The following is a 115,343-nucleotide window of genomic DNA, read 5'->3' as shown; positions in this document are numbered from 1 at the left end:
GCTTTACTACAGCTGCCTCCTGCTGCTCTGGGACTGGCTGTCGGCCTGTTGGCGTATGCGCTCTCCATGCTGTGCTGGTTCCTGGCACTGCAACGGGTGGCGATGAGCAAAGCCTATCCGCTACTCAGTTTGAGCTATGTTCTGGTCTGGCTGGTTGCATTGTCCCTGCCTGCGCTGAACGAAACCTTTAGCTGGGGCAAACTGGTGGGCGTAATGCTGATCTTCAGCGGACTGCTGCTGGTGTGCTGGCCTGCTGTCAGCGAAAAACGCTGAGGTAAAACCTTGCCAGTTTTTCCGTCCGATTCATTCTGTGCCGCCCAGACGGAAAAACCACGGCGTTATAATACGGCAGCATTGCTCAGGATAGCCACTTACAATCCTGTATCCGGGTGTGGAATTGATGTTTTACTTCTCCACCCCGGAAATAATGGCATCCAGCGCTGACAGATCGATGGTAAGATTTTTATATTCCTGACTGTCAGGATGGGTAATTTCGATAGTCTGTTTTTCTTCACAGCTGATGCGGGCTTCTTCTGCCCGAAACGACAGGACATGACCGCTCACCTTCTGTTTTTCATCAATAAAATGAAAATGAAAACCGGCAGCTGAAATACGGCCGTAAAGTTCCGGTGTCCAGAATCCCACCAGCCTGCCTGTAATATTCAATAATCTGTCTTCCTGTTGGGTGTCGGCCATCTGAATGATGTCCCGCTCTGTGTCTGCCGTTGGCTGCGGACGCCTGATCACCATCTCATTAAATTGTGCCTCAATACACACGGCCAAAAATAAATTCTGTACTGAGATTTTTTCCCTGAGCAACAGAGCCGCATTGTCCTGGGTAATGTGCCGCACCCCGAAGGTTTTCTCAGGATGGAAGGTGGTAATCTGCACAAAAGGGACACAATGCTTATCCAGTGGATGGGGCTGTTTCCCGGCCGTTGCTTCCCAGACATCGCCCTGAAATATGGTCAGTTCACCGTTAATCGCTTCCGAGCAGCCCAGTCCAAAAGCGTGTGAATCAAGCAGTTCCCGAAGATGACATTCCCCCTGAACATGCCCGGCCATCAACGCGCCAAGAGTAGAAAACTGGAAAATTTTACTCATAAAAACCTCTGCCATTCACGTATAAACCCGTCCATAGCCGGACGTTGAGCGCGATGCTGTTATAAAGCGATTACTTTTATCAGTAAGGAATATAGCAGGTCTGCCCTGGTTAAAGTGGACTCTATGGGCAGCGGGAATATATTCATGCCAGCATCGATACCGGCTCTGTTGTTAGCCATATCATCACTCTCATTACGCAGAGTTTATGCGGGGTGATTTTATATTTTTCACCGCGACCCTTATTCAAAAAAACGATAAGTTGCAGTGTAATAAAGTCTGAATACTGCACGGGACTGCCGACGGGAAAAATTGAACGCTGTATCGGGCGGGAGTGGACGTAATGATTCACTGAATTTTACGTTGAAGGCTTTTCGTCCGGTCCGCCGTTGCCGCGGTAAACAGCATGAAATAGTGTAACGTTATCGGTATATTCACAAATGCGTCTTACTGTTATTTTTATTCTCATGGAGAAACTGCATGAAATTTCATGGCTGGCTGCCGTCGGTTATGCTTACTGTATCCGCAAGCGGTGCCGCAACGACTTATCCTTTAAAGGTTACCGATATGGATAATCAGCAGATTATTATCCGGCAGGAACCACAGCATATTATTCTGCAGGATGGCCGGGATATTATGTCACTGGCGCTACTTGATCGTGAAAATCCATTTAAACGGCTGGTGGCCTGGAATAATCTGCCGAAAAAACAAGACCCCCAAACCTGGGCGGTATTGGAGAAAACCTGGCAGCAGGCCAGCAAAATTATTGATATGGGTTTTAACGATCAGGGGCAGGTCAATCTGGAAAGTGTGATTGCAGAGAAGCCGGATCTGATGATAGCCCAGCTACGGGCAAAGCCCGCTCTGCAACAAACCGGCGTGTTAACAACATTGCAAAAGCTTTCTGTTCCGGTGGTGTTTATTGACTATGAGCTACACCCGGCACAAAACACCGCCAACAGCATCACGCTGATGGGCCAAATCCTGAATCAGGAAGCAAATGCCAAAGCCTATACGGATTTTTATCATCAGCACTGGAATGCGCTGCAACAAAAAATTGCCGGGATTAAGCAGAAACCAACGGTATTTATCGAGCCTATTGCGGGTAACAGTGAGAATTGCTGCTTCACTCACGGTCATAATGGCTGGGGTGGGCTGGTGGAAGCGGTGGGAGGCAAAAATATCGGTTCCGATCTGCTACCCGGCGCTTCAGGATTTATCGCACTGGAAAAGATCATCGCCATGAGGCCGGATGTTTATATTATGTCCGGTTCCGCCCGTCCCAATAAAAATGTACTGCCGTTTGGTTACAACTCCTCACCGCAACGGCTGGCCGCCACCTTTAATAAATTGATCGCCCGTAACGGTCTGCAACAAATTACGCCGGTGAAAGACGGTAAGGTTTATGGCGTTTATCATCACTTCTATAATCACCCCTATAATATTATCGGCATGGAAATACTGGCGAAGGATCTCTATCCGGCACAGTTCAGCACTCTTAATCCCACCGCCGATTTTCACCAGATCATTTCAGGCTTCACTAAAATTCCTGATGAGAAAGTGATATTGAGTTATTCAGCGACACAAAAATAACCATCAGCCATTTCCTGAGCGAAAGGTGATATTTTATCGCCTTATCGCGTTATTATCACACTGATAATATTTCTTCCGGGCTGCTTAATCATGTCGAACATTTTATCCCTGCTCAATGCACAGAGTATTTTTTTTATGCAGGATGACACAATGCTGCTGGAGCCTGTTTCTCTCGCGATCAACGCGGGGGAGGTTCTGCTGGTTGCGGGCCCCTCTGGCTGCGGTAAAAGTACGTTGTTGAAGATTCTCGCCTCATTGCTGACAGCCTCAGGCGGCGAAGTCCTGTTCAACGGTCAGTCCCTGAAGGGGATCGCACCGGAAAAATACCGCCAGAAGGTATCTTACTGTTTTCAGACGCCAATGCTGTTTGGTGAAACGGTACATGACAATCTGGCTTTTCCTTGGCTGATCCGCCATAAAAAGGTCGATGTGATGGTCATAAAGCGCTGGCTGCATCAGGTTAACCTGCCCGTAGCGATACTGGATAAGAAACCTGAGCAGCTTTCAGGAGGCGAAAAACAGCGAGTAGCACTGTTGCGAAATTTGCAGTTTTTGCCTGACGTATTGCTGCTTGATGAAGCCACCAGTGCATTGGATGAAGAGAACAAAAATCTTATTAACCAATTAATTAGCAGTTTGGTACAAGAGCGGGGTATGGCGGCGATCTCTGTCAGTCACGACACGGCAGAAATCTGCCAGGCACAACGTTTACTCACTTTGCAAAAGCCGGTTGGGAGCACAGCGTATGCATCAGCATAATATTACTGACACTTCGCTGATGCTGGCGTTTTTGCTGGTGGTAATTGCGTTGTTGGTCAGCACAAAAGAGAAACTGGGACTGGAGAAAGAGATTCTCCTGAGCGTCGTTCGTGCCATCGTGCAGTTGACCATCGTCGGCTACGTGTTGAAATATATTTTCGCGCTGAATAATGGCCTGCTGACGGTGCTGATGGTGTTATTTATCTGTATCAACGCCGCGCTGAATGCCCGTAAACGCAGCCAGAATATCGACCATGCTTTCATCCTGTCATTTTTGGCTATTACCCTCAGCACCTCACTGACGCTATTTATGCTGGTGCTGAGCGGTGCGATCGCGTTTGTACCGATGCAGGTGATCCCTGTCTCTGGCATGATCGCCGGAAATGCAATGGTGGCGGTAGGGCTGTGTTATCGCAATCTTAACCAGCGCTTTTATGATAACCGACAACAAATCCTTGAAATGCTGAGCCTCGGGGCATCCACCAGGCTGGCCTCCGTAACCCTTATCCGCGACAGCATTCGTGCGGCGATGATCCCAACCGTTGATGCTGCCAAAACCGTCGGACTGGTCAGCCTGCCCGGAATGATGTCCGGGCTGATTTTTGCCGGTATCGATCCGGTCAATGCGGTTAAATACCAGATAATGGTCACTTTTATGCTGCTTGGCACCGCCAGCTTTTCAACGATTATTGCCGCATACCTTGCCAGGCGATGTTTCTTTACGGAGCGGGCTCAGTTAAAACAGTTGCGCTAAAACTGGCCACCGTACTTTTTTTAGCCACACCATTAACAATATCGTTGGCGTTATCTTTTTCGCCTGCGTCAGCAGGTGCAGGCCGGTATGACAGTGGGGTATATCAGTGGCGAGCGCGTCGCGGTGAGGCAGGCGTTTATACATGCGCAGGTTAACTGCGACTCTGATTGCAGGAAAACAGAAACTTCCAGCGCGATAACAGTGGCTGTAATTCAATCGTAAACAGCGGCAGGGAGGGCCGGGAACCCGGCCTCAAATAAAAAAGCATTTAACGACGGCCTAAAATCTTTGCAGCAAGAAAACCCACGCCAGCGGCAATCGCCAGAGAAACGAAGGGAGATTCCTGTGTTTTACTCTTCACGCAGTCCAGAGCGTCATCCATCGCACAGGATGCACGCGCTGCTTTCTGGCGCACCCGGCCTTTAAATTCATGCTCAGGAGATTCCACCGCTTTACCAAATTCTTCCTGACCTTTGCCCAGAGCTTCTTCGGTTTTATCTTTCACTTTATCTGACAAACTCATACTGCCTCCATCTGATGGCATGTTTCCTGATTAAACAGATTTAAAGCGTAGTCTATGGCAGCCAAATTACCGCAGCGGTTATGTTTAAAAGTATGACTGGCTGCATATTCTGCAGCCACGGCCAACCCAGGCTTGCAGGCCTTCAACAGTAATATTCCCGACCATTGCCAACACTGAAGTGAGCAAAGGTGAAACAGTCCACTGCAGCATGGTGGTAAGTCTACGGGCATGATTTTTATCGCGTGCGTTATGAATGGTTTTCTGTATCAGGCGTCGTTCACTACCGGGGATGGAGGCTATGATCGGCATCGCTCAGTTCGGTGAGTGATTTGGGATATTCAGCGATTGAAAAGACTTGCACAATTCGGGCTGAGTTCCCCCTTAGTGATCTACATATCAGGCGCGGTTATTTAGCAATCTTCTGTATTGCTGCTGTTTATTCGACGACGGCTAATTAACAACAATAATTGCTTATAATTTCGGTATGAGGATATACTATGACATTGAAATATTATAGCTTTTTACTAAAGTCAAATTTTTAATGATAATTTAAAATAAAGCTTGTACTAAAGCAAATTTGCTACATTTTGGTGCGGATTTGGCGACCTTTTACCCTTACTGAGCGCTTTCTCCGTTAAGCGGTTTAATTCATTCTACTTTATTGAACTGTTTGGGGAGTTTGCAATATGGACAGTGAACAAATTGAAGCTATCCCGGTAGTACCTGAACTGTCCCTTAAAGGTACTTCAGAAGCCATTCTGCGATTGGGCGAGCGCCTTGCAGAAACAAAATATAAGATTGATATGTTAGGCAAAACCGGCTGGGGGGAATTAACTGCAAATCTCCATGGCCTGGAGGCGAGTGGCGAGTGGGATGGCCCTGACGATGCATTAACTTTTTTCAGTAAAATATTTCCTTTTGCTTTGCTGCCGACAGAAACTGAGCCGCTGGGTGTTTTCCGGGTACCTACAGAACGGGTTATTGGTCGCAGCTGGCGCTGGTGGCCAGATCATCTTAATGCCAACAGCGAAGCCCGTTTGGTCGAACACCTCAACGGCCCCTCCGCAGCGGAAAGTACCTGCTGGTATTTTGTGGGGGCACTGGGCGTCCTGTTGGCCGCTGAAGGACAAAGCCGCGTCAACTATTGTCGCCAGCGGGGCATCCCATTTATCACGGCGCGGGTCAGTTATCTGAACTATCCCCCTGCCGACCGATTCAGACTCTATCATGTTAATAAAGGTGAGATCCGTCAGAGTTGGGTGGTGTTCGGCGATCGCTACCTCCAGGTCGTTCAGTGGCCCCGCATCACCTTGCCTTTATTGAGTACCTACGGTGTTCACAGCGCTACCTGGCCAATGACGTTTCCATCCATCAGCCGGATATTTGAAGAGTTGTATTTTCCTGAGTCAGTAGGGGATTTTGTCACACCCTGCATTGATCTCGAATCGATAAAAGCGAAGATCAGAACTGAACAGGAAGCGGAGAGACGTGCTGTTAAACCGGTAAAAATGGCGCTCAGTGATATGGACATTAATAACATTTTGCCAGTGACCATGACGCTGTTCTTCTTTTTTATTCTGTCGTTGGTAGTGGCAGGATTAACGGTAGGAGAGGGCTGGGCTGGTCGGGTGAGTATGATGGTGTGCGGCGTATCGGGAAGTTTACTCCTTTTTCTGGCAATGCCGGTGTTTCTGGTCAGCCGTCGTCACAGGCGTGATGTTCATGCTGAGGCAGCGGACCGACCCGTGTTATCAGAAGAACCGTCGCCTGTTGAGCAGCAGGTCTGAAAGGGACTGTCAAAAAATACCTGTGGTTGCTGCAGGCACCATGTGGATTGGGCAGCAGAATGGCAGATTTCTTCTATACTTTTATTTCTCAGGTTGCACGGTAAACATCAAACTTTACTTACGATTCAGGAAAGTATAATGAAAATCATTCTGTGGATTATTGCCATTATTTTTATTGTCGGGCTGTTAACGATAACGGGTGTGTTTAAGATATTGTTCTGATAAATCTGCGGCGGCATTGTCAACTACTGTCCCCCCGATGGAACTGGAATGCCGCTACAAAAAATGTCTGATTTTCGGATTTTGCATCCGATGCGAGGCAATTAATATCTTCCTTTATTGCTGGCGGTTCGTTGTGGAACAGGCAATCCTTCAGTGTGATTGGGTTATTGCAGCTTGCGCATATGGCCCCATGGTGGTTACCTAATCCGTCACCATGTACTGTAAATATTATCCTTGTATGACCGCATTTCCAGCATCGGATTCTCACGTGGCCCCTCTTCCTTTGTCGCTCCTGAACTGTAGTGATTTTACCAAAAATCAATCGATGATCGATAAATATTATTAATCATTGGTTCTTTCTGAATATTGCTGTTAACAGTATGATTAAGATAGGTTAACCAAATGTCGTTATATTAAGTGGCGCTAATTAACGATAAAAAATTTTTTTTTGCTGTATTTATTTTAAAAAAACTCATTTTTACTAAAAAAGATGACCGTTGCTTTTTTTTTGCATTTTCTCAATAGATTAGGAATTGGTTTTTTGTTTTTTCCTAAAAGCAAACAGGATTTTACGTGCGATAAAAACTCTTTTTTTATATGTATTGTGATCATCTCTGCCGGTATTTACAAAAAAAGCATTGATTGATAAAAAATGCGGCGTTTATGCATTGTTTATAACAGATGATTATAATGCTGAACTTCTGACTATCAGATTTCTAATCATTTTTTGCGAGTTAACCGCATTTTATAAATCAACGCCGGATGTAACGATCGTGAAGCTATTCAGGTTTTCTTTATTCATCACAATCCTGTCCCTGGTACTGGTGATGAACAGTGGGGTTCAGGCCCAAACACTGGGGACGGCTATCACTGCAACCTGGCAGTCATTCAGTACTAACGTCAGCATGAGCTGGAATGAGCCGCAGAGTTACGAGCTGTATATACCGACTGTCACATGGCACAATCGCTGGACCTACGATAAAGAAAAAACCGATCGTTATAATGAGCGACCGTGGGGTGCAGGCGTTGGTCTGTCGCGCTTTGATGATAAAGGTAACTGGAACGGGTTGTATGCGATGGCCTTTAAGGACTCTTTCAACAAGTGGGAGCCGTTTATCGGTTTTGGTTGGGAGAACATCTGGCGTCCATTGAGCGATCGGGACTTCCGTCTGGGTCTGGGTTATACGGTTGGCGTGACGGCACGTGACAACTGGAAATATATCCCTGTTCCTGCAGTGCTGCCGCTTGCATCAGTAGGCTACGGTAAGGCCACTTTCCAGATGACTTATATTCCAGGTACTTACAATAACGGGAACGTTTACTTTGCGTGGTTTCGTTGGCAGTTTTAGCTGTGGTAAATGGGCGCACTTTTGATATCTGCGAAAGAAATATCGATATTTATCACTTTTTCGTTACTGGCTACTGGACAAAAGCCTCGGCAATTGCTGTACTGTCTGACGACACAGTTTAGTGTCCATTTTTCATGTAAAGGTAATATAGATGTCTAAGATTAAAGGTAGCGTTAAGTGGTTTAATGAGTCCAAAGGATTCGGTTTCATTACTCCTGAAGATGGTAGCAAAGACGTGTTTGTACACTTCTCTGCCATCCAGAGCAACGGTTTCAAAACTCTGGCTGAAGGTCAGCGTGTAGAGTTCGAAATCACCAACGGTGCCAAAGGCCCATCTGCTGCTAACGTTGCCGCTATTTAAGTTATCAGACAGAATTCTTAAAACCCGCCGTAAGGCGGGTTTTTTTTGCTCAGTACTCCACGCTGTCACGAGGTGAGGGCTGAGAGCAATTAAGAGAAAAATGGCTTAAGCCAGAAAATAATGACAGGTCAGCCGATGCTAACGCCTCTGCTCAGGAACCTGGCGATCGGATCTTTTTTTTTCATCTTTTGAGCAGTTAAGCCATGGTGGGTGAAACCCTGTTAAGGGAACTTCAGTCAGCCACCGAGCTATGAAAACATGTCGGTTTATTGCCTGCGGCAGAATTATCATCCGGTCACCGATCGGTTTCTGTACTGGATGTGGCCTATTTGGGTGGACGGGTTATCAATATCTGCGACCAGGAGCCGGTAAGCCAGGCTCATACCCGGAGGAACAGCGATGAAGATACGAATGGCACAGCCAGAAGACAGCTTTGCCCTGAGCGCCCTGCTAACGGAACTGGGTTATCAAAACAGCGAGGATTTTATCGATCGCCGTCTGGCCCAGCTGATTAATGACCAGAGCGAACAGCTACTGATCGCCGAGCAAGACGGCACCGTACTGGGTTTTCTGTCGCTGTATTTTATCCCCCAGCTGGCACTGGCCGGCGATTTTGCCCGCGTCAGCTATTTCTGCATTGCAGAAGGCAAGCGGAGTAAAGGAGCTGGCCAGCAACTGTTGAAGTATGCTGAAAAACTGGCCTGTGCGCGTGGTTGCGATCGGATGGAAGTGCACTGCCATGCGAGCCGGATCAAAGCCAATGCGTTTTATGCCCGTGAAGGTTACAACGAATCTCCACGCTATCTGATTAAAGATCTGACTGATAGCTGAATGGTCAGCAACGGCGCAGCGGCAATGTTGTTCAGCACTCTTATCCTGAATTGCGGACTGCTACGGCTGGTACCTGCCAGCACGTAATCTGCTTCTGTCGTTCGTATTGCTGCCCGTCGTGGATCGCTCACCAATCCGGCGATCGTTAATAATCACTGTGGCCCAGCAGCGCGTCAGCTATCTCTTCGCCGCGTGTCTCCCGACCCTGTTGGCGGTGGTTGACGCTCTATCAGACTGTGGCGGACAGCTAAGCAATCCTGTGTTTAAGCGTTCTTTGGGTGGCATACAGGAGTTTAACTTCAGCCAGAAGAAAGTCTGTACTGTCTTCGCTGTGTGCTGGCCATCCCGGGTGGGATTAATACTGTTTGCCTAATGAGAGGACCGGCTGTAAATCGCTAACATTAACGATTCCAGGTTTTTCTGAGCCGATTTATCTGAGGCTGTTTTTGTTGTTCCTGTGCAGATATTACTCTGTTACAGATTGCAGTTGTATTGACGGGTGATGTGCGCGTTAATACACTTTACTGTTACTGACCGTTTGTCGGGTCAAATTTTAAAAAAGAAGGTGTATATGGAAGGTATCAGTATTGCCAAGCTGCTGATCATTGGTGCTCTGATTGTATTGTTGTTCGGAACCAATAAGTTACGTTCTCTCGGTGGCGATCTGGGGTCAGCGATAAAAGGTTTCAAAAAAGCGATGAGTGATGACGACACTTCCGCGAAAAAAGCGCCGTTGACTGAAGACAAGCCTGCCGGGCAGGTTGCTCACAAAGAATAATGCTTTGTAGAAGTAATGAAAAAACGGATGGCCAGGTCATCCGTTTTTTGTCTTTGCAGACTATATGTAAAATAATGTAACAAGGCATGCTTGCATTTTAGGGCGTCTATTTCACTTCAAGCCCTTTTGCCTGCATATCCGCATGGTACGACGAACGTACAAATGGACCACAGGCCGCATGGGTAAAGCCCATTTCCATCGCCGCCGCTTTCATCTCATCGAATTCAGCGGGACTGACGTAACGCTGCACCGGCAGGTGATGGCGACTTGGCTGTAAATACTGTCCCAGCGTCAGCATGGTGACGCCATGACGGCGCAGATCGCGCATCACTTCAACAATCTCTGCATTGGTTTCACCCAGCCCTACCATCAGACCGGATTTGGTCGGGACTTCAGGATGTGCTTCTTTAAAACGCTCAAGAAGTTTCAGAGACCATTCGTAGTTTGCGCCGGGACGAACCTGACGGTAAACGCGCGGCACGTTTTCCAGATTGTGATTAAACACGTCCGGCGGCGTGGCATTGAGAATTTCCAGCGCGCGATCCATACGACCACGGAAGTCCGGCACCAGTGTTTCAATTTTGATGGTCGGGCTTTTCTCGCGAATAGCGGTAATGCAGTCAGCAAAGTGCTGTGCGCCACCATCACGCAGATCATCACGGTCAACCGAGGTGATCACCACGTAACGCAGTGCCATATCGGCAATGGTCTGGGCCAGTTTTCCCGGCTCGTTAACATCTGGCGTGAGCGGACGACCGTGGGCTACGTCGCAGAACGGGCAACGGCGGGTACAGATGGCTCCGAGGATCATAAAGGTCGCCGTGCCGTGGTTGAAACATTCAGCAAGGTTAGGGCAGGAAGCCTCTTCACAGACGGAATGCAGGCCATTTTTGCGCATGGCGGCTTTAATACCCTGAATGCGGCTGGAGTCAGCGGGTAGCTTGATTTTCATCCACTCCGGCTTACGTAAAATCTCCGTGCGATCGGTGACCACCGTTTTCACCGGGATCAGGGCCATTTTGTCTGCATCACGGTATTTAACACCGCGTTCCATCTGAATGGGTTTACTCATAATCTTGCAGGTTCCAGGTTGGCATGCGCTGTGACAGCCGCAAAAACTCAAAGAGTCGCTTAACCTTCACTCTTCTGTTCACATCGGTTCCCGACCGGTTTGCTACTCCGTTGCCACCATGCTGGGTGAAGAGCGTTGAAGGTGAAGTTTTTTAAACTTTTTTTGATAAAAGCGCAGAAATTATATCATTCCGGCTGGCGACTTGCAGCCGACCAGCGACAGAAATTGTGACGACATTGTAAATCCGCCGGCACGGCTGCCTGTTACGGCAACGAATTGCCAGCAAGCCAGGTGACTTCTGAAATTGCCAGCAGCCTGGCGAAGTTTTCAATCAGCAGGGGCTGTACATCAATAAGCGTGGTTCCGGGTTTTAGCGCGCTTAACTGGGTCATCTCAAGTCCGGGATAGCCACAGGGGTTGATACGCAGGAAGGGAGCCAGATCCATGTCGATATTCAGCGCCAGCCCATGAAACGAACAGCCATGACGAATTCTCAGGCCCAGCGAGCAGATTTTTTTATTGCTGACGTAAACCCCCGGCGCATCTGCTCTGGCCGCTGCGCTAACGCCAAAATACGCCAGCGCAGCAATCACCGTTTGTTCTATAGCCGTGACCAGCTGGCGCACACCCACTTTTCGACGTTTGAGGTTGATCATTACGTACATCACCTGTTGGCCTGGCCCGTGATAGGTTACCTGACCACCCCGATCGCTTTGCATCACCGGGATATCACCCGGCATTAACAGGTGCTCTGCTTTGCCTGCCTGGCCCTGGGTAAACACCGCAGGATGTTCCACCAGCCAGATTTCATCTGGGGTATGCTCATCACGGCTGTCGGTAAAGGTATGCATGGCCTGAGAGACACTGGCCCAGGGCTGTATGCCCAGCTGACGGATCAGTAAAATATCCTGGTTCAAAACGTGCAGTCCGCTGAAAAGAGAGGGTGGAACAGAGCGCCTGTCGCCAGAGGCAACTCCCGCTGGCGATCGGGCAGGGGATCAGAGAACCATTCTCACGATCTCTATTTTCCCCAGCTCTTCGTACAGGGTTTCCACCTGTTCAATATGGGTGGCGGTGATAGTGATTGAAACTGAATGGTAATTCCCTTTGCTGCTTGGTTTGACCTCTGGAGAGTAGTCACCCGGTGCGTGACGTTGCACAACTTCAACCACCTGTTCAACCAGCTCCGGCTGTGCCAGCCCCATTACTTTGTAAGTAAATGAGGTGGGAAATTCGAGCAGTTCTTTAAGATTGGTTTTCATGAGATCTCCGGTAACGCTAAAACGACAACTCCCGCCGCAGCGGGAGCCTGATATCAACTTAATATGGGGCGCATCTGCGGCTAAATCAAGACCGATACATCTCTGAGCCGTTTGATATACGCAAGGATTAACCAAACCAGTGATGGAACATCAGTTTGATATAATCAACGATACGACCAAAGAAACCGCCTTGCTGTACTTCATTGAGCACCACCAGCGGATGCTGTTCAATGGTTTTACCGTCCAGTTGGAAGTTGATCGAGCCCACGACCTGATTTTTAGCCAGTGGCGCATGCAGCTCGGTATTGGTCAGGGTGTAACTGGCTTTCAGATCCTTCATTCTCCCACGCGGAATGGTCAGATAAAGATCTTTTTCAACCCCCAGCTGTACACGATCGCTGTTACCAAACCAGACTGGCTCAGAGGCAAACTCTTTACCGGCTTTAAGCGGTGCAACGGTTTCAAAAAAGCGAAAGCCCCAGGTCAGTAGTTTTTTACTTTCGGTTTCACGACCTTTGTAGGTGTGGCCGCCCATCACGGCCGAAATCAACCGCATCTGACCTTCGGTTGCGGAGGCGACAAGATTATAACCTGCGGCATCAGTATGGCCGGTTTTGATACCATCAACCTGCAAACTGGTGTCCCACAACAGACCATTGCGGTTCAGCTGGCGGATGTTATTAAAGCTGAACTCTTTCTCTTTGTAGACAGCGTATTCATCTGGCACATCGCGGATCAGGGCCTGGCCAATCAGCGCCATATCGCGTGCTGAACTGTACTGCCCATCCGCATCCAGACCATGAACGGTCTGGAAATGCGTGTTTTGCAGGCCGATCGCTTTTACATAGTTGTTCATCAGGCCAACGAAAGCATCCTGACTGCCTGCGACATAATCGGCCATTGCCACGCAGGCATCGTTACCGGATTGCAGCACGATACCGCGGGTCAGTTGTGATACCGGTACGCGATCTCCCGGCTTCAGAAACATCAGCGACGAGCCTTTAAATACCGGATTACCGGTTGCCCAGGCGTCCTTGCCTACCGTCACCATATCTTCCTGATGAATTTTCCCCGCTTTTACCGCCTGGCCGATGACATAGCTGGTCATCATTTTGGTCAGGCTGGCCGGGTCGCGGCGCGCATCGGCGTTTTTCTCTGCCAGTACTTTGCCAGAGTTGTAGTCGATCAGCACATAGGCTTCAGCATCAATGTCAGGTACGCCGGGGATCATCGTTTTGATGTTAATGTCATCGGCGTGAGCAAAGGTGGTCAGGCTGAGGGCAATCAGTGAAGCTGCCGTCAGGCGTTTGAGCAGTGGGCGAAAGGTGAGAGTGTTCATGTTCAGGACGACAGCATCCGAGGTTAGGTTAAAAAAAGTGACTCACTATAGCAAAAGCAGTTCTGTCCGGCATCCGTCTTTATCAGCAACCGATTAACAATCCATCAATCGGCAACGGCTGCCGGAGTAACATTACATTTTTCCGGGGGCGGCCGTGATAAATGAGGGCTGGTTTGCTTCGCTGGCGAGGCGTTGTTGCAGTGCGCTGGCCTGCTGACGGGAGCTGAAATGTCCCAGCTGTACGCGGTAAACGTTATTGTGATTTTCCACGCTTCCCGTCACTCCGAATTTTTTGCTCAGCGAGTTTAATAACTCATGGGCGCGGGCGGGATCGCTGACTGCACCAACCTGCACGGCCCAGCCTGTACCGCCTGAGGCAGGGGCCGCTGAGGCAGCCGGAGCGGGGACGGAGGCGACAGGCGTAGCCGCTGTTTGAGCGGTTACTGGCGCAGGTTCACTGCTTTCCAGCACGCCATTACGCAGTGGCTGTGGGGCACCGAGAAAGCCATCGCTGCTAACCGGCGCACCCAGGGTGCTGTCGCTGGTCAGGCTACGGTTATCAACCGGGCGTGATGCCGGTTCCTGCTGTTGTATTACGGCAGGCTGTTTCTGCTCACCTGCCGCAGCGCCAGCGCCCATCACCACCATGCCGCCGCCTATGTCAGGACGTGCTGGCAGGGCGTAACTTTGTTTGGCAACCCGTGTACCGATGGTACCCGGCCCGGACAGCGAACCATCAGGTGCAACACTGATATAATCCACCTTCACCCGGGTGTTATTGGAAATATTCAGGCGATCGCCCGCTGCTTTCGATAAATCGATAACCCGTCCGACGGTATAAGGCCCACGATCGTTAATACGTACCACCAGTTGGCGACCATTGGCCAGGTTTGTCACACGGACATAGCCTGGTATCGGCAGTGTCGGATGGGCGGCGGTCAGGGCGTCGGGGTCAAATTGTTCGCCGGTGGCGGTGCGGTTGCCTTTGGCTTCATCGCCATACCAGGTCGCCAGTCCGGTTTCGCTAAAATTCGACGGATCTTTTACGATACGGTACTTTTTGCCATTGATGCTGTAATCCTGATTGGCTCCCGCCGCCAGCGGTTCATAACGCGGTTCTTCACCACCAATCTCCACCACCGGGCCATTATAGGCCGACTGTTTTGGCGCGGGTGCCTGTTGTTCGGTGGTGCTACAGGCTGCCAGCAGAGCTGTAGCCAGGCCAATCCAGAGCCAGTCCTTACGCATGTTTAAGCCTCTCAGACGCTTTTTGATAACAGTTTTCGGTGGGTGTGAATTGACATAATTATGCCAAATCCGGCCATCAGCACAATCAGGGCGGAACCGCCATAGCTGACCAGCGGCAGCGGAACGCCGACGACCGGCAGGATCCCGCTTACCATACCAATATTTACAAAAACATAGACAAAAAATATCAGCATTAATCCTCCTGCCATTACCCGGCCAAAGGTGGTTTGTGCGCGTGCCGCCATCATCAGGCCGCGCATAATCAACAATACATAGAGGCCAAGCAGCAGCAGCACGCCAACTAATCCCAGCTCTTCTGCCAGCACGGCAAAGATAAAATCGGTGTGACGCTCCGGCAGAAACTCAAGCTGCGACTGTGTTCCATGCAGCCAGCCTTTACCGCGCAGACCGCCAGAACCGATGGCGATTTTTGACTGAATAATATGATAACCGGCACCCAGCGGATCGGTTTCGGGGTCGAGCAGCATCATCACACGGTTGCGCTGATAATCGTGCATCAGGAAGAACCACAGAATCGGAATAAATGCTGCGACAATCAGCACCGCTACGATGATTAGCCGCCAGCTCATGCCGGACAGAAACAGCACAAACAGTCCGCTCGCGGCGATAAGGATCGCGGTTCCCAGGTCTGGCTGAGCGGCGACCAACAGCGTTGGCATAAAAATCAGCACCAGCGCAATGGCAGTATTTTTCAGGGTGGGAGGACAGACATCCCGATTGATAAAGCGCGCAACCATCAGCGGCACGGCAATTTTGGCTATCTCTGAAGGTTGAAAACGCACCACGCCCAGATCCAGCCAGCGCTGTGCGCCTTTACTGATATGTCCAAAAGCGTCCACTGCAATCAGCAATATGACGCAAAAAATATACAAAAAGGGAGCCCAGCCTTCATAAACCCTTGGTGGAATTTGCGCCATCACCAGCATCACCACGGTACCCATCGCAATCTGTCCCAGTTTACGTTCCATCATACCCGGATCCTGGCCACTGGCGCTCCAAATCACCAACGAGCTGTAGACCAGCAAGGCGGCAATCAGAATAAAAAACGTCGGATCGACATGAATTCGGGTCCAGATAGTGCGTTTCTGATGACGGTCATTCATGGTTATTCACCTTCATAGCCGGAGGGGACTGGCTCAGCGTCCGGCAGGTTAGTATTGTTGTCCCCAAGCATAATATGGTCGAGGATCTGACGAGTGATGGTGCCGACCGCCGGACCGGCACCGCCGTTTTCAAGGATAATGCTGACCGCCACGCGGGGATTGTCGTAAGGGGCAAAGGCCGTCATCAGCTTATGGTCCCGCAGTAATTCAGCGACTTTGTGGGCGTTGTAGGTTTCGTTGGCTTTCAGACCAAACACCTGAGCCGTACCTGATTTGGCGGCAATTTTGTATGGCGCGTCGGAAAAACTCTTACGCGCGGTGCCATTTGGCCGGTTAGCCACGCCATACATGCCATCTTTGGCTATCTCCCAGTAACCGGAGTGGATATCCGCTACCGGTGCCGACTCTGGCTGTTGAAAAGGCACTTTTACACTGTTGACACGTGTGGAAGCCATCAGGTGAGGTGTTTTGATGATACCGTCGTTGATCAGGATCATCATTGCTTTATTCATTTGCAACGGCGTGGCAGTCCAGTAGCCCTGACCAATGCCTACCGGGATAGTATCACCCTGATACCAGGGCTTTTTAAAGCGTTTCATTTTCCATTCGCGGGTTGGCATATTGCCCGGCGTCTCCTCGATCAGATCGACGCCCGAAAGGCGGCCATAGCCAAATTTACGCATCCATTCTGACAGGCGATCGATACCCATATCATAGGCAACCTGATAGAAAAAAGTATCGGCGGACTCTTCCAGCGATTTCGTCACGTTGAGCCGCCCGTGTCCCCAGTGTTTCCAGTCGCGAAAACGTTTTTCCGAACCGGGTAATTGCCACCATCCAGGGTCGAACAGGCTGGTGTTTTTGTTGATCACGTTGGCGGACAGGGCCGATACGGCGATATAAGGTTTAACCGTGGAGGCCGGAGGATAGGCCCCCTGGGTGGCGCGATTAATCAGTGGGCGATTAGGATCGTTAAGCAGGGTGTTGTAGTCTTTGCTGCTGATGCCGTCAATAAACAGGTTTGGATCGTAGCTTGGCATGGAAACCATTGCCAGGATATCGCCATTACGTGGATCGGTCACCACGACCGCCGCACGACTGCCGGCCAGCAATGTTTCAATGTACTGCTGTAATTTTAAATCGATGGTAAGCCAGATATCCTGACCAGCCTGTGGGGGCTGCTCATGCAGCAGGCGGATCACCCGACCACGGTTATTGACTTCAACTTCTTCATAGCCCGGTTTACCGTGCAGAATATCCTCGTAATAACGCTCAATTCCCAATTTGCCGATATCATGCGTGGCGGCGTAATCCGGTAATTTGCCGTCTTTGTCCAGACGGTCAATATCACGATCGTTAATTTTGGAGACATAGCCCAGTACGTGAGTCAGGGCCGAGTTGTACGGATAGTAACGACGTTGGTAGCCTTTCACTTCCACGCCGGGAAAGGCGTACTGGTTAACGGCAAACCGTGCCACCTCCTCGTCGTTCAGACCGGTTTTCACCGCAATGGAGGAGAAGCGCCGGGAGCGTTTGCGCTCCTTTTTAAAGGCGGCAAGATCCTCACCGCTCAGGTTGACTATCGGCTGTAATGCCAGCAGGGTTTTTTCGAGGTTTTCCACTTTTTCAGGCACCAGCTCAATCTGGTAGATGGTGCGATTAAGCGCCAGCGGAATACCACTACGGTCATAAATAATACCGCGGCTGGGCGCCACCGGCACCAGCTTGATACGGTTTACATTTGAACGGGTGGTGTAGTCGTTATAACGGATAATTTGCAGGTGATAAAGATTGAACACCAGGATCGCTGAAAGCAAAAAAATGCCCAAAAAGGCGACCAGTGCCCGCCGGACGAACAGTGTCTGCTCAGCTGTGTAGTCACGAAAAAAGTTGCGCTGTAATTTCATCCGCTGCTTCAGGGTATCCGGTTGTTCTGGCTTATTCACGGTGGTAGGGATGGTTTGCGGTGATGCTCCAGGCGCGATACAGGCTCTCTGCCACCAGCACCCGAACCAGCGGATGGGGCAGGGTCAGCGCAGAGAGTGACCAGCTTTGTTCAGCGGCAGCTTTGCAGGCAGGAGAGAGGCCTTCCGGTCCACCAATTAGTAAACTGACATCACGTCCATCCTGTTTCCAGCGTTCCAGCTGATGAGCCAGTTGCGGTGTTTCCCACGGCTGGCCTGGAATATCCAGCGTAACGATACGGTTGCCTTTACCAACTATCCCCAACATCAGCTCACCTTCTTTTTCAAGAATGCGTTTGATATCGGCATTTTTCCCACGTTTTCCGGCAGGAATTTCGCTCAGCTCCAGAGGCATGTCTTTGGGAAAACGTCGCAGGTACTCCATAAACCCGGTTTGCACCCAATCTGGCATTTTGGTACCGACAGCAACCAACTGCAACTTCACGCATTAACTCCAGAGTTTTTCGAGTTCGTACAGGCGACGGCTCTCTTCCTGCATGACGTGAACAATCACGTCTCCGAGATCGACCACCACCCAATCTGTTGAGACTCTGCTGTCAACTGACATGGGTTTCAGACCCGCAGCACGGGATTGCTGTACAACGTGATCGGCAATTGAGGCCACATGGCGAGTTGACGTACCGGTACAGATAATCATGCAGTCTGTGATACTGGATTTGCCCTGAACGTTAACAGAGACAATATCCTGGCCTTTCAGATCGTCGATTTTATCGATGACGAAATCTTGGAGTGCTTGACCTTGCAAAAGGTTCCCCTTTTATTTTTGAATGAATTTCAATGGACTATGACGTAACGTTCGACATTATTCGAGGGTTATTCACAGCGCTATCTTTGATCCCGCCTGCGCCACCAGCATCATTTTATGGCCAGACAGTTTTGGGCAAACTCGTCGCCACAAATTGCAGTAAAACGCCGTGTCCTAAGGTGTGCTATGGCACAAAATCAGTAAGCTGATTACCCCATTTCAGCCCGACTTTTCACGGGCTCTGGTGACATGGTTTGTCGGCATTTTTGATGGTGCAATCAGTACGGCAGCGAAGGATAACAGCCTCAAGATCGGTGTCAATAATGTCCAAGGTTATATTAAAGGACACGCAAATCACAGCACCTGTTTTTTCCGTTCTGTGCGGATGCCACTATCGTTTATACCAATCTGCTCTGCACCGCATAATGCCAGAAATCTTCGTCGTTTATGAGCATCTCTGTTCTTCCCCCGTGGTCATGTTACCTGTTGTATCACCTGTACCAGGAGGAGCGTTGATGAACGTTGTTCCTGACCGCCTGTCTTTTTTGCCTGCCGGAGAGGACTGCCCGATTCCCGTTGGCAACGTGCCATCATCTTCTAATGCTAAACCTTATTATTACTTATGGCGCGGGGGAATATCTGAAACGAAATAAATCAGGGTGCATTAACATCCTGTTGGAAGCGAAAACCTGTCATCGTGTTTATCAACCCCAACGTCTGATAAACAGAATAAAGGCGGAAGAGGCATAATCTCTTCCGCCGCTGTTTATCACTTGTCTGTGATCACCAGGTCAGGAAAATGTTCTTTTACGCACTGTGTGTAATCACCCTTCCTGAATGCGGTAAAGGCCGTTTGATAACCAACCAGCTGGCAGGCATAGCTTTTTCCTCCCGGATTTTTCTCGTTATAGCTCCAGTCTTGCTCCCAATAGATGGGCAGTGCACCGGAACCACTTTCAGAGAACTGTTTCATGTTTTTACAACCCAGCACCTCGTCAGAAGCAACCGGTACGTTCAGCTCTTTTGCAAAGGCTTCATAATATTTAATGCGGTTGAGCGACTGAGCAATTTCAACGCTGCCACCACACTCCACGCCTCCATTAATAATCTGTGTTGTCACACCAAAGCCTGGCACAAGACCATCTGCTTTATCATGGACATTAGGTTGCCATGTTCCGTCGATGACAAACTGCATACTGGGTTTTGGAGGCTGTGGATAGATGTAGAAGAAGATGGCGCTGGCAAGATTGAGCCAGGTGTCAGCCACCAGTTCAGGCTTGTTGAGTAGCACACTGACATCGCCAAACATCGCTTCTGAGAAAGGACCGTAATTGTAGTTGTAGCTAAGTTGTTTAGCCCCCCGACCAAAGTAGCTCAGATAGCGCCCATTGCTGTCTTTGCCGCAAGGCCAGGCTTTGCCCTGCCAGGTATCAGGATTACATTCGCCATTGTAGCCATTTGGTTGTCCCTCTACCCAGCCCATCTCACGCACCCAGTGCAGGCCCTGACGCCATTCAGGAATATCACTGTGAACATTATGCTCGCCGGTTTCCTGTGCGAAGTGGGCAAACATGGTCGCAAGGGTTTTGCGGCAAATCTGATCCGCATCACGACCATCGCTAAAATCACCGCAGAGGCGAGGGAATTTGCCAACGGCTTTCAGGAAATTATCGTAAGTGTAAGCAGGATCGCGATGGGGAAACAGATGATCCCAGCGTTCTGCGCCAAGAATATTTTCCACTCGTCTGACATTCCCCGGATTATCTTTTGCGCCCGCAGTGATTTTTTCAACCCGATCATTATCCAGCGTGGCGACAGAGGTCATGACATCCTTCATCATTCCGCTACTGGTCAGCTGAGATTCTGTTTTATCCAGTTCACTTTGCGATATCTCCATCGCCGCTTCTGCCGGTTCATTGCCACCGTCATCGCTGTCACCACGATAGACTGACCAGGCAGATTCCCAGCCGTGACCAATACCCGGTTCATAGGCCAGTGCAAGGCCGCTGCACCACGCCGCAACGCCCTCTTTACAGCGATAATTTTTGCCAGCATTACTGACAATATCGCCCGATTTATAAGCCGTGCCTTCCTGATAAGGAGGGTAATCAGAAGGTGTTACTTCCGGCTCTGGTTCAGGCTCCGGGTCTGGCTGTGGTGCAGGATCGGGTTTCACATCAGAGCCACCGTCGTTACTGACCAGTTCCCACGGTGAATCCCACGGATTCGCCACCACCTCATCCGGGCGCTGGCCCGCAGCTACCCACCATTTGGCCAGATAGGTTTTGCCATCAAGGGTGACATATGCCCCCGCAGAATAACTTTGTTGTGGATTGTATAACTCGTAAGCAAAGGCATTAAAAGACAGTGCAATACAGCCTGCTACAAGCAGCTTCTTTACCATCATTTTTTCTTTTTTCATTTTAAAATATTCCGCATATACAGTTTGCGCTCCCCACATTTTCAATGGAATGTTTGTTTACATCCCGTTGAAACCGTGTTTTTCTTTTTCAGTGGGGGCTGGGTTTATTTTTTAATTGCGCGGAAAGATTGGCAAATTAATAATGATAAAAAATGAAGATTCTGAATTTTTCTGAGTTTTTATTTTTTATGATATTTCTCATAAAAATAAATGTTTTACTCTTATTTTGTAATAAACAATAAACAATAAACAATAAACAATAAACAATAAACAACAAACAATAAACAATAAGCAATAAGCAATAAGCAATAAGCAATAAGCAATAAGCAATAAGCAATAAGCAATAAGCAAAGGACAGCCTTGTGTTAACCGCAGGCAGGCATCCAGACAGCTAAAAGAGGTGGCTAACGATTGAACGCAGTAAAAAAAGGCCATGAGTTAAACGGGGCAAACTCAACAATATTTCATGGCCCAAAAATAAATTATAATTAGAGATTAATCAGTAATTACCAGGTCAGGAAAATGCTCTTTTACACAGCCGATATAATCGCCTTTTTTGAAAGCACTCCAGGCTGTCTGATACCCAACCAGTTTACAGGCATAGCTCTTACCACCAGGATTAGCTGCATTGTAATCCCAGCTCTCTTCCCAATAAACCGGAATGGCACCGGCGCCTCTCTCGGAGAACTGTTGCATATTTTTACAACCCAGAACGGCATCCGCACCCACCGGAACATTTAATTCTTTGGCGAAGGCTTCATAATATTTAATACGGTTAAGGGATTGAGCAATTTCCTGGCTACCGCCACATTCCACCCCACCGTTAATAATCTGTGTGGTGACACCAAAGCCCGGAACCAGGCCGGCTGCCTTATCATAATCATTAGGCTGCCAGGTTCCATCAATCACAAACTGCATGCTGGGTTTGGGCGGCTGTGGATAAATGTAGAAGAAAATCGCACTGGCCAGGTTCAGCCAGGTATCCGCCACACGTTCAGGATGATCGAGCAGGACGCGAACATCACCAAACATGGCTTCAGAAAAAGGACCATAATTGTAGTTATAACTTAACTGTTTAGCACCACGGCCAAAATAGCTCAGGTAGTCACCGTTACTGTCTTTGCCACATGGCCATGCTTTACCCTGCCAGGTGTCAGGATTGCACTCGCCGTTATAGCCGTTAGGTTGTCCTTCCACCCACCCCATTTCTCTTACCCAGTGCAGGCCCTGGCGCCATTCCGGGATATCGCTGTGGATATTATGCTCACCGGTTTCCTGCGCGAAATGTGCAAACATGGTCGCAAGCGTGGTACGACAAATCAGATCGGCATCTCGTCCGTCGCTGAAATCGCCACAAAGACGGGGAAACTTACCTACGGCTTTTAGTAAATTATCATAGGTGTAGGCCGCATCACGGCTCGCAAAAAGATAATCCCAGCGTGCTGCGTCAATAATGCTTTCCACCCGCTTTACGTTATCCGGGTTGGTTACTGCGCCAGCGGTGATTTTCTCAACCGAGTCATTATCCAGGGTGGCGATCGATTCCTTCACAGCGAGCATCATTTCGCCACTGGTCAGTTCTGCTTCTGCTTTTTCCAAATCGGCACGGGATAACGTCATCTGCGTTTCAGCGTCGGCTTCATTATCTTCGCCGCTGTAGATTTTCCATGCGGATTCCCAGCCGAAGCCAACCCCTGGTTCATAAGCGGCAGCCTTGCCGCTACACCATGCCGCGACGCCGCTCAGGCAGATGTAGTTTTTACCGCCGTTACTGACAATATCACCTGACTGATAAGTAGAACCGGCCTGATAAGGTGAATAATCAGTGCTTGCAGGCGGCACAGTATCGGTATCATTGCTATCCTGATCTTCTGGCTCCGTCGGCGTTGATGATTCTGGATTATCGGTAATTTTTTGCCACGGTGAATCCCAGGGATTTTCCACAACCGCATCAGGCCGCTGACCGGCACCCACCCACCATTTTGCCAGATAGTCATTCCCGTTGAGTGTGACATACGTACCTGCATTATAGGTCTGTTGGGGATTATATAAATCGTAAGCCAGCGCGTTGAAAGACAAGGCAATACAGCCGGCAATCAGCAGCGTTTTACAGCGATTAATCTTTTTAATATCCATTTCTGTTAATTCCTCAGGCTAACCTGCCATAGATATAAAGAGGTTCCATCACCATTAATATGGTGTGGTAATACAATGCTGGGAGCCCGATCTGAAGTCGAATAATTAGCTATTAATTAATTGAAATATTGAAGCTATTTGGCATCAACAGAAATGATAAGGGGGTAAGAATAAGAAGCGGCCGATGAGAATTCTGCAACATGCGGGATTACTTTTATAACGCTGGATATATCCCCTGTTGATCAATCCATTCGATCACCGTAGCCGGGAGTAACCCCTCACAGGGGAGTCCAGCATGACGCCGTGCGCGGATCTCTGTCGCTGAGACAGGCAGCAGTGATGTTTCAGCAAGAAAAACGCAGCCGGAGGGGGAGTGATGCAAACGGGAAATATCCTCTGTCCGATGTGCTTGCAGCCACTCCTCCAGTGCCGGTGTCTGCATCGTCTCAGGGTAGCCTGGACGTTTAAGAACCAACAAATGGCAATAGTCAGGTAATTCCTGCCAGCAGTACCACTGGTGCAGGTTGAGCAGAGAATCCTGACCAATGATAAATCCCAGAGGCTGGTATTTACCGCGTTCTTTTCGCAGCGCAGCAAGGGTTTCAACGGTATAGGACGGCGTGGTGCGCTGCATTTCGCGTAAATCAATATCGAACAACGGGTCGCCAGCAATAGCCAGCTCCAGCATCGTCACCCGTTGGGCGGGAGAGGCCTCAGGCTGGGGCCGGTGTGGCGGGATATTGTTGGGCATCAGGGTTATTTTTTGCAGTCCGGTCTGCTCTGCCAGTGCCCTGACGGGATGCAGATGACCATAATGCACAGGATCAAAGGTGCCGCCAAATAACGCCTGTAGCCTTCTGTGGTCAGACATGGCAGAAATCCTCAGGAAATGAACTGCTGCACAACAGCAGTGACAGCGTCGCCAGTTCCGGCCAGACATTGTGGCCATAATCCTGCTTCAGGCTCAGTTCAGTGTTTGCCAGGAGATGGACTGACTGAGCCAGTTGCTTTGCTGACAGGCGCTGCAGGACTTCACTGAACAGCGAACGCCGGTTTTGCCAGACACGGTGCTGATCAAACAGCGTGCGCAACGGGGTGGCATGCATCTGTCGTTGCAGCGTCAGCAACAGCATCAGTTCACGCTGAAGGGTGCGCATTAAAATTACCGGCTCGCACCCCTCCGACTGCAACTGCCGCAGGATGTGTTGCGCGCGCTTACTTTTTCCCGCGAGCATGGCATCAACCCAGTGAAACGGTGTGAAATGTGCCGCGTCGTTGACTGCCTGTTCAACCCGTGGCAGGGTCAGCTTGCCGTCCGGCCACATCAGCGACAGGCGTTCAATCGCCTGACTGAGTGCCAGAAGATTGCCTTCATAACAGTAACACAACAGCTGAATGGCGGCATCGTCCAGCACCAGCTTCATGCTTTTCGCTCTGTTGGCAACCCAGCGGGGCAGCAGGGCGTGCTCAGGCGTCTGGCAGGGCACCAGCGCGGCATTCTGGCTGAGTGCTTTAAACCAGGCGCTGTTTTCCTGTGCTTTGGTGAGTTTAGGCAAGCGCAATAGCAGCAGGATATCGTTGTGCAACAGGGTTGACAGCGTTATTAGCTGTTCTGCCATGGCTGCGGTGGGACCGTTTTCTGTAAATGCCAGCGACAGGATCTTTCGGCTGGCAAACAGGCTCATTGTCTGACAGGTACTGAAAATCGATTGCCAGTCGGTGTGAGCATCAATCTCAGTGCTGAAGTATTCGGTGAATCCCTGTGGTTGGGCCGCCGATCTTACGGCATCCTGAGATTCCTGCAGCAGCAGGGGGTCATTGCCGGTGAAGAGGTACCTGGTGCGCAGCCCCTCGTTGAGCTGCACACCGAGTTGCTCAGGATAAATCCTGATCATCTGGCGTAAGAACTGTTCGACAGCGTGGAACCTGGTGAGATAACTTCAGGTGCCGCTGGTACAGGACCCAGCGTATTGACCGATGCATCGTTTTCCGCAACATGAACCGTCAGCAGCTTACGCACCAGCTGTTGTGCCGCCTGTGTCCGCATTTCGCTAACAATAATCGACTGTTCAGAGTCTTTCGCCAATGCGGCCAGCGGGTTATCGAAGAACGAGCGGTAGATCGTAACACTGAGAGGATAGATGCCCTTATTCGGTACCAGTACCTGTGCACTGACGGTCATCATCAGAGAGTATTCGGCCGTTTTTCCATCCTGGAAGATAGTTGCTGTATCCTGATGTTGTGTTTCCGCTCCCAGACGCAGTGACGGGACGTCCTTACGCATACCTGGTTTTTCCAGAATGGTCACATTATTGAGACGTAACTCTTCACGTACTGCCCGAGCCAGTGGCCCGTAAGGATCGCCAGAGTCGACAATCAGGGTTTTCATCTCTGGTGGGACCGAGGTGGTTCCGCGTAAATGAAAACCACACCCGGCGGTGATCAACACCGCCAGACTCACCAGCAATACTGTTATCGGATGTCGCACATTTCCTCCTGACATCAACCCACCACCAGATTCAGCAGCTTACCCGGTACGTAAATCACTTTACGTATGGTAACGCCTGCAAGATATTTGGCGACCAGATGCTCCTGTGCAGCGCGAGCCTGAACCTGTTCCTGCGTGCTGTCGGCCGCGACGGTAATTTTGCCACGTACTTTACCATTGACCTGCACCACCACCAGCAGAGAATCCTCGACCAGCGCCGTTTCGTCAGTTTCTGGCCATGCCGCATTGTCCACATCACCAGCACCACCCAGCGCCTGCCACAGCGTAAAGCTGGCGTGCGGCGTGAATGGATAGAGCATGCGCACCACCGCCAGCAGCGCTTCCTGGACAAGAGCGCGATCCTGCTCGCTTTCTTGCGGAGCGCGGGCCAGCTTGTTCATCAGTTCCATAATCGCCGCGATCGCAGTGTTGAACGTCTGACGACGGCCAATATCATCCGATACTTTAGCGATGGTTTTGTGCAAATCGCGACGCAAGGCTTTCTGCTCATCATTCAGCGTTGCAATGTCCAGCTTAGCCGTCTGGCCTTTTTCAGTGTGTTCGAAAACCAGCTTCCAGACACGCTTGAGGAAGCGATTCGCACCCTCAACGCCGGATTCCTGCCATTCCAGAGTCATTTCTGCCGGAGAAGCAAACATCATAAACAGGCGCACGGTATCCGCGCCGTAACGTTCAACCATAACCTGAGGGTCAATGCCGTTGTTTTTTGACTTCGACATCTTGCTCATGCCGGCATAAATCAGTTCATGACCGGCCGCGTCGCTGGCTTTGATAATACGGCCTTTCTCATCGCGCTCTACGGTAACATCCACCGGAGAAACCCAGTTACGCTCGCCATTCACACCCTGATAGTAGAAGGCATCAGCCAGAACCATACCCTGGCACAGCAGGCGTTTGGCTGGTTCATTGGAAGTGACCAGTCCGGCATCCCGCAGCAGTTTGTGGAAGAAGCGGAAGTAGAGCAAATGCATGATGGCGTGTTCAATACCACCGACATACTGATCGACCGGCAACCAGTAATTAGCCGCGGCCGGATCAAGCATACCTTTATCGTAATCCGGGCAGGTGTAGCGTGCATAATACCAGGATGATTCCATAAACGTATCGAAAGTATCCGTCTCGCGCAGGGCAGGCTGGCCATTGACCGTCGTTTTGGCCCATTGTGGATCGGCCTTAATAGGGCTGGTAATGCCATCCATTACTACATCTTCCGGCAGGATCACCGGTAGCTGATCGTCTGGCGTTGGCATCACCGTACCATCTTCAAGGGTCACCATTGGAATTGGCGCGCCCCAGTAGCGCTGACGCGATACGCCCCAGTCGCGCAGGCGATAGTTGACCTTGCGTTCACCGACGCCCTGTTCGCCCAGCCTGTTGGCGATCGCATTAAAGCCATCTTCATATGACATGCCGTCAAACTCGCCGGAGTTAAACAGCGTGCCTTTCTCGGTCATCGCTGATTCGCGCACATCGGGTTTGCTGCCATCGGCATTCAGAATGACAGGGATTACAGGCAGGCCATATTTAGTGGCAAACTCCCAGTCACGCTGGTCGTGGCCCGGAACCGCCATTACCGCGCCGGTGCCATACTCCATCAGCACAAAGTTAGCGACCCACACCGGCAGCTTTTCACCACTCAGTGGATGAATCGCAAACGTCCCGGTTGCCATGCCTTTTTTCTCCATGGTGGCCATTTCCGCTTCAGCCACTTTGGTGTTACGGCATTCAGCGATAAAATCGGCCAGCGCGGGTTGACTGACCGCAGCGTGTGCGGCCAGTGGGTGCCCCGCAGCTACGGCCAGGTAGGTGGCTCCCATAAAGGTATCCGGGCGGGTGGTGTAGACGGTCAGCTTTTCATCACTGTCAGCGACGTCAAAGGTGATCTCAACACCTTCAGAACGGCCTATCCAGTTACGCTGCATGGTCTTGACCTGTTCCGGCCAGCTTTCCAGCGTGTCCAGATCGCTTAACAGCTCATCAGCATAGTCAGTGATTTTGATAAACCACTGTGGGATCTCTTTGCGCTCCACTTTGCTGTCACAGCGCCAGCAGCAGCCCTCAATCACCTGTTCATTGGCCAGCACCGTCTGGTCATTAGGGCACCAGTTAACGGCAGAGGTTTTTTTGTAGACCAGACCTTTCTCGTAAAGGCGGGTAAAAAACCATTGCTCCCAGCGATAATATTCTGGCTGACAGGTTGCCAGTTCGCGGCTCCAGTCATAGCCAAAACCCAGCAGTTTAAGCTGGTTTTTCATGTAGGCGATATTGTCATAGGTCCAGGGGGCAGGCGCCGTGTTGTTTTTGACCGCAGCCCCCTCTGCTGGCAGGCCGAACGCATCCCAGCCAATGGGCTGCAACACGTTTTTACCCAGCATACGCTGGTAGCGGGAAATAACGTCACCAATGGTGTAGTTACGGACGTGGCCCATATGTAGGCGGCCAGAAGGATAGGGCAGCATGGAGAGGCAGTAATACTTCTCTTTACCTTCCTCTTCGACGACTTTAAACGTTTGCTTCTCGTCCCAATGTTTCTGAACCTGGGATTCTATCTCTTCCGGGCGGTATTGCTCTTGCATGGCAGCCAGTGGTCCTTTGTAAACTTTACGCATTTATTCTGATCGGCATAGCATAGCTGATTCGGCCCCGGCGCAACAACAGTATCCGGGCAGTCGCGGGGGATTTCTCTGCAAGCTGGAAGATATCTGGCAAATTTCATGGTCCGCTCTTCGCCATCACAGGATCGACGCTACACTGAAAACGTGATTAACAGGCTACGGCCGGAGGGAAAAATGAACAAGGTTGCTCAGTATTATCACGAACTGGTGTCATCTCTGACTGAGAGGATCAACAAAGGCGACCACGATATTGATGCGCTGGTTGAAAACGCCCGCCAACGAATGAATAACCGCGGTGAGCTGACACGAGGTCAGATTGATGATGTCGCCAGAGCTGTGCGCCGTGATCTGGAAGAGTTTGCCCGTAGCTACACTGAAAACCGGAACGACAGCGATGACAGCGTGTTTATGCGCATTATTCGTGAAAGCATATGGAAGGAGCTGGCGGACATTACCGATAAAAGCCAGCTGGAATGGCGTGAAGTTTTTCAGGATCTAAACCACCACGGTGTCTATCAAAGTGGTGAAGTGGTGGGGCTTGGCAATCTGGTCTGTGAAAAATGTCAGTTCGCCCGTGCGATTTACACCCCGGAAACCCTGACCCGCTGCCCGGAATGCGGCAACGATCAGTTCCAGCGGCTCCCTTTCGCGCCATAAACATCATCATAAATAAAAGAGCAGCCACATAAAATGTCAGGCTGCCCTTTAAACCTAAAAAATAATAATGGATTTCTTTAAATTAAAGCGCGTTACTTTTACCGGAGTAGCCACGATTTTCCCCCGGTTGTTATAAGCATTTTTGCCAGCCTCGAACCAACGGTTAGCCCATGCGCTGTGGTCGCCAGGGTTCCCGTTGACCTTTTCGTAATAGCCATTCGCGGCACCGGTTATTTCTTTCATTTCTGCAGTCTGGAAGAATGTGCTGTTGCTCAGCGATCTACATGCTCAGTGGACTTCATGTCGCAGGCGCTGCATGCCTTTGACTTACAGCTCTGGCAGAATAAGCGGGAGTGGGTGCAGTGCGGTGATGCACAGCAGTAGCGGCGAACGCCCATGGCGCAGGTGGCACAGGCAGGCATGCGTTCAACGCAGAGGCGTGTCCACTGGCTACGTTGTCGCCGTGTTTTTCGAGGTAGCGGTTCCAGCCGTCATCGACGGTGGAAAGGCGTCTGGCGGGGCGTGGGATGCACATGGCAGCAGAATATAAAGCGGAGCTCCGGTCATGCAAATGCCCGAAGCTTCGCAGGCGTGCTACGCTCTCAGGAAGCCCAAAAAATGCGTTTGAGATTACTAACCATCGAGACTAATACATTTAATCCGATTTTTTTTGAGTCGCCCAAAATTGAGCTCGAATCCGCTTCTTGACTGTTGCTTCCATCATTGTTAATTCGCGGTAGAATTTCTGATCCTCGGTCAGGTTATTATTGTCTTCGTAATTTTGAAGAATTTTTTTTGCCTGCGCGATGCCATCACTATCTCTGGCATTTTCGTTATTTCTGTCCAGGATAATAAGAGCATTTTTGAAATCTTTTCTTTGATTCTCTTGCATGCCAATAGCTTCCTGATTGTTAATATTTATTTCCTTGTCGTAGACTGCCATGCCTGTGATTCTCTCTAATGTTTTTACGTCTCCCTGTGGGAAACTGTGGTTTTCAGCATGGCGTAATCGTCCCAACACCTTATACCCCTTGCTGTTTTGGTTAAAGCTGTCAGGGAGAATATTTTTCATATTATGTCCTCCCATACCAATCAATACTCTTTGTGCCCCTTGATTATTTTCAAGCAGGTTAACTGCCTGGCTTAACAAAAGATGTTTAAGGTTTTTAGGGCTGTAATCGCTTTTTCTGCTATTATTTTTCATGGCGACGGTGCCGATACAAAAATCGCCAGAATCTAGCTTCCAGACATTAAAGTGTCCGATGAAATCGTTGTGTTTATCATTTATTTTTATAGAAATTCCATCATTTGATAAATATTCTGCTAACGGATAATTTCCTCCTGCAGCACCCGGGAAGTCGCAATGTTTGGTCTTACAACTCAGAAGGAAAGCCATACCCTGTTGATAATTTTCGGCGGTGAGAGGGGAGGTTGTGAGATTTCCTGATGATACTGCACCACATTCAAAACTAATATTTTTGGCTCCTTTTTGCATGGTGATTTCTTCAGCAATCATGATACACCGAGCAACATCCACTATTGTTTTATTTCCAGTTATCAAATCCTCAAACATATACTCTTCACCTGGAGTAACAATGTCCTGAATATTGGTCAGCTTAGCCGGGTTAACATTCATTAATGTGTCACTGTTCAATAGCTGGTTTTGTTTTTTATTAAAAATTATGCCATTTATTTTGAGTGTCGCAATGTCGCGCATCATGTTTTCTTTGAAAGCATTTTTATCTGTGGCGACCTTTTTTTCTTGAGACAACGGATCGGGTAAGGTAATTGAAGAAAAATGTGCTGAGTGAGATGAATTAATGGATGGCATTGAATATAGCTCCCTGAGGTCATTAATAGAAAGCTGTTAGTTTACCCCTAAAATGATAACGCTGTGTACTTATTTTCGCGGTTCAAAGCGCCATTGAGTAGGACACATTAGTATCGTCGAACGCCCATGCTGGCAATCCCACGGGCTAATATGTGCTCAACGCAGAGGTTGATCCAGAGGGTCATGCTGTCGCCGGATTTATCGGGGGATAAAATCCAGCCGTCTGGCGGGGCGCGGGATATACATGGTGCTGAGTATAAAGTGGGACTCAGGTACATGCAAAGCATCGGAACGGCGAAGCCGTGACGCTCACCCTGTAAGGGTGCTACGTTCATTTATTATTTCCTTATTAACAAATAAGTGTACATGCATGCCTTAAAGGTACGGATTAATTAATAAATTAATGTGTGACGCAATCCTGATATGCGTTGTTGGTTTTTTTAATGGGGATAAAAAAAGGCGAGAACAGTGTTCAAATAAGATTATTAAAAATTGAGATGTTAAGAAAAAGTGCTTAACGTTTAAACCGGGACAGGGATAAACTTCCAAATAATTAACGCTTTTTATAAGGTATTTCCGTGTAACCGGGCTGCTGGTTAGCAAAAAGGTCATTGCTGGATGGACTTTACTTGCCGGTAAAGATGCGTAAATCCTGTTTCCTGGCGCAACGTTATTATGGTTGCACTCCCGTTTATCGTCGCCTGTATTATGCGTCCTGTGGCTTTTTCGCTTCCATTACGCTGGCTGGAGTCTGGCTATTCTTTGTGCATACAGTGCTGTGCGGGTTATCTCTCCCGGCGGCAGTGCTTGTTAGTATCAGAAGTAAGCCAAAAAGTTATGCCCTTTTTGTCCGGTTCGTTTAAGGATGCTCCCAGGTGTTAACCAGAACGCTCTCAGTTTCGCCACAGGGATAATAAACGGAATATTTTCTGCATTATTTGCAATAAAGATAGCCTATTTTTCAGTAAACTCTTTATTCATATGACGGGCGTGGAGAGAAAAGGGAATCAACATCTGCTGTTGCAGAAGGTGGTATTGATTTCGTCCCAAAAGAAACGGGAAAAGCCTTAAAAAGTTTCTGCCTAATCTGTTAATGTAAAAGTAATAAGGCCGGGCTGAAAACGGTTGCTGCTCCCGCTCACCGCTGCAGTGAGCAATAAAAAAGCCGGGCTGCTGGCGCTCCGGCTTAATAACTTGCTTAGCTGCGTTTATACCAGCGGCTAATAAGCGCCACCAGACCACAAAGTATCGTAATTAGCCACACCGGCCAGTTTCCGAAGCGGGCATAGGGTGTCATTCCACGGGTTGGCACGACCCGGGTTTCCAGAACCTCTGTCTTAAATTGCGGTATCATCTTTTCGGTATTGCCGTCAGCGTTTATTACCGCAGTGACACCATTATTGGTATCACGCAGTAGCGGACGACCCAGCTCGAGTGCGCGCATTCGTGCCATCTGTAAATGCTGCCACGGACCGATCGAGTGGCCAAACCAGGCATCGTTAGAGACAGTCAGCAGAAAATCAGTATCAGGACGGAAATTGTCCCTGAGCTGTTGCCCAAGTATTATTTCATAGCAGATTGCCGCAGTCAGATTGTAACCAGCAACCTTCAGTTGTGGCTGGACGTAAGCGCCACGACTGAACGAAGACATGGGCAAATCAAAGAAAGGGGCTAGCGGGCGCAGCAGGGCTTCCAGTGGCACAAACTCACCAAAAGGGACCAGATGATTTTTCTGATAGCGGTTGTTGTTATGGTAATCGTAAGGTTTGTCGTCGCCGAGAACAATAATTGAGTTGTAATCGTGGTAGCGATTATTCTCCAGCCTCGAATCAACGATCCCGGTGATCAGGCCACTACTGCTGGCACGTAATGCTTCATCGACAGATTTCAGAAAGGGCTGCTGATTGGTTTCCAGATCTGGAATGGCGGATTCCGGCCAGATAATCAGCCGTGCTTTACCAAGATAGGGGCGGCTGAGAGAGGTATAAGTGCGCAGTGTGTTGAGCAACTGTTCGGGGTCCCACTTCATTGACTGTGGAATATTTCCCTGAACCAGCGCGACGTTGACCTCACGCTCTGGCAACGGTTGGTACCAGCCGATGTGACGTAACGGCCACGGCAAAAGCAGCAGTGCCACTGCGGCGATGGCAGTCATCAGATGACGTTTTACCACAGCGTAAACCGCCAGGCCAGACACCATCATCAGCACGAAAGTGATCCCTTCAACCCCGGTCAGCGGTCCAAGGCCTTTCAGTGGACCGTCAATCTGGCTGTAGCCAAACTGTAACCATGGGAAACCGGTCAGTATCCAGCCACGCATAAACTCAGTGATTTGCCACAACACCGGCGAGGCCACGACCAGACGCAGCAGCGACGTTCGGGGAAAAAAACGGTTGAGCAGGGCAGCGAACAACATAGTAAACAGCGACAGATACGCCGCCAGCAGCAGTACCAGAAACACGTTAATCGCATCAGGCATGCCACCAAAGGTGGCGATACTGACATATACCCAGTTAACACCGCTGCCAAACAGGCCGAAACCCCACATAAAGCCGATGGCCGTGGCCTGTCGGGTGGAGCGATTGAGCGTTAAGGCCAGCAGGCCGGACAGTGAAATCAGCGCCGCTGGCCAGAAATCATAAGGTGAAAAAGCCAGCGTGCCGATGGCACCTGTCACTGGCGCCAGGAGCAAACGCACTCGCTGGCGCTGATAAAAAGAGGCAATAGCCATTGGGGATTATTCTTCCAAAATCGGTTGCGGCGAGTTTTCTGGGATCCTGACATGGACCTGAATGATACGACGGCTGTCGGCCATCGCGACTTTGAACTGATAGCCGTCGATTTCAACACTTTCACCCCGTGCCGGTAGATGACCAAACGCCTGCATCACCAGACCACCTATGGTGTCCACTTCCTCATCACTGAAGTGGGTGTTGAATACGTCATTAAAGTCTTCAATTGGGGTAAGTGCGCGGATAGTATAGGTGTGGCGGCTAAGCTGACGAATATCCCGATCTTCTTCATCATCATATTCGTCTTCAATTTCGCCAACGATCAGTTCAAGAATATCTTCGATAGTGACCAGACCGGAAACGCCACCAAATTCATCAATCACAATCGCCATGTGATAACGCTTGGAGCGGAACTCTTTTAGCATCCGGTCAACACGCTTACTTTCGGGGACGACCACCGCAGGACGCAGCACTTTTTCAATACTGAAGGGCGGGGATGCACTGCTCATAAAAGGCAGCAAATCCTTTGCCATCAAAATGCCCTCAATATGATCTTTGTCTTCACTGATCACCGGGAATCGGGAATGGGCAGAGTCAATGATGGTTTCCAGGCACTCTTCCAGCGTCTGGTTTCGCTTCAGGGTTATCATTTGTGAGCGGGGGATCATAATGTCGCGCACGCGCTGTTCAGCAATATCCATCACCCCTTCAAGCATGTCACGGGTGTCTGGATCGATGAGGTCATTTTGCTCAGAATCGCGGATCAGCTCCAGCAAATCATCGCGGTTTTTCGGCTCACCGTGAAACAGCTGGTTGAGAATAAGGGTAAAAAATCCCTTTTTACTGCCGGGAGTGTCGTTGTTCTGGGAGTGATCATCGCTCATGGCGTTATTGTTTAGTCGCTCTTGTCATGATTAAAAGTTTCCACCCTGTTCGCAGCCAGGGGAGGGTAATGGCGGCTGATTAGCCTGCTCAGAGTAGCTCCTTCTCGGAAATGTACGGGTCGTTATAACCAAGAGCAAGCATTATCTCGGTTTCAATAGACTCCATCTCTTCGGCTTCATCATCTTCAATATGGTCATAACCCAGTAAATGCAGGCTGCCGTGCACCACCATATGTGCCCAGTGGGCCAGCAAGGGTTTTTCCTGCTCTTTTGCTTCCTGTTCCACGACCTGGCGACAGATGACCAGATCGCCCAACAGTGCTAATTCAATACCCGCAGGGGCCTCGAAGGGAAAGGAGAGTACGTTGGTGGGTTTATCTTTGCCACGATAGGTATGGTTCAGCTGATGACTTTCTGCTTCATCCACCACGCGGACAGTCACTTCACTCTCCGCCTGAAACTGGGGCAGTACCGCCTCCAGCCAGTGACGAAAATCGGATTCTGCTGGCAGTCCTTCCGGCTGCTCACAGGCAAGCTGCAAATCGAGGATTACGCTACTCATTCTGGCTCCTGCGAGGTGGACTGCTGCATTGCCAACGCTTCACGTTTACGTTGTTCTGTCGCGGCCGCACGGCGTTTCTCATCGGCAGCTTCCCAGGCTTCATAAGCAATAACCACCCGTGCGACCACGGGATGACGTACCACGTCCTCGCTGTGGAAGAAGTTAAAGCTTAATTCTTCGACTTCAGAAAGCACTTCTATAGCGTGACGCAAACCGGATTTAAGGTTACGTGGTAAATCTGTCTGCGTAACATCGCCGGTAATAACCGCTTTGGAGTTAAAACCGATACGGGTCAGGAACATCTTCATCTGTTCAATGGTGGTATTTTGACTCTCATCAAGGATGATAAAAGCATCATTAAGCGTTCGACCGCGCATATAGGCCAGTGGGGCCACTTCGATCACGTTGCGCTCAATCAGTTTTTCCACTCGTTCAAAACCCAGCATTTCAAACAATGCGTCGTACAGTGGACGCAGGTAAGGATCGACTTTCTGGCTCAGGTCGCCTGGAAGAAAGCCCAGTTTTTCACCGGCTTCAACGGCCGGACGGGTCAGCAGGATCCGCCGTACTTCCTGACGTTCAAGCGCATCCACCGCTGCCGCGACAGCCAGATACGTTTTTCCTGTACCTGCCGGTCCGATACCAAAAGTGATGTCATGGTCGAGAATGTTTGCAACGTACTGTGCCTGGTTGGGCGTACGCGGTTTAATCACGCCACGTTTGGTTTTAATGTTTACTGCTTTGCCATATTCCGGGACGCTCTCGGCTGTTTGTTCCAGCACGCGGCTCTCTTTAATGGCCAGATGGACCTGTTCAGAATCGATATCAGCAATATTGCCCCGCATCGGTGCCGTATCGACATACAGGTTGCGAAGAATATGGGCGGCCGCATCTACAATCAGCGTCTTGCCAACCAGTTTGAACGCGTTATCGCGGCGGTTAATTTCGATCCCTAAACGACGTTCCAACTGCTTGATATTATCGTCAAACGGACCGCACAGGCTCATCAGACGTTGATTGTCAGCGGGCTCTAAGGTGATTTCGCGTGTTTCAATATTCAAACTAATCCTATGGGTCACTCAGGGCCAGGTTGAGAATGTTTTTCATTGACTTAGCGCCCGTTGCCGGAGGAAAAGCCATGAGAGAATTATTTACGGCAGTGTGCTAATTCACAAGCACAGAAAATGATATTTGGGTGCGGTCTGGATAAAGCAAGGGCAATTTACTGTTTTGCCGCGGCGAACCTGCGAGATCCGCCGCAGAACACAGGCTCAGGGTTGGAAAGTACCGACGCCCAGCTCGTTTTCCTTACGTGTACGCGCAATCACCGAAGCCGGGGTTTCAATCATGCGCAGGCCCATTTTATCCTCGGTGAGGATCACTTTGCCTCGCAGCGAATTGGTGTAAACATCCACGATCTCCACATCGACGAATTTGCCGATCATTTCTGGTGTACCTTCAAAGTTCACCACGCGGTTGTTTTCTGTACGGCCAGACAGTTCCATGACATTTTTACGTGAAGTACCTTCCACCAGGATACGCTGTACGGTGCCCAGCATCCGGCGGCTCCACGCCATTGCCTGTTGGTTGATACGGTCTTGCAAGATCCACAAACGCTGCTTTTTCTCCTCCTCCGATACGTCATCCGGCAGATCAGCCGCTGGCGTGCCTGGGCGGGCGGAATAGATAAAGCTGTAACTGGTGTCAAAATTGACGTCGCCAATCAGCTTCATGGTTTGCTCAAAATCCTGCTGGGTTTCACCCGGAAAACCGATAATAAAGTCTGAACTGATCTGAATGTTCGGGCGGGCGGCAATCAGTTTACGGATGATGGCTTTGTATTCCAGCGCGGTGTGGGCGCGTTTCATCAGCGTCAGGATGCGATCTGCACCGCTCTGGACTGGCAGATGCAGGAAGCTGACCAGTTCCGGCGTATCGCGGTACACGGCAATAATATCATCCGTAAATTCAATTGGATGGCTGGTCGTGAAGCGGATACGATCAATGCCGTCAATCGCTGCGACCAGGCGCAGCAGATCGGCAAATGAGCACGGATCGCCGTTATAGTCTTCCCCGCGATAGGCATTTACATTCTGCCCCAACAGGTTAACTTCCCGCACGCCCTGTTCCGCCAGTTGGGCAATTTCAAACAGAATATCGTCGCAGGGACGGCTCACTTCTTCGCCGCGGGTGTAGGGCACTACACAGAAAGTACAGTATTTATTGCACCCTTCCATAATTGAGACGAAGGCGCTGGGGCCATCTGCGCGTGGTTCCGGCAAACGGTCAAATTTTTCAATTTCAGGGAAGCTGATATCCACCACCGGGCTTTTGGAGCCGCGCACGGTGTTGATCATCTCCGGTAACCGGTGCAGCGTCTGTGGGCCAAACACAATATCGACAAAGTTTGCCCGCTGACGAATATGATCGCCTTCCTGTGAAGCAACGCATCCTCCCACGCCAATAATGACATCGGGATTGGCTTGCTTGAGCGTTCTCCAGCGTCCCAACTGATGGAACACTTTTTCCTGTGCCTTCTCACGAATGGAGCAGGTATTAAGCAGCAGAACGTCAGCTTCTTCTGCCACATCGGTCAGGGTAAACCCGTGGGTGCTGTTCAACAGGTCAGCCATCTTGGATGAGTCGTACTCATTCATCTGACAGCCCCAGGTTTTAATATGCAGTTTTTTGGTCATCTGGTTGCCATTAATCATGCAGAAGTGAGTTCAGGGCGCGTATTGTAATGCTTTGCTGGGGTTGTGACCAGCATACGCGGCTTTTCAAACTGGCCCGCAAAATTCCGGTACACTAAGGGGAACAGAATAAGCCCTTTGAGATGCCGGGAGAAGGGGACCAGATGTCCACAGGACGGGAAAATGATAACTGAGACAACACAGTGTTGGGACGTTGCCGTGGTCGGCGGCGGAATGGTCGGCGCGGCGCTGGCCAGCGGGCTTGCAGCGCGAGGATTCAGTGTGGTGGTGCTTGAGCAGGAGCCGCCCGCCGATTTTGATGAGAAAAGTGCACCGGACATAAGAATTTCCGCCATTGGTGCGGCTTCGGTGGATTTGCTCAAACGTCTGCAAGTCTGGCCACTGGTTCAGGCGATGCGCTGTGCACCTTACCGTAAGCTGGAAACCTGGGAGTGGCAGCGTGCAAAGGTGGCATTTGACGCGCAGTCGCTGGGTTTGTCGGCGCTGGGATATATGGTGGAGAACAGTGTGCTAAAGCTGGCGCTATGGCAGCGGCTTGCACAGCAGGAAGTCAGACTGATTTCACCCACGAAACTGAAAGGGTTGCAGTCGGTTAACGGGGGATGGCAGCTGACATTGGACAACGGTCAGATCCTTCACACCCGGCTGGTGGTGGGGGCAGATGGCGCCAACTCGCAGGTCCGTCAGCTGGCGGGCATTGGCATTCGGGGGTGGCAATATGCGCAGTCCTGTATGTTAATCAGCGTGCGTAGGGAAGACGATGCCGGGGACTGTACGTGGCAACAGTTTACGCCAGACGGACCGCGCGCATTTTTACCGCTGTTCGACCGCTGGGCATCGCTGGTCTGGTATGACAGCCCGTCGCGTATCCGCCAGTTGCAGGCGATGAATATGGCTCAGTTGCAGCAGGAGATTGTGGCGCATTTTCCTCACCGCGCAGGAAAAGTTACGCCGGTGGCTGCCGGCGCTTTTCCGCTGACTCGCCGCCACGCCAGCCGCTATGTGTTACCTGGGCTGGCTCTGGTGGGGGATGCAGCCCATACGATCAATCCTCTGGCCGGGCAGGGGGTGAATCTGGGCTATCGTGATGTGGATGCATTGATCGAAACGTTGTCGGCGTCACGGGAGCGGGCAGAAGCGTGGTATTCAGAAAATGTGTTGTTGCGTTACCAGCGTCAACGGCTGAAAGATAATCTGTTAATGCAAAGCGGCATGGACCTGTTTTATTTCGCTTTCAGCACTTCCGTTGCGCCTGTTCGTCTGGTGCGCAATGTGGGGCTAATGATGGCTGAACGCTCCGGGGTACTGAAACGGCAGGCTTTACGTTATGCGCTGGGTCTGAAGAAGGGATAGTCTGAGGGGTGACATCAGGATGAAAACAGAGCGGTTGCCAACACCGGGCTGATTTATCATTGATCCGAAAAGCCCGCGATAGTGAACTGAGCTGAAAGGCGGCCACATGTTGCTGCCTTATTGCCATCGTCAGCGGATGTCTGCTGCTGTTGAGCATGAAACCTAAAAAAGCCCGCTCTCTGGCGGGCTTTTACTGATTGGCTGGGGTGCAGGGATTCGAACCCCGGAATGCTGGTATCAGAAACCAGAGCCTTACCACTTGGCGACACCCCAATAATGCTGTTGCGATTTATTCTGCAAATCGTCTTAATGTCTGGCTGGGGTACGAGGATTCGAACCTCGGAATGCCGGAATCAGAATCCGGTGCCTTACCGCTTGGCGATACCCCAATAAATTTGGTGGCTACTACGGGAATCGAACCTGTGACCCCAGCATTATGAGTGCTGTGCTCTAACCAGCTGAGCTAAGTAGCCAGATTTTCTGCTGCAAGACGTAATCTTTTTCCCTGAGGAAAAAATGGCTGGGGTACCTGGATTCGAACCAGGGAATGCCGGTATCAAAAACCGGTGCCTTACCGCTTGGCGATACCCCATCCGTGCAAACCGTTTATGGAAATGGTGCGGGAGGCGAGACTTGAACTCGCACACCTTGCGGCGCCAGAACCTAAATCTGGTGCGTCTACCAATTTCGCCACTCCCGCAAAAAAGATGGTGGCTACGACGGGAATCGAACCTGTGACCCCAGCATTATGAGTGCTGTGCTCTAACCAGCTGAGCTACGTAGCCATCTTTTTTTCGCGTTACCTTCAACGGCGTTGCGGGGCGCATTATGCGGAGTTGACCTGGAAGCGTCAACAAATTTTTTCCTGTTTTTGCCCGGAACCGATTCGTTTGTCTGGCTTATAACCAGCCTGGTGATTAAACCACCAGTCAGCGGTTTTTTTTCATCCTTTTACGGTTGCTGAGCGGACGCATTAACAAATGCACTCGATCGGTTTGCCCTTTATTTTGTCGTGGCGTTGAGGGAATGATGACATGCTGTGGCGTCACATGAAGTTCATGCAATGATGCACAAAGGCCCGGGAAGAGGGCGACAGAAAGAGGAGTATTGATCAGAAAAAAAGGTTACCCCATGAAATGAGGTAACCTGAAACGCTGGATTTATTTTACCGCATAGGCTGACTGATGCACGCCAACAGCACGCCCTGACGGATCGTCCATCGTTTTGAATGCTTCGTCCCACTCGATGGCTTTGGCCGATGAACAGGCTACGGAAGGGCCGCCCGGTACACATTCTGCGGCGCTGGCAAGCGGGAACAGCTGTTCGAAAATATCACGGTACAGATAGCCTTCTTTTGAGGTTGGCGTATTGTACGGGAAGCGGAAATGAGCGGTCTGTAACTGCCGATCGCTTACCTGCTTCGCAGCGACTTCTTTCAACGTGTCAATCCAGCTATAGCCGACGCCATCGGAGAACTGCTCTTTCTGACGCCATGCAACACTCTCAGGCAGATAAGAGGAGAAACACTCGCGAAGAATGTGTTTTTCCATTTTACCGTTGGCACCACACATCTTATCCGCCGGGTTGATTCTCATCGCCACATCAAGGAACTTCTTATCGAGGAAGGGAACGCGGGCCTCGACACCCCAGGCAGACATCGCTTTGTTCGCCCGGGCACAGTCGAACATATGCAGTGCCAGCAGTTTGCGAACGTTCTCTTGGTGAAACTCTCTGGCATTTGGCGCTTTATGGAAGTAGAGGTAGCCGCCAAATACTTCATCAGCACCTTCGCCTGATAACACCATTTTGATACCCATTGCCTTGATCTTACGGGACATCAAATACATTGGTGTGGATGCCCGGATGGTGGTGACATCATAAGTTTCAATGTGATAGATAACATCACGGATAGCATCAAGGCCTTCCTGCACCGTAAAGTGGATCTCGTGGTGCACGGTACCCAGATGATCGGCAACGGATTTAGCGGCTTTCAGGTCAGGAGAGCCTTCCAGACCAACAGCGAAGGAGTGAAGCTGCGGCCACCACGCTTCGCTCTTATCCTGATCTTCAATACGTTTGGCGGCAAACTTTTTAGTGACTGCCGAAATAATGGAGGAATCCAGCCCACCGGAAAGTAAAACACCGTAAGGCACGTCTGACATCAGGTGGCTTTTGACGGATTCTTCCAGCGCATCTTTCAGTGCTGCCGCATCCGTTACATTGTGCTCAACGGCATCATAACTGAACCAGTCACGCTGCCAGTAGCGATGGACTTCGCCGTCGGTGCTGGACATATAACTTCCCGGTGGGAATTCTTTTAGCGTCTTACATACCGGTACCAGCGCTTTCATTTCGGAAGCGACAAACAGGTTGCCATGTTCATCATTACCCATGTACAGCGGAATAATGCCAATATGGTCACGGCCAATCAGCCAGGTGTTCTTTTCGGTGTCATAAAGGATAAAGGCGAACATCCCCTGCAAATCATCAAGGAAGTCCACGCCTTTTTCCTGATACAACGCGAGGATAACCTCACAGTCAGATTCAGTCTGGAACTGATAGCGGTCGCTCAGTTTGGCGCGCAGCGCCTGGTGGTTATAAATTTCACCGTTGACGGCCAGAACATGGGTGTGGGTGGCATTGTAGAGAGGCTGTGCACCGTTGTTGACGTCGACAATCGATAAACGTTCGTGAGCCAGAATCGCGTGATCATCGGCATAAATACCGGACCAGTCCGGGCCACGATGGCGCATCAGACGGGAAAGCTCCAGCGCTTTCTTACGCAGTTCAACAGGATCGCTTTTAAGATCCAATACTCCAAATACAGAACACATAGTTAACTCCCTGACGGCATCCCTGAACGGTGATGGTGATAAAGTGAATATGACTGACGAAGGGTTCGCCTGATGCATAAGAAAATGCGCTATCTTGCCCTGTTGATGCAAGTCATTTAGCTTTTTTATGAGAAATAGTCTGTCTTCAACCCTTAAGTGTTGATGTTTATTCAATGAATAAGGGTGAAAATTGCATAAAATGCATTTTTCTGCCTGATACGGGTGAAAAATAACCGATGACAACAGGGCTTGCCCGGCGGAGTGGCCGGGCCGGGTTCAGATGATGTCAATATCTGCGACGGAGGGAAAAATCCAGCTGGGGCGGAAGGGCATTGCATCCACATCACTGAGTGTTGAAACGCCAGACAGCACCAGAATCGTTTCCAGCCCGGCTTGAAAACCGGCCAGGATGTCGGTGCGCAGATTGTCACCGACAATCACCGTCTCTTCTGAATGCGCCTGCATTTTGTTCAGCGCGGCCCGGATGATCCACGGGCTGGGTTTGCCGACGTAGAAAGGTTTCCGTCCCGAAATCGTCTCGATCCCTGCACAGAGCGCACCACAGGCTGGCACGAATCCACGCGCGTGGGTATCAGGATTGGTGGCAATAAAGCGCGCGCCGTTGGCAACAAAAAAAGCGGCTTTATGCATCATTTCCCAGTTGTAAGAGCGTGTTTCACCCACGATCACAAAATCAGGATTGATATCGGTAATGGTAAAACCCGCTTTGTACATCTCATGGATTAATGCCCCTTCTCCCACCACATAGGCTTTTTTGCCCTCCTGACGCCGCAGGAAATCGGCCGTTGCCATCGCGGAGGTGTAAAAAACACTGTCTGGCAGCTCAATACCGGCAGAAGCAAAACGATTGGCAAGGTCGGGGGCGGTTTGTGAAGGATAGTTGGTCAGCACGACCAGCGGCATTTCCTTTGCCATTATGCGTTGCAGAAACTCTTTGGCTCCCGGCACCGCGGTATTGTCATGCATCAGTACACCGTCGATGTCGCAAATCACATTTTTGATAGTCATTATTTCACCGTCCGTGCGGGTTAATGCGCTCATTAACTCTCTAATAAGTGTTGTAATAAGACCCCATTAAGCATGGCGCGTTTTACCAGCGCAAAGGCACCAATAGCAGAACGGTGATCGATTTCTGAACGCACCACCGGCAAATTAGTGCGGAAGGACTTCAGCGTCTGAGTGTTGATACAGCCTTCAATCGCTGGCAGCAGGATCTTCTCTGCTTCAATAATTTCTCCTGCAATGACCACTTTTTGTGGGTTAAACAGGTTAATCGCAATCGCAATGGCTTTACCCAAATGACGGCCAACATGTTCAATCACTTCTACTGCCAGTGCATCCCCGCGATTAGCCGCTTTGCAGATCTCCGACATTTGACACGTCTCCGGCGTCAGTGAGCTTTGGTGGCCTTGCTTTAACAGATTGCTGACGCGGTTTTCGATAGCGGTGTTAGCGGCAATCGTTTCCAGACAGCCGAAATTACCACAGTGACAGCGTTCTCCCAGCGGATCGACCTGAATATGCCCCAGTTCACCTACATTACCGTTACTGCCGAGGAAAACCTGACCATTGGCGATGATCCCGGCACCCGTCCCGCGATGAACACGCACCAGAATGGAGTCTGAACAATCGCGGGATGCGCCAAAGTAGTGCTCTGCCAACGCCAGGCTACGGATATCATGGCCGACAAAGCTGGTGACGTTAAAACGCTTTTGCAATCTGGCGACCAGTGGCCAGTGATTAACCTGAATATGCGGCATATAGCGAATGACACCACTGTTCGGGTCCACCAGACCCGGAAGTATGACCGAAATGGCGATCAGTTCACGCAGCTTGCGCTGGTGCAACGCACAAAAGTCAGCAATGGCATCAAACAGGGCGTTTTCCAGCGTATCCTGTGACGCTTCCGGCAGTGGATAATCTTCCTGTGCAAGCGATTTGCCGCTGAGATCAAACAGCGTCAGGGTGGCATCACTGCGCCCCAGGCGTATGCCGACAGTATTGAAGCCACGGGTTTCGGTAACGATGGAGATAGCGCGACGACCACCTGTTGACGCCTGCTGATCCACTTCTTTTATCAGTCCTCGCTCAATCAGCTGGCGGGTAATTTTGGTGACACTGGCGGGGGCGAGCTGGCTGTGCTCCGCAATCTGTATGCGCGATATTGGACCCTGTTGGTCAATCAACCGATACACGGCTGCGCTGTTGAGCTGCTTAACTAAATCGACATTTCCTATTTGAGACTGGCCGCCAGTGGTCATTCAGTATCTGCTCGTGTTAGACCTCGTTACCATTAACGATGGTCTTGATTATTTTGTAGTCTCGGGTGAACACCGTCAGGTTTGCCACTTTGCCTGCTTCGACAGAACCTAATTTATGATCTACGCCGATTGCGCGGGCTGGGTAAAGCGTTGCCATTCGTAACGTTTCATCCAGGGAAATCCCTGCATGTTCGACACTGTTCGCTACAGCTTCAATCATAGTCAGGGCAGAACCACTTAGCGTGCCTTGATCGTCAACGCAAAGTCCATCGCGATAGTATATTGTTTTTCCAGCAAAAATGAACCGATCAATGGTTGCACCGGCTGGCGCGGTGGCATCGGTGACCAGGATGAGCTTGTCCCCTTTAATGCGTTTGGCATTACGGATATTAGCGTAATGAACATGAAAGCCATCGGCAATAATGCCGCACCAGACATTGGGCGAATCGAACAACGCACCGATCAGTCCCGGCTCGCGGCCGCTAGTGGCGGGCATGGCGTTATACAAATGTGTTGCGAAGCTGACGCCAGCAGCAATGCCACGACGAGCCTCATCGTAGGTAGCATGCGAGTGTCCGGCGGAAATGACAATACCGGCATTGTGCAGCTGGCGGATAACCGTGCTGTCGACCTGCTCAGGTGCCAGCGTGATTTTACTGATAACGTCGGCATTCTCACAAAGGAAATTGACCAGTGCCGGCTCCGGGGTGCGGATCACTGCGGGGTTGTGCGTTCCGGGTTTACGCGGACTCAGCCAGGGACCTTCAAGATGCAGGCCCAACGCCTGATTGTTATTCTGGGCCAGATAAGCCCGCATTACTTCAACCGCATGCTTCATCATTTCATCGCTGCTGGTAATCAGCGTTGGCAAAAAGCTGGTGCAGCCGGACCTTTCATTGGCTTTTTGCATGACCGTCATGGTTTCAGTGCTGATGGCAGCAAGATCGTCATTAAACTGCACGCCACCACAGCCATTCAACTGTAAATCGATAAAGCCGGGAGCGATCAGCGCACCATTGACATCGTGCGTTGGCACGTTGGCGGGCAGGTCAGCTGATTTACAAACGCTGTCGATCAGACTGCCTGCAATCACAACAGCATGGTTATCAAGGATTTCATGGCCGGTGTAGATTCGGCCATTGGTTAAAGCATACATAGTGTTCTCCCGGCATTATCTGCTTCCTGGTGGTTGGCAATATACTGATAAATCAAATGTTTTTCATGTTTTCCGCTTCCATTTCGCGGAAGTATTTTACGGTTTTCACTTTCAGTTCCATGGTGGAGGGTTCATCACAGACCACGACAGATTTGGCATGCAATTGCAGACAGCTGATTGTCCACATATGGTTCACGTTCCCTTCCACCGCAGCCTGTAGCGCTTGCGCTTTTACATGACCGGTGACCAGAATCATCACCTCTTCTGCATCCAGCAGTGTACCGACGCCGACGGTGAGAGCATATTTGGGCACCTGTTCGACATCACCATCAAAAAAGCGTGAGTTTGCCACGCGGGTGTCATGCGTCAGGGTTTTAATCCGGGTGCGTGAGGCCAGTGAAGAAGCGGGCTCATTAAATGCAATATGGCCATCATTGCCCACACCGCCCATAAACAGGTTAATTTTACCGTAGCTGCGGATCTTCTCTTCGTACTGGCGACATTCTGCGTCAATATCGCTGGCATTTCCATTAAGAAGATTAATATTTTCGTGTTGAATATCAATATGATCGAAAAAGTTACGGTACATAAAGCTGTGATAGCTTTCCGGGTGCTCTTTTGGCAGACCAACATATTCATCCATGTTGAAGGTCACAACATGCCGGAAGCTAACCTGGCCTGCTTTATGCATTGAAACAAGATGTTTGTAGGCCTCCAGCGGGGTGCCTCCGGTGGGTAATCCCAGAACAAATGGGCGCTCTGCTGAAGGTGCAAAGGCGTTAATGCGGTTTACGATATGGCGCGCGGCCCATTTCCCGACCTGTGTCGTGCTGTTCAGAGGAATAAGTCTCATGTATGACCTCACTTTAAGCTAAATTTAAAAGAATCTGACAAAGCCCTGCGGTGATGATTAAGCCTGGCTTGTTATCTGCGGTGAGAAAATCCGTGCTATTTTTTCGAATCATAAAATAAGTTTGCTTCGGTGACCACAATTTAGCGGGTGAAATGTACTTTTTTAATGATAAAAATCACATAAACAGCGCTTTTAATTTGCAGTGAAAATTAATTTTTTTCTACACTCGGCATATTGGTTTTAGCTCATCCATAAACAGTTTACCGTTACAACAATACTATGCGGTTACAGGTACCTTAATGTGCCTCGCAGGGGGAAAGGGAACATGCTAAGTTATTTACAAAAAGTAGGGCGGGCGCTTATGGTGCCGGTTGCGACGTTACCGGCAGCCGCTATCCTGATGGGGATTGGTTACTGGCTTGATCCTGATGCCTGGGGGGCAGGTAATGCTCTTGCGGCACTTTTACTTAAATCCGGTTCCGCTATCATTGAGCACATGTCGGTTCTGTTTGCTATTGGCATCGCTTATGGTATGTCGAAAGACAAAGATGGTGCTGCGGCCTTAACCGGTTTCGTCGGTTTTTTGGTGGTGACCACACTCTGTTCTCCCGCCGCGGTTGCCATGATCCAAAAAATTCCTGTCGATCAGGTGCCTGCCGCCTTTGGAAAAATTGAAAACCAGTTTGTCGGTATAATGGTGGGGATTATTTCGGCAGAAATGTACAACCGTTTCAGTCATGTGGAACTCCCTAAAGCGCTGTCTTTCTTTAGCGGGCGTCGCCTGGTGCCTATCCTTGTTTCCTTCGTGATGATCCTGATCGCCTTTATTCTGATGTATGTCTGGCCGTTGATCTTTGGTGGTCTGGTCAGTTTTGGTGAACAGATACAAAAACTAGGCTCTGCCGGTGCGGGGGTCTATGCTTTTTTCAACCGTTTACTGATCCCGGTTGGTCTGCATCATGCGTTGAACTCTGTGTTCTGGTTTGATGTGGCCGGAATTAATGATATCCCTAACTTCCTTGGCGGCGCACAGTCACTGGAAAGTGGCAAAGCGGTGCTGGGCATCACCGGGCGTTATCAGGCTGGTTTCTACCCAATTATGATGTTTGGTCTTCCAGGAGCTGCGCTGGCTATTTACCAGTGCGCACATCCTGAGAATCGTGCCAAAGTGGGTGGAATTATGCTGGCTGCTGCGTTTGCCGCTTTCTTTACGGGCATTACTGAGCCGCTTGAATTCTCCTTTATGTTCGTCGCACCAGTGCTTTATTTCATCCATGCGGTGCTGACGGGTATTTCCGTCTTTATTGCGGCAAGCATGCACTGGATTTCAGGTTTTGGCTTCAGCGCCGGGCTGGTTGATATGGCACTTCAGAGCCGTAATCCACTGGCTACCCATTGGTATATGCTGATCCCTCAGGGCCTGGTCTTCTTTGTTATCTACTATGTGGTTTTCCGTTTCACTATCAAAAAATTCAATCTGCTGACGCCGGGCCGTGAACTGGCGGTGGATGGCGATGAAAGCGATGGCTACGATGCCGACGTCGACAGCCAGCATCATAATGAATCTCAGACGGAGACACTGGCACGTCGCTATGTTTCGGCCGTTGGTGGCTCAGAAAACCTCACCGGTATTGATGCCTGTATTACCCGTCTTCGTCTCAGCGTTCGGGATAGCGGTGCCGTCAATGAATCTGTCGCCCGCCGCCTTGGGGCTTCTGGAGTGATTCGTCTGAATAAAGAAAGTGTGCAAATCATTGTCGGTACGCAGGCAGAAACGATCGCCTCTGCGATGAAAACCGTTCTGGCAAAAGGTCCTGTTGCCGCGACCTCGGTATCGCCTGCGGTGCCAGTGACAGCGCCATCAACGACTAACGGCAGGACAGCGGCAGATACCATTTTGACTACCCTGGTTGCACCGGTTAGTGGTGAGGTGGTTGCTCTGGAGCAGGTTCCTGACGACGCTTTTGCCTCTAAAGCGGTGGGAGACGGGCTGGCAATCAAGCCAACCAGCAATATTGTGGTTTCTCCTGCAAACGGCACCGTGATGAAAATTTTCAACACCAACCACGCTTTCTGCCTTGAAACGGACAAGGGGCTTGAGGTGGTGGTACATATGGGTCTGGATACGGTAGCGCTGGATGGTAAAGGTTTCTCCCGCCTGGTTGAGGAGGGAACGGTTGTTACCACAGGACAGCCGGTGCTGGAGATGGACCTGGATTTCCTGAATGTCAATGCCCGTTCAATGATAAGCCCGGTGGTGGTCAGTAATATCGACGAGTTCAATGGTATTACGCTGCTGGCCGACGAAAAGGTTGTTGCCGGAGAAAGCCCACTCTTTGGGATTAAAGGCTGAAGGCGATTAACGTGTAATTTAAAGGGTGGGAAGCGATTTCCGCCCTTTTTTATTGGATTCCAGTAACAAACGGTTGTTTCCCTTAGCGGCTTTGTGGATCATACACCGTAATTTCGCGCACTATACCCGTTATACTTCAAGTTGCAGGTGCGTTGGCTGCGTTCAGTCACCTGAGTCACTCACCGCAGTAAGCTCATCGTGATTCCTTCACTTGCCGCCTTCCTGAAACTCGACGTGTTCAGGGTATTATTTACCATAGTATTACTGAGGAAATTAAGATGAGTGAGGCTGAAGCCCGCCCAAGTAACTTTATTCGTCAGATCATCGACGAAGATTTGGCATCCGGTAAGCATAACAGTGTACACACACGCTTTCCGCCGGAGCCAAATGGTTATCTGCACATTGGCCATGCCAAATCTATCTGCCTCAATTTTGGTATTGCACAGGATTACCAGGGACAGTGCAATCTGCGTTTCGATGACACGAATCCGGTGAAGGAAGATCTGGAATTTGTCGAATCAATTAAGCATGACGTGGAGTGGCTTGGCTTCAGCTGGGCGGGGAAGGTTCGTTATTCCTCTGATTATTTTGATCAGCTGCATCATTACGCCATTGAATTGATCAACAAAGGGCTGGCCTATGTTGATCAACTCACGCCGGAGCAGATTAGGGAATACCGCGGTACCTTGACTTCGCCAGGCAAACACAGTCCATATCGCGATCGCAGCGTGGATGACAATCTGGCGTTGTTTGAGAAAATGCGCAACGGTGAATTCGCTGAAGGCACGGCATGTCTGCGCGCTAAAATTGATATGGCATCCAGTTTTATCGTTATGCGCGATCCGGTGTTATATCGCATCAAGTTTGCCAGCCATCACCAGACGGGCAACAAGTGGTGCATCTATCCTATGTATGACTTTACTCACTGTATTTCCGATGCGCTGGAAGGGATCACCCATTCCCTGTGTACGCTGGAGTTCCAGGACAATCGTCGCCTGTATGACTGGGTACTGGATAATATTTCTATCCCGGCACATCCAAGACAGTACGAATTCTCCCGGCTGAATCTGGAATATGCCATCATGTCCAAGCGTAAGCTGAACATGCTGGTAACAGAAAAAGTCGTTGAAGGCTGGGATGATCCCAGAATGTTGACGGTTTCAGGTCTGCGTCGTCGCGGCTATACCGCGGCATCGGTTCGTGAATTCTGCCGTCGTATTGGCGTGACCAAACAGGACAATATTGTCGAGATGGCATCGCTTGAGTCCTGTATTCGTGACGATCTGAATGAAAACGCGCCGCGTGCGATGGCGGTTCTCGATCCGGTTAAGCTTGTCATCGAAAATTTGCCATCGAATCACGAAGAGATCCTGACCATGCCGAATCATCCGAACAAACCGGAAATGGGCATGCGTGAGGTGCCTTTCAGCCGCGAGATCTATATCGATCGTGCTGATTTTCGCGAAGAGGCCAACAAGCAGTACAAGCGGCTGGTACTGGGTAAAGAAGTGCGTCTGCGTAATGCCTACGTGATTAAAGCTGAGCGTGTGGCGAAGGATGAAGAGGGCAACATTACCTGCCTGTTCTGTACCTGCGATGTGGCAACACTGAGTAAAGATCCTGCCGACGGACGTAAAGTAAAAGGAGTTATTCACTGGGTGTCCGCCGTACATGCGCGTCCGGCAGAATTCCGCCTGTACGATCGTCTTTTCAGCGTGGCAAATCCTGGGGCGGCAGAGGATTTCCTCGCCACGGTCAACCCTGAGTCACTGGTTATCCGCCAGGGCTTTGTTGAACCGGGTTTACAGCAGGCACAGCCTTCCAGCCCGTATCAGTTTGAGCGTGAGGGCTATTTCTGTGCTGACAGCCGTTACTCTGCACCACACCAGTTGGTTTTTAACCGCACCGTTGGATTACGTGATACCTGGGCTAAATCGGGCGAGTAATTCTGCATATTAACTACCCTACGCAGCCTTCTGGCTGCGTTTTTTTTTGCGGCCGTGAGTCGAATCGCTGATTTTTTGAAATCTGTTGGCAAAACAGCACGACACCGTGTGCTACTTTTTGAACCGCGCTGGCCGGGTATCGATGCTGTTTTATTGCAAAAAATAATATGCGGTGCGGTTTGGCATTCATTAAAAAGAGTTGAATGATAGTTAACACTCGCCTTTAAGGACGGTTTCATCTGCTATTTTGCTATCATGGCAGGCAATACCTGCGGACCGCGTATGTCTTCTCTGCAAGCGACTGTCGCTGGCGTGTCAGCCGGAGGGCATTCTTTCGATATACGTATTTATGCTATTTACTCCACTCTGACAAGAAAACTGCATTTTATTCTGGATATCCCAGGGCCACAGCTCTGGAAGTAAATGTATATTCGTTATTAATTTCTGCCAAAAAGAGATAAACGATCTGTGTAAATAATTGCATGTCGTTTGCTGAGTGAATCTGATATTTTAGCAAATCACTGCTAATGCTTATTTCTGGTTGGTACTATCATCAGCGGCGTGAGCTGTATTAGTATGCTTTATTTTTTACTGATAAATATAGCTTCTGTAAACTTTCTTTGTTGTTTTTTAGCATTCAGGATAGGTAATTTATTCATTTTTATAATTTCACGTTAATGGCTGCATAACATCCCGCATGGATATGTGTTCTGAGTCATGATTTTATCGCATGAAATGCACTATTAATTGATAATTCGCGTCGCGAAAAATATCATTGATTCAGAGCTTATTCTGTCATTAATACTAATTTTTTATTGGTAACAACATTCTATTAACTGAAATATATCTTTTTGGAAGAGAGGCTGATTTATGTCAGGGATTTTTACTGAAAAAAAACCTTTAGTGCTTACTGTTGCAATTCTTTCCGCCATTAGCGGGGGGGGTTATTTTCCGCAAGCATCGGCCGCTGGTTTTATTGACGACTCATCCCTGACGGGGGGGATCTATTACTGGCAGCGCGATCGCGATCGTAAGAATCTTGATACAGACAGCGAGCAATACCGACGCTATGAGCAAAATTTACATCACGCAACGCTTAACGCTAATCTTGATTTTTCGTCCGGTTATATCGCTGACTTTATCGGGCTGGATTTAGGGGCATTCAGTGCCGTTGAATTATCCGGTACGGGGCCTGCGGCACCCAATGAGATTGGTTTCAGTAATGCAAAAGGGCGCTGGGGAGAAAAGTGGGATGGCGATACCAGTGGTGTAAGTCTGTATAAGGCAGCTGTAAAATTTAAGTATGATAATTATTGGTTACGCGGTGGCTATTTACAACCAACCGGACAAAGTTTATTGGCCCCACAATGGAGTTTTCTGCCCGGAACGTACCGCGGTGTTGAAGTTGGTGCCGTTTATGATTTTTATGATGCCGGTGAACTGTCGCTTTCTTATATGTGGACGGACGAATATAAATCACCCTGGTATCGCAACATGTACAACTTTCGTAAAGCTGATGGTGTAACCGGCATCAACTATCTTCATTCCATCGGAGCGAAATACGACTTTAAAAATAATCTGGTCCTGGAAGGTGCATTTGGTCAGGCTGCTGATTATATGGATCAGTACTTCACAAAAGTTTCTTATGCTTTCCCGGTTGCCGGAAATAACCTGAAAACCAGCTGGCAGTTTTACGGTGCGAAGGATAAAGAAAGCGGGGGGGCCTCTAATGTTAATGATGTTTACGACGGTCTCGCCTGGCTACAGGCTCTGACATTTGGCTACAGTTCCGGCCCGTTTGACTTCCGTCTGGAGGGCACCTGGGTTAAAGCCGAGGGTAATCAGGGGTTCTTCCTGCAACGTATGACGCCGGGTTATGCCACCTCTAATGGTCGGCTGGATGTGTGGTGGGATTCCCGTTCAGACTTCAACGCGAACGGTGAAAAAGCGCTTTTTGCTGGCGTGATGTATGACCTCAAAAACTGGCAGCTTCCCGGCTGGACGATCGGAACCTCTTATGCATATGGCTGGGACGCCAGGCCCTCCACCAACCCTACATATGATCAGGATCAGCGCCTGCGTGAGTCAGCGTGGAATGTTGATTTGCTCTATACCATTCAGGAAGGCGTGGCCAAAGGCACCTTATTTAAACTGCACTATACCCGTTATCACAACCACTCCGATCTCCCAAGCTGGAGTGGTGGTTATCACAACGTATTCCAGGATGAAAAGGACGTGAAGTTTATGGTGATCGCACCATTTACCGTTTTTGAGCACGCGAAATAAACGCAAGTGCTGAGGGGGGATAACCCGAAAGAAATTTCTGTTTCCCGCTATCGCCATATGACTGCCTGGCGTATGTGCACAAAAAATGTCGTTCAGTCGCGAGAGTCAATTTCGCTGAGGACGACCAGCATTATGTGGCTGCTGAACATAAGGGCGGTGGTGAGGGTATGGCAACAGAATCCGCTAAGTTGCAGCCCCCCACCGAGCAAAATGACAACAAACAGATAAGGATAAGAGAATGAAAAAATGTAAAGCACGTCTTCTGGCTGCTGCATTACTCTCCGTGCTGGCTGGCAGTAACGCGATGGCTAATCAGCAGATTGTTGACCAAATGAGTCAGTTTGGCGTGAAGTATAAAGTGACGGATAACCATGCCGCTCACAATGGTGTTGACTGTGCGGCATTGGGGGCAGACTGGGCATCCTGCAACCGGGCAACCATAACCCTCACCAACCCTGGACCAGCCATCACCAGCAAGGACTGGGCGATTTATATGTCTAACGTCCATGAAGCTCTGAAGGTTGAAAGCGATCAATTCCGCCTGGTGTCTGTGGTGGGGGATTTGGCCCGGCTTGAGCCAACAGAGAAGTTTACCGGTTTCGCAGCCGGTGAGTCGGTGGAAATCCCGATAATTCTTGAATACTGGCAGCTATTTATCACGGATGTTATGCCGCGCTGGTATGTGACGTCGGGCGACTCGACGCCCAAAATTATCAAAAGTACGGATACTGAAGATCTCACGAGTTTTGTGGCGCCTTTTGGTGAACAATGGAAACGAACTCCTGACGATCAAAATGTGTTAATGGTGCCTGCCAGCCGTTTCGATAAGAACAGCGATGTGCAACAGTTACCTGCATCTGCCCTGCGTGGTCAGATTGTTCCCACGCCGATGCAGGTAGAGGTGCTGGCAGAGGATGCCGATCTGTCGCAAGGCGTGACGCTGGATCTTGCCAGCCTGCCCGCGGAAAAAGCAGAAGCGGTAAGACAGCGTTTTCAGCTGTTAGGCGTGCAGGAAAAAACCAAAGGCTATGGCATTGCTACTCGTATTGACGCTGAAGCGTTTAAAGATGAACAGGTAATTTCGGGTGCTTATCATCTGGTGATCGACAAAGACCGTGCTGAAGTGGTTGGATACGATCAGCAGGGGGTTTTTTACGGCCTGCAATCGATTATTTCCCTGATTCCTGCCGATGGCAGTGCCAAAATTGCCACGCTTAATGCCAGTGATGCTCCACGTTTTGCCTACCGTGGTGTCTTCCTTGATGTGGCCCGCAATTTCCACAGCAAGGCAGCGGTAATGCGTATGCTGGATCAGCTGGCCTCATGGAAAATTAACGTTTTCCACTTCCATCTCAGCGACGATGAAGGCTGGCGAATAGAGATCCCGGGCCTGCCGGAATTAACCGACGTGGGGGGGAAACGTTGCCACGATCTAAGTGAACAGCGTTGTTTGTTGCCACAACTTGGCTCCGGGCCGGAAAGTGACAATACGGGTTCCGGCTATTTCAGTCGTCACGACTATATTGATATTGTCAAATATGCAGCGGCACGCGGTATTGACGTGATACCGGAGATCGATATGCCCGCTCATGCCCGTGCTGCCGTTATCTCAATGGAGGCGCGTTATCATCGGCTGATGAAAGAGGGCAAAACGGCTGAAGCCTCGGAATACCGACTTGTCGACCCTACCGATGATTCCAATACGACCTCAGTACAGCTATACGATCGCACCAGCTATCTCAACCCATGCCTGGCGTCTTCCCTGCGTTTTACCGATAAGGTGATGAGTGAAATTCAGTCCATGCATCGTGAAGCCGGGCAGCCGATTAAAACATGGCATTTTGGTGGTGATGAGGCCAAAAATATTCGTTTAGGTACAGGGTATTCCGATAAGAATAACCCTGTTGCCGGAACCGGCCTGCTTGATATGAGTAAGCAGGATAAGCCCTGGGCAAAATCTCAGGTGTGCCAGAAAATGGTCAAAGAGGGAAAAGTGGAAGACCTTGAGCATCTGCCCAGCTACTTTGCGCAACAGGTCAGCCAACAGGTAAAAGATCATGGCATCGGCAGAATGCAGGCCTGGCAGGATGGCCTGAAAGACGCTGAGAATGCAAAAGTATTTGCCACTGAACGGATGGGAGTCAACTTCTGGGATACGCTGTTCTGGGGTGGTTTTGATTCTGCCAATGACTGGGCCAATAAAGGCTACGAAGTGGTGGTTTCCAGCCCGGATTACGTCTACATGGATTTCCCCTATGAGGTAAATACACTTGAGCGCGGCTACTACTGGGGTACACGCTTCAGCGATGAGCGCAAGATGTTTGGCTTCGCGCCCGATAATTTGCCGCAGAATGCTGAAACTTCGGTAGATCGCGATGGTAAAACCTTCACCGCCAAATCAGATAAGGCCTGGCCAGGCGCTTACGGCCTGTCTGCCCAGCTCTGGAGTGAAACCGTACGCACCGACCAGCAGATGGAATATATGATTTTCCCACGCATGTTGTCAGTGGCTGAACGTGCATGGCACCGTGCAGCCTGGGAGCAGGATTATCAGGCGGGTAAAGAATATATCGGAGGGGAAACCCACCATGTTGACCAGCAGGCATTGCTGAAAGACTGGCAGCGTTTTGCCAACCTGCTGGGTCAGCGTGAGCTGTCTAAACTTGATAAAACCGGTATTCAATACCGCCTGCCAGTGCCTGGTGCAAGGGTGGTTGATGGCAAACTTGAAGCCAATATTGCGCTACCGGGTTTGGCTATTGAGTACAGTGTGGATATGGGCAAAAGCTGGCAGCAATATGATGCCAGCACGCAGCCAGCGGTAACAGGGGAGGTGATGGTTCGCTCGGTCAGCCCGGATGGAAAACGCGTTAGCCGGGCTGAGATGCTCTGATGTTACAGGCCCGCCTGATGCGGGCCTGTTTCAATTTAGCGGAGCGGATACCATCGTGCCGTGGTTTTTTTACTTATCGCATTTTTGGACGGGGTGGCAGGCGCTTTTCAAATCCCCACCCTGAGCCTTTATCTTTCAACGGAGTTAAATGCCAGCCTTGCGGCTGTCGGTCGTTGTCATGCAGTTAATGCAGCCATTGGGATTGGTGTCAGAACGCTTTCCGATCGCCTTAAAGTACGGCGTCATTTACTGATGTTTTGTTACCTGATGGTTGTTTTAAACAGTCTGGCGTTTGCCTCAGCCGCCATTATTTATTTTTACTGACGGCGGGCGCGTTTATGGTCGCTAATGCTGGCATGCCACAACTCTTTGCTCTGGCCCGCGAATATTGCGTGAGGCCAATGTTTAATGCACTGATGCGCGCACAATCATCACTGGCGTGGGTGCTGGGGCCACCCGTGGCTTTTGGCGTTACGGCGGCGGCTGGCTTTACCACAATGTACCCGGCTAGCACCGGGATTTTCACCGTGACAAAAAGAAATTTCATTCGCCAGCTGAAGCAAAAAACCATTTTCAGAGAAGGCGGCTTTGATCGCGCCTCACACGGGCGTACTAAAACCCTAAAATCCAAACACAGCAAGGCATAGCAAAAAACGGCTGATAACCATGCTGACAGAATATGGTTTTTAGTTAGCAATAAAAAACCGGTGAAAGACACCGGTTCTTGACACGTGAAAGCAGAATCAGTCGTCGTGCAGTGTTTCGTCTTCCCGGCAGTCGCCGGTGGTGCAGTGACCATAAAGGTAAAGACTGTGATTGCTTAACTTTATTCCGTGACGCGAAGCGATATCACGCTGGCGGGATTCAATAGATTCATCACTGAACTCGATAACTTTGCCGCAGTCCAGGCAGATAAGATGATCGTGATGATGCTGCTGGGTAAGTTCAAAAACGGATTTGCCACCTTCAAAGTTGTGGCGTGTCACGATCCCCGCATCATCGAACTGATTCAGAACGCGGTAGACCGTTGCCAGTCCAATTTCTTCGCCCATGTCAATCAGGCGTTTGTACAAATCTTCCGCACTGACGTGATGGCACTGTGGTTCCTGAAGCACTTCCAGAATTTTCAATCGTGGAAGCGTGACTTTCAGGCCGGCCTTCTTTAATGCGGTGTTATTGTCAGTCATGCGGATATTGTCCTGTTACTTGCTAGTCACTAATTGGCTGAAAAACCATGAACATCGGCCTAAAAAACCAAGCTACTCAGTATAAAACTGATGCACTAAAATGAAAACCACCGGAAAGTGAGTTACAAACGCCCAGGGAGGTAAGAAAAGTCATTACATCCGGGAAAGCAACTGCCCAATATATGGGGGGCTGCATTTTGAACTGTCTCTCCATTATTGCTTTTCTGGCAGCATTCCTGAAAGAACGATATGGCCGATAGCGGTATTGTACAGTGTTGCAGGTGAAAGTTAAAAAAATGTTCCTATTGCATCGACAGGAAAAACCATGCACCTTGCAGGTGATTAACGCACCCGCAGGCGACAGGCTCAGGCTTCAAGGATCTCTTTGAGCTGCAATTCTTCGTAAATCTGTTTGACCCACTTTTCGGTGCGCTCATTGGTCAGTTCAGGTTGACGATCTTCATCAATCGCGAGACCGAGGAAGTGAGTCTCGTCCGCCAGCCCTTTGGACGCTTCAAAATGATAGCCTTCGGTTGGCCAGTGGCCGACGAGCACCGCGCCGTTTGGCTCAATGATATCGCGGATGGTGCCCATCGCGTCACAGAAATATTCTGCATAGTCTTCCTGATCGCCACAGCCGAACAGCGCCACCAGCTTGCCATTAAAGTCAATTTCTTCCAGCGTGGGGAAAAAATCGTCCCAGTCACACTGCGCTTCGCCGTAGTACCAGGTTGGAATACCCAGCAGCAAAATATCAAAGGCCTCAAGATCTTCTTTGCTGCTTTTGGCGATATCATGAACCTCCGCAACTTCTTTACCCAGCTGCTTCTGGATCATTTTAGCAATATTTTCCGTATTGCCTGTATCGCTGCCAAAGAAAATACCTACGATTGCCATGAGTTTAATAACCTCTTGAAACTTATGTAAGGAAACGGCCGATCTGAAAATCTTAGCGGCAATGATAACAGACCCTATCGGGTGGATAAATGAAGAATACTCCCGCATTTGTCGCTTTGTGCTCTGTATTTGTTAACCCGACAGCATCAGGTGTCTGTCAGTTTAAGCTCTGAACTGGCCAGCTGCGCCATGATCATTTCTTCTATCAGTTCGCTACGGCTGATATTGCGCTCTTCCGCCAGCCGGTTGAGCGCGTCCACGGCATCGCTGTTCATTTTTAGTTCCACGCGCCGCAGCCCGAGGACTTTATCACGCTTAAGCTGATTGCGTTTGTTGATACGCAACTGTTCACCACGCGCCAGTGGATTGGTTTTAGGTCGACCAGGACGACGCTCATTCGCGAACAGATCGATCGTGGTGCGGTCCGTGTTTTCTTTTGCCATAGAGTCGTGATACTGAAGGGCTGGGGTTCTGATGGATTGAGGCTGCAATGCCGTGTGGGGTTTCATTCACCGGCAAAATGTAAGCGCGCCATCATACCGCAGTGAAAGTCATCACGACAATCATTTAGTCTTATCAGCAACTATTTGTTTTCACTGTGCGAAAAAACGTCGAATTGCGCGCAAAACAGCATCAGGCTTTTCAGCATGTACCCAATGTCCGGCGCCGGCAATCACATGGGCACGAGCCTGTGGAAACTGTTTCAGCAGTGCAGCGCGGTAGTGGTCAGCAAGATACGGCGAACGTTCTCCCCGGATAAACAGCGTTGGGCCATGCCACGCGGGTTGCGGCTGCCAGTCAATCAATTGATTATACTCAGCCAACAAAACCGGGACGTTAAAACGCCATTCACCATCGTGAAAGGACTTGAGCAGAAATTGAATTACGCCTTCTTCTTTTATTGTCTGACGCATCAGCGCTGCGGCTTCACTACGTAATGCCACCGAGGCCTCGCTTACGGTGTTGAGTGCCGCAAAGACGGCGTCGTGATGGCGCTCAGTGTAGGCAACCGGCGCCATATCAATCACCACTAATTGTGCTACGCGTTGGGGGGCTAAGGCGGTCATCGACATGGCGATTTTACCCCCCATCGAATGGCCGATAACCACACACTGGCCGACACCCAGACTGTCGAGGGTCTCAATGACATCACGCGCCATTACCGTGTAGTGCATGTCAGGGGAGCGTGGCGACAGCCCATGATTGCGGACATCAACCATGATAATCTGCCGCTCCTCCTTCAGCCCTCTGGCCAATACGGCAAGGTTATCAAGGCTACCAAACAGGCCGTGGATCAGCACCACCGGCAGGCCAGCGTTTTCAGATTGTTCAGATTGCGAGCGGACATTCAATTTCATGGCAAAGTTCTTTCAGTGTAAAAGAAGGGTTAGGCTATCATGGAATCACTGCTTCCTGTCGGGTGAGCAGATTATTGATGGCCTTTCTTTTGCGGCATTATCTGACTTTTACTGGCATTAAGTGCTGGTGCTACACCCCGGCAGGATTTAACTTTATAATCCTCGTGTTAGGGCAGGATTTTTTAAGCGCATGTCGGTTACTTTTTATATGCATGGCGCAATCCGGCTCTTATAGGCAACAATTGTACTGGATCAAGATGAAAACTATCGACGTTGACGAAGAGCTTTACCGTTATATTGCCAGCCACACTCAGCATATTGGTGAGAGCGCCTCTGACATTTTACGCCGTATGCTTAAATTTACTGCCGGACAGGATACACCGACAGACAGGGCGATGGCGTCATCTTCTGCGGCGGCGGTGGCAGAGGCCACGGCAGACAACAGAGTGTCCCGACCACAGGATCGGGTTCGGGCCGTCCGTGAACTGTTGCTGTCAGATGAATATGCTGAACAGAAGAAAGCGATTAACCGGTTTATGTTGATTCTCTCGACCTTATATCGTCTGGACCCCAGTGCTTTTGGTGCCGCAACCGAGTCTTTACTGGGCCGCACTCGCGTCTATTTTGCTGGTAATCAACAGACTCTGGTACAAAATGGCACCCATACCAAGCCACAGCATATTCCGGGCACGCCGTACTGGGTGATCACTAATACCAACACAGGTCGCAAACGTAGCATGATCGAACACATCATGCTGTCAATGCAGTTCCCCACGGAGCTGACTGACAAAGTTTGCGGCACCCTCTAACTGATTAATAAGCGTCAGGGAGAAGCCCCAATGGCCAATCACCCTCGTGCCGGGCAACCCGCCCGCCAGAGCGATTTGATTAATGTTGCACAATTAACGTCACAGTACTATGTCCTGCAACCTGAGCCAGATAATGCAGAGCATGCGGTAAAATTCGGCACATCCGGCCATCGTGGCAGTGCGGGGCGTCACAGTTTTAACGAGACGCATATTCTGGCGATAGCACAGGCTATTGCAGAAGAGCGTAAAAAGAACGGCATCGGCGGCCCCTGTTATGTGGGGAAAGACACCCACGCGCTGTCTGAACCCGCCATTATTTCCGTGCTGGAAGTGCTGGCGGCGAATGGCGTTGATGTTATCGTGCAGCAGGACAACGGCTACACGCCAACGCCGGCTATCTCTAACGCTATTCTTGAGCATAATAAAGCGGGTGGCGCGCTGGCTGATGGCATCGTTATTACCCCATCACATAATCCGCCGGAAGACGGTGGTATTAAATATAATCCCCCTAATGGCGGGCCTGCCGATACCAACGTGACCAAAGTGGTGGAAGAGCGTGCCAATGCCCTGATCAAAGAAGGGCTGAAGGGCGTCAAACGCATTGCTCTGGATCAAGCCTGGGCAAGCGGTCATCTGAAAGAGCAGGATCTGATCCAGCCTTACATTGAAGGTCTGGCGCAGATCATTGATATTCCTGCGATCCAGAAAGCGGGGCTGAAAATTGGCGTTGATCCGTTAGGGGGATCGGGTATTGCCTACTGGCAGCGTATTGCCGACTTCTATAATCTGGATCTGACTATTGTTAACGATGCCGTTGACCAGACGTTCCGCTTTATGCATCTGGATAAAGATGGCGTTATCCGCATGGACTGTTCTTCTGAGAGCGCGATGGCCGGCCTGCTGGCGTTGCGCGATCAATTCGATTTGGCCTTTGCAAACGATCCTGACTATGACCGTCACGGCATTGTCACGCCCTCAGGGCTGATGAATCCGAACCACTATCTGGCCGTTGCGATTAACTATCTGTTCCAGAATCGTCCGCAGTGGGGCAAAGAGGTTGCGGTAGGCAAAACGCTGGTATCCAGCGCGATGATCGACCGGGTAGTCAACGCCATTGACCGTAAGCTGGTGGAAGTACCGGTTGGTTTTAAATGGTTCGTTGACGGCCTGTTTGACGGTAGCTTTGGTTTTGGTGGTGAAGAAAGTGCCGGCGCTTCCTTCCTGCGCTTTGACGGGACGCCCTGGTCAACCGACAAAGACGGCATCATCATGTGTCTGCTGGCCGCAGAGATCACCGCGGTGACCGGTAAAAATCCTCAGCAGCATTATGATGAGCTGGCGGAACGCTTTGGCGCGCCAAGCTACAACCGTTTGCAGGCTTCTGCCACTTCAGCTCAAAAAGCGGCGCTGTCTAAACTGTCACCGGAAATGGTCAGTGCAGACACGTTGGCGGGCGATCCAATCACCGCCCGTCTGACAGCGGCGCCGGGTAATGGCGCATCGATTGGTGGTCTGAAAGTGATGACGGAAAACGGCTGGTTCGCCGCGCGTCCGTCCGGCACCGAAGATGCCTATAAGATCTACTGCGAGAGTTTCCTGGGGGCGGAGCACCGGGAAAAAATTGAGAAAGAAGCCGTAGAAATTGTCAGTGAAGTGTTGAAAAACGCCTGAGCGAAAACGGTGTCTGACGGCGGTCCCGTTCACGGGTAAAAAACGGCTATTCTGATCAACTGCATCCTGAAAGTTGGCTACCCAACGAGTAAGGATGCTTTTTTTATGGAAAAATATTTTTTCTGTTTCAAATATCAGATAAAGAAGCCAATAGCCTGCCAAAGATCAACGCACTGGTTACCGACGGTAAATGGCTTGCGTTAAAAACCGACACCGCGGCGGAGATTATCGGCACCGGCGGCACTGTTGACAGTCTGGCAGGACGGATCAGGGTACAAAACGATAACCAACGCCGGTTTCAGTAATAAGGTGCCGGGGCTGGGCGGGGTCCGGCTCCAGTTTTTGTCGAAGATGTCCCATATAGATCCGCAAATAGTGGCTGTGCTCAACCGCATTGGGTCCCCATACCTGATTCAGTAGCTGGCGCTGCGTCATCACTTTCCCGGCATTGTTGAGCAAGCTAACCAGCAGGCGGAATTCAATCGGCGTCAGGTGCAGTTCTTCGCCGTTTCTGATTACCCGCCGGGAGGCAATATCCACCCGTACATCACTGAAACTGACTTCAGCTTCAGGCTCTGAACCTGTTGCTCTGCGATAGCGCAATGCTGCCCGCACGCGTGCCAGCAATTCCCCTATACCAAAAGGCTTACTCAGAAAGTCATCAGCCCCGGCATCAAGCGCGATAATCTTGTCCTGCTCATCGCTGCGGGCCGACAGCACAATCACCGGGATAGCGCTCCACTGACGGATTTCACGAATAAATTCAATTCCATCACCGTCTGGCAGCCCCAGATCGAGGATCACCACATCGGCTTTTCTGGTGGCGGCCTCGATCAGACCCCGTTGCAGCGATTCTGCTTCAAACACGCGCAGATTTTCGCCCTCCAGCGCAAGACGTAAAAAACGACGGATCTCTTTTTCATCTTCAACGATCAGGACTCTGGTTACCATACTTTGCTCTTTGCTTAACTGTGGCCAGAGAAGACCGTCAGTGGATCGCTTCCCCGGTGAGTGTGGCCTAATTTAGCAAATAACGCCTCATCACGCTGCGGTAATAGTAGCGTCATGTCGGTGAACCAGGAGATAACAACCAGCTTTGTTTTAACTTTTATGTAACAATGTTGCGACCGCGATGAAATTTACCGCAAAAAGTGGTCGGATGAGTAGTAAAATTACATAACACACGCTATCATTTCGGCAAATTGATGCACTAATGAGCATATTTGGGGAGGGCGTATGAATCTTTATCAACATTATTCACCATTCCGTATCATCATGCGTCGTATTGCGGTGGTGGTGGTCGGTACATTGGCATTCCCGGTGATGCTGTTCCGTGAGGACAGAGCTAAATTTTACAGTTATCTGCACCGGGTCTGGTTTAAGACCAGCAACAAGCCGGTCTGGCTGGATCAGGCTGAGGCTGCTGGTGGCGATATCTGGTAATCGCGTCATTTTATCTTCTGTCAGGGCTGTTTCCTCTTTTATCCGGGGCGCTTTGGCCCTTCTTCCTGCTGCCAAATGCTGTGTTGCTCTGACGCAAAGGGAATCTTCACCCGCCTGGACGTTTCATCTGTCCCGGATTGTCCGCACCTCACAGCCACGAAACTGAATCATCTACCCTGGGTCTGGCAGACAGACGTCATTATATTTTGACTGTTTCACCACGATATTTTCACCCAACGGCAACTTTTTTCTGACATTAAGTGCACCTGTAAAGGGAATTTCGTCTACACTTAAACCTCTACAGGAAGTTGGAGGTTGTACAACTATGAGTGAAAAAATTCCTGTTGGTATCAGCGCCTGCCTGCTTGGGGACAACGTACGTTTTGATGGCGGCCATAAACGCTGTGGTTTTGCCGCTGAAGAGCTTGCGCCCTTTGTGCGATACCAACCTGTTTGTCCTGAAATGGCGATTGGCCTCTCCACGCCACGTCCGGCATTGCGTCTGACTGAAGCCAGTGGCGGTGCGGTCGAACTGAGATTCAGCAATGGCAAAGGAGAGCCTGTCACTGAGGAGATGCAGGATTATGCCAGACAGAAAATTGCCTCACTGCATTATCTTTGTGGCTACATTGTTTGTGCCAAATCGCCCAGCTGTGGTATGGAGCGGGTGCGTGTCTACCAGCCAGATAACAACAACAACCGTAAGGAGGGCATCGGGATTTATACCCGCGAGCTAATGTCACAGATGCCCTGGCTGCCGGTGGAAGAAGATGGCCGCTTACACGATCCGTTACTGCGGGAAAACTTTGTCGAACGCGTTTATACCCTGCATGAATTTAATGAAATGTGGCGTAGTGGACTGACACGGGGCAAGCTGATTGCTTTCCACAGTCGTTACAAACTGCTGTTACTGGCCCATTCACAACCCGAATATCGCAAAATGGGATGTTTCGTGGCAGCAATTGAGAAGTGGCCTTCACTGGAAGCATTTGCCTTTGAATACCGCCAGCGTTTGATGGATCTGCTTAAGCACCAGGTGTCCAGGGGCAACCACACTAATGTACTGTCTCATGTGCAGGGGTATTTTCGCCCACAACTCACCTCAAAACAGCGCCAGGAGCTGGCCTCATTGATTGACCATTATCGTCAGGGATTGCAGCCGCTACTGGCGCCCATTACGTTGCTGAAGCATTACATGGCGGAATTCCCCGATCCCTATCTGACGCAGCAGCGCTATTTTGAACCCTATCCTGAAGCGCTTCGCCTGCGCTACGGCCACTGATTTTTTATTTCAGGGAGCGTTATGACCACGCATCTGGTCTGGCTACGCAACGATCTGCGTATCCACGATAATTCAGCACTACACGCGGCGTGCCGTGACAGTAAAGCAGAGGTTCTTGCCCTGTTTATCGCCACGCCGTCACAGTGGCATTCACACGCAATGGCACCAAAACAGGCAGAGTTTATCTGTCAGAGCCTGTTGGACGTGCAGCGGTCACTGGCCGAAAAGGGTATCCCATTGCACTATGTGCAGTGCGACGATTTCGCCGCGTCGGTCACAGAACTGAAGACGTTTTGTCAGCAGCACAACGTTGAACGGATGTTTTATAACTATCAATATGAAGTTAACGAACGGCAACGTGATGCCGATGCTGAACGTGAACTTTCCGCGTTGGACATTACCTCGCAGGGATTTGATGACAGTCTGTTGCTGCCGCCGGGCAGCGTTCTGACGGGCAGCGGTGAGATGTACAAAGTGTTTACCCCCTTCAGTAAAGCATTTGTCCGGCGTCTCAAACAGGGCGTACCTGAATGCCTGCCCGCGCCGAAAGCGCGTGCAAACGCACCGCTGAAAACAACGCCGACGCTGAAGCCCTTTGATTATCCCAGAGAAGCATTTGACGACCAGCTGTTTCCTACCGGAGAAGCCGCCGCGTTAAAACGTCTGCGGGCATTTTGCCAGAAGCCGGTTACACACTATCCGCAGCAGCGCGATATTCCGTCTGTGGAGGGGACCAGTCGCCTTTCGGTATATCTGGCGACCGGCATCCTCTCCCCGCGCCAGTGCCTGAATCGTCTGCTGCATGAGCACCCTGAAGGACTGGATGACAACCAGATTTTTGTCTGGCTGAACGAGCTTATCTGGCGTGAATTTTACCGCCACCTGCTGGTTGCCTGGCCGTCACTGTGTCGCCATCAGCCGTTTATCGCCTGGACCAAAAAGGTAAAATGGCAGCACAACGCCCGCTATCTTGCGGCCTGGCAACAGGGAAACACCGGCTACCCGATTGTTGATGCGGCAATGCGTCAGCTTAATTCACTGGGCTGGATGCATAATCGTTTACGGATGATTGTGGCCAGTTTTCTGGTCAAAGATCTGCTGATCGACTGGCGGGAAGGGGAGCATTATTTTATGTCTAAGCTGCTTGATGGTGATCTGGCGGCCAACAACGGGGGCTGGCAGTGGGCGGCGTCCAGTGGCACTGATGCGGCACCTTATTTTCGTATCTTTAATCCTTGCACTCAGGGAGAGCGTTTTGATCAGGATGGCGCGTTTATCCGCCAGTGGATACCGGAACTGAACGCGGTGCCGCAGCAACATATCCATCAGCCGCATGAATGGGCCAAAAAAAACCGCGTATCGCTGGATTATCCCCCGCCAATTGTTGATCACAAGGAAGCACGGAAAAGCACGCTGGCGGCGTTTGAGAACGCCAGAAAATAGCTTTCCGCTGACGGGCGGCGTTCGTCGCCCGTTCTCATCATTTTCCCCGTCTGCTATTGTTGCCAAAACTGGCAACCGCCAAAGACCACTTTATTTTCAGGAGTTACCATGCGAAATACCGAGCTGGAACACATCGTTAACCAGCACCTGAACACCAGCGCGTTTAGTGACTATGCGCCTAATGGCTTACAGGTCGAAGGTCGTAGCGAAGTCAAAAAAATTGTCACCGGTGTCACCGCCTGCCAGGCATTGCTGGATGAAGCCGTTCGTCTTGGAGCGGATGCCGTGATGGTGCATCACGGCTATTTCTGGAAGAACGAAGCACAGATCATTACAGGAATGAAGCGCAACCGGCTGAAAACATTGCTGGCAAATGACATCAATCTTTATGGCTGGCACCTGCCGCTGGATGCTCATCCCCAGCTGGGTAACAATGCCTGCCTGGCGAAGGATCTGGGGATTAACGTACGCGGCGAGGTGATGCCACTGGTACCCTGGGGCGAGTTTACAGAGCAACTGAGCGGAGAGCAGTTGGCCAAACGCCTGGCGGAGGTTCTGGGCCGTGAGCCGTTGCACTGTGGTGATCATGCGCCACCGCTGATCCGCCGCGTGGCATGGTGTTCGGGTGGCGGTCAGGGTTTTATTGATGCGGCCGCGGCGTCTGGCGTGGATGCATTTATTACCGGCGAGGTGTCGGAACAGACTGTGCACAGCGCCCGTGAACAGGGACTGCACTTTTTTGCCGCGGGGCATCATGCCACAGAGCGGGGAGGGATCAGGGCGCTCGGTGAGTGGTTGGCAGAGCACTATGCACTGGAAGTCACTTTTATTGATATCGCCAATCCTGCCTGATCTGCCGGACGGTTAACACCACCGTCCACACCTCCGGTTGACACATCAATAACATTTCCGCATAACTATAAGCCATTGAATACGCTGGCCCGGAAGCGGTCAGGAGGTGTGTTTTGCAACGAGCCTGTTGTTATCTGCTGGGCGAGCGTGCGGTGGTACTTGAGCTTTCTCCCCCTGTCGCGACCGATACTCAGCAACGGATTTGGGGACTGTCGGCACAGCTTATGGCATCTCCAGAAGTGGCCGAGGTGATCCCCGGAATGAACAATATCACCGTCATACTGAGCGATCCGCAGCAGATGGCGTTGCGTGCCGTTGACTGGCTGCAAAGCCGGTGGGAAAAAAGCGAGCCGCAGGAAAGGGCCATACGTCAGGTTGACATTCCGGTGGTCTATGGTGGCGCTGTCGGCCCGGATCTCGTCGAGGTCGCCCGGCACTGTGGATTAACGCCACAACAGCTGGTGGAGGCACACGCTGCCGCACGCTACATGGTTTATTTTATCGGTTTTCAGCCGGGGTTCCCTTATCTGGCCGGGCTGGATGAACGCCTGCATATGCCACGTCGTGCTGAACCACGAATTCGTGTGCCGGCCGGCTCCGTCGGTATTGGCGGCAGTCAGACCGGCATCTATCCGTTTTCTGCACCGGGTGGCTGGCAACTGATTGGCCAGACCGGGTTAGTGCTGTTCAATCCTCACCTCCAGCCTCCAACCTTTCTGAGGCCGGGTGACAGCGTGCGTTTTGTGCCGCAGTCGGGGGGAATATGCTGAAAATTATTCGTGCCGGCATGAGCACAACGTTGCAGGATGCCGGTCGCAGCGGCTGGCGTCAGTATGGTGTTGGCGTCGGCGGCGTGTTGGATCGCCCGGCAATGGAAATGGCCAACCTGCTGGTGGGCAATGACCGCGCCAGTGCGGTACTGGAAATAACGCTGGGGCAATTTTGTGCTGAGTTCACCCGTGATGGCTGGATTGCGTTGACCGGCGCGGGGTGTGACGCGATGCTTGACAGCAGGCCGGTGTGGACCGGCTGGCGTACCGCGGTGAGCAAAGGTCAGCGCCTGATGCTGAAAATGCCCACGCGCGGAATGCGCAGTTACCTGGCGCTGGACGGTGGTTTTGCCATCGCCCCCGTATTGGGATCGTGCAGTACCGATGTCAGGGCGGGGTTTGGCGGTTTTGCCGGTCGTCAGATAGCGGATGGCGATCGTGTGCCGCAGGGAGAGCCACGCAGGCGGTTTACCAGATCCGCCGGGGTGCGACAGTGGTTATCCGGCAACCGCGTGCGTGCGCTGTCTGGGCCTGAATACGATGAATTCAGTACCGAAAGCCGTGAGCTGTTTTGGCGAACCGCCTGGCAGCTTAATCCGCAAAGCAATCGCATGGGGTATCGGTTACAGGGCGGGCCGCTGATACGGGAAAACCCGCGTGAAATGCTGTCGCATGGGTTGTTACCGGGGGTGGTTCAGGTTCCGCCGAACGGCCAGCCAATTGTGCTGATGGCCGATGCGCAAACCACCGGTGGCTATCCGCGAATTGCCTGTGTGATTGAGGCCGATCTGTACCAGCTTGCCCAGCTGCGGCTGGGGGAGCCGGTACACTTTATCCGTTGCACAACCGAAGAGGCGTTGGAGGCCATGCGTGTTCAGCAACGCTGCCTTGAGCAGATAGCCTGGGGGTTGGAAAATGCATATTGATCTTAATGCCGATCTTGGGGAGGGCTGTGCAAACGACCATGCGTTGTTAAAGCTGGTTTCTTCGGCAAATATCGCCTGTGGCTACCATGCCGGAGATACACAAACCATGCGGCAGAGTGTGATCTGGGCACTGGAGTCGGGGGTGGCGATCGGCGCGCATCCCAGCTTCCCGGATCGCGAGAATTTTGGCCGTACCGCCATGCAGCTGCCGCCGGAAACGGTTTATGCACAGGTTGTCTGCCAAATTGACGCGTTACAGGCAATCACCCGCAGTGAAGGCGGGCGGTTGCTCCATGTCAAACCTCACGGAATGCTTTACAACCAGTCAGCGCGGGAGCCTGAACTGGCCAGAGCCATTGCGCGTGCGGTACGGGCTGTCGACGCTGAGCTGATTCTGGTTGGGCTGGCGGGCAGTGAATCGATCCGGGCGGCGACAGCGCTTGGGTTGCGGACGCGACAGGAGGTGTTTGCCGATCGTGGATATCAGGACGATGGCTCGCTGGTTCCACGCTCACAGCCGGGGGCACTGCTGGAGAGTGGCGAGCAGGCAATTGCACAAACGCTTGCCATGATCCAGACGGGTAAAGTTCGCAGCATCAGCGGCAGCTGGATTAGCGTTACCGCGGAAACAGTCTGTCTGCACGGCGATGGAGAACACGCACTGACCTTTGCCAGCCAGTTACGTGATGCTTTTGCACAACGGAATATTATCGTTACCAGCCACTGAATCGGGTCACTAAAAATACGCAGTGGCCCGGCTTTGCAAGGGTTTTTTACAATAGAGATGTTGCTACGGAAAATGCAGTAAATTTGTGGCCGCTGGCGGGTATCGCCGCTATTGTGATCGGTTTTGTGCTGAGCTTTAACCCGGTGTTGGTAGTCATTGTCTCTGGCCTTATTATCGGTCTGGCGGCGGCGATGCCGCTGGCAGATATTCTGGAAAACTGGGTGCTGGTTTTCTGAATACCCGTAATCTGCCGCTGATGTTATTGCTGCCCCTGATGGTGGTGGTTTGCTGGAGCGCCACGGGTTGAAGTAACGGACAAAGGCGTGGATCGCACAGTTCAAAGGTGCCTCTGCCGAACTGGTAACCCTGAACAGCAACGCGCTGAAAGCGAAAGGAGGCCAGTGATGTTCCGGCAGCAATATCTGTTCTGGCTGGCCGGCGTGTTAATGCTGATGGTGGCGGTAATGTGCTGGCGCGACAGCGCCAATCCACGTCGCCGGAGCACCGGACTGTATGGTCTGGTTTTTTCGTGGCTGACTGGATGGCCGCACTTGTTGGAGAACGTACCCTGCATATCATCGTCGGGGCTATGGTGGTGGCACTGCTTGCCGTGCTGGGGGGCAGACCGGGCGCTTACCGCCAGCGCACGTTGCCGCAGCGCCAGGAGAGTGCAGCACGCCTGCATCTGTTCCTTCCGACGCTGGCAATTCCACTGATAACGACGGTGGGCGTGCTGGTGCTAAATACCGTGCCGGGATTACCGCAAAGGCTGTTCGGCCAGGGCAATCACGCCACGCTGGTGATGCTTTTTTTAATGGCGGTGGGCTGTATCGCTGGCTGGCTCATGGCGACGAAAATGACCGGTGAAGGGCCTGCACCGTCTGTTCAGGAAGCAAGGCGTTTGCTGGATGCGATTGGCTGAGCATTTATTCTGCCGCAAATTCTCGCCACATTGGGACTGCTGTTCACCAGCGCGGGTGTTGGCGCGGCCATCTCGCATCTTACCGAAACCTGGTTTGCGGTGGATAATCGTTTTATCGCGGTGATGACTTATGCCGTTGGTATGGCGTTGCTGGCCATGGTGATGGGAAACGCCTTTGCCGCTTTCCCGATTGTGACCTCAGGCATTGGCATTCCCGTTCTGGTGCTACAACACCAGGGTAATCCGGCCGTGATGGCGGAGATTGAGATGCTTTACGGTTACGGCGGCACTTCGATGGCGGCGGATTTCAATATCGTCCCGGCAAGGCTGCTGAAGTTAATGGACCGCAACGCGGTAATCAAAGCTCAGACGCCGACCGGTGTGCTACTGTTAATCGCAAATATTTTTCTGCACTGGTGGCTGATGTTTTTGCGAGGCTGAGATGAAAACGGTACTGATAACGGCTTTTGAACCTTTTGAAGGTCAACAGATAAACCCCTCCTGGGAGTCGGTCAGACAGCTGCATGAGCGCCCTGTCTGTGGCGTGAAGGTGATAGCGAAACAGCTTCCCTGCGTATTTGGTGACTCGCTGGAGGTACTGTATGCCGCCATTGATGAAGTACGGCCCGAAATGGTTATCGCCGTCGGGCAGGCAGGAGGGTGTACCGGGATCACCGTTGAGCGCGTCGCTATCAATGTTGATGATGCGCGCATCCCGGATAACGCCGGCAATCAGCCCATTGATAAACCCATTGTTGCCGGTGGTCCGGCAGCTTACTTCGCAACCTTGCCGATTAAAGCGATTGTTGAGGGGATCCGCGAAGCCGGCATCCCGGCAGCCGTTTCACAGACGGCGGGAACCTATGTCTGTAACCATGTGATGTACGGTTTGCTGCATTATTTGCAGAAACACAAAGGCATACGGGCTGGCTTTATCCATATTCCTTATCTGCCGGAGCAGGTTGTCAGGCAGGTTGATGTTGCCAGTATGTCGTTACAGACGGTGGTGCTGGCGCTGGAGATGGCGCTGAGTATTGCGCTAAGTGTGCAGCAGGATATCCGTCTGGAAGGTGGTGCAACACATTAACAGTAAAAGGATGAGATAAATGCCAGAAGGCCCGGAGATCCGCCGTGCGGCGGACAAACTGGAAAAGGCGATCCAGGGTAAAACGCTGACGTCGGTCTGGTTCGCTTTTCCTCAGCTGAAAACCTTTGAATCGTCGCTGGTGGGCGAGCGGGTAGAGGCTGTCGTGACCCGTGGCAAAGCGATGCTGACCCACTTTTCGAATGGCCTGATCCTCTACAGCCACAACCAGCTATATGGCGTATGGCGCGTTGTCAGCACAGGAAAAGAGCCTGAGACTAACCGCGTCTTGCGTGTCCGGCTGGCGGCGGAAGATAAAACGCTGCTGCTGTACAGCGCGTCGGATATTGCGATGCTGAATGCCGATACCCTGGCTGCGCATCCGTTTCTGATGCGCATTGGCCCGGACGTGCTGGATATGACTTTAACAAAGGAAGCGGTGACGGAACGCCTGCTCTCTGCCCGTTTCCGGCGACGGCAGCTAAGCGGCCTGCTGCTCGATCAGGCTTTTCTGGCCGGACTGGGCAACTATCTGCGCGCGGAAATTCTCTGGCATGCGGCGCTTGCGCCGCAGCACAAAGCACAGGATCTCTCTGCTGAGCAGCGGGAAAAACTGGCTGATGCGTTACTGGCTATCCCCAGGCTCTCCTGGCAGACGCGCGGAATGACCAGGGAGAAGGAACACCACGGCGCACGGTTCAGTTTTAAGGTATTTCACCGGGCAGGGAAGCTGTGCGTGCGGTGCGGTGGCATCATTGAAAAAACGATGCTGTCGTCGCGGCCTTTTTACTGGTGTCCTGGCTGCCAGCGATAAAAAAAAGCGCCGCAGTTGCGGCGCGATAACAGGGCATTATTTCTGAAGGTTGGATTTAAAATCACGCTGATCGTAGCCGGTATAGAGCTGACGCGGACGGGCAATTTTAATGCCATCATCGTGCATTTCTTTCCAGTGTGCGATCCAGCCAACGGTACGGGCCATGGCGAAGATCACGGTAAACATTGAGGACGGAATGCCCATTGCTTTCAGGATCAGCCCTGAGTAGAAGTCAACGTTAGGATAAAGCTTGCGTTCAATAAAGTACGGATCGTTCAGCGCAATGTGCTCCAGCTCCATGGCCACTTCCAGCAGGTCATCTTTCATTCCCAGCTCTTTCAGCACTTCATGACAGGTTTCACGCATGACGGTAGCGCGCGGGTCGTAGTTCTTATAGACACGGTGGCCAAAGCCCATCAGACGGAATGAGTCATTTTTGTCTTTTGCCCGCTTCAGGAACTCAGGAATGTGTTCCACGGTGCTGATCTCTTCCAGCATACGCAGACAGGCTTCGTTCGCTCCGCCGTGTGCAGGTCCCCACAGCGAGGCAATTCCTGCTGCGATACAGGCAAACGGGTTCGCGCCGGAAGAACCTGCGGTACGTACGGTAGACGTTGACGCGTTCTGCTCGTGATCGGCATGAAGAATAAGAATACGGTCCATCGCACGCTCAAGCACCGGATTCACCACGTACTCTTCACACGGCGTGGAGAACATCATGTGGAGGAAATTACCGGCATAGGACAGATCGTTACGTGGATAAACGAAGGGCTGGCCGATGGAATATTTGTAGCACATCGCGGCCACGGTCGGCATTTTGGACAGCAGGCGGAACGCAGCAATTTCACGGTGCCGCTCAATATTGACGTCCATCGCATCATGGTAGAAGGCTGCTAGGGCACCGGTAACGCCACACATCACCGCCATCGGGTGCGAGTCACGACGAAAACCACGGAACAGATGGTGGATCTGCTCATGGATCATGGTGTGACGGGTAACAATGGTGCTGAATTCTTCAAACTGCGCTTTGGTTGGTGCTTCGCCATTCAGCAGGATGTAGCACACTTCCAGATAATTGGAGTGCAGAGCCAGCTGGTCGATAGGAAAACCGCGATGAAGCAGAATGCCCTCGTCACCGTCAATATAAGTTATTTTGGACTCGCAGGACGCAGTAGAGGTGAAGCCCGGATCAAAAGTAAAGTAGCCTTTGGAACCAAGAGCACGGACATCAATTTCTTGCTGGCCTAATGTGCCACTGAGCACATCAAGTTCAATAGCCGCTTCGCCGGGTAGGTTTAGCGTTGCCTTTTTATCAGCCATTTACAGTCTCCTTAGCGCCTTATCTGTGGATCTTTGACACCATCAGAAGCCAGTTTGTCCGCGGCTGCGTTCAGGAGCACATAGTCCACTCTGTGGCATCTTTTCATGTGCAGGGTACAGAGCGAAGGGAGTGCGCCTTCCGGTGGGCAGATCTGACGTCATTTCGCGGTTGTTAAAGATCCGGTCTGGTCTTGATGGGTGGTAACCATTACCTGATACTTACTATGCCTGATTAAGCAATGTTACATAACTTGTGCTTAAGGGAAAGCGTATCCCCACATTTTTATAGATTATAAAACACTATCGTTGATTTGTAACAGTTATGTTGAAGTTTTGTCAAATTAGATAATCAAATTGGTATTAATTGTAAAAAACGTGAGCACGATCACTGTTCAGCGCAAATGTGACCAAGATGTTTGTAGGGGAATTGTAATGAGTTTGTGAACCCCCTATACTTCCGCCAGGTCTCCGGAACACCCTGCCGTAGGAGCCACCCAGCGTTTTAGACGCGGCGTTTTGACACTGGACGTTGTAGTTTTAGTGCCGGACGCATTGTTTAACGCTGTCTGACCCGCCTTCAGGACCGGAGGAAGCAAAATAAGAAAGGCTGTGTGGGCAAAACCGTGAAAAAACAAAGACCTGTCAACTTGGATCTCTCTACGATCCGGTTTCCCGTTACTGCAATTGCATCTATTCTCCATCGCGTATCTGGCGTTATCACCTTTGTAGCCATTGGCATACTTCTCTGGTTACTGGGCCTCTCTCTCTCATCACCGGAAGGATTTTTACAGGCTTCTGCCGTGATGAACAGCTTAATTGTTAAATTTATCTTCTGGGGCATTTTGACCGCACTGGCGTATCACATCGTCGGCGGCGTACGTCATTTGCTGATGGATTTTGGCTGGCTGGGAGAAACACTGCAAACGGGTTCGCGTTCGGCGCAGATTTCTTTTGGTATCACTGTCGTGCTTTCAATTCTGGCTGGAGTCCTCGTATGGTAAGCAATGCTTCTGCACTGGGTCGCAATGGCGTTCATGACTGGCTGCTGTTGCGTGCCGCCGCCATGATCATGACCCTGTATGTACTCTACATTCTCGGCTTTATTGTTATGTCGGGCCATCTGACATGGGATATCTGGCGCGGGTTTTTCTCATCTTCCTTTACCAAGGTATTCACCTTACTGACGCTGTTCTCCATTCTGGTTCATGGCTGGATAGGGATGTGGCAGGTACTGACGGATTACATCAAACCACTGGCGGTACGTTTGCTGCTGCAACTGGTGGTGGTGGTGGTGCTGTTGGTGTATGCGATTTATGGAACTGTAGTGGTGTGGGGAGCGTAAAATGAAGTTGCCAGTCAGAGAGTTTGACGCCGTTGTTATCGGTGCTGGCGGTGCAGGTATGCGAGCCGCACTGCAAATTTCCCAATCGGGCCAGAGCTGTGCCCTGTTGTCAAAAGTTTTCCCAACCCGTTCTCATACCGTGTCTGCACAGGGTGGTATCACTGTTGCGCTGGGTAACTCCCATGATGATAACTGGGAGTGGCACATGTATGACACGGTAAAAGGTTCCGATTATATCGGCGATCAGGACGCCATCGAATATATGTGTAAAACCGGCCCGGAAGCTATTCTGGAGCTGGAGCATATGGGGCTGCCTTTCTCCCGGCTGGAGGATGGTCGTATTTATCAGCGGCCTTTCGGTGGCCAGTCGAAAAACTTTGGTGGCGAGCAGGCTGCGCGTACTGCGGCTGCGGCTGACCGTACCGGCCATGCGTTGTTGCATACGCTTTATCAGCAAAACCTGAAAAACAAAACCACCATTTTCTCCGAATGGTATGCCCTGGACCTGGTGAAAAATGCTGATGGTGCCATTGTGGGTTGCACCGCACTGAACATTGAAGATGGCGAAGTGGTTTATTTCAAAGCGCGTGCCACGGTGCTGGCGACCGGCGGTGCGGGTCGTATCTACCAGTCCACCACCAATGCGCATATCAACACCGGCGATGGCGTTGGTATGGCGCTGCGTGCCGGCGTACCTGTACAGGACATGGAAATGTGGCAGTTCCACCCGACCGGGATTGCCGGGGCAGGGGTACTGGTCACTGAAGGCTGCCGTGGTGAAGGCGGCTACCTGCTGAACAAACACGGCGAACGCTTTATGGAACGCTACGCGCCTAATGCCAAGGATCTTGCTGGTCGTGACGTGGTGGCCCGTTCGATGATGATCGAGATCCGTGAAGGTCGTGGCTGTGAAGGCCCGTGGGGTCCACATATTAAGCTGAAACTGGATCATCTCGGCCATGAAGTGCTGGAAGCGCGTCTGCCGGGCATTCTGGAACTGTCCCGCACCTTTGCCCATGTTGACCCGGTTAAAGAACCTATCCCGGTGATCCCGACCTGTCACTACATGATGGGCGGCATTCCAACCAGAGTCACCGGTCAGGCGATAACCCTGAATGAGCAGGGTGAAGACGTGGTGGTGCCGGGGCTGTTTGCCGTCGGTGAAATTGCCTGCGTTTCGGTACATGGTTCCAATCGCCTGGGCGGTAACTCGTTACTGGACCTGGTGGTGTTTGGTCGTGCTGCCGGTCTGCACCTGCAGGAATCCATTCAGGAGCAGGGTGAGCTGCAGGATGCCACCGATGAAGAAATTGAAGCCTCTCTCGCGCGAATGAACCGCTGGAACAACAACGTTGACGGTGAAGATCCGGCCGAATTACGTAAAGCGTTGCAAACCTGTATGCAGAATAACTTTTCCGTATTCCGCGAAGGTGAAGCGATGGCAAAAGGTCTCGCTGAGCTGAAAGTTCTGCGTGAGCGTCTGAAAAAAGCCCGTCTGGATGACCGTTCGCCGGACTTCAACACCCAGCGTATTGAGTGTCTGGAGCTGGATAACCTGATGGAGACGGCCTACGCCACGGCAGTAGCAGCTAACTTCCGTACCGAAAGCCGTGGAGCGCACAGCCGCTTCGACTATCCTGAACGTGACGATGCAAACTGGTTGTGTCACAGCGTCTACCTCCCGCAAAGCGAGAGCATGACGCGCCGTGAGGTGAACATGCAGCCAAAACTGCGTGCGGCCTTCCCACCAAAAGCGCGTACTTATTAGTTTGCGGAGACTGAGACGATGAGACTCGAATTTTCTATTTATCGTTACAACCCGGATGTGGACGACGCGCCTCGTATGCAGGATTACAGCCTGGAGTCGGAAGAAGGGCGCGACATGATGCTGCTGGATGCGCTGATCCGCCTGAAAGAGAAAGATCCCACGCTGGCCTTTCGTCGCTCATGCCGTGAAGGGGTTTGCGGCTCCGACGGTTTCAATATGAATGGCAAAAATGGGCTTGCCTGTATCACGCCGGTTTCCGCCCTGGGCGGTGGAAAACGTAAAATTGTGATCCGCCCACTGCCTGGCCTGCCGGTAATCCGCGACCTGGTGGTGGACATGGGGCAATTCTACACTCAGTATGAGAAGATTAAGCCTTACCTGTTGAATAATGGGGAAAATCCTCCCGCACGTGAGCACTTACAGCAGCCGGAACAGCGTGAAAAACTGGACGGATTATATGAGTGTATTCTCTGTGCGTGCTGTTCAACATCCTGCCCGTCATTCTGGTGGAACCCGGATAAATTTATCGGACCCGCGGGATTACTGGCGGCTTACCGCTTCCTGATTGACAGTCGGGACACGGAAACCAATGCGCGTCTGGATAATCTGAACGACGCTTTCAGCGTATTCCGCTGTCACAGCATTATGAACTGTGTGAGCGTTTGTCCTAAGGGGCTGAACCCGACGCGCGCCATTGGGCATATTAAGTCAATGCTGTTGCAGCGTGGCGCCTGATTATCCTTATCCGGGAACCTGAGGGTTCCCGGCTGTTTCAACAGGAAATCCTGGCAAGAAAACGTGTCACCTTTATTTAAGGTTTCTTGCCAGGGTTCCCTTACGGGCCTGGTCGCCAGCAGCCGCGTACTACGCTCGTATCGATGAACTTTCAGGCTGTGTTTCGCATTTTTTATTTGCGTGATGCAGTCGAGGGCAAGCCGCTTTGCGGCGCGGGACTGATGACAGTTCCTTTGAATAACCACGGCGAAAAAAAGCACAAAATGCTTAAGGGCTCACAATGCAGAACAGCGCGATGAAACCCTGGCTGGACTCCTCCTGGCTGGCTGGCGCGAATCAGACCTACATCGAGCAACTCTATGAGGACTATTTAACCGATCCTGACTCTGTTGATGATGCCTGGAAATCGCTGTTTCAGCAGCTTCCAGGGCAGGGGATCAAATCTGAACAATTCCACTCCACCACGCGCGAGTACTTCAGGCGTCTGGCGAAAGATGCCACTCGCTACACCACCTCCGTCAGCGATCCCGATACCAATGCCAAGCAGGTCAAAGTTCTCCAGCTTATTAACGCATTCCGCTTTCGTGGCCATCAGCAGGCGAACCTCGACCCGTTAGGGCTGTGGAAACAGGAAACGGTACCCGATCTGGACCCGGCATTTCACGATCTGACTCAGGCTGATTTTGAGGAAACCTTCAACGTCGGTTCCTTTGCCTTCGGCAGAGACACCATGAAGCTGTCCGATCTCTTTGCCTTACTGAAGCAGACTTACTGCGGTTCTGTCGGTGCGGAGTACATGCACATCACCAACACGGAAGAGAAGCGTTGGATCCAACAGCGTATCGAGTCCATGGCCGGGCAGGCGTCATTTTCTGACGCGGAGAAAAAGGGCTTCCTGAAACAGCTGACCGCTGCAGAAGGCCTGGAGCGCTACCTGGGGGCGAAATTCCCGGGCGCAAAGCGTTTCTCACTGGAAGGTGGTGATGCGCTGGTACCAATGCTTAACGAGATGATCCGCCACGCAGGCAATAATGGCATTCGTGAAGTGGTGCTGGGCATGGCGCACCGTGGTCGTCTTAACGTGCTGATTAACGTGCTGGGCAAAAAGCCGCAGGATCTGTTCGACGAGTTTTCCGGCAAGCACAAAGAGCATCTCGGGACTGGCGATGTTAAGTACCATATGGGCTTTTCATCCGATGTGGAAACCGAAGGTGGCATGGTTCACCTGGCGCTGGCATTTAACCCGTCCCACCTTGAGATTGTCAGCCCGGTGGTGATGGGATCGGTACGCGCCCGTCAGGATCGCCTTGATAAACCAGGCAGTCATCAGGTTTTACCGGTGACCATCCATGGTGATGCGGCGGTGATCGGTCAGGGGGTGGTACAGGAAACCCTGAACATGTCGCAGGCTCGCGGTTATGAAGTGGGCGGTACGGTACGTATTGTTATCAACAACCAGATCGGTTTTACCACCTCAAACCCGAAAGATGCCCGCTCGACGCAGTACTGCACCGACATTGGCAAAATGGTGCTGGCACCCATTTTCCACGTTAACGCTGACGATCCTGAAGCGGTCGCTTTTGTAACCCGTCTGGCGTTGGATTTCCGTAACACTTTCAAACGCGATGTGTTTATTGACCTGGTGTGTTATCGCCGTCATGGTCATAACGAAGCTGACGAGCCAAGTGCGACTCAGCCAGTGATGTACCAGAAGATCAAAAAGCACCCAACGCCGCGCAAACTCTATGCTGACCGCCTGGAACAGGAAAAGGTCGCCAGCCTGGAAGATGCCACGGAAATGGTCAACCTGTATCGTGACGCATTAGACCAGGGTGAATGCGTGGTGACGGAATGGCGTCCATTAAACCTGCACTCCTCCACCTGGTCACCGTTTCTTAACCACGAATGGGATGAAAGCTATCCTTCCACCCTCGATCCGAAACGTTTACAGGAACTGGCAAAGCGCATCAGTCAGGTGCCTGAAGCCATTGAGATGCAGTCACGGGTCGCCAAGATCTATAACGATCGCGCTGAAATGGCCACAGGCAACAAACCTTTCGACTGGGGCGCGGCCGAAAACCTCGCTTACGCCACGCTGGTGGATGAGGGGATTTCCTGCCGACTTTCCGGTGAAGATATGGGGCGCGGCACCTTTTTCCATCGCCATGCGGTGATCCATAACCAGTCAAACGGTTCCACCTGGACGCCGTTACAGCATGTTCACAATAGTCAGGGCGTATTTAAAGTCTGGGACTCCGTGCTGTCAGAAGAAGCGGTACTGGCCTTTGAATACGGCTACGCGACGGCTGAGCCGCGGACACTGACCATCTGGGAAGCGCAGTTTGGCGACTTTGCCAACGGTGCTCAGGTGGTGATCGATCAGTTCATCAGCTCCGGTGAGCAGAAGTGGGGCCGCCTGTGTGGTCTGGTAATGCTGTTGCCGCACGGTTATGAAGGCCAGGGGCCGGAACACTCTTCCGCACGCCTTGAACGCTATCTGCAACTCTGTGCCGAGCAGAATATGCAAGTGTGTGTGCCGTCCACGCCGGCACAGGTATACCACATGCTGCGTCGCCAGGCGCTACGCGGTATGCGACGCCCGCTGGTGGTGATGTCACCAAAATCGCTGCTGCGTCATCCTCTTGCCGTCTCTTCCCTTGAGGAGCTGGCAACCGGCGACTTCCAGCCAGCCATTGGCGAGATCGACGAGCTTGATCCAAAAGGTGTTAAACGAGTGGTGCTCTGTTCCGGCAAGGTTTATTACGATCTGCTGGAGAAACGCCGTAAAAACGAGCAAACCGACGTTGCCATCGTACGTATTGAACAGCTTTATCCGTTCCCACACAAAACGGTTCAGGAGAAGCTACAGTCGTTCGCGCACGTACAGGATTTTGTCTGGTGCCAGGAAGAACCGCTCAATCAGGGAGCCTGGTACTGTAGTCAGCATCATTTCCGTGAAGTGGTGCCTTTCGGCGCGTCATTACGTTACGCCGGTCGTCCTGCTTCCGCTTCCCCGGCAGTTGGCTATATGTCCGTTCACCAGCAGCAGCAGCAAGATCTGGTCAACGACGCGCTGAACGTTAATTAATTAAAGGAAATATAATGAGTAGCGTAGATATCCTCGTTCCCGACCTGCCTGAATCCGTTGCCGATGCCACCGTGGCAACTTGGCATAAGAAACCGGGTGATACCGTCCAGCGTGATGAAGTGCTGGTTGAGATTGAAACCGATAAAGTGGTGCTGGAAGTACCGGCATCTGCTGACGGCGTGCTGGAAGCCATTCTTGAAGATGAAGGGGCTACCGTGACTTCCCGTCAGAAACTGGGACGTCTGAAAGAGGGTAACAGCGGCGGTAAAGAGAGTTCGGCCAAATCCGATCAGAATGAGTCCACGCCTGCTCAACGTCAGAGTGCTTCGCTGTCCGAAGAAAACAACGATGCCCTCAGCCCGGCAATTCGCCGCCTGATTGCTGAGCACAGCCTCGACCCTGAAGCCATCAAAGGGACGGGTGTTGGTGGTCGTCTGACGCGTGAAGATGTTGAAAAACATCTGGCGAAAAAACCGGAAGGTATAGCCGATAAGGCTGCTCCGACCGCCGCCGCCCCTTCTCTGGCTGGCCGCAGTGAAAAACGTGTGCCCATGACCCGCCTGCGTAAGCGTGTTGCCGAGCGTCTGCTGGAAGCGAAAAACAGCACCGCCATGCTCACTACCTTCAATGAAGTGAATATGCAGCCGATCATGAGCCTGCGTAAGCAGTATGGCGAAGCGTTTGAGAAGCGCCACGGCGTGCGTCTGGGCTTTATGTCCTTCTACCTGAAAGCGGTGGTCGAAGCCCTGAAACGCTTCCCGGAAGTGAATGCTTCCATCGATGGCGATGATGTGGTTTACCACAATTACTTCGATGTCAGCATTGCTGTCTCCACGCCACGTGGCCTGGTGACGCCGGTACTGAAAGACGTTGATTCGCTGGGTATGGCTGAGATTGAGAAGAAAATCAAAGAGCTGGCTATCAAAGGCCGTGACGGCAAGCTGACCGTTGATGAGCTGACTGGCGGTAACTTCACCATCACCAACGGTGGCGTGTTTGGTTCTCTGATGTCCACCCCGATCATCAACCCGCCGCAGAGCGCCATTCTGGGTATGCATGCGATCAAGGATCGTCCGATGGCGGTCAACGGTAAGGTGGAGATTCTGCCAATGATGTATCTGGCGCTCTCCTACGATCACCGACTGATCGACGGCAAAGAGTCAGTCAGCTATCTGGTGACGATTAAAGAACTGCTGGAAGATCCGTCCCGTCTGCTACTGGATGTTTAATCCCTGTCGGATGCGGCGGATGTCGCCTCCGATCCTGTGTATGGCCGACAATGGCAATTCGGTGCCGTCGGCCACGTTTTTCCGACCTGAATGGACAGAACATCATGAACTTACACGAATATCAGGCAAAACAGTTGTTTGCACGGTATGGCCTGCCGGCACCAACCGGTTATGCCTGCACCACGCCACGAGAAGCAGAAGAAGCCGCCTCCAAGATTGGTGCCGGTCCGTGGGTAGTGAAATGTCAGGTTCATGCCGGAGGCCGCGGCAAAGCGGGCGGCGTGAAAGTGGTGAAAAGCAAAGAAGAGATCCGTGCTTTCGCAGAGGACTGGCTGGGCAAACGTCTGACCACGTATCAGACTGATGCCAACGGCCAGCCAGTTAACCAGATCCTGGTGGAAGCGGCTACCGATATTGAAACTGAGCTGTACCTTGGCGCGGTTGTTGACCGTAGTACCCGTCGGGTGGTGTTTATGGCATCGACCGAAGGCGGTGTGGAAATCGAAAAAGTCGCGGAAGAAACGCCGCACCTGATCCACAAGATGGCGCTGGATCCATTAGCGGGTCCTCAGCCTTATCAGGGCCGTGAGCTGGCGTTTAAACTTGGCCTGAGCGGTAAGCAGGTGGGGCAGTTCACCAAAATCTTTATGGGCCTGGCAACCATGTTCCTGGAGCGTGACCTGGCGCTGGTGGAAATTAACCCGCTGGTTATCACCAAACAGGGTGATTTGATCTGCCTGGATGGCAAACTCGGTGCCGACGGCAATGCCCTGTTCCGTCAGCCTGAACTGCGTGAAATGCGCGATCCAAGCCAGGAAGACTCCCGTGAAGCGCATGCTGCGCACTGGGAGCTTAACTATGTTGCGCTGGAAGGTAACATCGGCTGTATGGTCAACGGTGCCGGACTGGCGATGGGCACCATGGACATCGTTAAGCTGAGCGGTGGTCAGCCCGCTAACTTCCTGGACGTTGGCGGCGGCGCCACCAAAGAGCGCGTTACCGAAGCCTTTAAAATCATTCTGTCGGATGACGCGGTTAAAGCGGTATTTGTAAACATTTTCGGCGGCATCGTGCGTTGCGACCTGATTGCGGATGGCATCATCGGCGCGGTAGCGGAAGTGGGTGTCAGTGTACCGGTGGTGGTACGCCTGGAAGGGAACAATGCCGAACTGGGAGCCAAAAAACTGGCTGACAGCGGTCTGAATATTATTGCAGCAACCAGCCTGAGCGACGCGGCGCAGCGCGTTGTTGCCGCTGCGGAGGGGAAATAATGTCCATTTTGATTAATAAAAACACCAAGGTAATCTGCCAGGGCTTCACCGGTGGCCAGGGAACATTCCACTCAGAACAGGCGCTGGCGTACGGCACGCAGTTGGTAGGCGGTGTAACACCGGGTAAAGGCGGTACTGAGCATCTGGGCCTGCCGGTATTCAACACTGTGCGTGAAGCGGTAGAAGCAACCGGTGCCACGGCATCAGTTATCTATGTTCCGGCGCCATTCTGCAAAGACGGTATTCTGGAAGCGATCGACGCAGGCATTAAACTGATTATCACCATTACCGAAGGTATCCCGACGCTGGATATGCTGACCGTAAAAGTGAAGCTGGATGAAGCGGGCGTACGCATGATTGGCCCGAACTGTCCTGGTGTGATTACCCCAGGCGAGTGCAAAATCGGTATCATGCCGGGCCATATTCACCAACCCGGTCGCATCGGTATCGTTTCCCGTTCCGGTACCCTGACGTATGAAGCGGTTAAGCAGACCACGGACATCGGCTACGGCCAGTCTACCTGTGTCGGCATCGGCGGTGATCCGATCCCAGGCTCAAACTTTATCGATATCCTGAAACTGTTCCAGCAAGATCCGCAGACCGAAGCGATTGTGATGATCGGCGAAATTGGTGGCAGCGCAGAAGAAGAAGCGGCTGCCTTTATCAAAGAGCACGTCACTAAGCCGGTCGTGGGTTACATTGCGGGCGTTACCGCACCGAAAGGTAAACGTATGGGGCACGCCGGGGCGATCATCGCGGGTGGTAAAGGTACGGCAGATGAAAAATTTGCCGCGCTGGAAGCGGCCGGGGTGAAAACCGTGCGCAGCCTGGCGGACATCGGTGATGCGGTGAAAGCCGTTCTGCCACCAAAATGACATCTCAGTGAGTCTGTTGGCCACCTCCGGGTGGCCTTTTTTTTAAGCGTCTGGCATAACGGGCCTGCCAGCATCACCTGGCAGAAAAACGGCCAGATCGGTAAAGCATTTTTCGGCTGCCGATTGACCGATGCGTCAGATTTTAATGGCGCCGAATTGTTAAAATAATCAGGTTTATTTTATAAAATAAAGATATATTGCTTTTTATTAAATACAATTTTTTAACAAAAAAACATCTCACGCCGTAATCACCCCCTTCGTATCAAAAAAAGATCCAAATCAATTGTTATTGCTGGATTAAAAAACCACTTTTCGATTAAATTGTCCTGCATCAAGAGTATACTTGGTGTTTTTATAATAAATTTATCATTTTTTAAAAAAAAAGCTAATCCTCCGTTAACATTGTTTTGTTAAATTGTTGTGGTTGTTATTTTTTACTGTTTAATATTATTATTTTTTTGTTAAATATAATGATGTTTGACTTTATTTCATTAACACCATAGCGGGATCCCCTTTTTAAAAATTATGGGCACTGACCAGTATGCCGCCTGTGGGCAACGGCACTGCGTCATCCCCCTCATGCGAGGAGCAAGGAGTCAAAATGTTTGATATTGTCGAGCTGTCGCGCTTACAGTTTGCTCTGACGGCGATGTACCATTTCCTGTTTGTCCCGTTAACGCTGGGTATGGCGTTTCTACTGGCCATTATGGAAACGGTGTATGTACTGTCTGGTAAACAAATTTATAAAGATATGACCAAATTCTGGGGAAAATTGTTTGGTATTAACTTTGCCCTGGGTGTGGCGACCGGGCTGACTATGGAATTTCAGTTTGGTACCAACTGGTCTTATTATTCACACTACGTAGGTGATATTTTCGGAGCACCGCTGGCGATTGAAGGGCTGATGGCTTTTTTCCTTGAATCGACTTTTGTCGGGCTGTTCTTTTTTGGCTGGGATCGCCTGAGTAAAGTGCAACACCTGGCCGTCACCTGGCTGGTTGCGCTGGGTTCCAATCTTTCTGCGCTGTGGATCCTGGTGGCGAATGGCTGGATGCAAAATCCGCTGGCGTCGGAATTTAACTTTGAAACCATGCGCATGGAAATGGTCAGCTTCTCAGAGTTAATCTTTAACCCGGTTGCTCAGGTTAAATTTGTGCATACCGTGGCGGCGGGTTATACCACCGGCGCCATGTTTATTTTGGGGATCAGCGCTTACTATTTGCTGCGCGGGCGCGATATGGCGTTCGCCAAACGCTCTTTTGCTATTGCCGCCAGCTTCGGCATGGCGGCGGTGCTGTCGGTTATCGTGCTGGGCGATGAATCCGGTTACGAAATGGGCGATGTGCAGAAAACCAAATTGGCGGCGATTGAGGCTGAATGGGAAACGCAGCCAGCCCCGGCAGCGTTCACCCTGTTTGGCATTCCCGATCAGAACAGTCAGCAAAACCATTACGCGGTGCAGATCCCCTGGCTGTTGGGACTCATCGCCACCCGTTCAGTGGATAAACCGGTTACCGGGCTGAAAGAGCTGATGGTGCAGCACGAAGTGCGGATACGCAACGGGATGAAAGCCTATCAACTACTGGACGCCTTGCGTTCTGGCAGCGACCGACCTGACCTGCGCGCCGCTTTCAATGAGGTGAAGCATGATTTGGGTTATGGCCTGCTGCTGAAACGCTACACCCCGAATGTGACGGATGCCAGCGAAGAGCAGATCCGCCAGGCGACGAAGGATTCTGTTCCGCGTGTCGCTCCGCTCTATTTCTCCTTCCGTATTATGGTTGCCGCGGGCGTATTAATGTTGCTGATTATCGGTTGTTCTTTCTGGACGGTGCTACGTAACCGTATTGGTAAAAATCGTTTTCTGTTGAAATGCGCCCTGTATGGTATTCCGCTTCCCTGGATCGCTGTCGAGGCAGGATGGTTTGTGGCTGAATATGGTCGCCAGCCCTGGGCAATTGGTGAGGTGCTGCCTACGGCGGTAGCGAATTCCTCGCTGACCGTTGGTGATGTGCTGTTCTCGATGGGACTGATTTGTGGGCTGTACACACTGTTTCTGATAGCGGAAATGTATCTGATGTTCAAATTTGCCCGACTGGGTCCGAGCAGCCTGAAAACGGGCCGTTACCACTTTGAACAATCTGATATCGCCAGTCAGCCAGTGAGCTGAGAAAGGAGCTCTGAAATGATTACTTATGAACTGCTGCGCTTCATCTGGTGGATACTGGTTGGCGTGTTACTGATTGGCTTTGCCGTGGCCGACGGATTCGATATGGGCGTGGGTATGTTGAGCCGTATTCTTGGCCGTACCGACAGCGAACGCCGCGTGATGATAAACAGCATCGCGCCACATTGGGACGGCAATCAGGTCTGGCTGATCACCGCAGGGGGGGCGCTGTTTGCCGCCTGGCCAATGGTCTATGCGGCGGCATTCTCTGGCTTTTATGTAGCGATGATCCTCGTGCTGGCCTCGCTGTTCTTTCGCCCGGTCGGTTTTGACTATCGCTCAAAAATTGCCGATATGCGCTGGCGTGGGATGTGGGACTGGGGCATTTTCATCGGCAGCTTTGTACCGCCGCTGGTGATTGGTGTGGCCTTTGGTAACCTGCTACAGGGCGTGCCTTTTCATGCAGACCAGTATTTGCGACTGTTTTATACCGGTAATTTCTTTCAGTTACTGAATCCCTTTGCGCTGCTGGCCGGTATTGTCAGCCTGACGATGATCCTCACTCAGGGAGCCACCTATTTACAGATGCGTACTGTCGGTGAGCTACATCTGCGTTCCCGTCTGGCCGCACAGATCTCCGCGTTGATAATGATGGTGTGCTTTGTGCTGGCAGGTATCTGGGTGATGTATGGCATTGATGGTTATGTGCTGGCCTCCGTGCTGGATCACAACGCGGCGTCCAATCCGTTGACCAAGCATGTCACACGCCAGGCCGGCGCCTGGCTTAACAACTTCCATCAGGCTCCTTTACTGTGGACTGTCCCGGCGCTGGGCGTGGTACTGCCGCTGTTGACCGTCCTCTGTTCACGCCTGGAGCAAGGTGCCTGGGCATTCCTCTTTTCTTCTTTAACCCTGGCCTGTGTGATTATAACGGCTGGCGTGGCGATGTTCCCGTTTGTCATGCCATCCAGCACCGTACCGGATATCAGCCTCACCATGTGGGATGCCACCTCCAGTTTCCTGACGCTGAAAATAATGACCGTGGCGGCGATTATCTTCGTGCCAATTATCCTGGCCTACACAAGCTGGTGTTACTACAAAATGTTTGGTCGTCTGACGAAAGAACAGATTGAAGCCAACACCCATTCTCTCTACTGATTAGGAGCTGAACCATGTGGTATTTCGCCTGGATCCTTGGCACGTTACTGGCCTGTGCTTTTGGCATCATTACCGCGCTGGCACTTGAGCATATCGAAGACAGCGAAGTAAAAGAAAAATCGTGATGGGGCAGGTTATTCCCGCCGTTATCAGATGAGGGACAAGAGCCCGCTCAGGGCTCTTTCTCTGATCGTGGCCGTATGCATATGCTGGCAGCCGGCGCATTTTGCTGCCAACACCAGCTCGTTGGCAATCTGGCAGATGCTGCTTATGTTGCGGGCAGTCTCTGCAGGTATGGTTCATGGCGTAAGGTTTCGTCTTCGCCGGATGCGTTGGCAGGCATTATTCTCCCCCTTTCCTGCCAGCTGCGTGCTGCCCTACGGACTCTTTTATTACTTCTTTCCATCCCCGCCGGGCAGACTTTCCGGCTGTTCAATACCACAGCATCCTTTTTTGCTGCTGTTTTTGTCATTTTTTGTTTAAGAATTATCCTGGTGTTCGTTACGTTGTTACCAAAAGATAATTATTTACTTCAGCGTCTGGCAATCCATTCCAAAGGCGTATTCACTTGCGTATAGTAGCAACGTTTAAAAGCATTGCCGGGATGTAGAGTGAGTACAACGCTGTTTCGATGGCCGGTACGTGTCTATTATGAAGACACGGATGCCGGTGGTGTGGTTTACCATGCCAGCTATGTTGCTTTTTATGAACGGGCACGTACTGAGATGCTGCGCCAGCACCATTTCAATCAACAGGCGCTTCTGGAACAGCAGGTTGCGTTTGTCGTGCGTCGGATCACGGTTGACTATCTTGCGGCTGCCCGCCTTGACGATCTTCTTGAGGTGCAGTGTGAGGTAACTAAAATGACCAGAGCGACCATGGTTTTCGCACAACGTATTATTAATGCAGAAGGCCGGACGCTGAACGAAGCAGAAGTCCTTATTGCCTGCATCAATCCACATCTGATGAAGCCAATTGCGCTTCCCAAGTCTATTGTCGCGGAGTTCAAGCAGTGACTGACATGAACGTTCTTGATTTGTTTCTGAAGGCCAGCCTTCTGGTTAAACTTATCATGTTAATTTTGATTGGTTTTTCAATCGCCTCATGGGCTGTAATTATCCAGCGTACTCGCATTCTTAATGCGGCAGGCCGTGAGGCCGACGCGTTTGAAGACAAGTTCTGGTCGGGGATTGAACTCTCACGTCTGTATCAGGAGAGCCAGGCCCGTCGCGATGAGCTTGCGGGTTCTGAACAAATTTTCTACGCGGGCTTTAAAGAGTTCGCCCGGTTGCATCGTGCTAACAGTCATACGCCGGAAGCCGTGGTGGAAGGTGCAACACGCGCCATGCGGATCTCATTCAACCGGGAGCTGGAAACGCTTGAAATGCATATTCCTTTCCTGGGAACCGTTGGCTCTATCAGTCCGTATATTGGCCTGTTCGGTACGGTGTGGGGGATTATGCATGCCTTTATTGCACTGGGTGCGGTAAAACAGGCGACGTTGCAGATGGTGGCGCCGGGTATCGCCGAGGCACTTATCGCTACCGCGATCGGGCTGTTTGCCGCCATTCCTGCAGTGATGGCCTATAACCGTCTGAATCAGCGCGTAAACAAGCTTGAGCAGAATTACGATAACTTTATGGAAGAGTTTACGGCTATTCTCCATCGTCAGGCCTTCTCCAGCGAATCAAGGTAGGGGGTTGCATGGCCAGAAAACGTGGTCGCGGTCGCCGCGAACTGAAGTCCGAAATTAATATTGTTCCCTTACTGGATGTGCTGCTGGTACTGCTACTGATTTTCATGGCAACAGCACCCATTATCACCCAAAGCGTGGAAGTTGATTTGCCGGATGCAACGGATTCAAAAACCGTCTCCAGCGATGATAATCCGCCAGTAATTGTGGAAGTGGCAGGGGTCGGACAATACAGCCTGGTGGTTGATCACGATCGGATGTCGCAATTGCCGCCTGAACAGGTCGTTGCCGAGGCGCAGCGCCGCATTGAGGCTAATCCCAAGACGGTATTCCTGATCGGTGGCGCGAAAGATGTGCCTTACGATGAAATCATTAAGGCGCTGAACCTGTTGCACCAGGCAGGTGTGAAGTCTGTCGGCTTAATGACGCAGCCGATTTAAATTATTCGAACCGTTTTTGGGAATCGAGAGTGTCGAAGGTAGCCGAGCAAAACGATAAGTTAAAGCGTGCCATCATCATTTCAGTGATCCTGCATATCCTGCTGATTGCCTTGTTGATTTGGAGCTCGTTTGACGAACACATCGACGCCAGCGGCGGCGGTGGCGGTGGCGATATTGACGCCGTAATGGTCGATCCGGGCGCGATTGTTGAACAGTACAACCGACAGCAAAATCAGCAGAATGACAGCAAGCGTGCTGAACAACAGCGCCAGAAGCAGGCGCAGCAGCAGGCAGAAGAACTGCAACAGAAACAGGCGGCTGAGCAACAGCAGTTAAAAGCGCTGGAAAAAGAGCGTTTGCAGGCGCAGCAGGAAGCAAAAGAGCAGGCGGCGCAACAGGCGCAGAAGCAGGCTCAGGAAGCCGCACAACAGGCGCGTGAACAGCAGAAGCAGGCGGAAGAGGCTGCGGCAAAAGCCAGAGCTGATGCAAAAGCACAAGCAGATGCACAGGCAAAAGCCGCCGCCGATGCCAAAAAACAGGCGGAAGCTGAGGCCAAAAAAGCCGCCGCCGATGCGAAAAAACAGGCGGAAGCTGAGGCCAAAAAAGCCGCCGCCGATGCGAAAAAGCAGGCGGAAGCCGAAGCCAAAAAAGCGGCTGCCGAAGCCAAAAAGCAGGCGGAAGCCGAAGCGAAACAGGCTGCCGCCGAAGCCGCTAAAGTAAAAGCGGCACAGGAGGCCAAAGAAGCGAAGGAGCAGGCCGCCGCCGAGGCGAAGGAAAAAGCGGAAGCTGCCGCGAAGGCGAAAGCCGATGCTGCCGCCAAAGCCAAAGCGGCAGCCGCCGCCAAAGCGAAAGCCGCAGCCGAGGCCGCTAAAGAGAGCAATGACGTTGACGATCTGCTGGGTGGCCTTTCTTCAGGCAAAAATGCGCCAAAAGAAGGCAAAGCAGGTGGTGGTGCGGCAGGGCAGGGAAATAAAAAGAAAGCGGGTGCGTCCGGTGAAGCGGTTGACAGCTATCTGGGGCAGGTGCAGGGTGCGATCCAGAGCAAATTTTATGATGCGGATACCTTCAAAGGCCGCACATGTGAAGTTCACATTAAACTGGCACCGGATGGATTATTGATTTCAGCTACGTCAGCGGGTGGGGACGCCGCGTTATGTCAGGCAGCAATTAATGCGGCTCGCATGGCAAAAATTCCCAAGCCGCCGAGTGCTGAGGTTTATCAGGCAGTAAAAGATGCAAAGTTGGAATTTAAACCGCAATAATACGGCAATATCCGGGATGTTGAACTAAGGTCAACATCCCGTACTCTATAGATGCATTATTGGTTCGTTGAAACACTGCTAATTATCGTGGACGTTGCGTTCGGATAAGGGAGAAAAGATGAAGCAGGCATTTCGTGTAGCACTGAGTTTCCTACTGCTGTTTGTCGCCGTGGCGCATGCAGAAGTTCGTATTCAAATTACCCAGGGGGTTAACACCGCACGCCCAATTGGCGTGGTGCCATTCAAATGGAATGGGCCTGGTGCAGCACCTGAGGATATTGGCGGTATCGTTGCCGCTGACCTGCGTAACAGCGGGAAATTTAATCCGCTGGACACGGCGCGTCTGCCGCAGCAGCCAACCTCGGCCGCTGAGGTGCAGCCCGCTGCGTGGACCGCACTGGGCATTGATGCCGTCGTGGTAGGTCAGGTGCAGCCTGGCGCAGATGGCAGTTATCTGGTCTCTTACCAGCTGGTGGATACTTCAGGTAATCCGGGGGCCATTCTGGCGCAAAACCAGTACAAAGTGACCAAACAGTGGTTGCGTTATGCTGCACATACCGCCAGTGACGAATCATTCGAAAAACTGACCGGTATTAAAGGCGCTTTCCGCACCCGCATTGCCTATGTTGTGCAGACTAACGGCGGTCAGTTCCCGTATGAACTCCGCGTGTCCGACTACGACGGTTACAATCAGTTCGTCGTTCATCGTTCACCGCAGCCATTAATGTCTCCGGCGTGGTCAAAAGATGGCAGCAAACTGGCTTATGTCACCTTTGAGAGCGGTAAATCCGCGCTGGTAATTCAGACGCTGGCGAACGGTGCCATTAAGCAGGTGGCTTCTTTCCCTCGTCATAACGGTGCGCCTTCATTCTCACCAGACGGTAGCAAGCTGGCTTTCGTCCTGTCGAAAAGCGGCAGCATGAATCTGTACGTAATGGATGTGGCTTCCGGGCAGACCAGTCAGATAACCGACGGGCGTTATAACAATACTGAGCCGACATGGTTCCCGGACAGCCAGACCCTGGCTTATACCTCCGATCAGGCGGGACGTCCGCAAATCTACAAAATCAGCGTTAACGGTGGCGCGGCGCAGCGTCTGACCTGGGAAGGTGCCCAGAATCAAAATGCCGATGTCAGCGCTGATGGAAAATCCCTGGTGATGGTCAGCACCAATGGTGGTGCGCAACATATCGCCAGACAGGATCTGGAAACGGGAGCCGTTCAACAATTAACGGACACGTTCCTGGATGAAACGCCAAGCCTTTCGCCAAATGGCACGATGGTAATCTACAGCGCGACTCAGGGTATGGGTTCCGTGTTGCAGTTGGTATCGACGGATGGGCGTTTCAAAGCGCGTCTTCCGGCAACCGATGGACAGGTAAAATCACCTGCCTGGTCGCCGTATCTGTGATGCATGTGTAAATATGTATGGCAAACAATAATAGGATTGTAGAAATGCAACTGAATAAAGTGCTGAAAGGCTTAATGCTGGCACTGCCAGTAATCGCAGTGGCTGCATGTAGCTCACACAAAAATAACAACAACGACCAGACCAACGGTATGGGCGATGGCTCTGCAAACAGCGGCATGAACAGCGGTAATATGTCTTCTGATGAGCAGGCGCGCTTGCAAATGCAGGAACTGCAGAAAAACAACATCGTTTACTTTGGTCTGGATAAGTTCGACATCCAGTCCGAATTTGCTCAGATGCTGGACGCTCACGCGACTTTCCTGCGTAACAACCCGTCTTACAAAGTAACGGTTGAAGGTCACGCAGATGAGCGTGGTACGCCAGAGTACAACATCTCCCTGGGCGAACGCCGTGCTACCGCAGTTAAAATGTACCTGCAGGGTAAAGGCGTTTCTGCTGACCAGATCTCTATCGTATCTTACGGTAAAGAGAAACCAGCCGTACTGGGCCATGACGAAGCGGCTTACGCCAAGAACCGTCGTGCCGTACTGGTATACTAAGAGAATCATATGATGAGTAACTTCAGACTTCACTTGTTGAGTCTGTCGTTACTGGTTGGCGTAGCGGCCCCCTGGGCCGCTAATGCCCAGGCGTCAATCAGTAACGTTGGATCTGGCTCGGTTGAAGACCGTGTCACCACACTTGAGCGCATTTCTAACGCTCAGGGACAACTTATTCAGCAACTCCAGCAACAGCTCTCCGATACACAGCGCGATATTGACTCTCTTCGTGGGCAGATTCAGGAAAATCAGTATCAACTGAATCAGGTCACCGAACGTCAGAAAAATATCTATCAGCAGCTTGATACCCTTAGCAGCGGCAGTAATGCTAGTGCTCAATCCCAGCCAGCTGCCGGTGGTGACGCTGCCGCAGGGGCGACAGCGGACGCTGGCAACAGCGCTTCTCCGACCGGCAGCAGCTCAGCGGCACCGGTACAGAGTGGTGATGCCAACACCGATTACAATGCCGCAGTGGCGCTGGTGCTGGAGAAAAAGCAAAACGATCAGGCTATCACTGCTTTTCAGGCTTTTGTGAAGAAGTACCCTGATTCGACCTATCAGCCCAATGCCAATTACTGGCTGGGACAGTTGAATTACAACAAAGGCAAAAAAGACGACGCAGCCTATTATTTTGCAACGGTAGTAAAAAATTATCCGAAGTCACCTAAAAGCGCCGATGCATTATACAAGGTAGGGGTGATCATGCAGGAGAAAGGCGACGGTGCAAAGGCGAAAGCCGTTTTCCAGCAGGTAATGAAACAGTATCCGAACAGCGATGTGGCGAAACAGGCGCAAAAGCGTGCCGCTGCGCTTTAGTGACTGACGCAGGTGTTATAATTGGTTGTTTTGTGCTCTGTGCGGATGAAAGTCAGTCAGTTGAACGGCTTATGTGAAAATAGTGGTTGCGCTGAGACGTCAAATCAGTAATATATGCCGCCGTTGCCGGGATATATGTAAAAACGTTCTGATAGCGTAACAGTGGGTCGTTAGCTCAGTTGGTAGAGCAGTTGACTTTTAATCAATTGGTCGCAGGTTCGAATCCTGCACGACCCACCACTTCAGAAGCGTATACAGAAACCGTGAAGGATATCAACCTGTAGTATCTTCAGGTTGGCGGAGCGAACAACGTTACCAACAGTAACGAGCCGTAAAGCCATATTATCCTGCCGACTCACCTCATTAGGTGCGAACTGGCATAGCAGTGCAAGCAAGAGAGTTTACCGTACTATGGGTCGTTAGCTCAGTTGGTAGAGCAGTTGACTTTTAATCAATTGGTCGCAGGTTCGAATCCTGCACGACCCACCACTTCAGAAGTGGATACAGATACAAAGCGTGAAGGATTTGAACCTGGAGCAGGTTCGGGTTGGACAAAGCGAAACAACCCTGGCAGCGCCAACGGCCGAAGACGGATACAACGCCGTGATAATCCTGCACCCCCCACCATAATCAGCTCGACGGCACAATAACAGGCAGCGTGCTTAAGACAGCAAGACCGATAATCCACCATATTGCGGGTCGTTAGCTCAGTTGGTAGAGCAGTTGACTTTTAATCAATTGGTCGCAGGTTCGAATCCTGCACGACCCACCACTGCAAAAACAAACACAGATAGAAAAGCGTGAAGGATTTGAACCTGGAGCAGGTTCGGGTTGGACAAAGCGAAACAACCCTGGCAGCGCCAACGGCCGAAGACGGATACAACGCCGTGATAATCCTGCACCAGCCACCAGAACAGAAAGGCACCCTGAAGGTGCCTTTTTACTTTTGTGGCTTTGACCAGAGGCCGATATGGCCGCCGCTATTCGCCTTTTTCAGGTGTCAGATTTTTCCAGATATGCATCACCGCATAGCTACGCCAGGGCCGCCACGATTGCGATATCTCTTCAGCCTGAAGGGCGCTCACTCCCCCCAGATTTTTTCTTATCACTACATCTGCTTTTGGGAAGGCGTCGGGCCAGCGAAGGGCGCGCATGGCGATATAATGTGCTGTCCATTCACCAATACCCGGCTGGGCCGTCAGCTGTGTGATGGCGTTTTCGGGATCCAGTACTGGCTCCAGAGGTAAAGTACCCCGGATACAGGTTTGTGCCAGACCCAGAAGGGCTCTGGCCCGGGCGCTGATAATACCAAGGCTGGCGATATCATCGATCGTTGCTGTGGCCACATGGTACGCCTGCGGGGAAAGATAAGTCAGTTCAGGAAAAGGTGTGCTGAATGGTTCGCCAAAAGCAGCGACAAAGCGCCCGCCAACGGTGGTGGCGGCTTTTACCGTTATTTGTTGACCAAGTACTGCCCGGACCACCATTTCAAAGCCATCAAATGCGCCGGGAACCCGCAGTCCGGGATGAGCGATCAGACTCTGCTGTAACAGCGGATCCTGTTGCAGCTGGCTGGAAATCAGCTGAGGATGCGCATCAAGATCGAACAGGTTTCTTAACCGGCGTAATAACAAAGGCAACACCGGGGTCAGGGAGTGGCTGAACTCCACTTTCAGTGCATGTTGTTTATCTGCCTGTACCACCCTGACCCACCCTCTGTGCGTCCCCAGGCAAACCGTGCGTGAATAGCGGCTGTCATCCACTGCTTCGACACCGTTAAGCGCGCGCCGACGCAGAAAATCGAGCATCTCAGCCCAGTCATAAGGTGGGCGATAGCTGAGCAGCAAAGCAGAACTTTGACTGGCGTCAGCAGTGAGGTTACCTGCGTCTTTTCGCAGTCGACTGGGGGTGAGGCGGTAGCGCGTGCTGAACTCATCATTGAAGCGTCGCAGGCTGCCAAAACCGCTGGCATAAGCGACGTCGGTAATGGATAACGACGTTTCAGTCAGCAATTGCTTTGCCAACAGCAGACGGCGCGTCTGTCGCAGTTCCAGCGGCGATACGCCCAGTTCCTTCTGCACGATCCGCCGTAACTGGCGTGCGCTCAACGAGAATTGTCCGGCGATTTCCTCCAGCGTGGCACTATCTTCCGTCAGACCCTGCTCAATTTTTTGCAGCAACAAACTGGCTATCCGCTGGCTGCGATCCACTGGTGCATTACCCGGAGCCAGTTCCGGGCGACAGCGCAGGCAGGGGCGGAAGGCCGCTTTTTCTGCGGCTTCAGCGCTGGCAAAAAACTGGCAATTCTCCTCGCGGGGGGACCTGGCCGGACAAACCGGACGACAGTAAATCCCGGTTGAGGTTACGCCAACATAAAAAACGCCGTCGAAGCGGCTGTCGCGGGATGTTAAGGCCCGGTAGGCGATTTTACCATCGATCATACTCAGTTCCTGGCTACTTTTTATGGCAGATTAAGAGCATTTCAGTCGTTGTGCCAGCCGTTTTCGGACAGCAAATTACTTTTATATCTTTGTCCGAAAATGGCTGGCGTCAGTCACTGATTCACTGATAATAAACGCTATTGGCGCAACAGCGTGGCGCCGGGAGAAGACAGATGAGTTATTTTTTTAAAATGATGCGTTCACCGGTCGGTGAACTGAAACTGATAGCCAGTGACAACGGACTTGCGGCGGTACTGTGGGAAAATGATCATCCCGGGCGTGTCCGGTTGCTTAATCCGCAGGAGGATAGCCAGCACCCATTGCTGCTGGAAACAGAAAGGCAGCTGCGGGAATATTTTGCCGGTGAACGCCAGCGTTTTACGCTGTGCCTGGACTTCAGTGGTACAGCGTTTCAGAAAAAAGTCTGGCATGCTTTACTGGAGATCCCCTTCGGTGAAACAAGAAGTTATGGCGAAATAGCGCGGGAGATCGGTCATCCCAGTGCCGTCAGAGCCGTTGGCGCGGCTAATGGCAGAAACCCGGTTTCGATTATTGCTCCCTGTCACCGGGTGATTGGTGCGAACGGAAAACTGACGGGGTTCGCCGGAGGACTGGCAGTAAAAGCTTTTTTGCTGGAGCTGGAAGCCACCCCAAAGATGGATGGTATAAAGTCTGTGCATGGTGAAAAGTAAGCGACACAGGAAATGAATTCAGCTATCTTGTTTATTATATAAAACAAAATTAGCTTCAGTACCGCTTTATAAGGCGCATTGACGCTGATTTGTTAAGTTAAAAGAACAAGAGTCGCATTATGAGCCTGATGTCCGTGTATCCTTTTCCGCCAAAACCCGCACCGCTGGCAGGAAGTGAAAAGCATTTTTATATCAGTAAAATCAAAAAATTACTTAAAGATCGTAACGCTGTTATGGTGGCGCACTATTACACCGATCCTGAGATTCAGGCATTAGCGGAAGAAACCGGCGGCTGTGTGGCCGACTCGCTGGAGATGGCACGTTTCGGCCGCCAGCACGGTGCGTCCACGCTACTGGTGGCCGGGGTCCGTTTTATGGGGGAAACCGCAAAAATCCTCAGTCCCGAAAAAACCATCCTGATGCCCACATTACAGGCTGAATGTTCGCTTGACCTGGGTTGCCCTGTTGAAGAATTCAGCCGGTTTTGTGACCAGCATCCGAATCGTACCGTGGTGGTGTATGCGAATACGTCGGCTGCCGTGAAAGCACGGGCTGACTGGGTGGTAACCTCCAGCATGGCGGTTGAGCTTATTGAGCACCTCGACAGCCTGGGGGAGAAAATTATCTGGGCACCGGACCGTCACCTGGGACGCTATGTGACGCGTCAGACCGGTGCCGACATCCTCTGTTGGCAAGGCACCTGCATTGTGCATGACGAGTTCAGGACACAGGGCTTAAAGAACATGAAGGGGCTTTTTCCTGATGCGGCGGTGCTGGTCCACCCGGAGTCGCCGCAGTCTGTTGTTGATCTCGCCGATGCGGTTGGCTCCACCAGCCAGTTGATTCAGGCGGCAAAAACCCTGCCACACCGGCAGATGATTGTGGCAACTGACCGGGGCATTTTTTATAAAATGCAGCAGGCCTGCCCGGATAAAGTGCTGATGGAAGCGCCAACGGCGGGACAGGGGGCGGTATGCCGCAGCTGTGCACATTGCCCGTGGATGGCAATGAATGGCCTTAAAGCGATAGCTGAAGGGCTGGAGAAGGGTGGCGGGGAGCATGAAATTAAGGTGGATGCACAGCTCGGTGAAAGGGCATTGCTACCGCTTAATCGTATGCTAACCTTTGCTGCGAATTTGACAGGGTGATATCTGCCCAATGCGGTTTACGACAACGGAGTCGATATGGATTTTTTCAGCACGCATAATATTCTGGTTCATATCCCCCTTGGCCAGGGTGGTTACGATCTCTCATGGATTGAAGCGATTGGTACCGTCGCTGGTCTGCTTTGTATCTGGCTGGCCAGCCTGGAAAAAATCACCAATTACGCTTTCGGGTTGATTAACGTCACGCTGTTTGCGGTGATCTTCTTTCAGATCCAGCTTTACGCCAGCCTGCTGTTACAGGTCTTTTTCTTCGTGGCCAATCTATATGGCTGGTATGCGTGGAGCCGACAAACGGCGGATCATCAGAACGTGCTGCACATTCGTTGGATGAGTCTGCCAAAAGCACTGGGTTGCGCCGCAGTCAGCATCGTGGCGATTATCCTGATGACGCTGTACATCAACCCGGTTTTTGGCTGGCTAACCCGCGTCGCAGTTACGCTGATGCAGGCGCTGGGCCTGTCGGTGGCAATGCCGGTATTACAGCCCGATGCTTTCCCATTCTGGGATTCCTGCCTGCTGGTGCTGTCTGTGGTGGCGATGATCCTGATGACGCGAAAATATGTTGAAAACTGGCTGTTGTGGGTGGTTATTAACGTTATCAGCGTGATGATATTTGCCCGTCAGGGCGTCTATGCCATGTCGCTGGAGTACGCTATTTTAACCCTGATTGCGTTGAATGGCTGCTGGCTGTGGATCAAAAGCGCCCGACGAAGCGCGAACTGACCTCAATGGTGAGGGTGGGTATGATCATGCCCACTCCTGCCCAGACGACAGTCGGTGTCCTCACAACGCTGATATTCCATCTGCACCGTGGCATGTTCAATCTGATAATTTTCATGCAAAAAACGGTGGATACGGCGAAGTAAATCATCGTGGTCGTAGGGGGGAATCACCTGCACATGCAGCGTCATTACCGGTTTTTCGCCAATCTGCCACAGGTGCAGGTGATGGACATTCCGCACTTCAGCAATTCCACGGGTCAGGGCGCGCTGCACTTTATCGACATCCAGCGAGGCCGGTGCCCCTTCCAGCAGTTCATGAAGGCTCTCTTTCATTAAAGCCCACGCGCTGCGTAACACCAGAAGTGAAACCAGCACCGACAGAATGGGATCGACGGGCGTCCAGCCGGTAAACATGATAATCAGTGCGGCGACGACCGCTCCGACGGAACCCAGCAGATCGCCCAGCACATGCAGTGCCGCAGCGCGCACGTTGAGGTTTTTATCCCCGCTACCCCGATGTAACAGCCAGAATGACAGGAGATTCGCCAACAGCCCGGCGATGGCAATGCCCAGCATCACCCCACCCATCACCGGAGCCGGATGCAGGAAGCGCTGCACGGCTTCCCAGACGATAAGCGCGGTGATCCCTGACAGGGCGATGGCATTGACGAAGGCGGCGAGGGTGGTGAACCGTAAAAAGCCAAAAGTATGACGGGAGCTGGGCTTGTGTCTGGCAAACTGCACGGCCAGCAACGCCAGTAACAGCGCGGCTGCATCGGTCAGCATATGCCCGGCGTCGGCCAGCAGTGCCAGCGAACCAGACAGTAACCCACCCGCCACTTCAGCCGTCATAAATACAGCGGTCACTATAAATGCAGCCAGCAGGCGGCTACGGTTGCCATTGGATTCAGAGTGGATATGTGCCATACAGTTCCGTTTTAAACATTCACGTTCAGTCAATAATACCAATTAATCCGCTGCAGAAGGAGGGGGAGGGCATCTGCCTGTGCCTGTCTGAATATTTTTCACCGGTGGGTGCTGACGATACGACAGGATGTCAGACCTGCTGTGCTGGTGATCCCGGTCATCGGTAAATCAGGGCTTTTGCCTCATCAGTGAAGCCTGTGCCAGCTGTTTTTCTATGGCTTCGGTCTGATTGCTGTCGTTTCAGGGTGCCTCCGTGAGGCGATGCTCATTCTGTGACCAGCTCACATTGACAGCGGAGAATTCGAACGATAGCGTTTGCTGTGCATAAATACAGTTAATTCAGTTAAAACGGAGGTTGCGATGAGTCAGGAAGAGACAATGAATGTAACAGGAAACAAAGGAAGCGGCATCCACTGGGGCGGAGGTGGCGGCAACGGAAATGGCGGCGGTAATGGTAGTGGCGGTTCATCCGGTAGCGGAAACAATGCATCGGATGAGTTGAGAAATGTGGGCGACTCACTGGCTAAGGCTGCCGGTATCAGACCCAATGAGTTAAGTTTCTATTTTGTTGAAGATGGTCACGTTAAGGGGGTTTCCAGAACGGCTACCGTGGGTGTCGGCGATGACATTTCGGCAGCCGTGGTCGACCTTGGACCCGTTCCGCAAAGCCTGATTAATAGCAAAGGGAACGGCAGTGTAAAGGCCAGGATTGATGAGCAATACAGCATCAGCACTGTTTACAAAGGAGATATCTCCGATGCCCGTATCGTAAAGCTGCAAAAGGTCATTGTCGATAACGCAAAATGGGCAAACAGCACACAGTCAGGCCGGAGGATAACCAAAGCCAGAGCGGAAATCAGAAAAGCCCGGGAAGAGATTGCCATTATCAGAACGGTTCGCCAGAAACAGACTGAGGAAAATGAAAAGGATGCGCTGAACAAAGCCAGCGAGTTAATCTCTGATATGGGCGAGAAGGTCAGCGCTCACCTCGGGGAAAAATATAAATCTCTCGCTAATGAAATTGCAAATAATCTAAAAAACTTTCGCGGAAAAACAATACGTAGTTTTGAAGACGCAATGAAGTCGCTGAATCGCATCACATCGAATCCGGGCATGAAAATAAATAAGGCGGATCGGGATGCTCTGGTCAATATATGGAAGCATGTTAACGCCAGTGATATGGCGAATAAATTAGGTAACCTGAGTAAGGCTTTTAAAATGGCTGATGTGGCGATAAAGATTGAAAAAGTTCGCGAGAAAAGTATTGAGGGATATGAAACCGGTAACTGGAGTCCACTGATGCTGGAAGTGGAGTCATGGGTGTTAAGTGGGATAGCGGCAAGTATCGCTTTAGCTCTGTATTCCGCCATCATTGGAGTAGTAGTGCTCGGTGCCGGGGCTCCCGCTACCGCTGTGGCGATCATCGGTATTATTGTTGCGGCTACGGTAGCAGCATTAATTGATGATAAATTTGCAGAAAAGTTAAATAATGAGATAATCAGACCCGCTCATTAACAACTCTGTAAAAAAGGCGGTGTTACCGCCTTTTCTTTAAAAACTGATAAGAAATAATAGGAATGTAACACACCGCGTAGGTCATTAAAAAGACAGCATAGTACTGTCCCATATAAAAGAGTAGCAAAGTCACGTTGTTCTTTGCCATAAGCCGCACAGGGCGGCCTGCGGTCGTTAATTCTAAATTCCAAAACAGTAATAAATAGATAAAAGCAAAGTAAAGGAACGGCCCAAACAGGCATGATCTGATAAGGGAATCCCGGTTCACAGCATAGTTGAATTTTCGCTTGTTCAACGAGCAAAAAAACAAAATTATCGCAAGCAGTGGCGCGCTTTTGCAGTAGACATCCATGACTTTAGTCATAATGGGGTTATATGCGGAGGTATACGCCGGCAGATGTGCTGTGCTGGCTGCAATGCTGTAAAGAAGCGGCGTCTCCGGGTTATGGACATAAAAGAGCAGAATGACCAGCAACGGAGTCAGGCCAGCCAGCAAAAATACATACATCATCCTGTTTGCAGCACTGTTTTCTTCCCTGTGTGCATTAAGTGTATTCAGCTGTACTTCTTTCCTTTTTTTCATACCGTTGTCCTTTTTATAAAAGATATCTTTCGAGTCTTCTGTCAACATAAAAACCGGACGTCAAATGGCAATCCGCCTGTTCGCTTTAGCGTAGGGTATAGCGGTTCTGCCGCTGACCGACAACAGCCATAACCAGGGTAATCCCCCCATTTTAAACGGAGTTAATAAGTAGAGCCAGACCATGCGCTGTATATGCTGCATCGGTGTATAGCCATTCAACGCTATATTTGGTCTTGCGTGATTATAAAACCATTGCCAATGCGTGGCATACTTCTGTAATTCATCCAGTGATGTAAACAGGTGTTGCCCCAGCCAGTCATAGCGTACCGTCCGGTTATCACGCTGAATATAAGCATTGCCTGGCTGGATGAAATTAAACCGGATATCTCGCTTACAGGCCAAGGATATCAGAATTTGACTGGTATATTCCGGCCCGTTGTCACACCATATTGCTGCCGGCTTCCCTTTCCACTCTGTCAGCGGTTCCGGCGTTCGCATAACCCGACATGTCGGCAGAGAAAAATCGACCTCAATTATTGCCAGTGCCTCAGGGTTAACATCATCGATAACATTCAGCAAACGCACTGAACGACCATCTGAAAGCTGATCATGCAGGAAGTCCATCGACCAGCATTCGTTGCTGCTTTCAGGCACCGACAGAATGGAATCGATGGGCGTCCAGCCGGTAAACAGGATAATCAGTGCTGCGACGACCGCTCCGACGGAACCCAGCAGATCGCCCAGCACATGCAGTGCCGCAGCGCACACGTTGAGGTTTTTATCCCCGCTACCCCGTTGTAACGGCCAGAATGACAGGAAATTTGCCAACGGTCCGGCGATGGCAATGCCCAGCATCACCCCCCCCATCACCGGAGCCGGATGCAGGAATCGCTGCACGGCTTCCCCGACGATAAGCGCGGTGATCCCTGACAGGGCGATGACATTTCGGCAGCCGTGGTCGACCTTGGACCCGTTCAGCAAAGCCTGATTAATAACAAAGGGAACGGCAGTGTAAAGGCCAGGCTTAATAAGCAATACGGCATCAGCACTGTTTACAAAGGAGATATCTCCGATGCCCGTATCGTAAAGCGGCAAAAGGTCATTGTCGATAACGCAAGACATAACGCGGATAACGCTCTGTCGCCTGCTGGATCGCACTGATAACGGGGCATCATGCTGTATGTCTGGGCGACAGTGATAAACCGTGCGGCTCAGCGACAGCGCCTGAATCATGTACGTTACCAGCTCCCGCTTAGCAGCAGGCTTGAGAATTTTTTTCAGTCACCTCTTTCAGGACCAGCAAGCCGGGGCTTGGATCAGCGAACCTCTGCTTCAGGCGAGGGTTCTCGTCTTTCGGGGCTTTTGGGGGCCGCTGTCTGTTTCCACTGGTTATAAGTGGCTTCTGAAATTCCAGCGTCCCGGCAGACATCTTTCGCCGTTCTTGCCTGCTTCGACAAACTTCAGGACCGAGATAATCTGATGCTCAGTAAAGTGGGCTTTGCGCATGGCGATCTTCTTCGTTGGCAGGATGAGTATGTTGGAAGATCTCTGAATGTGAATGGTACGATTATGCGCGATGCATACAGGACCAGCAGTAAAATTCAATCGGCTATAAAATTATTAATAACGGTATCCCTCCCTGAGAGGCAGCTAAAGGTCTCAGTATGTCTTTGCCAATACGGTATTGCTGTTTCAAAATGGAATCACTCAGTGTCCCTGGCATGACAATGCCATGAAATCCGAAATACTGGTCGGAACGAAATTATATCAGATGACTATCTGTCAGGGGCCTGTCTGGATATTAATTATGCTTTTAGATTTTAGATGGTTGTTAATTATTTTGATTAACTGATTTTTCTAAATGTTGAAATTATTCTTTGCGCAAAAGACATGGGGTAAAACATAATTTTATTTCCGATTTTATTTATTGTTTTTTGTAAACCACTGCTACTTGGTTTAAAATGCTTTATTTTCCCACCAGAGCCAAGAAAAGGTACTCCTCCCTGTTGAGTATATTTCCCCTGGTACGTAGTTACTTCAATTCCAGTTTGATCAGCAATAACTTGTCCCTGAGAGAAACATCCTCCGTTAGCACCGTAACAACTTCGTAAATGAATTTTATTGAATTTATGTTCAGGAGAAATTGTTTTTATTATATCATCGCCAAATTTTGAGCCGGATGAGATTCCCCTGGCAGCAGTTCCAAAAGGCATTCCATGCGCGCTGATGATCAGGATTTTAGTATTTTTATCCAGCGAGTACTGTGCATCACCAATATTACCTTTAACAATCGCACTCTCTTCCGCTGTATTTTTTTTGATGCCCCCCGCTCTGTTTGCGTGTGTTTTCGTATTGTTGATGTTTCTGCGACTCATCGTTAGCTGTGCAACAGGGCAAGCAATGGGCTTCACATTAACAGGATCTCCGGGTTGCCCGGCTTCTGTGCGTAGTGTTGCACCATGAATAAGATCTTCCTCCAGGTTAACGCCCTTTGCATAGCTGACATTATTGTCGGCATCTCTGTCGCCAGATACCCTGCGATTTTGCCATTCCGGGGCAGAAAGTCTGTTGAAACGACCGGACTTGCTGTTTTCCTGAACAGAGAGCGCTCCAGTACTGTTACAGACTGAATGCATTCTTGAAATCACCGGGGTTAATTTACTGTTTGAATAGTTGAGAACGCCATCGATTTTTGGTTTGCCGAATGTATTGCAGGGGAGAACGCCGTGAGGAGCATTTTTCGTTACATTGGACATCAGTTCACTTTATCTGAGCGGGTGAATGATTTTTACTATATGTTATTTAATAAGGCCCCCATACACAAAAACGCTCTTTTATGCCGCAAAGCGGCATGGACGTCGTGTCGGCTCCAGACTCGCTCAACATCACTGACAACCCGGCAAACATGGCCGAACGGGCGTGGAAATTGGTAGCTTCGTAAGCGGCAAGTTGCCAGGGGAATGAGCTGTCAGATTGGAAATTTGAAGCAACGTCATAACCGCTCTGCCTGGTATATCTCGGACTTACCAAAGGCGTCAGCTGCCCGGTGCCACGACGGTTGTCCAATGTTTCAGTTATTATTGAAAGCGTCTTCAGTTACTGGGTTTTTCTTGTTTATCAGACCGCAAACTGTCAGAGGATTATTAAGTATCGCGGAACAGACCGTATTATATTTTGTGAGCTGATCGAGGGTGTTATGCTTTTTAACTGCATCTTTCATAAAGCTTGTGCTAATCCATTTAATGTTGCGTCACAGGCTGTCCTGTTTTTTTATTTTAATTTTTTCGCATAAAGATGTACTGGTCTCTTCCCAACATATCAATCCCTTAAAAAAGATTTTATTGGCCTCTTTAACTATTTGCTCATTCAGGGATACTATAGAAATTCATTTTGTAAATGTGCTTTTCCCTGGTGCTGAGTGGATAATTTCTTTGCTGCCATTCTGATGGCGAAAAGTCTCAGATATCTGAAAGTTTTCATTTTTATTCCTTTATAAGGGAGACGTTATACGCTATCACCATGGCTGGCTTCCTGACAGGTATTTAATTGCTTAATAAAATGCTCGCCAGGTCAGTTTTCTCACTTAACCGACTCACTACCCTCGCAGGCTGTTTTAGCGACGTAAGAACATTATAAAAATTTAAGCATGTTTACGCGTCATACCAGTCAACACGCCAGAAAATTCAGGCCACCGGGAGATTCTTAACACCGTCGATCTGCTCCTGATGCTAATGCAATTCCTTTCGCGGACAGCGACATAACTGGTATGGGGTCAGTGCATAACGGACGTTTTCGTTCCACTGCGCGGCAGACCAGTTTCATAAACAGGGCAGGGGCGAAATTTCCGGGCGTCCGTTGCCACAAAATGTGGCTTTCAATCAACAATAAAAAAGGAGAGCCGCAGCTCTCCGAAGCAGTCAGTAACTAAAGTATTACTGCGTGGTGCCATCGGTTTTGGTGTTGGCATCCGAACCGACTTTTTTGTTCACATCCGGGCATTTACCATCTTTGCAGACGCTGTTTTTGTGCGTCTCAGTGGCGGATGATTTTTTAGCGTGATGCTTCACTTTTTTGGTGTGGGTGGTGGCATCACCGGTGTTGTTAATTTTGCTGTTGTCAACGCCGTTCGGAGCCAGTTTTTGCGCTGCACCCGCTGAGGATGCACCGGCATCTGCCGCCTGGTTCGCCGTGCCATTGTTGCTCTGATCGGCCATTACGGCACCGCTACCTAAAGTCATTGCCGCTGTCAGAAATACCATTGCAAACTTATTCATTGCCATTCTCCATTAATGTGCATTTTGCAAAACCAAATCCGCTCTGGATAAAGGTTTATGACCCTCAGTTAACACTGTCTGAAACGATTGAGTCACCAGGGTGTATTTTTTATCGCATTGAGAAAAAAGTGTAGTTAAGAACCGTAAAACAGCAACTCTGGCTGGCAAATATTTGCACAAAGTTGATTTACACTATCGGGCCCACACGATAGATTGGGAGAGATGCGCCCGGTGTGCAGTAAGGCTTGGAAAATAACTGGAAATATTATGAATTATCAGAATGATGACTTAAGAATCAAAGAGATAAAAGAACTACTTCCTCCTGTTGCCCTGTTGGAAAAATTTCCCGCCACAGAGAAGGCGGCGCAAACCGTCGCCAGTGCCCGTCAGGCTATTCATCATATTCTGAAAAACAAAGATGATCGGTTATTAGTGGTGATTGGACCCTGTTCCATTCACGATACCGTCGCGGCAAAAGAGTATGCCGGACGTTTACTGAAACTGCGCGAAGAACTCAGTGATTCTCTGGAAGTGGTGATGCGGGTTTATTTCGAAAAACCACGCACTACCGTGGGCTGGAAAGGGATGATCAACGATCCGCATATGGATGGCAGCTACCAGATCAATGATGGTCTGCGTATCGCCCGTAAGCTGTTGGTGGAGATCAACGACACCGGACTACCGACGGCGGGAGAGTTCCTGGATATGATATCCCCGCAGTATGTGGCCGATCTGATGAGCTGGGGAGCAATCGGTGCCCGTACCACTGAGTCTCAGGTGCACCGTGAGCTGTCATCTGGTTTATCCTGTCCGGTTGGTTTTAAAAACGGCACCGATGGGACCATTAAAGTTGCCATTGATGCGATTAACGCCGCCAGTGCACCACACTGTTTCCTCTCCGTGACGAAATATGGTCACTCTGCCATTGTTGAAACCAGTGGTAACAGCGACTGCCATATCATCCTGCGCGGCGGTAAAGAACCTAACTACAGTGCGCACCACGTGGATCTGGTGAAAGCCGGGCTGGAAAAAGCCGGGCTTGCGCCGCAGGTGATGATCGACTTCAGCCATGCGAACAGCAGTAAACAGTTCAAAAAGCAGCTGACGGTTGCTGACGATGTGGCACAGCAGATAGCGGGCGGTGAGAAGGCGATCACCGGGGTGATGATTGAAAGCCACCTGGTAGAAGGCAATCAGAGTCTTGAAAGCGGCGAACCGCTGGTCTATGGCAAAAGCGTCACCGATGCCTGTATAGGCTGGGAAGATACGGAAAAGGTGCTGCGCCAGCTGGCTGATGCGGTGAAAGCACGTCGTGCATAAAAAAATCCGCCAGCGCTAAGCGCACAGCAAGCGTTGGGCGAGATATCTGGCGGCTTCCGGGTCCGGTACTCTACCGGACCCAGGCCTGCCATCGTGCCGTTGGTGAGGCGATAAATGTTTATCGTGTTCCCGGAACCGGCCAGGTGAAGACATTTTCTGGCATTATTTTTGCCCTGCGCGTTCCCGCCTGCCACGTTGGGGGATCGGCCGCAATCACACCCTGTTTTGTCTTCAGAGACGGCATATCCGCATTACATTTTATAAACCGCCCGCGTCGAATATTCCTGAAACTCTCCCACGCCTGATAATCCGGCAAGTCCTGCCGCTCTGTCGCAAAATATGCGTAGAAACCTTCCGTGCCATTTCCGGCAGTGGCCCAGGCGTTGTAAAGCGGCGAAGACAGACATAATTCCGCGGCATGACGCGAAAATGCGGTCACTTTGCTGAAAGTGCTTGCCCTGAGAGACGGCTTAATGATGACAATGCATCGGGTACAGCGCGCAACAATTGCATGCGTTACATTGCGGCTGACATGGTGAGAAACAGCGGACAAGTTTTGTCATCGGTCCAGCTTTAGGGTGGCATTTGCGCGTGCAGTAACAGGCTCAGAGCATACCGCGTCGATGCCATTGCGGGTTTTTGTCTTTCGCGATGAAAAGCAATCCACGACAGGGATAGCGAACGCAGCGACAGCTGATGACAGAAAAACTGCACCTTTTCACCTGGCTTTCCAGGTGTAAGGTGCAGTTAATGAATGCGGAGAAATCCGCATCGAATAAGGCAGGATTACTTCGCTTTACCCTGGTTGGCAACCGCCGCTGCTTTCGCTGCGATCTCGTCTGCATCACCCAGATAGTAATGTTTCACTGGTTTGAAGTTTTCGTCGAACTCATACACCAGCGGTACGCCGGTCGGGATGTTCAGTTCAAGGATCTCTTCTTCGCTCATGTTATCCAGGTATTTAACCAGCGCACGCAATGAGTTACCGTGAGCAGCGATGATCACTTTCTCACCTTTTTTCATCCGTGGCAGAATGGATTCATTCCAGTAAGGCAACACGCGATCGATGGTCAGCGCCAGGCTTTCAGTGGTAGGGAGCTGTTCTGCGGTCAGTGAGGCATAACGTGGATCGTGGCCTGGGAAACGCTCATCGGCGCGATCCAGCTCCGGTGGCGTGACGGCAAAACCACGACGCCACTGCTTAACCTGCTCGTCACCGTATTTCTGGGCGGTTTCTGCCTTATCCAAACCCTGCAGCGCACCATAATGACGCTCATTCAGACGCCATGATTTTTCCACCGGCAGCCAGACCTGATCCACTTCATCCAGAATGTTCCACAGCGTGTGGATGGCACGTTTCAGCACGGAGGTGTAAGCGAAATCGAAGGTAAAACCTTCTTTTTTCAGCAGCTGGCCAGCTGCTTTTGCTTCAGTACGCCCTTTATCGGAGAGGTCCACATCGTACCAACCGGTAAAGCGGTTTTCGTTGTTCCACTGGCTTTCGCCGTGACGTACCAGAACCAGCTTAGTAACAGCCATTGCTAAACTCCTTAATAATCTGACGTTTCTGAGTAAATGGTAAGCTTAAAATTGCACGATGATCTTCGTTACAATTTTTACTGGTCAATACCATAGCTGAAATTTTCGCGGCAAGTAAGCCTGATGCGAACGTCATGGGCGATTTTCATGCGTTCAATCAAATGGCGTCAGGCAATAGCGAGTTAAATGCTGATACGATTCACCGGGTTTTAACCAACAGTCAGGCTGAGGCCATTCAGGATGATTGGGCGAGTCGGGCAAAAAACCACTCTCCAGTGCGATCCCCTGAAAGGCAGTATAGACACCTTGCTCGCGGGTAGGTGTGCCCTGTAAATAATTGCCGGAATAAAATTGTAGGGCAGGGGCAGTGGTAAACACACTGAGCTTCAGTTTCCCGTCGGCTGACCAGAGTTCTGCGATCGGCTGGGAGGCAGTCGCTTTATGCAGCAGAAAGGCATGATCGTAGCCCTTTACCGCTTGCTGATCGGCATCCTGCAAAAAGTCTTTGGCTACGGTTTTGGGCTGGCGAAAGTCAAAGCTGGTGCCTTGCACTTCTTTCAGGTCACCGCCCGGAATGCCTTCGCTGTCAACCGGCAGGTAATGCGTGGCGTGCAGTTGCAGACGGTGATGGCGGGCATCGCCCTGTTCCGCATCGAGATTAAAGTAGGCGTGATTGGTCAGATTGACCGGGCAGGGTCTATCCACCGATGCCTGAAAACAAATCGACAGCGTATTATCATCCTCAAGCCGGTACAGCAGCGTCACCAGCAAATTGCCGGGAAAGCCCTGATCGCCATCGGCAGAACTGAGCCGGTATTCCACTTCCTGTTCAGCCTGGCGGACAATCTGCCAGCGACGATGGTGAAAACCCGTTGCGCCGCCATGCAGCTGGTGTCTGCCCTGGTTCGCCTCCAGCTTCCAGGTTTTCCCGTCCGCAACCAGGGTCGCATTGGCAATACGGTTAGCATAACGGCCAATTGTCGCCCCCAGATAAGCGGACTGAAGCAGATAATCGGATGGCGTGGCGCAGCCCAGCAGCGCTTCACGCACCGTGCCATCTTTCATCGGGACGCGGGCGGAGAGCCAGGTAGCGCCCCAGTCCATAAAGGTTGCCACCATTCCTCCGGCGTTTCGCAGGGTGGTGAGCCGCCACGGCTGACCATCCGGTGCCAGAGAGGTTTGGGTTGTCAGCATTGTCCTGCTCCGGCTGAAGCCTTACAAACGTAGAAGGTTTCTTTAATGCCACACTGGGCTTCATACTGCTCTGCAACTGTCGCTCTGACGGTCTCGACCAGCTCCAGCGGCATCAACGCCACGATACAGCCGCCAAAGCCACCGCCGGTCATCCGCACACCACCCCGTTCGCCGAGCGTGTTCTTGACAATATCAACCAATCTGTCAATCGGGGGAACGGTAATTTCAAAGTCATCGCGCATGGAAGCATGTGACTCAGCCATCAGTACCCCCATGCGGGCCAGATCGCCTTTTGCCAGCGCATCAGCCGCTTCCCGCGTGCGGGCGTTCTCGGTAAGTACATGACGTACCCGTTTTGCCACCACCGGGTCCAGCTGCTGCTCAACGGATCTGAACTGATTAATATCCACATCGCGTAGCGAGGCCTGGCTGAAGAAACGCGCCCCGGTTTCGCACTGCTGACGGCGGGTATTGTACTCACTCCCCACCAGGCTACGGCGGAAATTGGAGTTAATGATCACCACCGCGATATCTTCCGGCATTGGCACGGGACGGGTGCCCAACGTCCGACAGTCCAGCAACATGGCATGATCTTTTTTACCCAGTGCGGAAATAAGCTGGTCCATAATGCCGCAGTTGCAGCCGACAAACTGATTTTCCGCCTCCTGACCGTTAAGGGCAATCTCCGCACCGTCAAGCGGCAAATGATACATCTGTTGGAAAACCGTGCCGACCGCCACCTCAAGTGAGGCGGAAGAGCTTAAGCCAGCACCTTGCGGCACATCACCGGCAATCACCATATCCATGCCAGTGAAATTTTTATTGCGCTTTTGCAAATGTTTCACCACGCCACGCACGTAGTTTGACCACATTTGATCGGGATGACTGAGGATCGGATCATCAAGAGAGAAGCTGTCCTGCTGATTATCATAATCAGCCGCGATCACCCGAATCTGGCGATCGTCACGTTTTGCGCAGGCGATCACCGTCTGATAGTTGATGGCGCAGGGCAGCACAAAACCGTCGTTATAATCGGTATGCTCACCAATAAGGTTTACCCTTCCCGGAGCCTGAAAGGTGTGGTCAGCCTGGTAGCCAAATTGATCGGCAAAAATCTGATGGGCAGATGTCTTTAATGTCATTGTTGTGCTCCCGTCTCACGGAAATGAATATCACTGACGGAACGCAAACGTTCTGCTGCCTGCTCCGCCGTTAAATCACGCTGGGTTTCTGCCAGCATCTCGTAGCCCACCATAAACTTGCGTACCGTGGCCGATCGCAACAGCGGCGGATAGAAATGGGCGTGCAACTGCCAGTGATCGTTGCTTTCCCCGTTGAAGGGGGCACCGTGCCAGCCCATTGAATAAGGGAAAGAGCACTGAAAAAGATTGTCATAGCGGCTGGCCAGTTTTTTCAGTGCCAGTGCCAGATCAATACGCTGGTCGTCGGTCAAATCGACCAGGCGTTTGATGTGTGCTTTTGGCAGCAGCAGGGTTTCGAACGGCCATGCTGCCCACCACGGCACCACGGCCAGCCAGTGTTCAGTTTCCACCACCGTCCGGCTGCCATCTTTCAGCTCACGCGCGGTGTAATCCACTAACATCGGCGACTGATGCTGTGCAAAGTAAGCACGCTGTAAGTCGTCTTCACGTTTTGCCTCATTTGGCAGGAAGCTGTTAGCCCAGATCTGTCCGTGCGGATGAGGATTTGAACACCCCATCGCCGCGCCTTTATTTTCAAATACCTGCACCCAGGGGTAGTGCTGTCCCAGCTCGGCGGTCTGCTCCTGCCAGGTGGTGACTATTTGTTCCAGCGCGGCAAGAGAAAGTTCCGGCAGGGTTTTGCTGTGGTCCGGTGAAAAACAGATCACCCGGCTGGTGCCACGTGCACTTTCATAACGCATCAGGCTGTCTTCACCTGTCGCTGCATCCGGTGTATCGGTCATCAGGGCGGCAAAATCATTGGTGAATACCCAGGTGCCGGTGTAGTTGGGATTGTTATCGCCAGTGACGCGACGGTTACCGGGACAGAGAAAACAGTCAGGATCGTGAGCGGGCAGTTTGTTGGTGGAAGGTGCCTCTTCCGCCCCCTGCCAGGGACGCTTGGCACGGTGTGGCGAAACGAGGATCCACTGATCTGACAACGGGTTATAACGGCGATGAGGATGGTCGACCGGGTTGAATTTTTGCATGTTAAATCCTGATCACTTTCTTATGTAACAGGGAATTCACAGAAAAATAGCACAGTGCCTGGCAATAAAGCGTGATCGAGTCTGGATAAATGGAATCGTTTACACAAGTTGAGAATTCCTAAATATCAGCACTCACAACAAAATTATCCATACCTGAAAATTGCCAATCGCCAGATATTGGTAACGGTTACATTGTCGGGCTAAGTGATTTTTGATAGCGGTCATGGCGTATTGCTACGGGAAAAATGGCACGGTGAGGCAGGCTGGGCATGGAACCGTGCCGGGAAAAAGTGTGGCCGATCCCCGGCATAATAAAAAGTGTTGTGAGGCTTACACTGGCGACTATCTCAACAGCGCACAGCCTCCTGTTGATAGCGATAAGTATTGCCATCCGGGACAAAGGTCAGTCGGTGAGTGATGCAGCAGGGAGCATCTTCGGCATGATGTGAGACGAACAGTAACTGCGTTTTGCCTTTACCGATCAGCACATCCATAAAGCGGCGCACCAGTTGACGATTGATGGGGTCCAGGCCCTGCAATGGCTCATCAAGGATCAGTAACGTGGGATGTTTCACCAGCGCACGCACAATCAGTACGAGGCGCTGCTGTCCCCATGACAGGCTGTGAAACGGCGTATCCGCCAGATGATTATCCATCCCGAGCAGTTGCAGCCATTGTGTGGCAAGGAGACGCTGCCGGTCAGAAACCGCCTGATAAATACCAATCGAATCGAAATAGCCGGAGATAATGACATTACGTATGCTGCAGCTGACACGGTAATCGAGGTGCAGCGTGCTGCTGACATAACCGATATGTTGTCTGATGTCCCAGAGGGTTTCACCGCTGCCCCGACGACGGCCAAACAGCGTCAGGTCGTTGCTGTAACCCTGGGGATGGTCGCCCGTCACCAGACTCAGCAGGGTGGATTTTCCCGCACCGTTTGGACCGATAATCTGCCAGTGTTCGCCGGGATTGACCTGCCAGCTCAGATTATTAAGCACCGGCCTGTCATTCCAGCTCACCACGACGTTACGCATTGCGATCGGCGGCATATCGACTGCCAGCGTGGGATTAGGGCTGGTGTCAGGTTCCGGTAGCACGATGCCCTGTAAACGCTCGCTGTGAGCCAGCTGGGCTATCAGCGCCTGCGCCAGAATGTCATCGCGTGGGCCAGTATGCGTCAGTGCGCATTCTGCCAGTATACCCACCTGGCGGGTAAAAGCGGGGATGTCATCAAAACGATTTAAAATCAGTACCACCGTGCAGCCCCGCCGATGAAGCTCAGCCAGCACTTCAGCCAGGCTGGCGCGTGAGGCAACATCCAGGCCCTCAAAGGGTTCATCAAGGATCAGTAAATCGGGCTGGGGCATCAGTGCCTGGCACAACAATGTCTTGCGGGTTTCACCGGTGGAGAGATATTTGAAGCGACGTGTCAGCAGGTGGCTGATGCCAAACAGATCGGCGAGTTGCTGACAACGCTCGGGATTTCTCACGTCGTGCTGAATGATCTCCAGTGTGGTTCGTCCGGTGTCATCTTCATCGGCACTGAGCATATCGGTATTGTTGCGCTGCCATTCATCCGATACCAGGGCTTGCAGCTGCTCAGGTGAGAGGCGGACAGGGCGACAGAATTGGTTCACCAGCTGGCCTTTTGTTGCCGGTAACTCACCCGCCAACACACGGGCCAGCGATGATTTACCGCTGCCATTGCTCCCGACAAATGCCCAGCTTTCACCGGTATGGAGGCTAAGGTCACCGAGCATCAGGCTACGGCGTTCATTAAGATGAAATGTGCCTTGCGAAATATGCAATGTTGACATTGTTTATTCCATTTTGTGCATTGTCTGCACACTATGAACAGCCCGCCATGGGGGTGTCAAATCATTGCGCGTTTTTAGCGAGAGCGGTGTGGCACAGGCTGACATATATGATGTCGCCAGTCATTATGGGGTACTACGCCGGAACCGCCGACCCAGTTTCATCCCGGCAACCCGCGCATCCAGGCCAATAATTTCATTGCTGCTCTGCAAGGTATAATGTCCGTTCAGTAGAATGTGCTGCCAGCCCATCGGCGATATTCGGGGCAGTGCCTCAATGACCTGTCGTTATCTTCTGCTTCCAGCCGTTCCGGTAATTGTGACCGGATCGCGGAGTTGTAATAAACCATCGCGTTGGAGATCAACCGCCGGCACTGATTACCGATGTCCGTTTCAATGTCATTTTCCCCGGTTAACACCTTCCTGCTGCCCACTACGGCACGCAGCGGGTGATAATGATTCAATGCGGTTTTGTGAGCGACGGATATGACGTTCCAGTTGCGGATCACGCGGATATATCAGTGTGTACAGGCTGCGAACCAGCCGGTTATATTCAAATACCGCCTGTCTTGTCCGGTTAACCGTTATATGGACATAATTTGCGGTTCAGCGTTTCCTGCGTCACGTCTTTTCAACCCCTGACTGCGACGATGCGATCAAGATTGCTCTTTTCGCGGGTGATAAGGTCCAGGTTAATCTGTCCGGTGGGCTGAATCAGGTATTTATACAGGTCGGGGGATCTCTGGCACAGTACAGCTCCTGCAACTGCCTGTCCAGCTCGGTAAATACGTGACCCCCAGCAGATGGAACGGTATATCGCGGGTTGGTGCCATGACATGATTGCCATGATTCATCGACTGAGCAACGATGACCGCCATCAGCCTGTCTGCATTAGCTTCTTTTTTGACATAATAAGTTGTAGCGGCCTCATGGCGGGGAGGAACCGACGGCGCTCCCCGTTAACAAAGCCGAAGACGTCGGTTACATCGCAGAATGGCCGTCGTTCATAAAAATACTTATGACGGCTGACTACCGATTTATACCAGGTCAGCTTCTGCGTTTCTTTATCCTATTTCAGATGTTCCAGTTTCCCCTGTTTCAGCTTGCGGTTAAACGTTATTCACTGCCGGTGCAGCTCAGATGCCAGCGCCTTTAGGCGTGTTTTAACCGAAAGGGGATATTCATTGCGGCCAGCACCGCAGTCTCTCGCCTTTATTTTTGACAGAAGTGCAGACAGAAACAGCAAGTACTGGCGTTGACATGTCGGGGTGAGCCTTACAGTACAATAATTCTCTATATCCAGGCTGACACCTCGCACGGTTGGTCCTCAAACCCATAAACAACAAAAAGAGTTGTACCGGAGGCATAAAACTGGGCAGTACTCTATCAGCAAACTGGCCGAGTTATTTTCAGTTTCACGACCAGCAGTCTAAATAAGCGTCCCTGATTGTGCTTCATTTTGTATCTGGCCTTGCCACATATGGCGTTACTCATGACTGGTATGAAATGCAGGCATACCAAGGCATTACATTTACCTGCTCAAATTGGTGGATTGATACCAGTTTGTTCAGGTGTCGCGGTATTCGGAACTAATGAAATGGACACCTCCCTTTACCGGCTTCATTGAGCCATGCTGTAAGTGCAAACCAACAGCAAAATAAAGAGGTACCCCGTGGAACAAATTATCGGAATTGATCTGGCAAAGCGAGTATTTCAGGTGCATATCGTTTCTGCGCAGGGTGAAAATAAATTCAATAAAATGATCACTCGCGAAAAACTGATGGCGTTTAT

Annotated in this window: 96 protein-coding genes, 9 tRNA genes and 10 pseudogenes (1 of these 115 running past the window's edge); 59 read left to right on the top strand and 56 right to left on the bottom strand. The window is 51.1% G+C overall.

Annotation, left to right across the window (positions count from 1 at the left end):
• Nucleotides 1–273, top strand: the 3' portion of a protein-coding gene (gene arnF / locus EB241_RS14535) for a 4-amino-4-deoxy-L-arabinose-phosphoundecaprenol flippase subunit ArnF (protein ID WP_124233840.1). Its footprint begins 114 nt before the window's first position; only the last 273 of its 387 coding nucleotides appear in the window; its start codon lies beyond the left edge, outside the window; its stop codon occupies nucleotides 271–273.
• Nucleotides 274–405: 132 nt separating this feature from the next.
• Here the strand turns inward: arnF and EB241_RS14530 are convergent, their stop codons facing one another.
• Nucleotides 406–1,104, bottom strand: a complete 699-nt coding sequence (locus EB241_RS14530) for an acetolactate decarboxylase (RefSeq protein WP_158612414.1) — start codon at nucleotides 1,102–1,104, stop codon at nucleotides 406–408.
• A gap of 477 nt (nucleotides 1,105–1,581) precedes the next feature.
• Here EB241_RS14530 and EB241_RS14525 point away from each other — a divergent pair, with 477 nt between their 5' ends.
• The 3 genes from EB241_RS14525 to fetB all read left to right on the top strand — a co-directional run bounded on the left by EB241_RS14525 (nucleotide 1,582) and on the right by fetB (nucleotide 4,207).
• A complete protein-coding gene (locus EB241_RS14525) occupies nucleotides 1,582–2,694 on the top strand; it encodes an ABC transporter substrate-binding protein (protein WP_124233838.1) in 1,113 nt (370 codons plus the stop codon).
• A 90-nt stretch (nucleotides 2,695–2,784) separates the two neighbouring features.
• Nucleotides 2,785–3,453 (top strand): iron efflux ABC transporter ATP-binding subunit FetA, encoded by a 669-nt coding sequence (gene fetA, locus EB241_RS14520; protein WP_124233837.1) that lies wholly within the window; start codon nucleotides 2,785–2,787, stop codon nucleotides 3,451–3,453.
• Nucleotides 3,440–4,207 (top strand): iron efflux ABC transporter permease subunit FetB, encoded by a 768-nt coding sequence (gene fetB, locus EB241_RS14515; RefSeq protein ID WP_124233836.1) that lies wholly within the window; start codon nucleotides 3,440–3,442, stop codon nucleotides 4,205–4,207. The genes fetA and fetB overlap by 14 nt, the downstream gene beginning before the upstream one ends.
• Before the next feature lie 268 nt (nucleotides 4,208–4,475).
• On the opposite strand, the gene EB241_RS14510 is transcribed toward fetB, so the two are convergent.
• Nucleotides 4,476–4,730, bottom strand: a complete 255-nt coding sequence (locus EB241_RS14510) for a CsbD family protein (protein WP_124233835.1) — start codon at nucleotides 4,728–4,730, stop codon at nucleotides 4,476–4,478.
• A gap of 204 nt (nucleotides 4,731–4,934) precedes the next feature.
• Nucleotides 4,935–5,039, bottom strand: a pseudogene (locus EB241_RS21575) (IS630 family transposase); the annotation flags it as partial.
• Between the two features lie 377 nt (nucleotides 5,040–5,416).
• Between EB241_RS21575 and EB241_RS14500 the strand changes: the two are divergent.
• The 6 genes from EB241_RS14500 (at nucleotide 5,417) to tatE (ending at nucleotide 10,058) form a co-directional block, all read left to right on the top strand.
• Nucleotides 5,417–6,517, top strand: a complete 1,101-nt coding sequence (locus EB241_RS14500) for a hypothetical protein (RefSeq protein ID WP_199737367.1) — start codon at nucleotides 5,417–5,419, stop codon at nucleotides 6,515–6,517.
• A gap of 138 nt (nucleotides 6,518–6,655) precedes the next feature.
• Nucleotides 6,656–6,739 carry a small membrane protein YohP gene (locus EB241_RS22065; RefSeq protein WP_446681973.1) on the top strand — a complete coding sequence of 28 codons (84 nt, stop codon included), beginning with the start codon at nucleotides 6,656–6,658 and terminating at the stop codon, nucleotides 6,737–6,739.
• 815 nt (nucleotides 6,740–7,554) lie between these two features.
• Nucleotides 7,555–8,088, top strand: a complete 534-nt coding sequence (gene pagP / locus EB241_RS14495; RefSeq protein ID WP_407644280.1) for a lipid IV(A) palmitoyltransferase PagP — start codon at nucleotides 7,555–7,557, stop codon at nucleotides 8,086–8,088.
• 151 nt (nucleotides 8,089–8,239) lie between these two features.
• Complete coding sequence (gene cspE, locus EB241_RS14490; RefSeq protein WP_004156612.1) at nucleotides 8,240–8,449, top strand: transcription antiterminator/RNA stability regulator CspE; 210 nt, start codon at nucleotides 8,240–8,242, stop codon at nucleotides 8,447–8,449.
• A 399-nt stretch (nucleotides 8,450–8,848) separates the two neighbouring features.
• Nucleotides 8,849–9,280 carry a GNAT family N-acetyltransferase gene (locus EB241_RS14485; protein ID WP_124233833.1) on the top strand — a complete coding sequence of 144 codons (432 nt, stop codon included), beginning with the start codon at nucleotides 8,849–8,851 and terminating at the stop codon, nucleotides 9,278–9,280.
• 571 nt (nucleotides 9,281–9,851) lie between these two features.
• On the top strand, nucleotides 9,852–10,058 hold the full coding sequence (tatE, locus tag EB241_RS14480) for a twin-arginine translocase subunit TatE (protein ID WP_124233832.1): 207 nt from the start codon (nucleotides 9,852–9,854) through the stop codon (nucleotides 10,056–10,058).
• Between the two features lie 106 nt (nucleotides 10,059–10,164).
• Here the strand turns inward: tatE and lipA are convergent, their stop codons facing one another.
• The 9 genes from lipA to rsfS all read right to left on the bottom strand — a co-directional run bounded on the left by lipA (nucleotide 10,165) and on the right by rsfS (nucleotide 18,833).
• Nucleotides 10,165–11,130 carry a lipoyl synthase gene (gene lipA / locus EB241_RS14475; RefSeq protein ID WP_124233831.1) on the bottom strand — a complete coding sequence of 322 codons (966 nt, stop codon included), beginning with the start codon at nucleotides 11,128–11,130 and terminating at the stop codon, nucleotides 10,165–10,167.
• Between the two features lie 263 nt (nucleotides 11,131–11,393).
• A complete protein-coding gene (lipB, locus tag EB241_RS14470; RefSeq protein ID WP_124233830.1) occupies nucleotides 11,394–12,047 on the bottom strand; it encodes a lipoyl(octanoyl) transferase LipB in 654 nt (217 codons plus the stop codon).
• 81 nt (nucleotides 12,048–12,128) lie between these two features.
• A complete protein-coding gene (ybeD, locus tag EB241_RS14465) occupies nucleotides 12,129–12,392 on the bottom strand; it encodes a DUF493 family protein YbeD (RefSeq protein ID WP_124233829.1) in 264 nt (87 codons plus the stop codon).
• A gap of 127 nt (nucleotides 12,393–12,519) precedes the next feature.
• Nucleotides 12,520–13,731, bottom strand: a complete 1,212-nt coding sequence (dacA, locus tag EB241_RS14460; protein WP_124233828.1) for a D-alanyl-D-alanine carboxypeptidase DacA — start codon at nucleotides 13,729–13,731, stop codon at nucleotides 12,520–12,522.
• Nucleotides 13,732–13,863: 132 nt separating this feature from the next.
• Complete coding sequence (rlpA, locus tag EB241_RS14455) at nucleotides 13,864–14,979, bottom strand: endolytic peptidoglycan transglycosylase RlpA (RefSeq protein ID WP_124233827.1); 1,116 nt, start codon at nucleotides 14,977–14,979, stop codon at nucleotides 13,864–13,866.
• A gap of 11 nt (nucleotides 14,980–14,990) precedes the next feature.
• A complete protein-coding gene (mrdB, locus tag EB241_RS14450; protein ID WP_124233826.1) occupies nucleotides 14,991–16,103 on the bottom strand; it encodes a peptidoglycan glycosyltransferase MrdB in 1,113 nt (370 codons plus the stop codon).
• Between the two features lie 2 nt (nucleotides 16,104–16,105).
• On the bottom strand, nucleotides 16,106–18,010 hold the full coding sequence (gene mrdA / locus EB241_RS14445) for a peptidoglycan DD-transpeptidase MrdA (RefSeq protein ID WP_124233825.1): 1,905 nt from the start codon (nucleotides 18,008–18,010) through the stop codon (nucleotides 16,106–16,108).
• Nucleotides 18,011–18,041: 31 nt separating this feature from the next.
• Entirely contained in the window at nucleotides 18,042–18,512 is a 471-nt protein-coding gene (gene rlmH / locus EB241_RS14440; RefSeq protein ID WP_124233824.1) for a 23S rRNA (pseudouridine(1915)-N(3))-methyltransferase RlmH, read from the bottom strand.
• Between the two features lie 3 nt (nucleotides 18,513–18,515).
• Nucleotides 18,516–18,833 (bottom strand): ribosome silencing factor, encoded by a 318-nt coding sequence (gene rsfS, locus EB241_RS14435; protein WP_124233823.1) that lies wholly within the window; start codon nucleotides 18,831–18,833, stop codon nucleotides 18,516–18,518.
• Nucleotides 18,834–19,156: 323 nt separating this feature from the next.
• On the opposite strand from rsfS, the gene EB241_RS14430 reads away from it, so the two are divergent.
• Nucleotides 19,157–19,486 (top strand): hypothetical protein, encoded by a 330-nt coding sequence (locus EB241_RS14430; RefSeq protein WP_124233822.1) that lies wholly within the window; start codon nucleotides 19,157–19,159, stop codon nucleotides 19,484–19,486.
• Between the two features lie 122 nt (nucleotides 19,487–19,608).
• Here EB241_RS14430 and EB241_RS21900 read toward each other — a convergent pair.
• The 6 genes and pseudogenes from EB241_RS21900 to leuS all read right to left on the bottom strand — a co-directional run.
• Nucleotides 19,609–20,730: pseudogene (locus EB241_RS21900) on the bottom strand (chitinase); the annotation flags it as partial.
• A 1,023-nt stretch (nucleotides 20,731–21,753) separates the two neighbouring features.
• Nucleotides 21,754–22,875, bottom strand: a pseudogene (locus EB241_RS14420) (chitinase); the annotation flags it as partial.
• Between the two features lie 730 nt (nucleotides 22,876–23,605).
• On the bottom strand, nucleotides 23,606–24,262 hold the full coding sequence (gene nadD / locus EB241_RS14415) for a nicotinate-nucleotide adenylyltransferase (protein WP_124233820.1): 657 nt from the start codon (nucleotides 24,260–24,262) through the stop codon (nucleotides 23,606–23,608).
• Nucleotides 24,255–25,286: a DNA polymerase III subunit delta gene (gene holA, locus EB241_RS14410; protein WP_124233819.1), complete on the bottom strand. Its 1,032-nt coding sequence runs from the start codon at nucleotides 25,284–25,286 to the stop codon at nucleotides 24,255–24,257. Before holA ends, nadD begins: the two co-directional genes overlap by 8 nt.
• On the bottom strand, nucleotides 25,283–25,879 hold the full coding sequence (gene lptE, locus EB241_RS14405; protein WP_124233818.1) for an LPS assembly lipoprotein LptE: 597 nt from the start codon (nucleotides 25,877–25,879) through the stop codon (nucleotides 25,283–25,285). The genes holA and lptE overlap by 4 nt, the downstream gene beginning before the upstream one ends.
• A 14-nt stretch (nucleotides 25,880–25,893) precedes the next feature.
• A complete protein-coding gene (leuS, locus tag EB241_RS14400) occupies nucleotides 25,894–28,476 on the bottom strand; it encodes a leucine--tRNA ligase (protein ID WP_124233877.1) in 2,583 nt (860 codons plus the stop codon).
• A 213-nt stretch (nucleotides 28,477–28,689) separates the two neighbouring features.
• Here leuS and EB241_RS14395 point away from each other — a divergent pair, with 213 nt between their 5' ends.
• A complete protein-coding gene (locus EB241_RS14395) occupies nucleotides 28,690–29,172 on the top strand; it encodes a zinc ribbon-containing protein (RefSeq protein ID WP_124233817.1) in 483 nt (160 codons plus the stop codon).
• A gap of 54 nt (nucleotides 29,173–29,226) precedes the next feature.
• Here the strand turns inward: EB241_RS14395 and EB241_RS21160 are convergent, their stop codons facing one another.
• The 8 genes and pseudogenes from EB241_RS21160 to miaB form a co-directional block, all read right to left on the bottom strand.
• Entirely contained in the window at nucleotides 29,227–29,415 is a 189-nt protein-coding gene (locus tag EB241_RS21160; RefSeq protein WP_199737372.1) for a hypothetical protein, read from the bottom strand.
• Between the two features lie 4 nt (nucleotides 29,416–29,419).
• Nucleotides 29,420–29,707 (bottom strand): annotated as a pseudogene (locus EB241_RS22060) (transposase zinc-binding domain-containing protein); the annotation flags it as partial.
• A 120-nt stretch (nucleotides 29,708–29,827) separates the two neighbouring features.
• Nucleotides 29,828–31,003 carry a hypothetical protein gene (locus EB241_RS14385; protein WP_124233816.1) on the bottom strand — a complete coding sequence of 392 codons (1,176 nt, stop codon included), beginning with the start codon at nucleotides 31,001–31,003 and terminating at the stop codon, nucleotides 29,828–29,830.
• 1,198 nt (nucleotides 31,004–32,201) lie between these two features.
• Complete coding sequence (lnt, locus tag EB241_RS14380) at nucleotides 32,202–33,734, bottom strand: apolipoprotein N-acyltransferase (protein WP_124233815.1); 1,533 nt, start codon at nucleotides 33,732–33,734, stop codon at nucleotides 32,202–32,204.
• A 6-nt stretch (nucleotides 33,735–33,740) separates the two neighbouring features.
• A complete protein-coding gene (gene corC, locus EB241_RS14375; protein ID WP_124233814.1) occupies nucleotides 33,741–34,619 on the bottom strand; it encodes a CNNM family magnesium/cobalt transport protein CorC in 879 nt (292 codons plus the stop codon).
• Nucleotides 34,620–34,707: 88 nt separating this feature from the next.
• Complete coding sequence (gene ybeY, locus EB241_RS14370) at nucleotides 34,708–35,181, bottom strand: rRNA maturation RNase YbeY (protein WP_124233813.1); 474 nt, start codon at nucleotides 35,179–35,181, stop codon at nucleotides 34,708–34,710.
• A complete protein-coding gene (locus EB241_RS14365) occupies nucleotides 35,178–36,242 on the bottom strand; it encodes a PhoH family protein (RefSeq protein ID WP_124233812.1) in 1,065 nt (354 codons plus the stop codon). The genes ybeY and EB241_RS14365 overlap by 4 nt, the downstream gene beginning before the upstream one ends.
• 210 nt (nucleotides 36,243–36,452) lie before the next feature.
• Nucleotides 36,453–37,877, bottom strand: coding sequence for a tRNA (N6-isopentenyl adenosine(37)-C2)-methylthiotransferase MiaB (gene miaB / locus EB241_RS14360; RefSeq protein ID WP_124233811.1), 1,425 nt, complete (start codon nucleotides 37,875–37,877; stop codon nucleotides 36,453–36,455).
• 180 nt (nucleotides 37,878–38,057) lie between these two features.
• On the opposite strand from miaB, the gene ubiF reads away from it, so the two are divergent.
• Nucleotides 38,058–39,248 carry a 3-demethoxyubiquinol 3-hydroxylase gene (gene ubiF, locus EB241_RS14355; protein WP_199737365.1) on the top strand — a complete coding sequence of 397 codons (1,191 nt, stop codon included), beginning with the start codon at nucleotides 38,058–38,060 and terminating at the stop codon, nucleotides 39,246–39,248.
• Between the two features lie 198 nt (nucleotides 39,249–39,446).
• Here ubiF and EB241_RS14350 read toward each other — a convergent pair.
• The 11 genes from EB241_RS14350 to nagB form a co-directional block, all read right to left on the bottom strand.
• Nucleotides 39,447–39,521 (bottom strand) — tRNA-Gln (locus EB241_RS14350).
• Between the two features lie 41 nt (nucleotides 39,522–39,562).
• Nucleotides 39,563–39,637 (bottom strand) — tRNA-Gln (locus tag EB241_RS14345).
• Nucleotides 39,638–39,644: 7 nt separating this feature from the next.
• Nucleotides 39,645–39,721 (bottom strand) — tRNA-Met (locus EB241_RS14340).
• 44 nt (nucleotides 39,722–39,765) lie between these two features.
• Nucleotides 39,766–39,840 (bottom strand) — tRNA-Gln (locus EB241_RS14335).
• Between the two features lie 23 nt (nucleotides 39,841–39,863).
• A tRNA-Leu gene (locus tag EB241_RS14330) sits at nucleotides 39,864–39,948 on the bottom strand.
• 8 nt (nucleotides 39,949–39,956) lie between these two features.
• A tRNA-Met gene (locus tag EB241_RS14325) sits at nucleotides 39,957–40,033 on the bottom strand.
• Between the two features lie 375 nt (nucleotides 40,034–40,408).
• A complete protein-coding gene (asnB, locus tag EB241_RS14320) occupies nucleotides 40,409–42,082 on the bottom strand; it encodes an asparagine synthase B (RefSeq protein ID WP_124233810.1) in 1,674 nt (557 codons plus the stop codon).
• Between the two features lie 276 nt (nucleotides 42,083–42,358).
• A complete protein-coding gene (locus EB241_RS14315) occupies nucleotides 42,359–43,111 on the bottom strand; it encodes an HAD-IIA family hydrolase (RefSeq protein WP_124233809.1) in 753 nt (250 codons plus the stop codon).
• A 32-nt stretch (nucleotides 43,112–43,143) separates the two neighbouring features.
• Nucleotides 43,144–44,364, bottom strand: coding sequence for a DNA-binding transcriptional regulator NagC (gene nagC / locus EB241_RS14310; RefSeq protein ID WP_124233808.1), 1,221 nt, complete (start codon nucleotides 44,362–44,364; stop codon nucleotides 43,144–43,146).
• Nucleotides 44,365–44,380: 16 nt separating this feature from the next.
• The gene (nagA, locus tag EB241_RS14305) at nucleotides 44,381–45,520 is read right to left on the bottom strand and encodes an N-acetylglucosamine-6-phosphate deacetylase (protein WP_124233807.1); all 1,140 of its coding nucleotides are present in this window, start codon (nucleotides 45,518–45,520) and stop codon (nucleotides 44,381–44,383) included.
• Between the two features lie 52 nt (nucleotides 45,521–45,572).
• The gene (gene nagB, locus EB241_RS14300; protein WP_124233806.1) at nucleotides 45,573–46,373 is read right to left on the bottom strand and encodes a glucosamine-6-phosphate deaminase; all 801 of its coding nucleotides are present in this window, start codon (nucleotides 46,371–46,373) and stop codon (nucleotides 45,573–45,575) included.
• Between the two features lie 325 nt (nucleotides 46,374–46,698).
• On the opposite strand from nagB, the gene nagE reads away from it, so the two are divergent.
• The 5 genes from nagE (at nucleotide 46,699) to EB241_RS14270 (ending at nucleotide 56,498) form a co-directional block, all read left to right on the top strand.
• Nucleotides 46,699–48,726, top strand: a complete 2,028-nt coding sequence (gene nagE / locus EB241_RS14295) for an N-acetylglucosamine-specific PTS transporter subunit IIBC (RefSeq protein ID WP_124233805.1) — start codon at nucleotides 46,699–46,701, stop codon at nucleotides 48,724–48,726.
• Between the two features lie 278 nt (nucleotides 48,727–49,004).
• Nucleotides 49,005–50,672: a glutamine--tRNA ligase gene (gene glnS / locus EB241_RS14285; RefSeq protein ID WP_124233804.1), complete on the top strand. Its 1,668-nt coding sequence runs from the start codon at nucleotides 49,005–49,007 to the stop codon at nucleotides 50,670–50,672.
• 870 nt (nucleotides 50,673–51,542) lie between these two features.
• Nucleotides 51,543–52,958: a chitoporin ChiP gene (chiP, locus tag EB241_RS14280; RefSeq protein WP_124233803.1), complete on the top strand. Its 1,416-nt coding sequence runs from the start codon at nucleotides 51,543–51,545 to the stop codon at nucleotides 52,956–52,958.
• A 238-nt stretch (nucleotides 52,959–53,196) separates the two neighbouring features.
• Complete coding sequence (locus tag EB241_RS14275; RefSeq protein ID WP_124233802.1) at nucleotides 53,197–55,851, top strand: beta-N-acetylhexosaminidase; 2,655 nt, start codon at nucleotides 53,197–53,199, stop codon at nucleotides 55,849–55,851.
• Between the two features lie 338 nt (nucleotides 55,852–56,189).
• A complete protein-coding gene (locus EB241_RS14270) occupies nucleotides 56,190–56,498 on the top strand; it encodes a hypothetical protein (RefSeq protein ID WP_124233801.1) in 309 nt (102 codons plus the stop codon).
• Between the two features lie 96 nt (nucleotides 56,499–56,594).
• On the opposite strand, the gene fur is transcribed toward EB241_RS14270, so the two are convergent.
• From fur to ybfF, 4 genes are all read right to left on the bottom strand, one after another.
• The gene (fur, locus tag EB241_RS14265; protein ID WP_124233800.1) at nucleotides 56,595–57,038 is read right to left on the bottom strand and encodes a ferric iron uptake transcriptional regulator; all 444 of its coding nucleotides are present in this window, start codon (nucleotides 57,036–57,038) and stop codon (nucleotides 56,595–56,597) included.
• A 366-nt stretch (nucleotides 57,039–57,404) separates the two neighbouring features.
• Nucleotides 57,405–57,935, bottom strand: a complete 531-nt coding sequence (gene fldA, locus EB241_RS14260; protein WP_124233799.1) for a flavodoxin FldA — start codon at nucleotides 57,933–57,935, stop codon at nucleotides 57,405–57,407.
• A 146-nt stretch (nucleotides 57,936–58,081) separates the two neighbouring features.
• Nucleotides 58,082–58,378: a LexA regulated protein gene (ybfE, locus tag EB241_RS14255; protein ID WP_124233798.1), complete on the bottom strand. Its 297-nt coding sequence runs from the start codon at nucleotides 58,376–58,378 to the stop codon at nucleotides 58,082–58,084.
• 150 nt (nucleotides 58,379–58,528) lie between these two features.
• The gene (gene ybfF / locus EB241_RS14250) at nucleotides 58,529–59,293 is read right to left on the bottom strand and encodes an esterase (protein ID WP_124233797.1); all 765 of its coding nucleotides are present in this window, start codon (nucleotides 59,291–59,293) and stop codon (nucleotides 58,529–58,531) included.
• 257 nt (nucleotides 59,294–59,550) lie between these two features.
• On the opposite strand from ybfF, the gene seqA reads away from it, so the two are divergent.
• Together seqA and pgm are read left to right on the top strand one after the other, a co-directional pair.
• Nucleotides 59,551–60,102, top strand: a complete 552-nt coding sequence (gene seqA / locus EB241_RS14245; RefSeq protein WP_124233796.1) for a replication initiation negative regulator SeqA — start codon at nucleotides 59,551–59,553, stop codon at nucleotides 60,100–60,102.
• A gap of 30 nt (nucleotides 60,103–60,132) precedes the next feature.
• Nucleotides 60,133–61,773 carry a phosphoglucomutase (alpha-D-glucose-1,6-bisphosphate-dependent) gene (pgm, locus tag EB241_RS14240; protein ID WP_124233795.1) on the top strand — a complete coding sequence of 547 codons (1,641 nt, stop codon included), beginning with the start codon at nucleotides 60,133–60,135 and terminating at the stop codon, nucleotides 61,771–61,773.
• A gap of 267 nt (nucleotides 61,774–62,040) precedes the next feature.
• On the opposite strand, the gene kdpE is transcribed toward pgm, so the two are convergent.
• A complete protein-coding gene (kdpE, locus tag EB241_RS14235; RefSeq protein WP_124233794.1) occupies nucleotides 62,041–62,724 on the bottom strand; it encodes a two-component system response regulator KdpE in 684 nt (227 codons plus the stop codon).
• A gap of 285 nt (nucleotides 62,725–63,009) precedes the next feature.
• Between kdpE and EB241_RS14230 the strand changes: the two genes are divergently transcribed.
• The 11 genes and pseudogenes from EB241_RS14230 to nei all read left to right on the top strand — a co-directional run bounded on the left by EB241_RS14230 (nucleotide 63,010) and on the right by nei (nucleotide 72,036).
• Entirely contained in the window at nucleotides 63,010–63,216 is a 207-nt protein-coding gene (locus EB241_RS14230; protein WP_124233793.1) for a YbfA family protein, read from the top strand.
• A gap of 325 nt (nucleotides 63,217–63,541) precedes the next feature.
• The gene (locus tag EB241_RS14225) at nucleotides 63,542–64,498 is read left to right on the top strand and encodes a YbgA family protein (RefSeq protein ID WP_124233792.1); all 957 of its coding nucleotides are present in this window, start codon (nucleotides 63,542–63,544) and stop codon (nucleotides 64,496–64,498) included.
• Between the two features lie 21 nt (nucleotides 64,499–64,519).
• Complete coding sequence (phrB, locus tag EB241_RS14220) at nucleotides 64,520–65,941, top strand: deoxyribodipyrimidine photo-lyase (RefSeq protein WP_124233791.1); 1,422 nt, start codon at nucleotides 64,520–64,522, stop codon at nucleotides 65,939–65,941.
• A gap of 108 nt (nucleotides 65,942–66,049) precedes the next feature.
• On the top strand, nucleotides 66,050–66,793 hold the full coding sequence (locus EB241_RS14215) for a type 2 GTP cyclohydrolase I (protein WP_124233790.1): 744 nt from the start codon (nucleotides 66,050–66,052) through the stop codon (nucleotides 66,791–66,793).
• 113 nt (nucleotides 66,794–66,906) lie between these two features.
• The gene (gene pxpB, locus EB241_RS14210) at nucleotides 66,907–67,563 is read left to right on the top strand and encodes a 5-oxoprolinase subunit PxpB (protein WP_124233789.1); all 657 of its coding nucleotides are present in this window, start codon (nucleotides 66,907–66,909) and stop codon (nucleotides 67,561–67,563) included.
• Nucleotides 67,557–68,489: a 5-oxoprolinase subunit PxpC gene (pxpC, locus tag EB241_RS14205; protein ID WP_124233788.1), complete on the top strand. Its 933-nt coding sequence runs from the start codon at nucleotides 67,557–67,559 to the stop codon at nucleotides 68,487–68,489. The genes pxpB and pxpC overlap by 7 nt, the downstream gene beginning before the upstream one ends.
• Nucleotides 68,479–69,216, top strand: coding sequence for a 5-oxoprolinase subunit PxpA (gene pxpA / locus EB241_RS14200; RefSeq protein WP_124233787.1), 738 nt, complete (start codon nucleotides 68,479–68,481; stop codon nucleotides 69,214–69,216). Before pxpC ends, pxpA begins: the two co-directional genes overlap by 11 nt.
• 83 nt (nucleotides 69,217–69,299) lie before the next feature.
• Nucleotides 69,300–69,525, top strand: a pseudogene (locus EB241_RS14195) (5-oxoproline transporter, DUF969 family subunit); the annotation flags it as partial.
• Between the two features lie 95 nt (nucleotides 69,526–69,620).
• Nucleotides 69,621–70,579 (top strand): annotated as a pseudogene (locus EB241_RS14190) (5-oxoproline transporter, DUF979 family subunit).
• A 1-nt stretch (nucleotide 70,580) separates the two neighbouring features.
• Nucleotides 70,581–71,225 (top strand): pyroglutamyl-peptidase I, encoded by a 645-nt coding sequence (gene pcp, locus EB241_RS14185; RefSeq protein WP_124233786.1) that lies wholly within the window; start codon nucleotides 70,581–70,583, stop codon nucleotides 71,223–71,225.
• 19 nt (nucleotides 71,226–71,244) lie between these two features.
• Nucleotides 71,245–72,036: an endonuclease VIII gene (gene nei / locus EB241_RS14180; RefSeq protein WP_124233785.1), complete on the top strand. Its 792-nt coding sequence runs from the start codon at nucleotides 71,245–71,247 to the stop codon at nucleotides 72,034–72,036.
• Nucleotides 72,037–72,072: 36 nt separating this feature from the next.
• On the opposite strand, the gene EB241_RS14175 is transcribed toward nei, so the two are convergent.
• Entirely contained in the window at nucleotides 72,073–73,356 is a 1,284-nt protein-coding gene (locus tag EB241_RS14175) for a citrate synthase (RefSeq protein WP_124233784.1), read from the bottom strand.
• A 611-nt stretch (nucleotides 73,357–73,967) separates the two neighbouring features.
• Between EB241_RS14175 and sdhC the strand changes: the two genes are divergently transcribed.
• The 22 genes from sdhC (at nucleotide 73,968) to EB241_RS14065 (ending at nucleotide 93,943) form a co-directional block, all read left to right on the top strand.
• On the top strand, nucleotides 73,968–74,357 hold the full coding sequence (gene sdhC, locus EB241_RS14170; RefSeq protein WP_124233783.1) for a succinate dehydrogenase cytochrome b556 subunit: 390 nt from the start codon (nucleotides 73,968–73,970) through the stop codon (nucleotides 74,355–74,357).
• A complete protein-coding gene (gene sdhD / locus EB241_RS14165) occupies nucleotides 74,351–74,698 on the top strand; it encodes a succinate dehydrogenase membrane anchor subunit (RefSeq protein WP_124233782.1) in 348 nt (115 codons plus the stop codon). The genes sdhC and sdhD overlap by 7 nt, the downstream gene beginning before the upstream one ends.
• 1 nt (nucleotide 74,699) lies before the next feature.
• Complete coding sequence (gene sdhA, locus EB241_RS14160) at nucleotides 74,700–76,466, top strand: succinate dehydrogenase flavoprotein subunit (protein ID WP_124233781.1); 1,767 nt, start codon at nucleotides 74,700–74,702, stop codon at nucleotides 76,464–76,466.
• A gap of 18 nt (nucleotides 76,467–76,484) precedes the next feature.
• Nucleotides 76,485–77,201, top strand: a complete 717-nt coding sequence (locus tag EB241_RS14155) for a succinate dehydrogenase iron-sulfur subunit (RefSeq protein ID WP_124233780.1) — start codon at nucleotides 76,485–76,487, stop codon at nucleotides 77,199–77,201.
• Nucleotides 77,202–77,481: 280 nt separating this feature from the next.
• Nucleotides 77,482–80,289, top strand: a complete 2,808-nt coding sequence (sucA, locus tag EB241_RS14150) for a 2-oxoglutarate dehydrogenase E1 component (protein ID WP_124233779.1) — start codon at nucleotides 77,482–77,484, stop codon at nucleotides 80,287–80,289.
• A gap of 14 nt (nucleotides 80,290–80,303) precedes the next feature.
• The gene (gene odhB, locus EB241_RS14145; RefSeq protein ID WP_124233778.1) at nucleotides 80,304–81,518 is read left to right on the top strand and encodes a 2-oxoglutarate dehydrogenase complex dihydrolipoyllysine-residue succinyltransferase; all 1,215 of its coding nucleotides are present in this window, start codon (nucleotides 80,304–80,306) and stop codon (nucleotides 81,516–81,518) included.
• Nucleotides 81,519–81,622: 104 nt separating this feature from the next.
• Nucleotides 81,623–82,789 carry an ADP-forming succinate--CoA ligase subunit beta gene (gene sucC / locus EB241_RS14140; protein ID WP_124233777.1) on the top strand — a complete coding sequence of 389 codons (1,167 nt, stop codon included), beginning with the start codon at nucleotides 81,623–81,625 and terminating at the stop codon, nucleotides 82,787–82,789.
• Nucleotides 82,789–83,664, top strand: coding sequence for a succinate--CoA ligase subunit alpha (gene sucD, locus EB241_RS14135; protein WP_124233776.1), 876 nt, complete (start codon nucleotides 82,789–82,791; stop codon nucleotides 83,662–83,664). Before sucC ends, sucD begins: the two co-directional genes overlap by 1 nt.
• 601 nt (nucleotides 83,665–84,265) lie before the next feature.
• The gene (gene cydA, locus EB241_RS14130; protein WP_124233775.1) at nucleotides 84,266–85,834 is read left to right on the top strand and encodes a cytochrome ubiquinol oxidase subunit I; all 1,569 of its coding nucleotides are present in this window, start codon (nucleotides 84,266–84,268) and stop codon (nucleotides 85,832–85,834) included.
• Between the two features lie 15 nt (nucleotides 85,835–85,849).
• Nucleotides 85,850–86,989 carry a cytochrome d ubiquinol oxidase subunit II gene (cydB, locus tag EB241_RS14125; protein WP_124233774.1) on the top strand — a complete coding sequence of 380 codons (1,140 nt, stop codon included), beginning with the start codon at nucleotides 85,850–85,852 and terminating at the stop codon, nucleotides 86,987–86,989.
• Nucleotides 86,990–87,003: 14 nt separating this feature from the next.
• A complete protein-coding gene (cydX, locus tag EB241_RS14120; RefSeq protein WP_124233773.1) occupies nucleotides 87,004–87,114 on the top strand; it encodes a cytochrome bd-I oxidase subunit CydX in 111 nt (36 codons plus the stop codon).
• 28 nt (nucleotides 87,115–87,142) lie between these two features.
• Complete coding sequence (locus EB241_RS14115) at nucleotides 87,143–87,472, top strand: cyd operon YbgE family protein (protein ID WP_124233772.1); 330 nt, start codon at nucleotides 87,143–87,145, stop codon at nucleotides 87,470–87,472.
• A 128-nt stretch (nucleotides 87,473–87,600) separates the two neighbouring features.
• Nucleotides 87,601–88,005, top strand: a complete 405-nt coding sequence (gene ybgC, locus EB241_RS14110) for a tol-pal system-associated acyl-CoA thioesterase (RefSeq protein ID WP_124233771.1) — start codon at nucleotides 87,601–87,603, stop codon at nucleotides 88,003–88,005.
• The gene (gene tolQ, locus EB241_RS14105; RefSeq protein WP_124233770.1) at nucleotides 88,002–88,685 is read left to right on the top strand and encodes a Tol-Pal system protein TolQ; all 684 of its coding nucleotides are present in this window, start codon (nucleotides 88,002–88,004) and stop codon (nucleotides 88,683–88,685) included. Before ybgC ends, tolQ begins: the two co-directional genes overlap by 4 nt.
• Nucleotides 88,686–88,693: 8 nt before the next feature.
• On the top strand, nucleotides 88,694–89,122 hold the full coding sequence (gene tolR, locus EB241_RS14100) for a colicin uptake protein TolR (protein WP_034941597.1): 429 nt from the start codon (nucleotides 88,694–88,696) through the stop codon (nucleotides 89,120–89,122).
• A 29-nt stretch (nucleotides 89,123–89,151) separates the two neighbouring features.
• Entirely contained in the window at nucleotides 89,152–90,384 is a 1,233-nt protein-coding gene (gene tolA / locus EB241_RS14095) for a cell envelope integrity protein TolA (RefSeq protein WP_124233769.1), read from the top strand.
• 118 nt (nucleotides 90,385–90,502) lie between these two features.
• Nucleotides 90,503–91,795, top strand: a complete 1,293-nt coding sequence (tolB, locus tag EB241_RS14090; protein ID WP_124233768.1) for a Tol-Pal system beta propeller repeat protein TolB — start codon at nucleotides 90,503–90,505, stop codon at nucleotides 91,793–91,795.
• Between the two features lie 44 nt (nucleotides 91,796–91,839).
• Complete coding sequence (gene pal / locus EB241_RS14085) at nucleotides 91,840–92,355, top strand: peptidoglycan-associated lipoprotein Pal (protein ID WP_124233767.1); 516 nt, start codon at nucleotides 91,840–91,842, stop codon at nucleotides 92,353–92,355.
• 9 nt (nucleotides 92,356–92,364) lie between these two features.
• Nucleotides 92,365–93,171: a cell division protein CpoB gene (gene cpoB / locus EB241_RS14080; protein ID WP_124233766.1), complete on the top strand. Its 807-nt coding sequence runs from the start codon at nucleotides 92,365–92,367 to the stop codon at nucleotides 93,169–93,171.
• A 164-nt stretch (nucleotides 93,172–93,335) separates the two neighbouring features.
• Nucleotides 93,336–93,411 (top strand) — tRNA-Lys (locus EB241_RS14075).
• A gap of 173 nt (nucleotides 93,412–93,584) precedes the next feature.
• A tRNA-Lys gene (locus EB241_RS14070) sits at nucleotides 93,585–93,660 on the top strand.
• A gap of 207 nt (nucleotides 93,661–93,867) precedes the next feature.
• Nucleotides 93,868–93,943: transfer RNA gene (locus tag EB241_RS14065), tRNA-Lys, on the top strand.
• A 208-nt stretch (nucleotides 93,944–94,151) separates the two neighbouring features.
• On the opposite strand, the gene alkA is transcribed toward EB241_RS14065, so the two are convergent.
• Nucleotides 94,152–95,612: a DNA-3-methyladenine glycosylase 2 gene (gene alkA, locus EB241_RS14060; protein ID WP_124233765.1), complete on the bottom strand. Its 1,461-nt coding sequence runs from the start codon at nucleotides 95,610–95,612 to the stop codon at nucleotides 94,152–94,154.
• A 173-nt stretch (nucleotides 95,613–95,785) separates the two neighbouring features.
• On the opposite strand from alkA, the gene EB241_RS14055 reads away from it, so the two are divergent.
• From EB241_RS14055 to pnuC, 3 genes are all read left to right on the top strand, one after another.
• Entirely contained in the window at nucleotides 95,786–96,304 is a 519-nt protein-coding gene (locus tag EB241_RS14055) for a methylated-DNA--[protein]-cysteine S-methyltransferase (protein WP_124233764.1), read from the top strand.
• A 119-nt stretch (nucleotides 96,305–96,423) separates the two neighbouring features.
• Nucleotides 96,424–97,452, top strand: coding sequence for a quinolinate synthase NadA (nadA, locus tag EB241_RS14050; RefSeq protein WP_124233763.1), 1,029 nt, complete (start codon nucleotides 96,424–96,426; stop codon nucleotides 97,450–97,452).
• 36 nt (nucleotides 97,453–97,488) lie between these two features.
• Nucleotides 97,489–98,193, top strand: coding sequence for a nicotinamide riboside transporter PnuC (gene pnuC / locus EB241_RS14045; protein ID WP_124233762.1), 705 nt, complete (start codon nucleotides 97,489–97,491; stop codon nucleotides 98,191–98,193).
• Nucleotides 98,194–98,195: 2 nt separating this feature from the next.
• Here pnuC and zitB read toward each other — a convergent pair whose 3' ends face one another.
• A complete protein-coding gene (gene zitB / locus EB241_RS14040; protein ID WP_124233761.1) occupies nucleotides 98,196–99,119 on the bottom strand; it encodes a CDF family zinc transporter ZitB in 924 nt (307 codons plus the stop codon).
• Nucleotides 99,120–99,479: 360 nt separating this feature from the next.
• Here zitB and EB241_RS21895 point away from each other — a divergent pair, with 360 nt between their 5' ends.
• Entirely contained in the window at nucleotides 99,480–100,634 is a 1,155-nt protein-coding gene (locus EB241_RS21895; protein ID WP_199737364.1) for a colicin-like pore-forming protein, read from the top strand.
• A 22-nt stretch (nucleotides 100,635–100,656) separates the two neighbouring features.
• Here the strand turns inward: EB241_RS21895 and cui are convergent, their stop codons facing one another.
• From cui to EB241_RS14005, 5 genes and pseudogenes are all read right to left on the bottom strand, one after another.
• Entirely contained in the window at nucleotides 100,657–101,217 is a 561-nt protein-coding gene (gene cui / locus EB241_RS14030) for a colicin immunity protein Cui (RefSeq protein WP_124233760.1), read from the bottom strand.
• 189 nt (nucleotides 101,218–101,406) lie between these two features.
• Nucleotides 101,407–102,162: pseudogene (locus tag EB241_RS21560) on the bottom strand (cation transporter); the annotation flags it as partial.
• A gap of 175 nt (nucleotides 102,163–102,337) precedes the next feature.
• Nucleotides 102,338–102,723 (bottom strand): annotated as a pseudogene (locus tag EB241_RS21555) (transposase); the annotation flags it as partial.
• A 338-nt stretch (nucleotides 102,724–103,061) separates the two neighbouring features.
• Entirely contained in the window at nucleotides 103,062–103,973 is a 912-nt protein-coding gene (locus EB241_RS14010; protein ID WP_124233757.1) for a hypothetical protein, read from the bottom strand.
• A 1,176-nt stretch (nucleotides 103,974–105,149) separates the two neighbouring features.
• The gene (locus EB241_RS14005; protein ID WP_124233756.1) at nucleotides 105,150–105,491 is read right to left on the bottom strand and encodes a YbgS-like family protein; all 342 of its coding nucleotides are present in this window, start codon (nucleotides 105,489–105,491) and stop codon (nucleotides 105,150–105,152) included.
• Nucleotides 105,492–105,758: 267 nt separating this feature from the next.
• On the opposite strand from EB241_RS14005, the gene aroG reads away from it, so the two are divergent.
• Nucleotides 105,759–106,811, top strand: coding sequence for a 3-deoxy-7-phosphoheptulonate synthase AroG (gene aroG, locus EB241_RS14000; RefSeq protein WP_124233755.1), 1,053 nt, complete (start codon nucleotides 105,759–105,761; stop codon nucleotides 106,809–106,811).
• 786 nt (nucleotides 106,812–107,597) lie between these two features.
• On the opposite strand, the gene gpmA is transcribed toward aroG, so the two are convergent.
• The 6 genes and pseudogenes from gpmA to EB241_RS21890 form a co-directional block, all read right to left on the bottom strand.
• Nucleotides 107,598–108,350, bottom strand: coding sequence for a 2,3-diphosphoglycerate-dependent phosphoglycerate mutase (gene gpmA / locus EB241_RS13995; RefSeq protein WP_034941572.1), 753 nt, complete (start codon nucleotides 108,348–108,350; stop codon nucleotides 107,598–107,600).
• Between the two features lie 153 nt (nucleotides 108,351–108,503).
• A complete protein-coding gene (galM, locus tag EB241_RS13990) occupies nucleotides 108,504–109,544 on the bottom strand; it encodes a galactose-1-epimerase (RefSeq protein WP_124233754.1) in 1,041 nt (346 codons plus the stop codon).
• Nucleotides 109,538–110,686 carry a galactokinase gene (gene galK / locus EB241_RS13985; RefSeq protein WP_124233753.1) on the bottom strand — a complete coding sequence of 383 codons (1,149 nt, stop codon included), beginning with the start codon at nucleotides 110,684–110,686 and terminating at the stop codon, nucleotides 109,538–109,540. The genes galM and galK overlap by 7 nt, the downstream gene beginning before the upstream one ends.
• Entirely contained in the window at nucleotides 110,683–111,735 is a 1,053-nt protein-coding gene (gene galT / locus EB241_RS13980) for a galactose-1-phosphate uridylyltransferase (protein WP_124233752.1), read from the bottom strand. The genes galK and galT overlap by 4 nt, the downstream gene beginning before the upstream one ends.
• A gap of 347 nt (nucleotides 111,736–112,082) precedes the next feature.
• Complete coding sequence (gene modF / locus EB241_RS13975) at nucleotides 112,083–113,555, bottom strand: molybdate ABC transporter ATP-binding protein ModF (protein ID WP_124233751.1); 1,473 nt, start codon at nucleotides 113,553–113,555, stop codon at nucleotides 112,083–112,085.
• Nucleotides 113,556–113,678: 123 nt separating this feature from the next.
• Nucleotides 113,679–114,561: pseudogene (locus EB241_RS21890) on the bottom strand (Tn3 family transposase); the annotation flags it as partial.
• Nucleotides 114,562–115,224: 663 nt separating this feature from the next.
• Here EB241_RS21890 and EB241_RS22055 point away from each other — a divergent pair.
• Nucleotides 115,225–115,343 (top strand): annotated as a pseudogene (locus tag EB241_RS22055) (IS110 family transposase); the annotation flags it as partial.

Origin of the sequence: Erwinia psidii (genome assembly GCF_003846135.1) — a bacterium.
In the GTDB taxonomy this organism is placed as follows: domain Bacteria; phylum Pseudomonadota; class Gammaproteobacteria; order Enterobacterales; family Enterobacteriaceae; genus Erwinia; species Erwinia psidii.
This window is presented reverse-complemented; position numbering and strand designations above follow the sequence as displayed.

Bases quoted from the DNA above. Each gene is read 5' to 3' on its own strand.
- aroG (WP_124233755.1), top strand. From the start codon at position 105,759: ATGAATTATCAGAATGATGACTTAAGAATCAAAGAGATAAAAGAACTA.
- cydX (WP_124233773.1), top strand. From the start codon at position 87,004: ATGTGGTATTTCGCCTGGATCCTTGGCACGTTACTGGCCTGTGCTTTT.
- galK (WP_124233753.1), bottom strand. From the start codon at position 110,686: ATGACATTAAAGACATCTGCCCATCAGATTTTTGCCGATCAATTTGGC.
- odhB (WP_124233778.1), top strand. From the start codon at position 80,304: ATGAGTAGCGTAGATATCCTCGTTCCCGACCTGCCTGAATCCGTTGCC.
- cydB (WP_124233774.1), top strand. From the start codon at position 85,850: ATGATTACTTATGAACTGCTGCGCTTCATCTGGTGGATACTGGTTGGC.
- EB241_RS14525 (WP_124233838.1), top strand. From the start codon at position 1,582: ATGAAATTTCATGGCTGGCTGCCGTCGGTTATGCTTACTGTATCCGCA.
- cspE (WP_004156612.1), top strand. From the start codon at position 8,240: ATGTCTAAGATTAAAGGTAGCGTTAAGTGGTTTAATGAGTCCAAAGGA.
- EB241_RS14275 (WP_124233802.1), top strand. From the start codon at position 53,197: ATGAAAAAATGTAAAGCACGTCTTCTGGCTGCTGCATTACTCTCCGTG.
- ubiF (WP_199737365.1), top strand. From the start codon at position 38,058: ATGATAACTGAGACAACACAGTGTTGGGACGTTGCCGTGGTCGGCGGC.
- alkA (WP_124233765.1), bottom strand. From the start codon at position 95,612: ATGATCGATGGTAAAATCGCCTACCGGGCCTTAACATCCCGCGACAGC.
- leuS (WP_124233877.1), bottom strand. From the start codon at position 28,476: ATGCAAGAGCAATACCGCCCGGAAGAGATAGAATCCCAGGTTCAGAAA.
- tatE (WP_124233832.1), top strand. From the start codon at position 9,852: ATGGAAGGTATCAGTATTGCCAAGCTGCTGATCATTGGTGCTCTGATT.
- corC (WP_124233814.1), bottom strand. From the start codon at position 34,619: ATGAGCGATGATCACTCCCAGAACAACGACACTCCCGGCAGTAAAAAG.
- cpoB (WP_124233766.1), top strand. From the start codon at position 92,365: ATGATGAGTAACTTCAGACTTCACTTGTTGAGTCTGTCGTTACTGGTT.
- pxpC (WP_124233788.1), top strand. From the start codon at position 67,557: ATGCTGAAAATTATTCGTGCCGGCATGAGCACAACGTTGCAGGATGCC.
- nadD (WP_124233820.1), bottom strand. From the start codon at position 24,262: ATGTCTGACCACAGAAGGCTACAGGCGTTATTTGGCGGCACCTTTGAT.
- sdhA (WP_124233781.1), top strand. From the start codon at position 74,700: ATGAAGTTGCCAGTCAGAGAGTTTGACGCCGTTGTTATCGGTGCTGGC.
- pcp (WP_124233786.1), top strand. From the start codon at position 70,581: ATGAAAACGGTACTGATAACGGCTTTTGAACCTTTTGAAGGTCAACAG.
- EB241_RS14430 (WP_124233822.1), top strand. From the start codon at position 19,157: ATGTCCAAGGTTATATTAAAGGACACGCAAATCACAGCACCTGTTTTT.
- tolR (WP_034941597.1), top strand. From the start codon at position 88,694: ATGGCCAGAAAACGTGGTCGCGGTCGCCGCGAACTGAAGTCCGAAATT.
- pal (WP_124233767.1), top strand. From the start codon at position 91,840: ATGCAACTGAATAAAGTGCTGAAAGGCTTAATGCTGGCACTGCCAGTA.
- EB241_RS21160 (WP_199737372.1), bottom strand. From the start codon at position 29,415: ATGAAAGAAATAACCGGTGCCGCGAATGGCTATTACGAAAAGGTCAAC.
- nei (WP_124233785.1), top strand. From the start codon at position 71,245: ATGCCAGAAGGCCCGGAGATCCGCCGTGCGGCGGACAAACTGGAAAAG.
- nagA (WP_124233807.1), bottom strand. From the start codon at position 45,520: ATGTATGCTTTAACCAATGGCCGAATCTACACCGGCCATGAAATCCTT.
- lnt (WP_124233815.1), bottom strand. From the start codon at position 33,734: ATGGCTATTGCCTCTTTTTATCAGCGCCAGCGAGTGCGTTTGCTCCTG.
- kdpE (WP_124233794.1), bottom strand. From the start codon at position 62,724: ATGGTAACCAGAGTCCTGATCGTTGAAGATGAAAAAGAGATCCGTCGT.
- holA (WP_124233819.1), bottom strand. From the start codon at position 25,286: ATGATCAGGATTTATCCTGAGCAACTCGGTGTGCAGCTCAACGAGGGG.
- galM (WP_124233754.1), bottom strand. From the start codon at position 109,544: ATGCTGACAACCCAAACCTCTCTGGCACCGGATGGTCAGCCGTGGCGG.
- phrB (WP_124233791.1), top strand. From the start codon at position 64,520: ATGACCACGCATCTGGTCTGGCTACGCAACGATCTGCGTATCCACGAT.
- gpmA (WP_034941572.1), bottom strand. From the start codon at position 108,350: ATGGCTGTTACTAAGCTGGTTCTGGTACGTCACGGCGAAAGCCAGTGG.
- EB241_RS14510 (WP_124233835.1), bottom strand. From the start codon at position 4,730: ATGAGTTTGTCAGATAAAGTGAAAGATAAAACCGAAGAAGCTCTGGGC.
- sucD (WP_124233776.1), top strand. From the start codon at position 82,789: ATGTCCATTTTGATTAATAAAAACACCAAGGTAATCTGCCAGGGCTTC.
- cui (WP_124233760.1), bottom strand. From the start codon at position 101,217: ATGAAAAAAAGGAAAGAAGTACAGCTGAATACACTTAATGCACACAGG.
- cydA (WP_124233775.1), top strand. From the start codon at position 84,266: ATGTTTGATATTGTCGAGCTGTCGCGCTTACAGTTTGCTCTGACGGCG.
- EB241_RS14270 (WP_124233801.1), top strand. From the start codon at position 56,190: ATGGTCGCTAATGCTGGCATGCCACAACTCTTTGCTCTGGCCCGCGAA.
- EB241_RS14155 (WP_124233780.1), top strand. From the start codon at position 76,485: ATGAGACTCGAATTTTCTATTTATCGTTACAACCCGGATGTGGACGAC.
- chiP (WP_124233803.1), top strand. From the start codon at position 51,543: ATGTCAGGGATTTTTACTGAAAAAAAACCTTTAGTGCTTACTGTTGCA.
- nadA (WP_124233763.1), top strand. From the start codon at position 96,424: ATGAGCCTGATGTCCGTGTATCCTTTTCCGCCAAAACCCGCACCGCTG.
- EB241_RS14315 (WP_124233809.1), bottom strand. From the start codon at position 43,111: ATGACTATCAAAAATGTGATTTGCGACATCGACGGTGTACTGATGCAT.
- modF (WP_124233751.1), bottom strand. From the start codon at position 113,555: ATGTCAACATTGCATATTTCGCAAGGCACATTTCATCTTAATGAACGC.
- sucA (WP_124233779.1), top strand. From the start codon at position 77,482: ATGCAGAACAGCGCGATGAAACCCTGGCTGGACTCCTCCTGGCTGGCT.
- nagE (WP_124233805.1), top strand. From the start codon at position 46,699: ATGCTAAGTTATTTACAAAAAGTAGGGCGGGCGCTTATGGTGCCGGTT.
- mrdB (WP_124233826.1), bottom strand. From the start codon at position 16,103: ATGAATGACCGTCATCAGAAACGCACTATCTGGACCCGAATTCATGTC.
- EB241_RS14225 (WP_124233792.1), top strand. From the start codon at position 63,542: ATGAGTGAAAAAATTCCTGTTGGTATCAGCGCCTGCCTGCTTGGGGAC.
- EB241_RS14395 (WP_124233817.1), top strand. From the start codon at position 28,690: ATGAACAAGGTTGCTCAGTATTATCACGAACTGGTGTCATCTCTGACT.
- glnS (WP_124233804.1), top strand. From the start codon at position 49,005: ATGAGTGAGGCTGAAGCCCGCCCAAGTAACTTTATTCGTCAGATCATC.
- EB241_RS21895 (WP_199737364.1), top strand. From the start codon at position 99,480: ATGAGTCAGGAAGAGACAATGAATGTAACAGGAAACAAAGGAAGCGGC.
- EB241_RS22065 (WP_446681973.1), top strand. From the start codon at position 6,656: ATGAAAATCATTCTGTGGATTATTGCCATTATTTTTATTGTCGGGCTG.
- EB241_RS14485 (WP_124233833.1), top strand. From the start codon at position 8,849: ATGAAGATACGAATGGCACAGCCAGAAGACAGCTTTGCCCTGAGCGCC.
- sdhD (WP_124233782.1), top strand. From the start codon at position 74,351: ATGGTAAGCAATGCTTCTGCACTGGGTCGCAATGGCGTTCATGACTGG.
- EB241_RS14005 (WP_124233756.1), bottom strand. From the start codon at position 105,491: ATGAATAAGTTTGCAATGGTATTTCTGACAGCGGCAATGACTTTAGGT.
- galT (WP_124233752.1), bottom strand. From the start codon at position 111,735: ATGCAAAAATTCAACCCGGTCGACCATCCTCATCGCCGTTATAACCCG.
- pnuC (WP_124233762.1), top strand. From the start codon at position 97,489: ATGGATTTTTTCAGCACGCATAATATTCTGGTTCATATCCCCCTTGGC.
- rlpA (WP_124233827.1), bottom strand. From the start codon at position 14,979: ATGCGTAAGGACTGGCTCTGGATTGGCCTGGCTACAGCTCTGCTGGCA.
- fur (WP_124233800.1), bottom strand. From the start codon at position 57,038: ATGACTGACAATAACACCGCATTAAAGAAGGCCGGCCTGAAAGTCACG.
- tolB (WP_124233768.1), top strand. From the start codon at position 90,503: ATGAAGCAGGCATTTCGTGTAGCACTGAGTTTCCTACTGCTGTTTGTC.
- EB241_RS14055 (WP_124233764.1), top strand. From the start codon at position 95,786: ATGAGTTATTTTTTTAAAATGATGCGTTCACCGGTCGGTGAACTGAAA.
- dacA (WP_124233828.1), bottom strand. From the start codon at position 13,731: ATGAACACTCTCACCTTTCGCCCACTGCTCAAACGCCTGACGGCAGCT.
- nagB (WP_124233806.1), bottom strand. From the start codon at position 46,373: ATGAGACTTATTCCTCTGAACAGCACGACACAGGTCGGGAAATGGGCC.
- pgm (WP_124233795.1), top strand. From the start codon at position 60,133: ATGGCCAATCACCCTCGTGCCGGGCAACCCGCCCGCCAGAGCGATTTG.
- EB241_RS14215 (WP_124233790.1), top strand. From the start codon at position 66,050: ATGCGAAATACCGAGCTGGAACACATCGTTAACCAGCACCTGAACACC.
- ybeD (WP_124233829.1), bottom strand. From the start codon at position 12,392: ATGAAAACCAATCTTAAAGAACTGCTCGAATTTCCCACCTCATTTACT.
- EB241_RS14010 (WP_124233757.1), bottom strand. From the start codon at position 103,973: ATGTCCAATGTAACGAAAAATGCTCCTCACGGCGTTCTCCCCTGCAAT.
- EB241_RS14230 (WP_124233793.1), top strand. From the start codon at position 63,010: ATGAATCTTTATCAACATTATTCACCATTCCGTATCATCATGCGTCGT.
- EB241_RS14530 (WP_158612414.1), bottom strand. From the start codon at position 1,104: ATGAGTAAAATTTTCCAGTTTTCTACTCTTGGCGCGTTGATGGCCGGG.
- fetA (WP_124233837.1), top strand. From the start codon at position 2,785: ATGTCGAACATTTTATCCCTGCTCAATGCACAGAGTATTTTTTTTATG.
- EB241_RS14175 (WP_124233784.1), bottom strand. From the start codon at position 73,356: ATGGCTGATAAAAAGGCAACGCTAAACCTACCCGGCGAAGCGGCTATT.
- EB241_RS14500 (WP_199737367.1), top strand. From the start codon at position 5,417: ATGGACAGTGAACAAATTGAAGCTATCCCGGTAGTACCTGAACTGTCC.
- EB241_RS14385 (WP_124233816.1), bottom strand. From the start codon at position 31,003: ATGCCATCCATTAATTCATCTCACTCAGCACATTTTTCTTCAATTACC.
- zitB (WP_124233761.1), bottom strand. From the start codon at position 99,119: ATGGCACATATCCACTCTGAATCCAATGGCAACCGTAGCCGCCTGCTG.
- asnB (WP_124233810.1), bottom strand. From the start codon at position 42,082: ATGTGTTCTGTATTTGGAGTATTGGATCTTAAAAGCGATCCTGTTGAA.
- pxpA (WP_124233787.1), top strand. From the start codon at position 68,479: ATGCATATTGATCTTAATGCCGATCTTGGGGAGGGCTGTGCAAACGAC.
- lipA (WP_124233831.1), bottom strand. From the start codon at position 11,130: ATGAGTAAACCCATTCAGATGGAACGCGGTGTTAAATACCGTGATGCA.
- fetB (WP_124233836.1), top strand. From the start codon at position 3,440: ATGCATCAGCATAATATTACTGACACTTCGCTGATGCTGGCGTTTTTG.
- fldA (WP_124233799.1), bottom strand. From the start codon at position 57,935: ATGGCAATCGTAGGTATTTTCTTTGGCAGCGATACAGGCAATACGGAA.
- nagC (WP_124233808.1), bottom strand. From the start codon at position 44,364: ATGACCACTGGCGGCCAGTCTCAAATAGGAAATGTCGATTTAGTTAAG.
- ybfE (WP_124233798.1), bottom strand. From the start codon at position 58,378: ATGGCAAAAGAAAACACGGACCGCACCACGATCGATCTGTTCGCGAAT.
- miaB (WP_124233811.1), bottom strand. From the start codon at position 37,877: ATGACCAAAAAACTGCATATTAAAACCTGGGGCTGTCAGATGAATGAG.
- EB241_RS14115 (WP_124233772.1), top strand. From the start codon at position 87,143: ATGAGGGACAAGAGCCCGCTCAGGGCTCTTTCTCTGATCGTGGCCGTA.
- sucC (WP_124233777.1), top strand. From the start codon at position 81,623: ATGAACTTACACGAATATCAGGCAAAACAGTTGTTTGCACGGTATGGC.
- ybeY (WP_124233813.1), bottom strand. From the start codon at position 35,181: ATGAGTAGCGTAATCCTCGATTTGCAGCTTGCCTGTGAGCAGCCGGAA.
- ybfF (WP_124233797.1), bottom strand. From the start codon at position 59,293: ATGAAATTGAATGTCCGCTCGCAATCTGAACAATCTGAAAACGCTGGC.
- seqA (WP_124233796.1), top strand. From the start codon at position 59,551: ATGAAAACTATCGACGTTGACGAAGAGCTTTACCGTTATATTGCCAGC.
- mrdA (WP_124233825.1), bottom strand. From the start codon at position 18,010: ATGAAATTACAGCGCAACTTTTTTCGTGACTACACAGCTGAGCAGACA.